Raw genomic sequence first — 115,343 nt, forward strand, 5'->3', positions numbered from 1 at the left:
ATGACCCGCTCCGCTTCATCGGGCAGCAATGCGGCCAGTGCATCGAGTGCGCCGCGGGCTGAGCCGAGGGCCCGCATTTCGATCCAGTGGCCCAGCAGCATGATGGCGACCAACAGGGCCAGCTCCCACCAGAAATCAAGATCGAAGCCGCCGATACCCAAACTGGTTACCCAAGAGGCGATGAACGCCACGGTGATGGCCATGGAGATCAACAGCATCATCCCTGGCTGCCGCGCCTTGATTTCCTGCCATCCGCCCTTGAGGAAGGGCTGTCCGCCATAGAAGAAAATGAAGGACCCCAGTAGAGGCGCAATCCAGGTTGAACCCACAAACTGCGGCGGCGTGTATCCGAGCAGGTGCCCAACCATCGGGCTGAAGAACACTACCGGGATCGAGAGGATCAGGGTCAGCCAGAACCTGTTCTTGAACATGGTGGTGCTGTGCCCGGCATGCTGACCTGCAGTATGAACAGCATGGTCGTCATGATCCATGCCTCCGTGTCCCATGGCCGAATGATCCATGGTGGCTGCCTGCGGATGCGTCATCGTGTGGTGTTCGTGATTGTGCGTTTTCTCGTGCGCTTCCATGATTCTCCCTGATGGATTGGAACGGTGAATGTCAACCAACTTCAGACGACCGTGTAGCCTGCAGTGACAACGGCCGCGCGGACCATTTCCGGTGTTGCTGTACCGGCCACTGTCAACGTTGAAATGGACCCAGCTACCAGGGTGACAGTCACCGAATCTGCGCCGGATACGGCGCGGACGGACTCCTCCACGGTCTGGACGCAATGCCCACAGGTCAACCCCTCCAGCTCATAAACCGACCCCGTTGTATCGGCTGGCTCGGCGGATATTGCCGGGGTGGAGCAGCACGCACAGGAACTCTCCTGGATGGGCGTCAGGTCGAGGTCTTCACGGTTATTCGTTCCGCACATATCGGATGAGTCCTTAGAAAGAGGATGAATTGTGCGTTGTGGGTTGAACGGCAGTGGCGACCGGAAAGATCAACGGCGGCGACAAACTACTTCACTGACAACACCCCAAACATACCCCCTAGGGGTATTGTCGTCAAGTCGTGGCAGCTGTCATTCAGGCGTCATCGGCAGGGGTTTTTATTGTTGAGGGAGAAGGGCCCGTCAAGAAATGCGGGGAAAGTCCACCCGTCTAGAGGTCGCTCAGGCCGATTCCCTGGTCATCGAGACACGTCGAATGTTTTCCTGTGGCCTGCCCGATGGATCTCAGGCAGGTGCAGGCTGGCAATTTGATGATGACATAGTGAGTCACACAAAGGGTTGCATCTTGTTGTATGTGCGGAAGTTGAGGATGGCGCCGTCAAGTTTGGGCGCCTGCTCGTGGCTGCCGCTGATCATGATCTCGTCATGGCTGGTCCGGCTCCACTCAATGGTGGAATCTCCTCCGGAGGATTGTGGGACATGGAGCAGGCAGCAGACGGGTTTCTTGGGTTCCCTCCGTGAAAAGTAAGGACCCTACTTGCGGCAGCCTCCATTTCCCTGATAGCAGTGCAGCAGCCCGCCGACAAACCCTGGCCATCTATCAAGGCTGGCGCGACCCTGGCTGCGCCGCAGCCTTTTGGTCTTAGCAAAACTGTTATGCCATCCCCAAACCGCCAATTTCGGGTCCGCGGGTATGTGGCGGCTGGTAGGCGGTTTGTTTGTCGGTAGCCCAATCGGAGAGGATTCCTTCGCGGACCAGGTAGTCAGTGAGTTGTGCGAGTCGGTACTCAGGGTCTGATTCCAGAGCTCGCTGAAAGCACTCATGGGCTTTGCTGCCGTGGCCTTCCCACCATTGGATGACACCCAGACTGGTGAGAACGGGGGCAGCATCGGTACCGTCTGTGCGCTGGTAGAGCTGGAACAGCACCTCGGAGGCTCGCTCAACTCGCTTCCAGTGGGGGCTTTGCTTGGTCTGGCCCAGGAGCAGGTCACGCATGCTGTCATCGATGCCGGGGATGTCGGCGAGGAGCCGGTCTCGAACACTGATGAACTTGAGGTTCGCGATCAGCTCGGCGGCCTCGTCGTCGGTAGGTTCGCCACCGCCATCGAGCATGTTGTTCCACAGGGTTCTGGCGCGGGTGATGGCGGCTTGCGGGTTCATGGCTTCGATCCTGAAGCAATGCCGCATGATTTCGGTGCTGAGCGCCGGGCGGGCAAGCACTGGGATGCGGAACCCGGGGGAGGCCTCGATGCTGGACCCGCGAAAGACCAACTCTGCATTGAGCTCACTGGATAGCACCCCGTCCAGGGGGTAAGTGGCGCTGCCGGCGGTGCCCATGCGCAGGTAGTTGGTGAAGGTGGTTTCCCTAATCAGCCAGCCGTCACGGACGCTCACTCCCTGTTGGCTGAGCCTGCCCGTAAGTTCCTCCATTACGGCCTCGTGTGGGCGCGATTCGTTGGGGGGCCAAGTCTCGTTGGTGAACATGCCGAAGACGACGCCGGTGGCCTGGCGGTCCGTGCCGACATGATGCACTACCTGGTCAATGAAATGTTTGGTATCGGTGCGGGGGCCCGGAAGGTTGACCCTGAGCGTAGCGCCGATGCGTTTGTCATCCAGGATGACGCAGACCAGGCTTTCGGAGGGCCAGAATCCCAGACTGTGGCCCATGAGGGCGATGAAGTCGTCTGGGGTTTTGATGCTGAGCTTTTCCATGATTCCTCCGCGTGCTGGTGCGGCCGGCAGATGCCAGTTACACACCTTCATGGTTCGCGGGGGTGAAAACTCCATGACCGCACTTTGTTGCAGATCTAGTGTCCTTGGAGGAGTTGCTCTGCTTGGTTGACGAGGATACGGTCGCGGGGGAGCAGGCTCATGCCGCGCATCTGGCAGTCGCGGATTTCAATGACGCGGCGGTGAAGGTGGGCAGTGGTGTGGCCGGCGACAGGGTCAAGGAGTGGCGTCCAGCGGTTTCGGAGGAGGTATTTTCGTTCGGTACTGCTTCGGCGCCAGACTGGAGTCAAGAGCACCATGAGCCAGCGGGATCGGATGCTGCGTTGGAGATTGTGTGTGGATTCGCGGAAGCGGGGCAGCATCAGGCCGACACTGACCAAGAGTACGGCCAAACTTTCGAGGATCGTAAAGGACCAGTTGAGTCCGCCGATGAAGGGGCTGGTATGGGCGGGCGATTCTTCGATGAGCCCCAGCGCTAGTCGGTTACCCAGTGCCAAGGCCATCAGGATACATCCGGCCGCGAAGCAGATGACTCCGGATTTGAAGGATTTACCGACCATTTTGGGCAGGAACCTCAGGCAATTTAGTGCGATGTCGGCACAGACCCAGATGATGAATGATGATCCTACCCACAGGAACAATTGCATGCCTGGCTGGTTGCCGTAGGCGATCGGCAAGTTCTGGTTGGTTACTTCCACATGGCTTGTTGAGAATCCGATAACGACGCATGCGCCGGCCACAGCGGAACCTAATCGTCCGCGCATGAGGTGGTGGCGCCGTCGTTCTTTATCGGTGAAGACTGCAAGGATCATGGCGGTGTGAAATTGCCAAAACCCGGCAATGATCGTCAGAACCAGTAGGAGCCCGACCCGGTTGTGTCCACCGAGGAGGGGATCAATTGCCATGTAGACGGCAGGGATGAATAGGGTGCAGGCAAGGGCAGCGAAGAATGTCGCGCGCAGGATTGAGACTCGTTCTTTATCCGAGGCTGTCGGGATCCTGACGATCGTGAGCAGCCACAACATCGCGGCTGGTACGTAGTCCATCACCCAAAGACCTTGTTGAACCCTGGCTGATCATCGGGCGGCTCAGGGATTCTGGGGTGGATGCGTGCTGTGAGGAGGTCTGCCAAGTATTCTGCCGTGGCTTCGGCGGCGTCGTCGAAGCTGGTGCGGCCGAGCACTTTTAGCGGGGTTTCTGGGAATCCAGGAAGCTGCGCGAGTTCCAAGGACGTGGCGGTGAGCTGGTGATTCAGAATCATGTGAGCGAATTCGTGCAGGATGATTTGCTGCCGTTGCCAAGTGGAACGTGGCGGGGCATGCACGACGACGTCGAGATGTTCGTAGGAAACGTACATTCCGCAGAGGTCCTCCCCGTTTAGTGCGGGCAGTTCAACGATGGTGATAGGCCGCCCATTTTTGACCTCGAGCCATGTCTGGATGCTGTGAAGGTCGGGGCTGTTGCCCAGTTCGAGCTGCCGGTTGGCTTCCCGGGCTTCGTGGCGGATCTTCCTGTCGCTCACGATGTGGCCCTTGCCTTGCCGCGCGCTTGCTCCATGGTCAGATTGTAAGCCGCGGTGAGGTAGCTCTTTTGGTGTTGCTGGCGGACTTTCATGTCTGGAACCCATCAGCTTGGTTCAGCGGTTGCGGTGATTCGCCGTGTAATTCATGCTAAGTCTGTCTGCTGCGCCTGACCATAGCTGGGTCTGACATTGCTGACTTTTTCTAGGCGGTCTTCCTTGCTAAGTAGTCCTTGAGGCCCTGCTCGCCGCGTCGCATCAGGGCAGCGTGGGCAAAAGTGAATGCCGGACTTGCTATCGGGCTGAGGAATGTCATCCAGCGGCTCGTGGGCCGCACGCGCCATTCAATGTTCATTTGGGTTTGACCGTTGTCGATTGTTGAGAGGACGACGCGTCCTTCGCCTTCCAGATCGCCGCCGGCATCGAAGAGGATCTCATTGGGGCTGTCGACGAGGGTTGGGTGGTAGGAGACGGACAGTGTGTAGCCGAGCGACGCCTTGAAATTCAAAGTTGCTGTAGTTGCGAGCAGTGTGTCCGCAGCTGACGTGCCCGTGTGAGGTGCCCGTTCCAGAGGCTTTGCCAATGTGCAGCCAGGCCACCAATCCGGCCAAGCCATATTTGGATCGGCAATGACGTCCCAAACTTCCTGCTGACTGTTTGGGAACGTCCAAGAAGAAGAGAGGTCGTAAAGGCGAGCTGTCATGGGGTTATTGTTGCACGGGGCCTGCCGTATGGACACCAGGGGCCTTTGTCTCCCCATGGGCGTGACAGCATCCGATGCCGGAGGATCAGAAGATAGCTAGTGCGGTTCATCCAGCCAGACATCCAGCATCCAACTTATTTGTTTCGGCTAGCTTCTTCCGTGGTCTTTGCAGCTTCGTGGGTGGGGTTCGAGGGTGCAGGAATATGGCCATCAATGCTGGATGGTACTTACAGTCTCTGTTCCACCAAGATGGTGTCTCGCCAGGTTCCCGCGTGGGGGCCGTAGTCCATGTGTGCTATGCGTTCGCGGTGGCCGATCCGCCGAAAGCCTGCCTTGTCATGGAGGGCCAAACTGGGGGAGTTCTCAGGGAAGATCGACGACTGGATGCTCCAGTAACCAAGTTCCCGCGCGCGTTCGGCTAAGGCTTGGAGCAGAATAAGTCCGATGCCACGGCCGGCAGCTCCGGGATTCACATAGACGGAATGCTCGATGACGCCTTGGTAGACCTCACGGGTCGAGGTCGGTGTTGCGGCAGCCCATCCCTGCACTGCGCCATCGGCACTGGTGGCGACGAGGTTGAGCCCTGGAATTCTACCGGCGAAGAAGTCCTCCATAGACGGAGTGGAGATAGTGAAAGTAGCGTTGCCACCTTCGATTCCGGCGGCATAGATCCGTTCAACGGCAGCCCAATCGGACGGGATCATCTCCCGAATTTCGGCGCTCACAGGCCCAGGATGCGCGCGGATGCTGCTTCGAGTGCTCCGGGTACCAGCGAGTAGTACGCCCAGGTGCCTCGTTTCTCCCGCTCCAACAAGCCAGCCTCAACCAAGATCTTGAGGTGATGGGAAACGGTGGGCTGGCCCAGGTCCAAGGGTTCGGTGAGGTCACAGACACACGATTCGCCGCCCTCGCCCGCCTTGACGATGGAGAGCAGCCGCAGCCGGTTCGGGTCCGAGAGTGCCTTGAGAATTCGGGCAGAATCCTGGGCGTCGGCGGCGTTGAGCACGGGGCGTTCGCTGGGTTCGCAACAGACTTGCTCGGTGGTGGTCTCCATCGTTAATGCAGTGTTCATGTATCCATTATGCCCATAGATTGACAATTGTCGATATAGGGGTGAATACTTTTTGTATCGACAATCGTCAATCTTACGCTTAACTGGCTAGGAGCCTTGTGAGTACCAAGACCACCACCCCTTCCTTTTCCGGCGAAGCCGCCGTCATGGGCAAGCTCTCCACTCTGGACCGCTATCTTGCGGTGTGGATCATTGCCGCCATGGCTGCCGGGCTACTGTTGGGACGTTTCGTTCCCGGCCTGAACACGGCCTTGGACTCGGTGAAGATTGGTTCAGTGTCCCTGCCGATCGCCATCGGCCTGCTGGTCATGATGTACCCGGTCTTGGCGAAGGTTCGCTACAACGAGACCGGTCGTGTTCTGGCGGACCGGAAACTGATGATCACCTCGCTGATCATCAACTGGGTTGCGGCGCCGGCGTTCATGTTCGCCCTGGCCTGGATCTTCGTTCCTGATCTTCCTGAGTACCGCACGGGCTTGATCATTGTGGGCCTTGCCCGGTGTATTGCCATGGTTATGATCTGGAATGATCTGGCCTGTGGTGACCGCGAGGCCGCGACCGTGCTGGTGTTGATCAACTCCGTCTTCCAAGTCTTCGCTTTCGGCGTACTGGGTTGGTTCTACCTTCAGGTTCTCCCGGGCTGGTTGGGACTTCCGACGACGTCGGCTGACTTCTCTTTCTGGGCCATCACCGTCTCGGTGCTGATCTTCTTAGGGATTCCGCTGCTGGCAGGTTTCCTCACCCGCACGATTGGGGAAAAGGCCAAGGGCCGTGACTGGTACGAGGGCAAGTTCCTGCCCAAGCTTGGCCCCTGGGCACTGTACGGTCTGCTCTTCACGATCGTGCTGTTGTTCGCACTCCAGGGAGAAGCCATTACCTCCAAGCCGCTGGACGTGGTCAGGATCGCGCTTCCGCTGCTGGTGTACTTCGTGGTCGTCTTCGCCGCGGGCATGGTGATCGGCAGGGTCCTGAACCTGGGTTACGCGAAGACCACCACCCTGGCCTTTACCGCCTCGGGCAACAACTTCGAGCTCGCCATCGCTGTCGCGATCGGAACCTATGGTGTCACTTCCGGACAGGCACTGGCCGGCGTCGTCGGACCCCTCATTGAGGTGCCCGTACTGGTTGCACTGGTCTACGTCGCCCTGTGGGCACGCAAACGATTCTTCACCAACTAGCCATTGCCGCCTTGCCTCAACGTCCCTCAAACTTTCCTTCAGGAGCATGATCCAATGAGCAACACTGAAACCATCAAGAAGCCCTCCGTACTCTTCGTTTGCGTGCATAACGCTGGCCGGTCACAGATGGCCGCCGCCTACCTCAGCACCCTCTCCAACGGTGCGATCGAGGTCCGATCCGCCGGTTCCCAGCCTGCCGCCTCGGTTAATCCGGCCGCTGTGGAGGCCATGGCGGAAGAGGGCATCGACATGTCCACCGAAATCCCCAAGATTCTCACCACAGACGCGGTGAAGGAATCCGACGTCGTGATCACCATGGGCTGCGGGGACACCTGCCCGATCTTCCCCGGCAAGCGCTACGAAGACTGGGAACTCGAAGACCCGGCAGGGCAGGGTGTGGACTCCGTCCGCCCGATCCGGGATGACATCAAGGCCCGCATCCAGGCCCTCATCGCCGACCTTCTCCCCGCCAACTAGAAAAGGGCCCTGTCATGACTGAACAAATCATCATTATTGGCTCCGGCCCCGCCGGCTACACGGCCGCGATCTACGCCGCCCGCGCCGGGCATGCGCCGCTGGTCATCGCCGGCGCCGTCACCGCCGGTGGGGCGCTGATGAACACCACCGAAGTGGAAAACTTCCCCGGCTTCCCGGCCGGCATCCAGGGCCCCGAACTCATGGACAACCTCCAAGAGCAAGCCGAACGCTTCGGCGCCCGCATCATCTTCGATGACGTCACCGCCACCACCTTGGCCGGTCCCGTCAAGACGGTGACCACCGCGTCGGGCGAGCGTTACGAGGCCACGACCATCATCCTGGCCACCGGCTCCGCCTACAAGGAGCTCGGCCTGCCGGAAGAGAAGAAGTTCACCGGCCACGGCCTGTCGATGTGCGCCACCTGCGACGGGTTCTTCTTCCGCGAGCACGACATCGTCGTGGTCGGCGGGGGCGACTCGGCCATGGAGGAAGCGACGTTCCTGACCCGCTTCGCCAAGTCCGTGACCTTGATCGTGCGTCGTGATGAGCTCCGGGCCTCGAAGATCATGGCGCAACGGGCCATGGAGAACCCGAAGATCCACATCAAGTACAACAGCGCCGTTACGGCCATCCAGGGTGAAGACAAGGTTTCCGGTGTCACCGTCCGCGACACCATCACCGGCACCGAAGAGGACCTGGCCGTCACGGGCGTCTTTGTCGCCATCGGCCACCTGCCCCGCACAGAGCTGGTGGCAGGGCAGGTCGATTTGGACGAGAACGGGTACATCCGGGTTCAGGCACCAACGACGCACACGAACCTTGAGGGCGTGTTTGCCTGCGGCGACGCCGTGGACTCCCGGTACCGGCAAGCCATCACCGCAGCGGGAACCGGGGCCGCCGCCGGCCTGGACGCCAAGAGCTACCTCGCTGCCTTGGATGACCGCCACAGCACCACGGCCAGCATCGCTGAACCCGCCCTCGCCTAAACACCACTTGGCAGGGCCCTCAGCAACCGCTTACGAAACTAATTGTGAATATCTCAAGGAGAACCACGAACATGACGACCCAACGAAACGACCTGCCAGTAGCCATCATCGGCGCCGGCCCGATCGGCTTGTCCGCGGCCGCGAACCTGATCGAACGCGGCATCACACCCCTGATCTTTGAAAAGGGTGCCGACGTGGGTGCGGCCATTCGCCAGTGGGGACACATCCGTCTGTTCTCCTCCTGGGAGCACAATATCGACCCCGCGTCCCGCCGCCTGCTTGAGCCCACTGGCTGGACCGAACCGCGCCTCACGGCCCTGCCCTACGGCGCCGAACTCGTGGAGCAATACCTCAACCCCCTTGCTGCCGTACCGGCGATCAGCGCTGCGCTGCGTACCTCCTCGACGGTGACGGCTGTGAGCCGATTCGGCATGGACAAAACCCACTCCCGCGACCGTAACGAGCAGCCCTTCCTGGTCCGCGTCGCAACCGCCGACGGGACCGTGGTTGATCACCATGTACGCGCCGTGATCGACACCTCCGGCACGTGGGCGCAGCCCAACCCGTTGGGCCAGGCCGGCCTGCCCGCCCCCGGTGAGACCGAAGCCATCGCGGCCGGCCTGATCACCGAACCCTTGGCTGATGTCACCGGTGCTGACCGTGCCCGCTTCACCGGCAAACACGTGCTCGTCATCGGAGCTGGGCACTCCGCCGCGAACACCCTCATCTCCCTAGGCCAGCTGGCCAAGAACGAGCCCGGTACCCGCATCACCTGGGCCGTGCGCGGGGCCGACGCGTCCCGCCTCTACGGCGGCGGGGACCTCGACGGCCTACCTGCCCGCGGCCAGCTCGGCACCCGCCTACGCGGCCTGGTAGAAGAGGGGCACATCGAGCTATACACCTCCTTCACCACCACCGCCTTCTCCACTACGGATCAGGGATTGGCCGTCACTGGCAGCACCCCGAACGGGGACCTGACACTGACCGTGGACCTTCTGATCCCGGCCACCGGGTTCCGCCCCGATCTTGACATCCTGCGCGAAATCCGTCTGGAACTAGACCCGATCGTGGAAGCACCCCGAGATTTGGGGCCGATGATCGATCCCGAGTTCCATTCCTGCGGCACCGTCCCAGCCCACGGAGCCAAGGTCCTGGCCCACCCGGACAAGGACTTCTACATTGCCGGGATGAAGTCCTACGGCCGCGCCCCGACCTTTTTGATGGCCACCGGCTACGAGCAAGTCCGCTCCATCGTCGCCGCCGTGGCCGGAGACCAAATGGCCGCCGATCAGGTCCACCTCGAACTGCCCGAAACCGGTGTCTGCTCAACCGATCTTGGTGGTAGCTGCGATCTCCCGGGAGTCACCGGCACCGAACAGGACATGGCAGCAGATTCTTGCTGCTCCACCCCGGAACCCGTCGTTCTTGGCCTGCCCACCGTTGGTGGGTGCGGTGCCCCGGCCGAAGACACCACCGCGGCGCAGGAAGCAGCATCATCATGCTGCGCCGCCCCGGAACCTGTACTTATCGGAATCCCTACAGGACTGGCCCACGGCCGCTCCGCCACCATCACCGACTAAAGGAAATGAGTCAGCCATGACCGAGCCCCGCAAGAGCGTACTGACAGGCCTCAGGGACGACACCGCCGTCTTAGAGCGCATCAGTGAAGACCTGACACAGAAATTCACGGGCATCTTCGCCGCCGAAACAGTCGAGCGCTACGTTTTTGAGTCCTACACGGCCCTGGCCAGGACATCACGGATCCGGACCTACCTGGCTTCAACCACGGCCCGATTCGCTGCCGACCGACTCAGGGCCTTGGCCCAAGCCAAGGGCGCCATCGCTCACGACGTGCCCGAAGTTCTCTTCGTGTGTGTTCATAACGCCGGGCGCTCCCAGATGGCAGCGGCGTTGCTGAACAAGCACGCCCAGGGCGCTGTGCACGTCCGCTCCGCAGGGTCCGCACCCGTCGCCGAGCTCGAACCCTCCGTCATGGCAGCAATGGAGGAGGCTGGCAGTGATCTTTCCGAGGAATTCCCCAAGCCCCTGACCGATGACGTGGTGCGGGCTGCCGACGTCGTGGTCACCATGGGGTGCGGGGATTCGTGCCCGATCTACCCGGGCAAGCAGTATCTTGATTGGAAGATCGAAGACCCGGCCATGAAGGACTTGGCCGGGGCTCGGGAAATCCGTGACGAGATCGACCTGCTGGTCCGGGAACTCCTCACCGAACTCACTACCGCCAAAAAGGAAAACTAAGAGGGCATCATGAGCGAGCAACCAGCCAGGGCAGGGTTTAGCGGTTCACCGGTCATTGTCGGGGTCATCCCCGATCAAGACCCGGCAGTGTGGGCCAGGGCTCTGGAACTGGCCGAAAGCCACTCGGTGCCACTCATCGCGGCGTTCGTGGACCCCGCCAGCTACCTGATCGAATGGACACCAGGGAACAAGGTCCTGCCAATCTCACTGGAACCCGTCATTGAACCAGACGATGAAACCGCTATTGCGGCAGCAGAACTCAAAGAATCTCTGGCTGCCGCAGCGGCCGGTTACGGGGTGGACTGGTCCCTGCGGATCATTGGTGGAGACCCCGCTCTGGCCCTCGGCCGCCTGGCCGAAGCGGTCGGTGCCGCCACCATCGTCATCGGTGCCCGCCGGCCGGGCTTCATGGCCAAAGTCGATGAACTCGTCTCCGGTTCCCTCATGCACCGCCTCCTCACCACCCAAACCGTCCCGGTCCTGGGTATCCCTTCCCCCGATGTGCAACGTCACTTCCATTCCCACGGCTGAAAGAAGAACCACTCGATGAGCAACAAACCAGGCGTCCTCTTTGTGTGCGTGAAAAATGGTGGCAAGTCTCAAATGGCCGGTGGCTTCATGCGCCACCTCGCGGGCGACACCGTCACCGTCTACACCGCAGGAACGAAACCCGGGCCATCCCTTAACGCCCAGTCCGTGGAATCCTTGGCTGAGCTCGGCATCGACATCAGCGGCGAACGAACCAAGCCCATCACGGCCGAGATGCTCGCCAATGTCGGTCTGATCATCACCCTGGGCGGCGAGGCCGTGGTGGATCCTGTCCCGGGGATTGAGATCCGCAACTGGGACACCGATGAACCCTCCGCACGTGGGATTGAAGGCATGGAACGCATGCGTCTGGTCCGCGACGACATCAGGGGTCGCGTCGAAGCCTTGGTCGAAGAAATCAGCGCAACCAACAACTAATAGCAGGGCACACTCATGCTCCATTGGATGGCGATGCCCAGCAGCTGGCCTTGACCGCCTCTGCTGGTTTTCTCCTGTTGCGCCGCTGTTCCTAAAACGGACCGTTTATGACACACCGGTGCGGATTTGATCGCTTCGTGGCAGTGTCCTGTGATCAGTTGATGTTGCACCTGCGCCCGCAAAACAATTCCTCAGTGCGCCATTTTAAGTCGATGTGAGGCGGCGAATGTCTTCGGGAACCAGGGGGGAGGCCGGAGAATTATTCGGATCAGGTACCGTGGGATGCGAGGAGGTACATTCATGACTGTGAAAGCTGCACACATGGTGTCAAAGGGCTATATCCGGGAGTGGGCAGACGCGAAGAACATTGTCGACGTGCTTGATCTCCAGGACGGTCGAGGGTATCGCTCCTCATACAACAAAGCCACAGTCGTAAGCTACGGCTACGACGCCAAAATCCTCACCCGTGACCTCGAGTTGGACTACTCGCATATTGAAAACAGTGGAACCCCGGCGATCGTCAAACTGCGTAACGGAGACCCATTGACGGCGGCTGAACAAAGCGCCGTCATCGCGTTCCTTGACATGCACCTTGATCGGGGGAGGTATGCGGATAAAACTAAGATTCGTGTTCCCGCCATGGTGTTGAAAGCCGGAGGACGAATCGAAGATGCAGAGCTTGCCCTCGGAGATATGTTGCTCCTGTCACAGTCCTTTCAGGATGTCCTCAGGCTGACCGCTCTTGGGCTTGAACATTGGCCGTGGCAGATAAGAGAAGAAATGGGCCTTGCAACCGGAGACGGCGGGGTCCTCCTTTGGCGGCAACCCGACGGTGCTGAAATCTCCACAGTCTCCTTTCCACTCTCCCCGACCCAACTGCTTGTGATCGGTCAAGACCTCGCTGAAGATGCTCCTCTAAATTCGCGGCTTGCAGGGAACAGCAGGCGGTGGATCGTCGGAGAAAAGGGAACGCTCGATTTAAGTATGGCGGCGGTTATTGCGGCTCGACGATCTCAGGGATGATCTTCCCGCTTTGGGTGCTGCCATACTGGCAACGGTCACAATCGATTAGACCATGGATACCCGTTCTTGCATCCAACCTCGGTAAGGATTCTTCTGGATTCTGTTGCATGGCATGCTGAGGGTCTGACTTGAAGCTGTCTGCAGTTGGTGGCGAACAAGAGGATACAACCGACTCGCCATAAACACGCCAGAATCAGCGACAATTGCCGACTGTTTAGTACCCTTCATTGTTGCAAGTGACCCTCTAGAGCAAACGATAATGCGGAGTATTGGCAAGTCAAAATCATCCTCTCAGCCTAAAGCGGGGGTCGTCGGTTCGAATCCGACAGGGGGCCCAGAAAGCCCGGAAACACGCGGTTTTTGGGTGTGGAAATGGCCCCTTTTAGGGGTCATTTTCAGCTTAACGCGCCACAAACCCGCCATAAACCCTCCAGATTGAAGCCCGTTTTCCCCTTTGGCGGGAGCGGTTTCTGGCCTTTGTGCGGACCTTTCGGCTTATGACGTGCCTTGCCCAGATCAGGGAATGTCGGCGGGTCCCGAGGCGTCGGTGGCGAAGAAGTCGGCGGCATCTTCTCATTTGTTGTCATTGCGCCGTGTGGGTGCTCTATAGCTGACGTTGATGAGGCACCTTATGGTGTCTGAAGCGGCATGGATACAGCTGTTTGAGGAGTTGCTTCCCTTTGGTGGTGCGGATATTCCAGGCTAGGCAACGCCGGGAATTACGACCTCAATACTCTGTATCTCGTCGGTTAGATCTCACGTAGGCAAGCCAAAGTGGATTCGGGATCTGCGACTAAACTGCCGTGATACTGGCATTCGCCAATGTTCGCCATTGGAACCCCGCGTTTCAGGTCAGCCATTTCTGCCGCGGTGCGGGCCGGCACAAGAGAGCGTTAGCCCGTCACGGTGCGGGGCGAGACTGGGGCACCGAGCAGAAGAGCCATTTCCTATACTTTGGATTATTGGTGGCTTTTTAGTGGATTAAGCCTCCTTCGGAGAGGTAGGGTGGAGATACCACCACTACGACTAGGGGAATCATGAGCATTGCAACTATTACGAATGCAGGGTTCGCTGGAACTGCGCGTCTTGGGATCCGTGAAGTCGTGAGGCAACTCAACGGCGCACTCGGGGCAACCTTGGTGGCGGCTCTTACAGGAAGCAAGGATCCTCGGGTCAGCTACAAGTGGGCCCGTGAAAACGGTCCCGAACCCCGGCCAGAGGCAGTGCAAAGACTGTTGCTGGCCCACAGGGCGTGGACTGCTGTGTCCGCGAACGAAGGCGAGCACGTTGCAAGATTGTGGTTCATCGGCTCCAACCCATGGTTGGATGAGATTTCACCCATTGAAGCGATCAGCAACCTTGAATCGAGAAAGGTCATGACGGCCGCTCAGGCAATGATCGAGGATAGCTTCGCTGGATGAAGCGCGTATGTAAAACCACCGGCCTCACCGTTCTAACGCAGCCGCTGGTTGGGTGGCGGATAGCCAAGAGCTCTTACGGGGCCCTGTCGCCCCTCCCTCACGCGCCGATGCCCCTGGGAACGGAGGATCGTGCTGCTTGGTCTCGCTTCGACACTGTGGGGTCGACTGTCTATATTGCTGACACCAGACGCACGGCTTTCCTAGAGACTTTGGCACCTATTCGGCTCAGCGCCGAGTTTCGTTCTGCAATTGCTTTTGCTGCTGAACACTTCGGGAAAACCCTGGCTGAAGCCCAACAAATGGTCGAGGATGACTGGGTTGCCAATGGCAATATGGTCCCCGGCTGGCTTCCCGCCAGTTGGCGCGATGGCCGGCTCATGTACAAGCTCCAAGTGCCAGCCACCGCCCAATGGGTTGATCTCACAGACGCAGTCTCCATCGCTGCACTCAACCGGGAGCTCGGTGTGGCCTTAGCCAGTATCGGTGAGCCTGAAATTACCTTGGGCACATTCACCGGTAACAACCGCCTGGCCACCACCATGATTGCCGAGTGGATTCGAGAGCAAGTCCTGGACGACGGCGGCTATGCCGATGGCATCAAGTTCCACTCGAAATACGGAACAAGTAAGTGCTGGGCCTATTGGCTCAGACGCCGCGACCTGGGACTCTCTGGCGACCCCATCGCTGTTGTCTCTGAACAAGAAATTCATGTTGGAGATCGCGATCTGAAAGCCGTACTCAAGCTCTACGGAGCCAACTCCCGTTAGCTTGCAAGCGATCTGTATCATCAGCTGTGACTTACCTTTTGGGGCTCTCTTCAAAGTCACAGCCGGGGGTCTGCCCAAGGGTTGGTTCATAGATTGGGCTGAAATCATGCTGGCGGATATTTGCCCATTCCTGTGGGTAGACGGTGGATGGTTTCTGCATCTGTGGGCGCACGTTGCTCGCCTACTAATAGCCGAGAATCAATGCTGACAACCAACCTGAGAATAAATTGTTAGCGGGATGTTCCTCGACTGGCAGAGCGGCGCCGCGCCCGACTTCAATCGGGCGGGCCTGCACCTTGGCCACTGCCTAAACCGATCTACCCGGTAGATGACCTGGTGCGACAGGAAAGTTTGAAAGGAACCCGATCTCAGTGAGAGCCCCAATGCAAGCCAAACACCTCAGCGGCGCCAGCATCGGGAAGCAAACCGAGTACAGCAGCGGCGGCAGAATCCTGACCAACGAGCACTTGTGGAGTCTCGGTGCCGAACTCGGGCACCTCACCCACGGCCCCGGCACCATAGAGCTCCAGATCCGACACGGCGCAACTAACTGGACCGCATCACGCTCACCTCCACCGACTGGGTACGGGGCACAAATGCCAATTCACTTGTGCCAGCGGATGTTTGTCAGTAGCACGAACTAGGATCAGACCGTGGCTAGCGGAATTCCTGCAGCCTCATAAGGAAGGTTGCAAAAATGCCCATGCGAAACCCGATTTATCTGGACCAAGCGCTTATGCAGAACGCGGCGGATTATTTCGGCGTACCCTACGACCTTGAGGCTAAAGTGACCGAATCCGGCACCCGGCCATCAACGGTAACCGGTAGCGCAAAATCCGGGCTGATAGACGGCTCAGATGACATGGTCGCTGCATTTCAGACATCGTACGAAATTCCGGCGAAGCCACTTCGCATGATGAATGATGTCATCGATCAAGTTGACCGCAGCAACGATTTAAAAACCGAGGTCGATCTTTCTTTGTCCGTAACGAAAGGCGATGTCATTGAGCTACAGGGCTCTTTGAAACTTAGTGCTGCCAGCGAGGTTGGGAGCATCCTATCGAAAATTATTCCTGTGGTCGCTGCAGCCAAGGGCAAGATCTCTGCAGCTCAGCAGGCTACTATGGCCGCCAACATGCTAGCCGGCGCAAGCATCCCAAAGCGGCAGCTATTCGAACTCGAACTCGATTCAGACTCGGAAACACGAGTATTTTTATCCATCGATCACAGTCATTTCTTTCGAACAAACAGCTTCGATGATATCGAAGCAGATGTTTCGGTCTTCGGGACAGTGGAGCGGATCGTCAACGAGAATGCGAGCATGTCGTTCGACCGATGGATACTTCCAGACGTGGACCGTTCAATGCGTCGTATGATGCAGAAGCAAGGGCTCGATAAAATGCTCGAAGGCGTGAACGAAATGATGGACATTGACCTTGACGAAGCTAAATCAGCTCAAGGCCCAGCCATTGAGATACGCGTGATGGCGATCTACTAAACCGTGATCCGCACAGATACTTTGACATGCAAGGTTGAACCAAACTCGGTAGAGCCTAAATCATTGTCTTGCAGTATGCCACCCCTCGAATGGCTCGACTTGTGGACAATGTTGGGCGCATGGGCGACTATGCTTGCGACACTGGGGCTGGCGTACTTCGCTTGGAAAGCCTGGAAGACTTCGCAACGTCAGCTTGAAGAAGCTCGCCGCGCCACCACGGTAACCATTGCCGAGCAGGAAACTGGCCGCCAAATCGAAGCGCTTTCCCCTTATATAAGGGCCTTCACTGAGTTGCTGGAAGATAGAGTCAACCCGTTTATTGGGGCCCCGAATCCAATGGCTACAGTCGGGGGTGTTCACCAGAGAAATGCCGCAGTCCTTCGTGACATCGAAACCACAGGAATGACTTGGCGTTTAAACCATTTCAAGAATCCCCTTGACATGGAAATATTCGAAGATCTCGAATCATCAGTCCTTCTCGCAAAAGGCCATCCCAGCGTTCCGAGATCAACATGGGCCCCGGCTGCCCGGAGACTGAGGGACTTGTCAGTTAGCTGGCAAAGCAGCCCGGATCGTCGGAATGAATTCGTTCAAGAGGCCGTCCAAGTCTCTGCTCAATTATGGGTGGATGCTCGCGAGTCTGGTCTTGAGCGTCCCGAATTCCCAAAGAGACCATGAGGACACTAGCGTGACTGAACTTACGCCATGCTGGGCGAAGCTGGTTCGAACTCGGACTCTGATGCGAGAGCTAATCGATCTTCAAGCCAAGCGCGAAACAGAAGAACCTTACAGCTTTGAGCTTGTGGATAACAACGAAGACTCTGCAGACCGATGGATCAGGTTGCAATGGCGAGTCAAGATAAATACGCCGTACCCGCCAGATGCGGCTTGGATATTGGGCGATATCGTCCATAATCTTCGCTCCAGTCTCGATAACGCGCTCTTCCACATCGTGACTGAAATCAACGGTCACACGCCAAGCGACAGTGAGGCGCGACAAATTCAATATCCCATTGACGACACGCCTGAACTATTCAGACGCCATATTAAGAAGCTCGGCAAGTGGCTCACTCCTGAGCAGTGCGAATTGATCGAGGCAACTCAACCCTTTGCGGCATCTGGTGAGCCCAACGATGAGTTCCGAATGATGTCGATATTGAGGGACCTGTCCAATACGGACAAGCATAGGCAGCTGATTGTCGCTGATCGCGCACTCGTGCGAGCAAACTTTGAGCACGACGCTGACCATCTTGAAGCCTTGACCATTACGCAGCACGATGCCCGAATGGTTGATGGGGCAGCGGTGTTAACCGTCAAATTTCGCAGGCCCTATGACAATCTCGACATAATGCTGCAGCCAAGGTTCGAGAACACTACTTTCATATTCCACCCCGCTCACACGCCGTTGCCGTTGGCACTCTCACTAGAACTAATCTATGACGAAGTGTTCGATGCAGTGCTAGGGCTAACCAAAGAGCATATGACGACTCATGACGACTACATCGCAGTCAAATTTATCGAGGGAGCAGAAGAACGTCGTGCTGTCCTGAGAAAAACGCTTTGAGTACCGCAGAGGGTAGCCTTCCACGCGGCGCAAAGAAGCGCGACGGTGACCCGTGCGGTGAACGCGGGTCGGCCCAAGGGTTGGTTGATAGATTGGGGTGAAATTATGCTGGCGGATATTTGGCCATTCCGGTGGGTAAATGGTGGATTGACCTTCCCTGATTGGCGCTTGGGCCGCGCTCACCAATGGGCGTGAGGGGGAGCCATGAACAGGCCTGAGAACGGACTGTTAGCAGAGCAGGATTCCGGTACTTGGGCAAGGCGTTTCTTGTGTCTAGAGCGGGGCTCACATGCTGCGGCGCCAGACTGCCATGCTTCCACGATCTCCGGCTCCTACTTTGTCAGTGCCTGCCCGTAGCGTGCACGGCATGGAAAGTATCGAAGTAGCAATGGTGGACGGCGCCCCGGTGTCGCTCACCCGGGACGGCAGGACATGGCACGTGGGCGCGGAGCCCGTGCGCTGGTACGAGCGTCAGCCATGGTGCTCGACAGCAGCCCGGGCGTCCAAGGGAGGCTCGCTGAGGATCGATGTCGAGGTGTAGCAAGTTCAAACCAGGATCAGCCACAACCTCAGGACACCGCTGGTCACCTTCGAGTTGATACTCGGGCAGGACCGGGCCACATGGACAGTCCGGTCAATGGAAGCAGTGGCGGCGGGACCGTCACGATTCACTCAACGCAGCACCCACTGGCTAGAATCAGCGCATCATCAGGCAATACATCGGGGGAACCGTGGCGAAAGAAAAACTAGAAGCGCATGTAGGTTGGCCAGTCGAGCGACTGATTGGCGAGGGCGCCAACCAGTCAATGGCTGTAGTCCGCGACATCGATATTTTCGAGGGCACCAAGAAGCTCCGCACAATCCAGTCAGCGGACAACAACGAGGACGTCTACGCGCAGATAACTAAGTCAGGATTCATAGTCGGAGAGCGGAACGGTAACACGCTCACACTTACCCGCAGGCCGATGACTGGCTTTGAAAAAGGATTCCTCGGGTGCTTCGGCGCTGTTGCCGTTGTGTTGGTCCTGATCGTGGGTGGATGCGTGGCTGTCATGAATGGCGGCAGCGACAAGACCGCCGACGAATCCGATGCTCAGTACATGTGTCAGCAGTTCGTCAAGGACAAATTAAAGTCACCCTCGTCCGCGAAGTTCAGCAACCAGGTCGCCAGTGGCGCGGGTAGCTCATGGACTTCGAGCGGAACTGTTGAGTCTCAGAATAGCTTTGGTGCAATGATCCAAACCCGATACAGCTGCACGCTGAATTACTCATCATCGGATGAATCATGGACTGGATCAGCCAAGCTATCTTAATGTCAGGCAATAGGTGCCGACAGCAAAAAGCCCCCATCCGGTGAAGGGTGGGGGCTGCTCCATATGCGTCGTCGCGGGTTGCCTCGTGGTACTCATCAGTGAGGTCGGGAGCTGTGGGAGGCGCCTTGGATTCCGTGTCGATCCCGACACAGACTTGTTTGGAAACGGACTAATTTGCAGTATGACCACAGAGAAGACAGCCCCAGGCATGAGCGCCCGTGGCTACACGCCAGCCCAGGTTGCCGAGATGTTGGAGGAGCCGGTCCGCATCATTGTGATTCATTGCCGCACCCAGGTATTGAAGGGTGCTTACAAGACGGGCGGCCGGACCAGCCTGTGGCGGATCCCGCCGGCGGCCATTGATTACTATCAAGCTCATCAGCCCCGGCAGTAGCCTGTTCAGGTTCTCATTGTGTCGCTCACCGTTTACCCACCGGAAACCATGCAATCTTGTGCAAGTGAGTTTGACTGAGTATCGCCAATTTCCCCCATACTGCCCCGCGTTCTAGGCGTTTATGCAGAGTTGTGAAAAGTGGTGGAATACGGCCATTGCTAATCCTAAGTTCTAAGGACAACAGACTCGCGAGCTCGGCGTCGATAAAGCATCAGCACTCACTATGGGATCGGGGCTGACTGGCTACACCGAGGTCTCCCAACAGGCCGGTGCGGCAGTTTCGACCGACTCGCCATAAACGCGCCAGAATCAGCGACAATTGCTGACTGTTTAGTGCCCTTCATTGTTGCAAATGACCCTCTAGAGCAAAAGGGAATGCGGGGTCTTGACAAGTCGAAATAGCCCTCTCAGCCTAAAGCGGGGGTCATCGGTTCGAATCCGAGAAGTGGCCCTCAAATTTTGGAGGGCCAAAAAGTCCGGATTTAGAGGGTTTTTGACAGTGACGAGACGGGTTTCCGTCTCGTCGTTTCGCGTCTAAATGGCGCTGGCATTCGAACGCAATGGTCGTCGGTCTGAATGGCTAACAGTGGGTGGGGTGGTGCCGTTGACCTGCGGTTTTGCTGTGGGGGAGTGGCCTCGGGTTGCGCAATTCTGTCAGGGCTCATTATTGGCTCGTTTAATTGATCCCCTACCTGTATCCGGGTTAGCCTTTGCCGAGGCGTCCTCAGACGTTAGAACGGATCCACGTACTGCCGAAATAACCGGCACGTGCATGTGCTTTCGTGTTGGCCAACGTGGATTCCATGACCGCGGCCAGGTAATTCCCGCACGGCTGCCCCGCCACGCGGGCCGAGCCTCGTCGCTTGAATGCCCTGCCGAGTTGGCGGCGGGCATTCGCTCCGGATCAGCCCACCTCGGCCACCAGCCGGTCCAGGATCTCGCCTTTGGCGGCTTCGACGCCACCCAATTCGCCCCGGCTTCCTTCTTCGAGATTTCCCTATGCGCAGACTTTCGTCTTCCTGTGCATCCCTCCAGCACAACAAAGCACCCAACCATGCACCAGAGATTTCGCGAGCACTCCTCAAAAGCGGCACGCACCCCATCTCGGGAACATTTTGGATGAGTCTCGTCGTCCTCTTGACAGCGCGGAAGTAACGCGCGTAATCTAAATCACATCATCTAGTTGCGCGCGTTACTAGATGAGTATTACTGGAATACACCTACCGATGGAAGCTGGCACAACGTCCAGCATCAACGAAGATCAACGGAGCTTTCAATGGCGAATACCACCAACCTGAGCAAGGCCACGGCCGTGCGTCAGCGGGCGGTCACCATGAAGGATGTAGCCATCCATGCTGGCGTCTCCAGGACGGCCGTCTCCTTCGTTCTGAACAACCGTCAAGACGCCAGCATCTCCGAAGATACCCGGGCCCGGATCAAAGATGCCGTGCAGGCTTTGGGGTACCGCCCCAACGCCGGCGCCCGGGCTCTGGCCTCCCAACGCAGCGACTGGTACGGAATTGTCACCGAGATTGTGACAGCCCCCTTCGCCGTTGACACCATCAAAGGCGCCCAAGACCAAGCCTGGCTGGACCGCCGCTTCCTCCTGATTGCACCTTCTGACCAAGCCGATGCTGTAGGTCCAAACAAAGGCATGGAAGATGCGGCAATCGAAAAGCTGCTGGAACAGCGCGTCGAAGGTCTGCTCTACGCTGCAACGTTCCACCGTGGTGTCCATGTTCCCCAAAGCGCACATGAAGTTCCCACGGTGCTGATCAACTGCTTTGATCTTGACGGCAAACTCCCCTCGATCGTCCCGGACGAACACGGAGGCGGCCGAGTGGCTATTGCACGCTTGCTCAAAGCGGGTCACCAGCGCATTGGTGTAATCAACTTGGATCCCATCATTCCCGCCTCAGTTGGCCGCCTGGCAGGTGCCCGCGAAGCCCTTGCCGAAGCCGGCCTAGAACTGGACCCGGAACTTGTGGTGACCGGACATGCCACTGCCGACGGCGGCTATGATGCTGCGTGCCAGATTCTTGATCGCTACCCGGAAAAAGACCGCCCAACAGCGCTGTTCTGCCTCAATGACCGTATGGCCATGGGCGCTTACGACGCGATCAAGGAACGGGGACTACGAATCCCCGAGGACATTGCCGTGATCGGCTTCGACAACCAAGAGCTCATTGCGGCCTATCTAAGGCCGAAGCTCACAACGGTTGCGTTGCCCTTCCAAAAAATGGGCGCCCTCGGCGTCCAAACGCTCGCCATCCTTACAGCAGGACAGTCGATTGTTGCTAATCAGCAACTAGTCGACTGTCCGCTGCTAGAACGCTCTTCGGTCTGACCGCGAAATCAATTTCGAAGAGCTAAACCCCACCCACCCCTTCACCTTGCTGATGAAGAATAGGAAAGAGATAACTCCATCATGGCACAACTGAGATTTTTGACGTCTACCCGCATCGCCGCGGCCGGACTGGCAGTCGGCGCAATGTTGCTGACAGGCTGCGTGGCCACCGTCGACAAACCCACTGGCGCGGACGCCGCAGCGAATGCGAGTGCATTCCTCACCATTCCTCGCGAAGACATGAGCACCTTTGACAAGAACTTCAACCCCTTTGCCCCGGCCGTGAACCCCATGGTCAATCAGGCAATCTACGAACCCATGATGGTCTTCAACCCGGCCAAGGGAGACACCACTCCGTGGCTCGCCACCGAATGGAAGCCCGCCACCGATGGCAAATCCATTACCTTCACCCTGCGTCACGGCGTGAAGTGGTCTGACGGCAAGCCGCTCGTTGCTGACGACGTTGCTTACACCTTCGAGCTTCAGAAGAAGCTCAAGGGTGGCTTCGAATACCTCGTCGGCGCCAAAGCAGAAGGCACCAACAAGGTTGTATTCACCTTCAACAAGGCATGGTCTCCCGCTCTCTATGAAGTAGGCCAGTTGCCCATCCTGCCCAAGCACATTTGGTCTGCAATCGCCGACCCAGGCAAGGATCCCAACGCCAAGCCCGTTGGCACTGGCCCGTACACCGAGGTTGACTCTTTCCAGGCTCAGTCATACGTGCTGAAGAAGAACCCCAACTACTGGCAGCCGGAGAAGCAGAAGATTGCAGGCATCAAGATGCTCGCCATGTCAGGCAACGATGCAGCCAACTTGGCAAGCGTAAGCGGAGACGTGGACTGGTCCAACCAGTACATCCCGAACATCGAAAAGACCTTTATCTCCAAGGATAAGGATCACCGCCACTACTGGTTCCCTCCCACGGGTTCCATGATCAACTGGCAGTTGAACACCACCAAGGCCCCGTTCAACGACCCCGAGGTCCGCAAGGCTTTGAGTATGGCCGTTGACCGCGACCAGGTGACCAAGATTGGTATGAGCGGTTACGCCCAGCCGGCTGACTGCACCGGCCTTTCCGGCAACTATGACAAGTGGAAGAACCCGGAAGTTAAGGACAACTGCACATGGACCAAGCTGAACGTAGACGAGGCCAACAAGGCTCTCGACGCCGCCGGCTACCCCAAAGGGTCTGACGGTAAGCGCACCTTGAAGGACGGAAAACCGTTCGAGTTCAAGATCGCCGTTGGTTCTTCCTCCTCGGACTGGCTCTCAGTAGCCAACGTGATCGCCCAGAACCTCCAGAGCGTTGGCGTCACTGCCAAGGTTGATTCCCCTGACTGGGCCTCGGTTGTTGCCAGCTACGAACAGGGCACCTTCGACACCGGTATTGTCTGGAGTGCCAACGATCCCAGTCCGTTCAAGTACTTCAACAACGCCATGGGCAGCGCCACCGTCAAGGCTGTTGGCACCAAAACCTTCGACAACTATCACCGTTTCGGGGACAAGCAGGCAGATGTGCTCTTGAAAGAATTCGTTGCCGCCGGTGATGAAGCCAAGCAAAAGGACATTGCCAACAAGCTCCAGGAAGAATACAACGCCACCGCCCCGCTGGTGCCGTTGTTCTCCGGTCCTGAATGGGGCAACTACACGGACATCCACTTCAGCGGATGGCCCACAGAAGAGAACCCTTACGCGACTCTGAGTGACCGTTCTCCCACCACGGTGCTGGTTCTCACCACCTTGGAACCCAGCAAGTAGCACTACCGCCGCACGGTGGCGGCGCCGCTCACTGCAAGTGAGCCGCGACGCCACCGTGCGCGCACCATTACCGTCTCAAACACCAAACTTCTTGAGCCGCAGCGTAATGGTCTGCCATCTTTCCCGGCCGTGAACTCCCGCGGTTCCGGCCACCCGCACTTACCGAACGGAGGGAATCCGTGCGCTTTATCCTGCGCCGTCTGGGTTTCTACCTGATCGCCTTCTGGGCCTCAATTACCCTAAACTTTTTACTTCCCCGCTTCATGCCGGGCGACCCCGTCTCACGCATGTTCGCCCGCACGCAGGGCAAGATGCAGCCAGAACAGCTCGACGCACTCCGCAAGTTGCTCGGTGTGGACGACCGCCCCATTTGGGAGCAGTACGTCGACTACTTGCACAACATCGTCACCGGCAACATGGGCATTTCTATTTCCCGCTTTCCCACCCCGGTCACAGAAGTCATCGCCGGACAGATTGGCTGGACGCTCCTTCTGGGCGGAACCGCACTGGTGATTGCCGCCGTTCTGGGTAACCTTCTCGGTATCTTGGCTGCATGGCGACGCGGCGGGACTATTGACTCCGCCTTGCCGCCCATCTTGATCTTCATCGGATCCTTCCCCTACTTCTGGCTCGCCATGGGTGCCCTGTACCTTTTCGGTGTGATTCTGGGCTGGGCCCCGCTGCGGCACGCCTTCAGCGACGGCCTGGAACCTGGCTTCTCGTGGGAATTCATTTCCGACGTCGGAGCCCACCTTGTGCTCCCAGCCTTGACGATAGTTTTGGTCTCCGTCGGTGGGTGGATGCTCGGTATGCGCAACACCATGATTGCCACCAACTCCGAGGATTACATCACCATGGCCGAGGCCAAGGGCCTGCGCCCGGGACGCATCATGTTCCGTTACGCAGCTCGCAACGCCATGCTCCCCTCCGTCACAAGCTTTGGCATGAGCCTTGGCTTCGTAGTCGGTGGCGCCATGCTCACCGAGGTGGTCTTCGCTTACCCCGGTGTTGGCTACCAACTCCTCACTGCAGTACAAGGCCTGGACTACCCGCTGATGCAAGGACTCTTCCTGACCATCACCGCCGCTGTACTGATAGCCAACTTCCTGGTGGACATCCTCTATGTCCGACTCGACCCGCGTGTACGCAGCAACTAGGGATCATTATGACCACACTTATTGAGCCCACTGTGGAGCTCCGCAAAACAAAACCAAAACAGGGCCTGGTTCACGGCTTGTTTACCAACACCAAAGCCATGGTCGGCGCCACCATCCTGCTGATCTTCATTGCTCTGGCATTGTTGGCACCGTTCCTGTTTCCAGGTGACCCTTCCCGGATCACTGACATGGCAAGTCTTGAACCCTCGCCCGAACACTGGCTTGGCACCACCGCCAAAGGCCAGGACGTCTTGGCCCTGACCGTGCACGGCTCCCGCAGCTCCCTGCTGGTGGGTCTGACGGTAGGTTTCGCCTCAACCTTCGTGGGTATCCTCGTGGGACTGGCATCGGCATACTTCGGTAAGTTCATTGACGAGTCCCTCTCGCTGATCACCAACGTATTCCTGCTCCTGCCCGGATTGCCCCTGCTGGTGATTCTCGCAGCATTCTTGCCGCCGGGACTGGGCACAGTCATTGTTGTCCTGATCATCACCGGTTGGGCCGGATCTGCACGTGTGCTCCGCTCCCAAGCACTTTCCATCCGTTCCAAGGATTTCGTGGCAGCAGCAGTGGTGTCCGGTGAACGCGCCGGGCGGATTATGTTCCGCGAAATCTTGCCCAACATGGCCTCAATTGTCATGGGCACTCTGCTGGGCTGTGTCATCTACGGCATCGGCGCACAAGCTGGCCTGGAGTTCCTGGGCCTGGGTGACACCAGCACCGTCTCATGGGGAAACAACCTCTTCTGGGCCGGCAATGAAGGCGCGCTCTTGACAGGCAGCTGGTGGGTATTTGTTCCCTCAGGTTTGTGCATCGCACTTGTGGCCTTCGCCTTGTCCCTGATCAACTACGCAGTCGACGAGGTAACTAACCCGCGCCTTCGCAAGATCAAGGCACCCAAGTCCGCTGCCGCCGTCGTACCTGCTACCGCGGCAACCACCCCCGAAAGGAGCGTCACGAAATGACCGTCTCCCAGACATCCCTCGGCTCACATGAGCCAGTTCTTGAGGTCAAAGATCTCACCGTGAAGTACATCGGCGACACCCGCTCCACCACCGCCGTGGACCGCGTCTCCTTCAGCATCGGCGCCGGCGAAATTTTTGGCCTGGCCGGTGAATCCGGTTGTGGTAAGTCGACCATTGCCAACTCGATCATGCGGCTACTCAAGGACCCGGCGAAGATTGCCGGCGGCAGCATCCGCTTCGGCGGCAAAGACGTCCTTGCCATGAGCACCGAAGAGCTCCGGCGCTTCCGCTGGCAAGACGTGGCAATGGTTTTCCAGTCCGCCATGAATTCGCTCAACCCGGTGCTGACCATTGGTGAGCAGATCACTGATATCTACTCGACCCACGCCGGCTACTCCCGCAAAGAATCCCTGCACCGTGCGGGCCAGCTGCTCGAACTCGTGAGGATCAACCCCTCTCGTCTGAAATCCTATCCGCACCAACTTTCAGGCGGCATGCGCCAGCGTGCAGTCATCGCCATGGCCGTTGCTCTCAAGCCGTCGCTGCTTATTTTGGATGAACCTACCACGGCACTTGACGTGGTGGTGCAGCAGGAAATCATGGCACAGATCAAAGAACTTCAGCGTGAACTGGGTTTCTCGGTCCTGTTCATCACACACGATATGTCCTTGATGGTGGAGCTATCCCACCGCATGGGTGTGATGTACGGGGGCCGGATCGTGGAAACGGCCAAGGCATCTGAAATCCACACCAACCCGCAACATCCCTACACTCAAGCGCTCATGGGCGCTTTCCCTCCCCTGACCGGTCCGAGAGTTCCCCTGACTGGCCTGGCCGAGGGAGTGAAATTCCGCAACATCCTAGATCTTACCGAAGTGTTCCCCGGTCATTTTGTGGCCCCCTCCGGAGACTCTCCGGAGATCACCCCAGCCGTCCTTGAAGGAGCTGCACAATGAGTCACTCAGCAATGCCTACCTCAACTCGGCCCACAGATGACACCCCGGCACTTGAAATCCGTGGCTTGGGCAAGCAGTTCCCCCTGGGTGGACTGTTCTCCAGGGAATCGGTCCGTGCTCTGCACGGCGTTGATTTGTCCTTGGGCCGTGGTGAGATTGTGGCCCTCGTAGGCGAGTCAGGTTCCGGCAAAAGCACCCTGGCGCGCTGTGTTGCCCGCTTGGAGCGACCCACCACCGGAGAGATCCTGTTGGACGGAGTTGACGTTCTCAAACGCGATCGCTTCCAGGCGTCCCGGGCATTCCGTGCCCAGGTTCAAATGGTGTTCCAGGACCCCTTTGGCTCCTTGAACCCAGCTCATCGCATTGAGCACTTCTTGCGCCGCTCCTTGACGATCCACGGCAAAACCGGTGGCTCCGAGAAGGAAACCCAGAGACGCCTCGAAGAACTCATCACCACGGTTGGCCTGCAGCCGGACATGCTCAACTCCTACCCGCACGAGCTCTCCGGCGGGCAGCGTCAACGCGTTGCTATTGCCCGGGCGCTCGCGGTGGAACCGGAAGTAATTCTGGCTGACGAGCCCACCTCCATGCTGGATGTTTCGGTGCGGATCGGTGTGCTGAACCTGATGCGTAAACTGCGCGATGACAAGGGCATCTCGATGCTCTACATCACCCACGACCTCGCCTCCGCCCGTTATTTGGCTGACCGAATTGCAGTGATGTTTGCCGGGGAAATTGTTGAACAGGGCGAGTCGCTGGATCTTTTGGCCAACCCGGCCCACCCATACACCCAACTTTTGGTCTCGGCGGTGCCGGATCCGGCCCGTGCAGGCTCCTATGATCCTGTGCGCCGTGCAGAACTGCGCCAAGCAGTGATGGCGTCTACCTCGTGTGCTTTCGAAGGCGATCCGAACCAGGCCTGCTCTTCCGAAGAGTCCGTCCGCCATCAAGTGGGTGATCCGGAGAACCGGCACTGGGTGCGCTGTCACCTGTACCGTCCGTGGGCTGGCGCCGGGGGACACGCATTGGCAGGCGAACCGGCACTGCCCGCCGACGACTCTGAAATGAAGGTTTCCGCATGACCGTAATTGCCCACCCGCTCGCTACCGTTCCGCAGGGTGAACTGATTGCACGGGCGGAGGCTGACCCGCTTCGACCGCGCTTTCACTTTGTTTCCCCCGCGGGCTGGCTCAACGATCCCAACGGCGTCAGCCAGTGGAATGGTACGTACCACCTCTTTTACCAGTACAACCCTGAGGGTGCTTTCCATCACCAGATCCAGTGGGGGCACGCCATCAGCACAGACCTGGTGACGTGGAAGGACGTCCCGGTAGCTTTGGAACCGTCCGCGGGTCCGGACGCCGAGGGCTGCTGGTCAGGTGTTCTAGTGAACGACGGCGGGACACCCACCTTGGTGTATTCAGGACGCCTCGGCGAACACGAACTGCCCTGTGTTGCTGTGGGTACCCCGGACCTATTGAACTGGACCAAAATTCCAGAGAATCCGGTTATTGCCGGACCTCCCGCCGGCGTTGAGGTCACTGCCTACCGCGATCACTGCGTGTGGCGTGAGGGCACCAAGTGGCGCCAGCTAATTGGGTCCGGTATTCGCGAAAGGGGCGGAACTGCGTTCCTTTACGAGTCTGATGACTTGCGTTCTTGGGACTACATTGGACCCTTGTTCATTGGCGATGCCTCACACGGTGACCCCGCTGACACAGATTGGACCGGGACCATGTGGGAGTGTGTGGACTTGTTCCGCGCCGGTGGCGGATCATTGGGTACTGCTGCCGAGGAGGGCTCACCGGACGTGTTGGTTTTCTCAGCATGGGACAACGGCGACACTCGCCACTCGCTCTACTGGACAGGCCGCTACGCCGGAGACAGTTTTGAGCCAGCAGCGCTGCACCGTTTGGACTACGGTGGACGCTTCTTCTACGCGCCCCAATCCTTCCAGGACGAGTCCGGGCGCCGGGTGATGTTTGGTTGGATGCAAGAAGGCCGCAGCGATGAGGCGATGGTGGAAGCTGGCTGGTCCGGCGTGATGAGCTTGCCCCGGACAGTGACTGTAGCGAAGGATGGTTCGCTGTGCTTCGCTCCGGTTCCGGAAGTCGAGCAATTGCGCCGGGATCACCGCAGTGTGGTCGCTCAGGTTTTAACTGACGCTTCGTTTCTTCTGGACGGCGAGTTCTCCGGTAACCAACTCGATCTGGAATTGGATCTTCAACTCCAGACCGGTGCCGTGTTCAAGCTCGGAATTCTCGCCTCTGCCGAGCTGAATGATTCTGGGCGCGCTCAAGAAGAAACCATTATCGAGCTCAGCTGCAGCACCGACGGATCGGCTGCAGGAACCCTGCGTCTGGACCGCACCCGTAGCAGCCTCGATTCCGAGGTTGATGTAGAGGACAAGTTCGGACCGGTTTCCATGCCGGAGGGACGAGTTCACTTGCGTGTCATTGTGGACAGGTCTGCAGCGGAAATATTCGCCAACGGCGTTGCCCTGACCGGCCGCATCTATCCCACCCTGGGCGGCAAATCCGTCACCCTCACCGCCGAAGGCACAACCGAATTGGTGCGCTTTGACGCATGGGACATGGCTGATTCACAGCAAGAATCCCGAACGCTCTTCCCCTAGACCGGGGCGTTACCTCCGGTGAGGGCGCTGTTTCGCAGAAGCCGCGCCCTCATCAGACCATCGAACTATCCACTGCCGTCACCGCTCCCTCCTGAACAACCTGACACGCAAGAAGTTCGGCGTCCTGCATGAGATCCCACCATTGCGGCGGATCCCTATTCCGGGGCTCCGCCGCAGCTATCCCTCACAACCACCGGCGGACCATGAATTCGACCTCCGCCCGCTGACCGCAACGTGAAAGTACCTACGATGAATCCTTCTGCCGCCGCTTCCGACGCTTTCGACGTAATTGTGCTCGGTGAAGCGCTAATCGACGTAGTTCATGCCAATGGTGTTGTCTCCGAACATCCTGGCGGGTCACCCGCAAATGTAGCCTTTGGTCTCGCCCGGCTGGGAATGTCCACCGGATTCCTCACTGCCATCGGCAACGACGCTCGCGGTGCCGCTATCCAGGCCCACCTCGCGGGCGCTGGCGTCACGCTTTTGCCCGGCTCTCGGTCCATGGACACCACATCAACAGCCACAGCAACACTGGCCGACGACGGATCTGCCAGTTACGCTTTTGACCTCACCTGGGACTTGGACTCGGCTGCGCTCGCATACCAGCCCAGGCTTCTTCATACTGGATCGATTGCGAGTTTTCTCGCCCCCGGAGCCGCGGATGTAAAGGCCATACTGCAAACTTGCGCTGGAACCAGCACCGTCACCTACGACCCGAACATTCGGGCGGATCTGCTCGGTAGCCACCACGAAGCCCTCTCCATTTTCGAAGAACTCGTACCCCTCACAAACGTTGTCAAACTCAGCGATGAGGACGCGGCATGGCTCTACCCTGGTAAGACACCGGAAGAAGCCGGACAGCACATACTCGCGCTCGGTGCCGATCTGGCAGCAGTTACGCTCGGATCCAAGGGTTCGCTGTTGATGACTCCGGACTCTGGCGTCATCGTCCCAGCGGTACGGTCGGTTGTTGCCGATACCATAGGGGCCGGTGATTCCTACATGGCCGCACTGATCTTCGGACTACTCACCAATAGCGCCGATGACTGGACACCTAGCGTTCTGGAATCACTCGGTCGAACGGCGACCAAGGCAGCTGCCATCACCGTCCGACGCCCGGGAGCCAACCCTCCCTCTCTAACAGAACTACACGTTGGCCTTACCGAGTTGTAACAGCCACCGGTCGTCCTGAGATCCATGTCAGGATCCTTCGGGACAGTTATTACCCGTCGATACCGGGCCGTCGAGGACTAGGAAATCAGTCGACTGGGTCAAGCGAACTGCCTGACTCGTCTACAACGAGAGAGGACCGGTTTGACGCGGAGCCAAGTGCGCCCTCCATGGTGCGCAGCGCTGGAAGCCGTTTCTTCCAGGCCCGGTAGGTTCGTGCGGCGACCTGCACGCCCTGCGCTCGCAGGACAGTGCAGATCGACTCGACCGCGTAACCAATAACGCGCATTTCATCGATAAAGCGGCAAATCAGCGGCGGCGAGGGCCGAGTTCCCTCGCGAAGAAAATCGACGCCTGCTTCAGGATCTCGTTGGACTCTTCTCTGTCTCGCACCTCGGCCCGCAGCCGCTTGATCTACTCCAGCTCGCTACTGCTCGGACCCTCCTTCACACCAGCATTAACCTGGGTCTGGATCACCCAGCGGCGTCGACAGTAACGACTCAGTGCCAATGCCGAGCTTCGGAGCCACCACTTTGCAAGCAGCATTCACAGATGGATACTCCGGCAATCGATACAGCACCATACGTACTGCACGGTCGCGGACTTCAGGGGAAAATTCTTGGGCATACTCACTATCTTTTTCAAAAAAGACAGCGGCATCAAAGCCGGTACGGTTCAGGGTGCCTTCGAGCAAAGTTGGACGATCGGAAAGGTAAGGCTAACCTTATGAGCTGTAAGGTTTGGCTCAATCGGGTCACTATCGGCACCCAACAACAGGTGGTTTTGTGTTTTTCAAGCGTCGTTCAGCAGCCGCGGTGGCCCTAGTATCGCTTCTGGCTCTCACAGGGTGTGGCCTCAACGGAGGAGCCACCACATCTGCCCTCACCCCGGATCTGAACCAGAGAATCGTCGTGGACAATTTCCGGGCGCCTGTGGCCAATTGGGCCTTGGAGTCTGACGCTGCCTACATCCTGTCATTGTCAGGCTGTTTGGAAACCCTGACCAAGTTCGACCAAGCCCAAGGCAAAGTGACATCCTCCCTGGCCACGGACTGGAAGCAGACCTCTCCGTTGACCTGGGATTTCACTATCCGTGACGGAGTGAAGTTCCAAGACGGAACAATCCTCACTGCGGACGCGGTCGCGGCGTCCCTTCAGTCAGTGTTGGCGGCTAAAGTTCCCGCCCGCGCCTTCAACCCGGACGTCGTCAGCGATGTGGCCGCGGTGGATGCACGCACCGTCCGAATCACCACCCCCTCCGATAGCCCCTTGATCCCCTATCGACTGGCGAGCGTGAATACAGGCATCCTGGCACCCGCAGCCTACAAAGACGGCACGATCGACCCCTTCGGTCACTGCACTGGCCCCTTCACACCAGTCTCGGAGAAGCCTAAGCAGTCCCTCACACTTGACCGCAACGAGAACTATTGGGGCGGGAAGGTCCAACTGGCCGGCGCAGAGGTCCGTTTCATTACGAATGGCGCCACCCGTGCCACCCAGGTCCAGACAGGTGAATCGGATATCTCCCTCTCGATCCCCGTCGCCAGCCTGTCCACACTGGAAGGCGACAACAATGTCTCCGTCCTCAAAGCCGATTCCCCCAGAACTGCCACCTTGTACATGAATAATGGCAAGGCGCCTTTTGACAAGGTCGAATTCCGCAAGGCGATCCGCTCGGCGCTCGATCTGGAATCCCTGGCAAATAGTATCTATGAGGGTGCGGCGCTGCCGGCAGTCGGCCCCTTCGCTGCGTCTGAACCGTGGGCATCACCAGAGACCGCAGCCCCGAAGCAGAATTTGAATGAGGCTAAGAAGCTGCTATCGGCGGCCGGATACACTGCCACGCAGCCGCTAAAAATCGTCGCGATCGTGGAGCGTGCCGAGTTTGGTGATGTGGCGGCCGTGATCCAGCAGGATCTGGCGAAAATTGGTGTCCCGATCACCATTGAGACCAAGGAATACGCCTCAGTTGAGCCGGATCTACTTGCAGGTAACTACGACATGGTGCTCAGCCAGCGCAACCGCCTGATCGACATCGCCGATCCGATCGGTTTTCTGACGGCCGACTACACCTGCAAGGGAAGCTACAACCTCAGCCATTTCTGCGACGCCGACTACGACAAGCTTATTGAACAAGCCGCCAAGACTACCGACGCCAAGGAACGCTACAAGCTGTATGCAAACGCTGGCAGAATCCTTCAGGACCAGGCCGTCAATGTATGGCTCGTCAATGAACAGGCCATCGACGCCGTCCGCACAGATGTCCAGAACCATGTCCAGGACCCTTTGTCCCGCTATGTCTTGACAGCCAAGACCAGCAAGTCAGGTTCATAGGACCATGACCTTCAAGTACGCCGGCTAGATGATTGCTTTTCTTGCCAAGAGAACGGTGGCACTGGTGGCCACCGTTCTTCTTGCGTCCTTCGCTGTCTTTCTGATTCCTTACGCGACCCCCGGAGATCCGGCTCGGAAGATCATCCGCTCCCGGGTCGCCGGTGATGCCATCGATGAGTCAGCCATCTCCTCGCTGACCACTGAACTTGGGCTGCATGACCCTCTATTCGTGCAGTTCCACAGATGGTTGGGCCGTTTCCTGTCCGGGGACATGGGGCTGTCCTATTCCAGCCAGACACCAGTGGTGGAGCAGGTTCTTCCCGCTCTAGGCATCACTCTGACCTTGGTTGTGGCTGCATTGGGTGTTGCGGTGCTGGTGTCCCTGATCCTGGGCATCACATCCGGACTCCATGAAGGCCGCCGCACGGACCGAGTGATCACTACTGTAACTCAGGCCTTGATCGCAATACCGGAGTACTGGCTGGCACCTATGTTGGTTCTCATATTCGCTGTCAAACTCACCCTCCTACCCTCGGCCGGGTGGGTGAGTGGCGCCTCGCTGGTGCTACCGGTCGCCGTACTTGCTGCGCGCCCGAGTAGCTACTTCACATCGGCAGTGCGCTCGGGCATGATTGAAGCTCTCGACGCCGAACACGTGACTGCCGCGCGTAGCCGGGGCCTGAGCTATCCAAGGACGATCATGCGGCATGTCATCCCCAATGGGCTACTGCCATTGGCCACCCTGCTGGCAGTTTGGTTCGCCGGTTTGCTAGGTGGCTCGGTGATCGTGGAAGTAATCTTCTCAATACCAGGCATGGGCAGGCTGCTTTACGACGCTGTCCTAAACAATGACATTCCCGTCGCTCAAGGCAGCGTTGTTCTCGTGGTGGCATTGGCCGTTGCAATTACCACCATGGCGGACCTCGTCCATAGAACACTGAACCCACTTTTGGGAGACAACCGTGCTTAAACGACCGTTGGCGACCAGGGCTGCAGTCTGGGTTCTGGTGGTGATTGTGGCAGCCGTGGCATTGGCTCCCTGGTTTGGCCTCCGCGACCCCGCCGAACCAAATCTTGGAATGAGATTCTCCTCTCCGAGTCCTGCGTTCTGGCTCGGGACGGACCATCTTGGCCGGGATACGCTCAGTCGTTTGCTCGACGGCGGCCGGTTCTCTCTGTCGATCGCCGCCGTAGCGACGGTACTAACGGGACTCGTCGGCACCGCCATCGGCGTGCTTAGTGCCCGCCGCGGCGGCTGGGTGGACGAATTCTTTACAAGAACGAATGATGTTTTGTTGGCCCTGCCGGAAATGGTGATTGCGTTGTTCATCGTCGCCGCGGCAGGTCCAGGTACACACTCGCTGTTGCTTGCACTGACGGTGACTGGTTGGACGCCGTTCGCACGGCTCGCCCGGACTCTGACCTACGAAATCTCAGGGCAAGGCTTCCTGAAAGCGGCACGCGTGGTGGGCTGCTCTCCCCAGTTCATCATCTTCAGGCACATCCTTCCGCATCTCTCCGGCCCCCTTATTGGCCAGGCCACCTTAAGATTTGGCCAGTTACTGATCAGCGTCGGGGCCTTGTCCTACCTGGGGCTAGGCGTGCAGCCGCCACAATCGGATTGGGGAGCCATGCTCGCTGCAGCACAACCACACGCAGAGCGCGCTCCGCTGGCGATACTTGTACCGGGACTGGCAATCTTCATCGTGGCACTCTGCGTGACGCTAATCGGCCAACGAATCACGGAACTGGCAGGCAACCGCGCAATAACGGCGCCAAGGACGAAAGAAGCGCATGCCTGAATCCCTGATCATTGACAACTTGCACGCCAGCGGCACCACATCAGCAAGTGCTCCCCTCCCTGTCCTGACAGGGGTCAGCCTCAGTGTGCAGCCCGGCGAATTTGTAGCCTTGATCGGCGGTTCCGGATCAGGCAAGACCATCACCGCCATGTCTGCCATGCAGCTGCTGCCACCCCAACTCGCTGTCACCTCAGGCTCCATTCGCTTGGGAAAACTTGAACTTACCCTAGCCACTGAGAATCAACTTAACCAGATGCGCGGCGGCAGGATGGGGATGCTGTTCCAGCAGCCCAAACGAATGTTCAACCCCAGAATGACCATCGGCGCCCATCTTCGCGAACCACTGAGGCTACACGGCAAACTCCGCGGCCATGCCGCCGAGGCACAAGTCATCTCCCTGCTAGCCGAGGTCGGTCTTCCGGACCCTGCATGGTGCGCGAAGGCCTACCCGCACCAGCTCTCCGGCGGAATGGCACAGCGCGCCATGACCGCTGTCGCCCTTGCCGGCCAGCCAGACATACTAATTGCCGACGAACCCACCTCTGCACTCGACAAGTCCCTGGAAGGGCAAATCCTGAGCCTAATCGACAGTCAACGGCGCGACCGCGGCCTCGGTGTCCTATACATCACCCACAACATCGCCACCGTCGCCGCCTTCGCGGACAGAATTTTCGTCATGAAAAACGGTCGCATCATCGAATCAGGTCCCACCGCCCAGGTCTTGTCGAACCCGCAAAGCGACGAAACAAAACACTTGCTGAACGCATCAAGTCTCTCAGCCTCATCCACGGGCCACACCTCCACGAACGCCCCAAAGGTACTGACTGTGGACGGCGCTTCCAAAGCATTCCGCATGGGCAGGGGCCGCAAGAAGGCCGTACTGTCGAATGTCTCATTGTCCCTGCACAGAGGCGAGATCCTCGGCATCCTAGGGCAGTCCGGATCAGGAAAGAGCACCCTGGCACGCTCCATCGTGGGACTGGAAGAGCTCGACAGCGGCCACATCACCCACACCTCGGGCGGGAACGGCTCGGAATCAGCAGCGGTTGGACCAAAAGTGCAACTGGTCTTCCAAGAGCCGCATGACTCATTCGATCCCCGCATGAAACTACGCACCAGCCTTGAAGCCCCCTTGCTGCGGCACACCAAAATCACTGCGGCTGATCGACGCGAACGAGTGGAGCGGGTCACCAACGAGGTGGGGCTGGACAGCCGTCTCTTGGACCACCGCCCCGGGCAGTGCTCCGGTGGCCAGCTCCAACGAATGGCCATTGCGCGGGCGCTGCTGTTGGAACCAGACGTTTTGATCTGCGATGAGGCCACGTCGGCCTTGGACGCACTGAGCCAACGCCGGATACTTGACCTTCTGTTGCGTCTGCATAAAGAAAGAGGTCTGTCACTGATGATCATTTCCCACGATATGGCGATCATCCAGCACATGTGCAACAGAGTTGCCGTGATCTTCGAAGGACAGCTGGTCGAACTCGCCGCAACAGACGAGTTCTTCAAAACCCCCAGACACGCGCACAGTCAGGAACTTGTAGCGGTCTCAGCTCCTCTGTGGCCTCTACCCAACATTGGGTATGGACAACTACCAGCGCCGAACGTCCTCTAGGTGCTGCCCATGTGCGCTCCACACCACGGTCCGGTTCACATTCTGACCAGAATTTTGTAGCGACGATTATTTTTAGGCTGGTTATTCACTGGCCTGAAAGAGCCGATGCATATAACCGACTCATTAGAAACTCATTAAATTGGGTGACAACTGCCGCCTCTTAAGTACTATCCATTGTTATGCACTCGCTGCACTGCCAAAGGTCAGGAATGGCTTTTGGCAAGTCGAAATGGACCATAGAGGCGACAGTGGGGGTCGTCGGTTCAAACTCCACAGCGTTTGATACTGCGGCGGTTGGCCACAGTGGCTGAAGCGGTCAAAAGTCTGGCATCACAAAAAGTTCATGTTCCGCCACTGGGCGCCTCCGCAAAGAGAATCAGCCCGAGCCGTGAGGCGAGCGGGCTGATCGTGATGGTTCATAAACGGCACAGCACGTCCGGCAAAGTAGCGGAGTCAGCGCAAGCCCATCGCGTTCCGGACCTCGTTCAGGATGTGGTGGACGGCGGTCTCCGCCATGACAGCGTCACCGCGGGCCACGGCCGCCGCAACATCCTCGTGGGCCTGCAAAGCTTCGTTCCGCGGCTTGAATGGCATCAAGCCCTGCTTGGTTCGGCTGGTGAGCACCTGCGCCACCATGCCTTCGAGCGCCGTAAACATCTCATTGCCGCAGCTTTGGAGCAGCAGGCAGTGGAACTCGATGTCCACCGCCAGGAACGCCTCGAGTTCGCCGGCTTCGCCCAGCCGCCTCAGCTCTGCAGCAAGGAAAACCAGCCTGGCCCGTTCCGCGGCGCTCGCCCGGCGGGCAGCACCGGCAGCGGCAATGGGCTCGACGGCGATGCGCAGCTCCGTGAGGCTGCTGTACTGAATATCGCGCCGGACAGAGCCCAAGCGCCAGCGCACCAGCTTGGGATCAAAGACATTCCACAGCCTGCGCTCCTGGACCACGATGCCCACTCGCCGACGCGAATATACCAGGTTCATGGACTCCAGGACTTTCATGGTGTCCCGCGAAACGGTACGCGAAACGCCGTACTCCTGCTGGAGGCCCTCAAGGGTCAGCCGGCTGCCCGGCGGAAGACTCCCTGCAGCGATTGCGGAGCCAACCGCCTCGAGGACGCGTTCATGCATAGCGGGGGAGGCCCCGCCGTCGTGCGCGTTATCCGCGTTAGGTACTGTCGCCGTCGACATCTTTCCTGCTTTCCTCAGCGCTTGCGCGCCCTTCGATCGTACCCAAAAATCTGCAAAGGTATGACTTGTGACACTAAAAGATAGTATCTATTGCCCAAAATGGTGATACCTTATTTTTCGGCGTACTTCCTTGTGAGATGCGCAACGAATTTTCTTCATTGGCCAACGGCGTCTTCTTCGGAGTTGATACATGCAGTATTCAGCCACACACCTGGTGGTGATGGGCGTTGCCGGTTCCGGCAAGTCCACCATTGCGGCAGCTCTTTCCCAGCAGCTTGGCTGGGCGTGTGCTGAAGCGGACGAGTTCCACCCGCAGTCCAACATCGACAAGATGACCCGGGGGATTCCCCTGCAGGACGAGGATCGCTGGCCTTGGCTGCAGGAAATCCAGGGCTGGATGACCGCCCATTCCGCTGCCGGGACGAGTACCGTGCTCACCTGCTCCGCGCTCAAGCAGAGCTACCGTGCGCTGCTCTCCGAAGCAAAGGGCCGGGTCCTGTTCATCCACCTCGACGGCGGCGCCGAGCTGATCGGCCAGCGCATGCAGGGCCGCGAAGGCCACTTTATGCCGCCCGCACTCCTGCCTAGCCAGCTGGCCACCCTGGAACCGCTGACCGGCAACGAACTTGCCGCTGGCAGCCTCCGCTTGGACATCTCCAATTCACCGGAGGAGATCGTCACCGCCGTGCTGGCTGGCCTCACGCTTCCCGCCCCGGCGGAGCTCAGCGCCTGCTAGGCTCGGCCACCAAGCCGGCCCAATTTTTCTCAATCCCCAAGTAGTTCTGTTCAAAGGAGAACCATGGTCATCGAAGGATGGACCCAAACGCTGGGCGCAGGACCTCTGCTGCTCATCGCGGCGGCATCGATCGTCGTCCTACTGTTCCTGATCATCAAGCTTCGAATGCATGCACTCGTCGCCTTGATCGTGATCAGCCTCGTCACCGCTTTCGCCACCGGAATCCCCGCCAACCAGGTAGTTCCTGTGCTGATCAACGGCTTCGGCACAACTTTGGGCACCGTGGCACTCCTCGTAGGCTTGGGCGCTATGCTCGGCCGCATCGTTGAGACCAGCGGCGGCGCCAAGGTGCTGGCCGACTATCTGATCGGCGTGTTCGGCGAAAAGCGTGCCCCGTTCGCCCTGGGCCTTGCCTCCCTGATCTTCGGCTTCCCCATCTTCTTCGACGCCGGCCTGGTGGTTATGTTGCCCGTCGTGTTCGCCGTGGCCCACCGTCTGGGCGGGGGAGTGCTGCGCTACGGCCTCCCCGCTGCCGGTGCCTTCTCCGTGATGCACATCTTCCTGCCGCCGCATCCGGGCCCGGTTTCCGCCGCTGCCTTCTTTGATGCCAACATCGGTCTGGTTCTGATCGCCGGCCTCATCACCGCCATCCCCACGTGGTACGTCACCGCCTACCTGTTCGGCCTGTGGGCCGGCAAGAAGTTGGTCCTTCCGGTCCCGGCAATCCTGGGCCAGGCCAGTGCCGATGCCGAGTCCAACCCGCCACGCTTCCGCACCATTATTGGCCTGCTGCTCCTGCCGCTTGTCTTGATCTTCATCAACACCGGCCTGAACACCTTGGCGTCCTCCGGTGTGCTGTCCGAAGATGTCAAAGACGAGCAGTGGTTCCAGGTTCTGCGCACCATTGGTGAAACACCTGTTGCCCTGCTGATCGCCGTTCTGGTGGCCGTGTTTGTCCTGGGCACCCGCCGCGGCCAGAACGCCGGAGCCATAGAGAAGCTGCTCGAATCATCGCTGGGCCCCGTTTGTTCGGTCATCCTGATCACCGGTGCCGGTGGCATGTTCGGTGGCGTGCTCCGCGCCTCTGGCATCGGCTCGGCATTGGCCGATGTTCTGGGTGACCTGGGCATTCCACTGATTCTGGCAGGCTTCCTGATCGCCGCCATCCTGCGCATTGCCCAGGGTTCCGCCACCGTGGCCCTGACCACCACCGCGGGCCTCATCGCCCCGGCCGTGGCCATCGCCGGTGTGAATGGCATGCAGGTTGCCGCCCTGGTTATTGCCGTGGCAGCTGGCTCCGTGGTGGTTTCCCACGTCAACGACTCTGGCTTCTGGCTGGTGGGCCGCTTCTTCGGCATGGACGTCAAGACCACTCTGAAGACCTGGACCGTCATGGAAACCCTGATCGGCGTCATGGGCTTCGCCATCGCCACGGTCATCTTCCTGCTGGCCGGTGTAGCGGGTTAGCCCTGCGCCTGCAGGCTACGGCTGACTGAAGTACGACGGCGGGGCGTCCAGAGATATTCTGGGCGCGCCGCCGTCGTTGTACTCCTGGGGCGCCAGGTTGTGGCGACGCCGTTGGTCGGTTCCAAGACACGCTGGACCGGGCTGGGAAAGCCAGGCCCCATCGGCCGTCATGACGTTGAGTCCAGCAGATCCCCCAAAATGCCGAGGGCTTTGCTCAGTTGGAGGTCGGTGACAGCCCCGTAGCCAATGATCAGGCCGTTCACGGGTGCGCGTTCGGCGTAGTAACCCGCCAGTGGCACCACGCGAATGCCCTGCTTCAGCGCCTCGTTGGCGAGTTCTCCGGCGTCGGGCTTTTCAAACCGAATGACAGCATGCAGCCCACCATCGAGAGCCGAAAGCTCCAGATCCCCGCGGGACCCCAGACGCTCCATGAGCAGGGAACGGCGGTGTGAGTACTCCCGCCTGGCTCGGGCCACGTGCCGGGAAAGTCCGCCTCCTTGGATGTAATGGGCAAGAGCTGACTGCAGCACCCCGGAGACCGGGGTGTCCAGTGCTTCCCGTACTGCCTTGAGCCGCTGCCCGGAATCACCGCGTACCACCAGGTATCCGCAGCGCAGCCACGGGCTCAGGTTCTTCGAAAAGGTTCCCAGGAGCACCACCTCGGCATTCGTGGGCAATGAAGCGACGGCGGGAAGGGGCATTCTGCTGTGCCGGAATTCGCTGTCGTAGTCATCTTCCAAGACGAGCACCCCATGCGTATCAGCCCATTTCAGCAGGCCCAGCCGTTCCTGGACGGCCATCCTGCCGCCCAACGGGTATTGGTGGCTGGGTGTTATGAGGACTGCATCTGGAATGTCCTTGATAGTTGCCAGCTGTGAACTTCGCAGACCGTTTTCGTCCACGGGGATGCTGAGCACTTGCGCACCTGCGGCAGTCATGACCCGACGTGCCGTTGGGTAGCCCGGATCCTCCATCAGGATGCGGGGATGATCCCTCTGGCCGCGCAGCATATTGACCACCAGATGCAGCGCATCGCTGGAGCCGCCGGTGATGATAATGTTCTCCGGTTCCACTTGGAGTCCTCGGGACACTGCCAGATGTTGGGCCACTGCTTCCCGCAGCGCTTGCGTCCCGAGGGCCGGTGGCAAAAGCGTGGTTTCTTGTTCCGAAAGCGCCATTTTCCACGCATGGCGCCACTCCCTGTGTATGAAGGGGGATGCCGACGGCCGGCCCGGGGTGAGATCAATCAAGTCACTGTGGGGCGGGCCGCTACTCAGCCGTTTCTCGATCAGCGGCCGTCTTTGAATGTCAGGGCGTACCGCCACCTTGGTCCCGCCTGCGCCACTACCTTCGAGGAATCCCTCGCCGGATAATTGTTCGAAGGCCCGGACCACCACTCCCCGTGAAACACCCAGTTCGGCTGCCAGTCGACGGGTCGCGGGAAGTGTGTGGTCGGGTTGCAGGAGTCCCTCGAGGATGGCAGTGCGAAGTTGCTTGGCCACCTGGGCAGCCAGCGAGAGTGGGTTCTGCCTGTCGAGTTCGATAGGTATTTCAGCTTCGCTCATTGGACCTCCAGAGTTGGTGAATCTTGGATCTAGTGTAGGACCAATGCGTTTGGGAAGATGAAACGCGTAATGATCTTGACGCTGCGTTCAGCCCGGTCTGTGCGGCCCCATGAAAGAAGGAAGTAAGTGTTCAACGGCCTTTGCGCATTTCCCCTGACCCCCATGAACGGTGAAAGCCTCGATCTGGATGCCATGGCTGGGCTGGTGGCCCGCGCTGCCGAAGCCGGTGTGGACTCTCTGGGCGTCCTTGGTTCGACAGGTAACTACGCCTACTTGTCCCGCGACGAGCGCCGCGCAGTCCTCGAGACGTGCGTTATTGCCGCCGACGGCGTTCCGGTTCTCGCAGGTGTGGGGGCAACACGCACACGCGACGTGCTGGTGCTGGCCGGGGACGCACAAGCTGCCGGCGCCTCGGCGCTGCTTTTGGCCCCTGTCTCCTACCAGCGGCTCACTGAGGCGGAAGTCTTTGGCCTGTATGCGGACGTTGCCGCTGAATCAACACTCCCCATCGTCGTTTATGACAACCCGGGTACCACCGGTTTTACCTTCTCGGATGACCTGCACGCCCGCATTGCCCGCATTCCAGGAATTGTCTCCCTCAAGATCCCGCCGCCTCCTACCGGAGGTGTCGCGGCCCGACTCGGCACGCTTCGCCCGGGACTGCCGCAGAGCACAACAGTGGGTATTAGTGGGGACTGGGTTGCAGCTGAAGGGCTGCTTGCCGGCTGCGAGCTCTGGTACTCGGTGATCGCAGGTGTACTGCCCCGGCAGGCCAAAACCATTGTGGAACACGCAGTCGCCGGACGGCGGGATCTGGCCCGTGCAGCGTCCGCGGAGCTTGAACCCCTGTGGACGCTCTTCCGGGGCTACGGCAGCTTGCGCGTCACGGCAGCCCTTGCCGAAGATCTTGGACTCGTAGCGTCCGCGCCACTACCCTTGCCGCTGCGCGGACTGAACAGTGAGGGGCGGGACAAGGTCGCCAGCGCCATCCGTCTCATGGGGCTGGAGGCCTAGCCGATGACGGTTACTTCAGGGAGGAAGCCGTGAGTTTTCCCCGCAGCAAAATCCAAACCCAACTGGCCCCGGGGAGTCCCACTCCCGGAGGTCTGGCCCGCTACGTCCTTGCGGCAACCCTGGCTCGAAGTGCGGACGGCGGTGCCGTCGTCGCCATTGTTCTGCTCGTGACCGCCAGTGGAGCTCCGGGCTGGTTGGCCGGAATTCTCGGCGCCTGCATCACGGCGCCGCACCTCTTGGGCCCGCTCATTGCCAGGCGCCTGGACACTGCCCGTGACGGACGAGACGTGATCGCCTGGGCCTGTATGGTTCACGGGGTAACGCTGGCAGCTGCTGTTCTTCTATATCCGGTGACCTGGCCGATTGTCCCTGGATTGCTGCTCGTAGCATCCGGACTAGTGGGCCCGCTGCTGACAGGTGGGATCAGCAGCCGATTGGCTGCGATCGCGGGCGGTGACAGGATCAGCCAGCGGCGCGCCCAAGGGTGGGACGTTGCAACGTACGGAATCGGCGGCACCATTGGGCCGTCCCTGGTAGCAGCTGTCTCGGTATGGGTGAATCCCACCTCGGCGGCGCTGCTTTTGGCAGGTTCCACTTTTGTCGCGGCGGCAGTTGTCAGGCTTTTGCCTTATTCGCCTCCCGTGGCTGTTCCCCAGGACGTTCCCCGCCCCGGGCGAACGCTCCTCATGATTCTGTCCAGCGGACCCTTGCGGCGCACGCTCTACATGACGATCGTCGTCGCCCTTTCCGTCGCGGCACTGCCTATCACCGCAGTGGCATCCACAGGGGAACTCCGCGTTGTGCCCGCTGCTGCTGGAATACTCACAGCGGCGTACGGACTTGGCGGGCTTCTGGGATCCGCAGGTGTGATGATCCGGCCCCTGCGAACTGACGCGGACCCATTGCTGAGCTGGCTGGGTGCGGCCGTGGGCGTTGCCTTGTGCGGGGCTGCCTTCGCTGGGGACTTCCCGGTGGCCGTCGCGGCATACTGCTTCGTCGGCGTCCTCAACTCTTACTTTTTTGCAGCGACCTTGGCGGCCCGAAGCGAGTACGCACCAGCGGTAGCGCGCGGTCAGGTCTTTATGTGGGTCGGTGCTCTGAAGATCACCGCCGGATCAGCCGGCACAGCCTTGGCAGGGGCCATTATTGCGCCCGCAATCGACCTGCCCCTGTTCCTGGCCTCCGGGCTGATCGCGGCGGCCGTATTCGTTTCGATCCTTGACCGCCAGCACGAACGAAGCCGAATCCGGGCTTCTACCTAAGCAATAGGTTCCGCAACCGCCGTAGAAATGTGCCCGACGGCGCAATCGCTCAGCAGGCTTTCGTGCCGGATCGCGGGGTGGAATGCTCCAGAATGGTGAGGGGCACGGGAGTCATCAAACACCCTCGCTAAGAATCAGGCCGGGGCCAGTGCACCAGCACAGAGCCGCTGCAACACCTCAGTCAACATGGCCAGCCCTGCCACGATGTCCTCATCGTTGGTGTACTCGTGCTCATTGTGAGAGATCCCGTCAACGCTGGGTACAAACAGCATGATGGTGGGCACCAGGTCCTTCATGTTGGTCGAGTCGTGGCCTGCCAGGGTCATGACCTCTTTGTTGGACAGGCCCAAATCCGCGGCCACCTTCGCCGCCAGTTCCACGCCTTCTTGCTGGTAGGGCGTGACGGGCCAGGAATGCGACTGGTGCTGTTCAATGGAAATATTGGCCAGTGCTTCAATATCAGCGATGCGGCCGTGCAACAGTGTGTCTGCCTCGGCCAGAACAGTTTCATCAGCACTGCGCAGGTCAAGCAGCAGACTCACGCGCGATGGCACCACGACAGGTGAATTTGGGTAGACATTGAGCTGCCCGACGGAGGTGTGGAGGACTCCCGGGAAACGGTTGGCCAGCTCGCGGGCCGCGACCACCAGCATGGAAGCGCCCAGCAGCGCGTCCTTGCGATCCTCGATCACGGTGGACCCGGTGTGGGCCTGTGCGCCGTGGACCACAAATTCGTACTTGTTGGCGGCCCAGTTCGATGACACCAAACCGATGGTGATGCCATCCCGTTCCATGCTCCGGCCCTGTTCGATGTGGATTTCGGCGCAAAAGACTGCTTTGGGTCCGGCAAAGTCGCCCCGGCACCCAAGGGCATCCAGGGCATCACGGACAGAAATACCGGCGGCGTCCGTCGTCGAGAGTGCCGTGTCCAGCGCCAACTTGCCGGTGTACACGGAGGAGCCCATCATGGATGGCTTGAAGCGAGAACCTTCCTCGTTAAACCAATTGACGACGGCGATGTTGTACTTGGGTGCCTTGCTGCCGGGTTCGCTCCACGCTGCTTTGAGTCGAATGGCTGCGTGCGCCGCGGCAAGGACTCCATAAGCGCCGTCGTAGCGTCCAGCAGTTGGCTGGGAATCCATGTGCGATCCAGCCACAACGAACGGGGCACCCGGCACTGCCTCATACAACCCCCACTGGTTGCCGGCATGATCGAACGTCACGGTGAAGCCATGGGTCTCCAACAGGCCTGTGAGCCAGTGGCGCTGCTCGCCGTCCGGAACACTAGCAGCCTGGCGGTCAACACCGCCGTTGCCGGTGGCGCCAAAGGCGCTCATGGTGTGGAAATCCGCTAAGAAGACATTGTCCTGATCGGTAAAGCTGGCCTGTGACGTCATGGGGTTCCCTGTCGGTAGTTCTCCGCGATTTCCTCGGCGGTGACGACGGGGATCGAGGCTGTGAGCGGATGCCCGTTCTTAATGAGCCGCTTCTTGGTGAACCACCAGAGCACGCCGAGCAGGCAGAACCACAACGGTGAGAGGATCAGGGCAATACGGGTGTCTTCGCCCGCATACAACGTCACGAGAATGAACGCGAAGAACGCGAGCACGAGCCAGGGCGTGATGCGGGGGAACGGCAGCTTGAAGCGTGAGGCCGCGTGACGGTCGGGGTGTTTGCGGTAGTAGCGGATGTAGCTGACAACAATAATCCCCCAGGTGAACAGGATGTTGGCTGCGCAGATAGAGGTGACGATCGTGAAGGCCGCCAGCAACGAGTCGCCCGCATAGAGGAGCGGGATCGCTGCGAAGAGGAACACCGCGGTGAAGAAAACCGCGTTCCGTGGAACCGAGCGTGCCGTCCTTTCGCCCAGCTTTTCAGGGGCCTGGCGGTCCTTGGCCAGACCGAATGCCATGCGGCTGGCCGAGTAGACACCCGAATTCGCGCTGGATGCCGCCGAGGTCAGCACCACCAGGTTGATGGCGAATGCCGCCCCTGTAAACCCGACCATGGCGAACATCGAGGTGAAGGGGCTTTCTCCTGGGTTGATCTGGTTCCACGGGGTCACTGCCATGATGATGGCAAGTGCGCCTACATAGAACACAAGGATGCGAACCACGATCGAGTTGATGGCCCGGGGCAGGTTGCGGTGCGGGTCGCGTGTTTCTGCCGCAGTGGTGCCGACGAGCTCTATGCCGATGAAGGCGAAGATGCCAAGCTGGAAGCCGAGAATGAATCCGCCGAAACCGGTGGGGAAGAATCCGCCGTGTTCCCACAGGTTGGCAAGGTTGGCCTCGGTGCCTGTCGGGCTGGTGAACCCGGTGAAGACAAGAATGAGACCGACAACAATGAGGCCAAGGATGGCAACGATCTTGATGATGGCGAACCAGAACTCGGTCTCACCAAAGGCCCGCACCGGTTGCAGGTTCAGGACCAGCAGGGCCACAGCGGTGATCATCGCGGGGATCCAGACGGCGATGCCGGGGTTGAAGTACTGCACGTACGCGGTGATCGCGACGATGTCGGCCACGCAGGCGATGACCCAGGAGAACCAGTAGTTCCAGGAGACAAAGAAGCCGGCCCACGGGCCGATGAGATCCTTTGCAATGTCGCCAAAGTTCTTGTAGTTCAGGTTGGACAGCAACAGCTCACCCAAGGCGCGCATGACAAAGAACAGCATGAAGCCAATGATCATGTAGACAAAGATCACCGACGGCCCAACCAGGCTGATGACCTTCCCTGAGCCAAAGAAGAGCCCGGTTCCAATGGCTCCGCCGATGGCAATCAGCTGGAGATGCCGGTTGCTGAGACCTCGGGCCAGCCCTGATGCGGTGTCGTCAGTGACACCTTGTTGTGCGGTTTGTTTCCCCATGGGAATCCTCAATTTCAGTACATCGAATGGTGCAGTGGTTAGGAGAGCAGCCCGTGCGGATCGTGTGTGGCTTCGCCGCCGAGCACTGTGGCGACCACCTCGATGGAGCCGATCCGTGAGGCATCGATAGTGGTGGGATCGTCGGCCAGCACTGTCAGATCGGCCAGGTAGTTGGCACGTAGCTGTCCCAGCCTGTCGCCAGTACCGGTGGCTGCCGCCGAGCCAACGGTGTAGGCACGCAAGGCTTCGGTGGCACTGATGCGTTCAGCCGGTCCGTACTCGGCGCCGCTGGCCGTCATGCGCTCAACGAACGATTGCATAACACGCAACGGCCTGCCGTCGGCAACAGGGCGGTCCGAGCTGCCAGGCAGAACGGCTCCGGCTTCCAAGAGACTCTTCACCGGGTAGGAATGCTGCGCCCGATCCTCTCCCAGCAGCACACGCATGCCGTCGCCAAAGGCGTGGATGAAATGCGGCTGTGGCACCAAGACGATGTCATTATTGGCGATTCGGGCGATCTGATCGGGACGTACATAGCCGCCGTGCTCGATCCGGTGCGGGCTGCGCGGGGCTCCGTAGCGTGCCCGGGCCTCCTCGATGGTCTCAAGAGCGAGATCTACTGCCGCGTCACCAATGGCATGCAGGGCAAGTGTCCATCCGGCGGAGGCCGCGGCAAGTGCCGCGCGGGTGAGCTCCTGCGGATCTGCCTGCAGGTAGCCGGAGTTTGAGTGGTCGCACCCAAAATAAGGTTCGGTCATGGCGGCGGTGGCGCCTAGTAGCGAGCCGTCGGTGAAGATCTTCACTGGCCCCAACCGCAGCCGGTCATCGCCCAGGCCCGTGCGGATGCCTGTCTGCAGAGTCCGGGTGCCACCGGCGTCGAAGTTGAGGGCATCGAGGGTGATCATGGGACTCATGCGGGTGCGCAGGGTGCCACGTTCCAGGACATTTTGGTAGGCCGCGAACTCGATGGGGCTGTTGCCGATCCAGCCGCCGGCGATCCCGGCGTCTGTCACGCTGGTCAGGCCTTCGGCGGCGTATACGGCGGTTGCACGTTCCAGTGCGTCCTCAATGCTCGCCAGCGGGTACGGCATGAACAGATCCTGGACGAGGCGAAGTGCGTTTTCCTCAAGCAAGCCCGTTTCGTTGCCCTGCCGGTCGCGGACGATTCCACTATCTTGCTCGGCGGAACCGCCCCCGTTCTGTCGGATCCGGGCAAGGACGGAAGAGTTCACCAACCCGCTGTGTCCGGAATTAGATTTGAGAAACAGTTTGTGGTTTGGTGCAGCGGCGTCGAGTCCGGCCAGCGTGGGCTCTGAGGCAAGATTGAGCAGCTCAAGGTTCGCGCCCATGATCCACTCGCCTTCCGGCACAATCGCAGCCTTTGAAGCAACCTTCGCGTAGACGTCCTGTGCCGTGCGCGCTGTGGAAAGGTCCAGTTCCGTCATCGATAGTCCGAACCAGACACTGTGTGCGTGGACGTCATTAAAGCCAGGGACGACGACGGCCCCGTCCAGATCCACTGTCTTTGCCGCAGTAAAGCCGTCGAGCTGCCCGTCAATGCCCATGATGCGTCCGCGATGCAGACCAATGCGCTGCGCCTGCGGGTAGTCGGCGTCGCAGGTGAGGATCCGCCCGTTGTTCAGGATCGTGTCGATCATCATGGCAGTACCACCGGCATCAAATCGTTCCAGCGCTCGCCCGGTCCGGGGTTTTGGGAATGGCTGGAGCCGCCGAGGGTACGTTGCACGCCCCAGATCGCGTTGAGTGCCGTGGTGACGGCCCCTTCAATCCAGCCTGCCGTCCAGGAGACGTCGTCGCCGGCTAGGAAGACACGCTGCGGGCCATCTTCGGGGGAGGCCTCGATGAAGTGGGAGTACAGGGAGCGCTGGTAGCGGTAGTGTCCGGGCAGGTTGATCTTGAACGCACCGGCGTAGTTGGGTTCGTTCTCCCACGACACGGCCACCGGGCTGCCAATCACGTGGCTGCGCAGGTCTAGGCCGGGGTAAATCTCTTCGAGATTGCGGATGGCGATGTCCGCGCGTTCTTCGGCGCTGAGCGGTGCCCACTGGAGGGAGTCATCATTCCAGGTGTATGAGAGGCAGATGAGGCCGGGGCGTCCGGGACCGTTGTCGAACAGGTAGGTGCCGCGGGTGACCCGGTCGGTGAGTGTCGTGCTCATGGCGTTCAAGCCGGTTTCCGGGTCGGTGTCGTTCCAGAACGGTCGGTCCACAGCAATGAAGGTCTTGGAGGACTGCAGGTAGTGGGTGCGTCGCATCGCCATCCATACCTCAGGTGTAAATAGGGATTCGTCGGTGTTGATCTTGGTGGAGAGCAAACCCTTGTGGGCGGTGACGATGGCAGCTGAATATTCCCGCGTGGTTCCGCTGGCATCCGTAATTGCGACGCCGTTGCCCGTGTTTTTGATGTGGGTGACAGCGCCCAGCGGGGTGCCATTGTGCAGCGAGGCCAAGCTGGTGCCGGCCGGCCAATGTGCGGGATTCTCCGGGGCTTGGCTCCACAGAAGGTCGGTGAAAGTCTTCGCCCCTCCGGTGATGCGACGGTGGTCTTCTTCGGCGTCGACGAAGACCACCCGAAGGATCTCAAGGATCGCGTTCGGGAAGCTGACGTCCCAGCCGCCGGAGCCGAAGCCGATCATGCCGAAAGCTTCCTTGGCTTCGAAAGGCAGGCGCCCGAATGCCTCGGACGTGGAGAGGTAGGCCCAGAAGGAGGTGTCATCGAAGCGCGGCACCAGCTCATTCCAGAGGCGCTTGATGGTTTCCTCATCGCGCGAACGGATGGCTTCCTGCATTTCATCGAAGCTCGCCCTTTCGCCCAGGCATGCTTTCCAGGCTTCCTGCACGGTTTGGTAGACCTCCGGCAGATCGGCGGCAGTATTTGCCCGCACAGTGCGTCCCAGAATATCGATAGTGGTTCCCGGCGAGGCGCTGGTCAGCGGGTTGGGGAACGGTGTCGATTCGACTCCCAGAAGGTCCGCGAAGTGCCAGAACGCCAAACTTGATTTGGGGAAACGCATTCCGCCCATGTCGGCAATCAAGCCACCCGAACCGGGCACCTCGACCCCGCGCAAGCGTCCACCGATGCCTTCGGCATCGTAGATGACTGGTTTCAGTCCCAGTGCAATAGCCTGGTAGCCGGCAAGCAGGCCCGCCGCACCGGCGCCGACGATGGCGATCTCGGTCCCCAGCTGGTCCTCGGGCACAGACCCGACGCCCGCGGGGTTGCGCAGGAATTCGTCGTAGGAGAACGGGAAGTCCGGCAGGAGCATGCTGATGGATGACGATTCGGGCACAGAGAAGCCTTTCTGGGGGCGGGAGCGAGGTTTGCGGGGGAAAACGGTGGGACTTGCGATTAATTCAATGGGTGCAGGGTGCTGGCGATCTTCAGGTAGTCGACAGCCTCACGGGCTTCGGCGAGCCTGGAACGGTCCAGATCGGCCAGCACGATCTGCTCATCGTCCTGTGCCGTGGTCAACCGTTGCCCGAAGGGATCTGCGACGGTGCTGTTTCCGGAGAAGCCCTCTCCGGAATGGTTGGAATACACGATAAAGATCTGGCTTTCATAGGCGCGGCAAGGAACAACCAAGGTCGAAATCATCCTGGTGTCCAAGGCGTGGGGGCGGCCATCGACATCCGGGCGCAGGGGGATCGCGGTGGGGACAAGCAGCAGCTCGGCGCCGCCGAGGGCTGCCTGGCGGACAAACTCGGGGAACTCGACATCAAAGCAAACGCCCATTGCCACCTTCCAGCCCAGCACTTCGAGGATCTGCGGATCCGTGGTGCCTGGGGTGAAAGCGGCAAGTTCCGCAGCGCCGAACAGGTGCTGCTTGCGGTAGCGGGCAAGTTCTTCGCCGTCCGGGGAGAAGAGCGATGCGCAGATATGGCGGTGCTCGCCGTCGGCCTCGACTGTCGATGCCACAAGGAACAGTCCGGATTCCCGGGCGATTTCGGCGAGCACTTCCCGGTGGGTATGGCCCGGGTCGTTGGCGATGTCCGCCGGCTGGTAGGAACTCAGGAACAGCTCAGGGGTGACAAGGAGCTGCGCTCCCTCGCCGGCTGCGAAGCGGGCCGCCTTGCGCACGATTTCGGCGTTGCGCTGCCAATCCCCGAAGGTGCTTGGTGATTGAAGGGCTGCTACGCGCATTATTTGTTCTCCTCTTACTGTTTGGTGCTGGAAACTGTCGGGACGGTGGCGAAATCCGGTCTGTCTCTCTCTCTCTCTCTCTCTCTCTCTCTGCCTGTTCCGACGTGTTGGACATAAGTACATAAACTCACGGACAACTTCTGACAAACTTAGTCCGCTAGTGATGGGGGGCACAATGGAGGATGCGTGCTATCTTGACTTGGGTAACTGTGCATGTTCACAGTGTTGTGGCCGGTGCGGGGAAAGGTGGATTTCATGTCCGAACAGACTTGGGCCGGGGTGCTGGAGGAACTGCTACTCGACGTGGATTCCCTCGTTGACCAGTTCATGCAAATCTTGGCCCCCGATCCCGCCTATGGAAAATCCTCGATCTCACTCTCGGAATTGCGCGCAGTCGACCGGGAAATTTTTGTGGCACTGATCCAGTTCCTGGGTGACCCGGTGGCTAACCGTGAACAACTCAGGGCGCTTGCTGCGGACCTGGGAACCCGCCGTGCCATCGATGGCATTCCGTTGGATACCCTGGTCGCGGCGATCCGGCTCGACTTCAGCATCATCTGGTCGGCGCTGAGCAATCCCAAGTATGGGCTGCCACCGGAAATTCAAGTCGTCCATGGGCAGCGCGTCTGGGAAGCGGTGGAAATCTATACGGCCCAGGTGCATATGCACTATTCCGAGGCATTGCGAGCCCAAGATCTTCTTGATCGCGAAACCGTGCTGCGGAATCTGGCGCTGTTATTCGGTGACTCGGCACCTGGACAAGCGGACTTGGCGCGCATCGCGGGAACGCTGCGCATCTCGGAGCATGCGAACTTCAGGTTAGTGGCCGTCAACCGCACGGACCTACCTACTACCTTGCAGCGCTTGGCCCCACGCGTTCACGGCCGAATATTTGGGCTGGAACTGGCTCATCAGGCTGTGGTCTTTTGGGAAACCATGGCTCCGGTCTGGCAAGACCTTGGCGCCGAGGAGTCCTTGGCTGTCTCGACGGTGCCGTGCGCTGTGGCACCGATCGCCAGGGGAATGAGCGAACTAGGTGATGCGGCGGTTGTTGCACGCGAGGTTCTCTCCGACCTTCCCGTGGGACTGGTGGGAGCGTACACCCCGATTGACCGGTGGCGAACAATTGCCCATCATCGGATGGCGTTGGTTGGCTGTGATCCCAGAACTATGATCGAGCGCCGGCTTGAGCAGGTCCCCGCGGCCGACCGTGACCGGCTGATTCAGACGGCGCGGGTCTACCTGCGTACTGGGAGTTTGTCAGTCACCGCCGAGCAGGAATATTGTCATCGAAACACGGTCATCAATCGTCTGGATTCCTTCGCAAAGCTCACAGGTGTCGATGTGCGTCAACCTTCCGGGGCAGCCCTCGGCCTGCTTGCGCTTGAGTCAACATAGTCACATGGACGACGCCGGTCGCCGAGGCACAGACTAGCGGGTAGACCCGCTGCTGCCAGGAACTGGACGGAGAAGATCGCCAGGGCCCGACCAAACCGAACGGCCGTCCTTGCCCATGTTCCGATGCATGCGCTTCCAAGTGCGCAAGTGGAGGACGGACTCAGTCACAGTGACGCCAATACTCGAGTCGACCAGGCGCGCTTCAAACGCTGCCGACTCCTCGAGCGTCCGACTCAGAGCGGTGATGACAATATTTGCATCCCCTATGGTCATCGCCACGAGCCGAAGCCCCCGATACTCGCGCGCGGCCGCAGTGAGGGCGTTGATGCCACCTCCCGGAACACGCAGGAACCATGATTGCTCAATGGGCCAGCCGCTCACCTCGTACGACATCTCACACCGAACTGTCACGGCACCCGACTGCAAAAGCGCCGTGAGCTGCCGGCGCACTGTCGCCTCGTGCCGGCCAACGACATCAGAGAGGTGCGCAATGTTTGCACGCGGCTCACGAATCAACGCATCCGCCAGCGCCTTCTTGTCGTCGTCGAACGTTGGGCCTGCTGATTCACGCCACGTCCCCGGAGCGCTCCGGATTGCACTATGTTCAGCGAGCTTGCGCTGCTGAGCGTCAAGGGCATCAAGGCGCCACGATGCGCCCTCCGCCAGTAATCTGGCAACGAACCGAGCGTGCACATCTTGTACGCCGGGAATTAGCGCGACCGCGTCGAGCACGCTGCCAACCAGTGTCTCCAGACGATCGGCGGTAATTGTCACATGCATTTGCGAAGCACGCGCACCTTCGCTCAACGCCATCACACTCTCATGTGCGCATAGCGCCTCAATGGTTGATTCGCGCTGAGTCATATCCACTGTGACTGTTGCAAACGCCATGGCGGCACGTGTGCCAAGTGATTCGTAGGCAATGAGCCACGCGAGCCCCTGAGCTTCAAGCCTTTCCCACCGTTGCGCCGTGGCGGCTGGTGAGCGGCCGACTATCTCCCCAAGTGCCGTCCAAGTGATTCGGGGTGCGATCTGCAATGCGTGAATGATTTGCCGATCGATCTCGTCGACCGAACGTGACGCATTTGTCATTTAAGCTCCTCCATGTCCGTGTGATTATCCGTCGAAGGGAGCAATAATGCAGGAAATCCACGATTGTGTCTTAGCCCACTTTCCTCGAGCCTAGTATCTTACACAACCACAACGCGTCAGCATTACTGCTTTCACGTTCCCTTAAACAGAAGGACCGAGCATGGACGCACGAACACTCTCCTCAGGGTTGGCGAAGCGCCTGACAACGCTCCGCCGGGATATTCACCGGAAGCCGGAAGTTGGTCTTCACCTGCCAGAGACACAACGTCGTGTTCTGAGCGAACTCGAGGGCCTCGGTTTGGAAATCACCACCGGGCGCTCACTCAGTTCGGTCACGGCAGTGCTACGCGGTACCTCACCTGACCGCCCAACGTCCGACGCCCCGGTTGTGCTGCTCCGGGCCGATATGGATGCACTTTCCGTGCAGGAGGAAAACGATCTCGAGTTCGCTTCCGAGATCCCAGGGGCAATGCATGCTTGCGGCCATGACTTGCATACCTCAATGCTCGTCGGGGCAGCACACATGCTTGCCGCGCAGCGCGATGAAATCCCCGGCGACGTCGTATTTATGTTCCAGCCCGGAGAAGAGCTACACGACGGTGCAGCGATCATGGTCGCCGAAGGCGTGCTCGACGCTGCAGGGCGTCGCGCTGATGCGGCATACGCGCTTCACGTATTCTCAGACCGGGGCCAAGTCGGCTCGTTTTCCACCCGAGCAGACACCATAATGTCCGCTGCTGACACGTTGAAGGTCACTGTGATCGGCCGCGGTGGGCACTCATCGGCCCCGTATCGAGCCATCGACCCCGTTACTCTCGCCGCAGAGATGGTGCTTGCGCTCCAAACTTTCGTGACGCGTCGTTTCGATGTTTTCGACCCTGTAGTCATCGGGATTGGCGCGATTTCCGGTGGAGACCTCGCTGCACCAAATGCGATTCCCGAACGCGTGCGATTCAGCGCCTCAGTGCGGTCCTGGTCAGCAGCCTCACGCGACAGGTTCCAAGCAGAAGTAGGCCCCTTGCTCGAGGGAATCGCGGCGGGTCATCGGGCGAGCGTCGTCGTTGAAGTCCTGCCAGGGTACCCGGCCACGATCACGGACTCCGTAGAAACCGAATTCGCGGCCCGGACCATTACGGAAACGTTCGGCGCGGACAGATTCACGAGTCTGAAGAATCCGTTGGCCTGTTCGGAAGACTTTTCCCGCGTCCTCGCCAAAGTGCCTGGATCATTCATCGTGCTCTCCGCCGGAGAAGAATTGGAAGGCGGCTCCGAACATGCGGACAACCACAGCGCACGAGTGCGATTCAGCGAAACTGTGCTCACCGATGGTGCAGCACTTTACGCACAGCTCGCGGCAGATCGCTTGACCGAACTCGTACGCGATACTTCCCCGGTGTCTACCTCAGCCGTATCGACGCCGGACTTCTCCACTTTCTCATCCTCGACGGGTTCGCCAGAAGCCACAGCCGCTTCCGCGCCCACCACATCACTTGAAAAGGCAGTTCGATGACCCCAAAAAACTCCGCAGTTGACAACCGTCGGGCCCTGGTCGGCGCCGGGTTTGGAAATGCACTCGAATGGTTCGACTGGTCGATCTATGCGACATTTGCGCCCTTCTTCGCCTCAAGCTTCTTCAATGCGGATGACCCCGTGTCAGCTTTCATGTTCACGCTTGTCGTCTTCGCGGTTGGTTTCGTCGGCCGTCCAATCGGCGGATTCATCTTCGGGCGACTTGGCGATCGCGTCGGACGACGTACGACAATGACGCTCACGGTCGGCCTCATCGCCGCCGGTGGGCTCCTCATCGGTTTGAGTCCAAACTATGCAACGATCGGTGTGTTCGCCTCAGTTCTCTTGCTCGTGGCTCGACTCGTACAGGGGCTGGCGTACGGTGGCGAACAGCCGTCCGTCGGTGCCTACTTGTCCGAACGCGCTCCTGCCAAGCATCGCGGGCTTTGGGCATCGCTCATCTATTCCTCTGGAACTATCGGCGTCATTGCAGGCCTTGTGCCCGCCGGTATCCTGACTGCGCTACTCAGTTCGGAAGACATGCAGGCATGGGGCTGGCGTATACCGTTCATCATCGCCGGTCTCGGTGGACTCTATGCATTGTGGATGCGACGCAATATGCCCGAAACCGAACAGTTCAACGAACGGCTCGAGGGTGTAAAGGAAAAGGTCTCCGACTCGAAGCCACGGGCCAGCGCATGGAGCGACATGTGGCGGATGCGCCGGTCGGTGCTCCAGGTTGTGGGTATGACCGTGGGCACGACAGTTGCTTACTACTACTGGATTGTAGCTTCTTCCTCATATTCCATCAGTGTTTTGCATGCAAATCCGACAGAAGTCCTTTTTGCCGGAGTCGCTGCGAACATCTTGTTCATCGTGATGTTGCCGCTGTGGGGGATGCTCTCTGATCGCATTGGTCGCCGTCCGGTCATGCTGTTTGGCTTTATCGGCCTCATTGTGACGTTGTTCCCGCTGTCCAGTCTCATTGACGGGAATCCGCTCCATCTCTTCTTTGCGATGACTGGAGCAGCTGTCTTCATGACGGCAATCGTCTCGATCTCACCCGCTGTCATGAGCGAGCTCTTCCCCACTCGTGTCCGCACGACTGGTGTTGCGGTGCCGCTCGCAGTTGCCACATCCATCTTTGGAGGTACGTCCCTGTACCTGCAGACTTGGCTTTCCACCTCGTTCGGTCCGCATGCATTCCTCATCTATCTGAGCGTGCTCCTGGTTATTTCGGCAGTCACGATCTTCACGATCCCCGAAACCAAGGGGCGCGAACTTAGTGACGACGTCGAATCATTCACCGACGCAGGGCGGGGACAGCGCGGCATCAAAGTAGGGGTGTAATCACTGGCTCGTACGGAGTGCATTCCGCATAACCGATGCACCGGAGTATGGCCGCTATCCGATCGATCAAGATCGAAGGGTAGCGGCCATACTCCGTAGCTGCTGTGTAAGATTCACCGGAATTCATCCGGGGGATCCTGCAGCCGCCCTGAGCTACGGGAATGCTGGCAGCCTCGAGTGCTTCCAGAATTTCTTATAGCTGTCCGGCGTCGAATCACTGAGTTGGAATCCACACGCGCATCGCGGCCTGCTGGCGGTTGCCCCAGCGGAAGTAGGGGATCAGCGTCAGCGGGCCCAATTCTCGGTCCTCTGATGGTGAGGATCGCTGTTGCTTTGAGTACAACCCTCCGCTGGTTGAGGGGCGGGCCATTGCTCCACTGGCGGTGATTGCGGGAGTATCCAAGCCGCCGGGTGCCCTGGTGACCTTGAGCTTGGTATCCCTAGGAAGGTAGATGTCTTGGACATCAACCTCTGCGGGCAAGTCTGCCTGCTCCAAGGCGAAGATGATCGGGCCTTGCCGCACGGCCATGGTGCCGCGTGATGCGTCCAGCCGTGGATGCGGCAGATCGATCACAGGAGCAACATAAAAGTCCAGCTCAATGGAATTATTCACCGAGTTTGGCTCGAGTACGAGGTATCCGTCGGCCTGCGCGGGGAACGCTGCAACGCCGTCGATCTTCACTGAATACTCATCCGCCCAGGCCGGGACGCGAAGGCGTAGCTCGACGCCGAGGGGGCGATCGAGTGTGAGGTCAACGCGCCCGTCCCAGGGATAGGCGGTGCTGACTGCGGCTATCGGGCTGTCCGCGTCATTCCCCAATGCCAGGTTTCCGTCACTGTAAAGGTGCAGCTGAATACCGCGATCATTGCTTGTGGCCGCGTAGCTGTCGAGCGAGGCGATGAGGCGGGCAAGGTTCGGTGGGCAGCATGCACAGCCGAACCATGAAAGTCGGCTCGCGGAGGCATTCTCATCGGAGATGTGTCCCTCCCTCAATTGCAGTCTGTTGACGTAAAAGAACTCGGTGCCAGACATGGAGGTCGAGGCGGCAATTACGTTGTAGAGCCCCCGTTCCATTTCATCGGCGAATCGAGACTCGCCCGTGCGCAGCAGCATCCGCCAATTCCACATGAAATTAGCGATCCCAGCACAGGTCTCGGAGTAGGCCCTGTCCGGTGGCAATTCATAGGGGTCGCCAAAGGACTCGCCCCGATGGCGGGATCCCAAGCCCCCGGTGATGTACATCTTCTGGGTGTGGACGCTCGTCCAGATTCTCTCAAGTGCGGCTTCCAGTTCGGCGTCACCCTCCTCAATGACCAAATCAGTGGCGCCTGCGGTTAGGTAGAGCTGCCGGACGGCATGTCCGACGGCGTCAGTGGCTTCCCTGATCGGCTGATGATCCAGAAAATAGTCAGCCCCGAAATGGTCCGGGCCCATGGTTTGGTAGCCGCGCGCGTCGATGAAGTGCTTCGCCAGCCGCATGAATCGGCGTTCCCCGGTGAGCCGCCAAAGTTCCACCAGGGCCGTTTCAATTTCGGGGTGCCCATCGAGATCGGGCCGTGCTCCGGGCCCGAGCTCGCGTTCAACCAGGTCCACATACCGAATTGCAGTCGCAAGGAGATCGCGCCTGCCTGTGGTCCGGGTGAAGGCGATGGCGGCCTGAATTAAATGTCCCAGGCAGTAAAGTTCGTGTGACCAGCGCATGGCGCTAAGTTTCTGATGCGAGGTGCCGCCCTGCACCCACGTGTTGAGGTAACCGTCATCGTCCTGCGCGTGAGCGATCAGCGAAACAACCTCATCGACGAACGCGTCGTAGTCTGATGTTCCTGTTCGGCCGATCTCCCAGGCGATCGCCTCGAGTGTCTTATAGACATCAGAATCGGCGAAGGGTGGGCCACGGAAGGCGGCGTCCGACTCTCCGATGAGCCTGCGGAAGTTATCTACGGTTCCGCTTGCTTCGATCTGTTGAATGCAATGGGGGATAGTCGCGGCCCGGTTTAGTTCCTGCCACGAACCAAGAAAGCCGGCATCGCTGAACCGCATGCTTCCCCGAGGTAGGGGCCGCACAGCGGTAGTACTCGAGGGGGTCAGGCCGGTTGGGCCGTTTTGCTCGGCGGTGAGTATCGGCATTGACGTACTCCTTCAAATCAAGTGATGGCGGTAGGAAGCGAGAAGGCGGAGCTCTTGACTTCGGTCCGCGGTTTGAACAGTATGAGAAAGGTTGGGAAAGTTCAACGGAATATTTTTTCCCAGAAAGGTTTTCATGCGAGCTATCACGATTAACCACGTGGCCGAGGCCGCTGGCGTTTCCATTGGAACGGTTTCAAAAGCACTCAATGGAACTGGCCGGGTGTCAGCCGAGACCCGGGAGCGGGTCCGTCGCGAGGCGGCCCGTTTGGGGTTTGTTCCGCGCCGGCGAGCAGACTCGGGTGCGGCTGTTGACCTGGCCTATTCGGTCGGCGTCCTCACAACCGATAGCTTCGGGCGGTTCACCATACCGATCATGCTGGGCGCCGAAGACACGCTAGGCCCTGGCCGGGTCACGGTACTGATGTGCGATGGCCGTGGCGATGCCCTGCGCGAACAGTTCTACATCGACAGCCTGATGCGACGGCGAGTGGATGGAATCATCGTCACCGGCCGCGGCAACGATGCCAGGTCACCGATTCGGGGGACCGGAGCCGTTCCTGTCGTTTATGCGTTTGCACCCTCCACCGATCCCGACGACTATTCGATTGTCCCGAACAGTCACAGAGTGGGCGCGCTCGCCGTCGAGCACCTGATAGGAGGAGGCCGACGACGGCTGGTTCAGATCACGGGGTACGAGTCCCAAGCGGCCACAGTAGAACGGCACAGCGGCGCGTCCGCCGCCCTGACTGCTCAAGGACTCCAATGGGCCGCGGCTCCTCAGTTCGGAGAATGGTCCGAGCGGTGGGGGCGTGAGGCCGCAATCCGTCTTGTCCGAGACGGCGTCGATTTCGACGGCGCATTTTGCGGCAGCGATCAGATTGCCCGAGGATTCGTCACAGGGCTTCGCGAATCTGGCGTCGATGTACCCGGGCAAGTTGGCGTCGTCGGCGTCGACAATTGGGACGTCATGGTCGAGGCAGCCCGCCCGCCATTGACAACGATCGACCTCAATCTTGCTGAAATTGGGCGCCGCGCCGCCATGGTCATCATTGAAGCGATCAACGGCGAGCCAGTCCCCAAGGGTAGCGAGAAAGTTGAACCTTCGCTCATCATGCGGGACTCCAGCGCCTCGCCGGCACCTCCCGTATCGGTCACCCGTTAGCCAGGGCCACGCTGACACCGCAGCTGGCACCGGGGCTGGCGCCGCCGCTGGCTCCGCACCCCATAACCTTCACTTTGTGACCTCGCTGACCGGGATCGTGACGGAGCCGCAAGAGTAGCTGGCCAGAGGGAGTAAGTCATCCACTTTGGGTCATCGGGGATGCGCCATTTTTGCCGCCCTGACGCGGTTCAGTGCTTGGTTCAGCTTGCGTAGCACCCTGTCAGTTCCATTGCTTGCTGCCGGTGTGGGGACATTGAAAACAACGGCCCAGCTCGTCATGGCCGCGAGTCTCACCTGAACCATTGACTCCAATTGTGAGCTAGATTACTGTTCAAAAGTATCGAAGGTCTTCCGAAACTATCGGAACTGGCTCAGATTCAGCTCACACTCCAGGAAGAGAAAATGGCACCCTTCACGTTCAAGAACCCACCAGTTAGCCGACGCGCTTTTGTCACAGGCATAGCCGCAGCCGGACTAGTTGCCCTGGTTGGCTGCAGCAAGAAATCAGAAGGCCCCGTGGACATCTCGGCCCAGAGCGTCGGTGCCATGGAGGGGTTCGAGGCAGACATGCAGTTCAAGGCCACAGAGCCGTTGGACCTCTCAATTCTTTGGACGGATTGGCCAGAACTCCCGGTGAAGGACTCGTGGGAGGTGTTCAAGGAAATCAAGGCCCGCACCAACGTCAACCTTGAATTGACCCACATGCCCTTCAGTGATGCAGTAGAGAAGCGGAGCCTGCTCATCAGCGCCGGCGATGCGCCCTCCATCATTCCGCTCATCTACACAGGTGATGAAAAGCCGTTTGTGTCTTCCGGCGCGGTCCTACCCATGAGTGACTACGTAGAACACATGCCCAACTTCAGGAAGTACGTGAAGGAATGGGACCTCGAAGCCATGATAGATAATTTGCGCCAGGCCGACGGAAAATACTACATGTTGCCGGGCCTTCAAGAGGTGTCTGTACCCGTCTTCTCGCTCATGATCCGCAAAGACGTGTTCGAGGAAGTGGGCGCGGCAATTCCCAATACCTGGGATGAAGTACGGGACAGTTTGGTCAAGATTAAGGCCAAATATCCGGATTCCTACCCACTAGCCGACGGCTTTGAAGGGCAGTCACTGCTGAATTACGCCGCTCGTTCCTTCGGCACGCAGGCCGGCTGGGGTTTTGGCACCGGCACAATCATGGACGAGGAAAGCAAGAAGCTCAAGTACGTCGCCACATCGAAAGAGTACAAGGATCTGGTTACCTTTTTCCATGGCTTGGTCAAGGACGGTCTGCTCGACCCGGAATCGTTGACGGCGGCCGATGCTGGCGGCGGAAACGCCAGTATTTCGGAGAAATTCGCTAGCAACAAGATCTTTGCCGCCTCAGGGAACACTGGCACCGTCATTGAATATTCGACGGCGCTCGATAAGACTTTGGGGAAGGGCGCCCATGAAGTCATTCTCATTGCTCCGCCCGGCGGCCCCGCAGGCAACATCATTGGCCCGCGGAACTTCTGGCACGGTTTCATGCTCAGTTCAAAGGCCAAGGACCAGCCCAACTTCCAGGCGCTGTTGCAGTTTGTTGACTGGTACTTCTACAACCCCGATGCGCGGGAGCTGCTGCGGTGGGGCGTTGAAGGCAAGCAGTACACAAAGGATGCCACGGGAGCTATCAAGCTCAAGGATGGCTTCTCCCTTGATGCCTGGAACCTCACGAGCAAGGGGGCCGTGGATATCCAGAAAGACCTGGGCTACTCCACGTTCGCCTCTGAAGGAACCGAAAGTCGGAAGCTCAAAGAGTCCTACAGCCCCAAGGATGCTGTGGCCTACATTGAATCGGTTCTGACAACGAGGACATTCCGCGCACCGGATGCGCCAGCACCGTTGGAAGAGGCGGAACTGGAGCAGTCCTCCTTGATCGCCACCCCGTTGAAGGACACAGTCGATACCAACACCTTGAAGTTCGTGCTCGGAGAGCGCGACCTCAGCGAATGGGATAAGTTCGTCACCGAACTTGAAGGACAAGGGCTTGCAAGTTACGTAGACCTACTTGACACCGCCCACGAACGCTTTGCGGACAAGACCTAACTCCTTGGACTCCGTGAAGGTCGAGCTCTCGACGGACCGTGCAGTCACCCGGCTGGCACCAACTCCGCCCATGGGGTGGAACAGCTGGGACTGCTACGGCACCACTGTGACAGAGGAGGAAGTCCTCGAAAATGCCCGGGTTATCCGGGACCAGCTACTACCCTCAGGCTGGGACACTGTCGTCGTCGATATTGCATGGTACGACCCGACGGCGAGAGCTCACGGCTACAACGAGGACGCTCCTGTTGTGCTCGATGCGTACGGCCGCCAGTTGCCGGCACGGAACCGATTCCCCTCGGCGAAGGGCAGCACAGGGTTCACATCCCTTGCTAACGCTGTTCATGCCATGGGGCTGCGCTTTGGCATCCATGTCATGCGTGGCATTCCACGTAAGGCCGTCGAGCAGAATCTCCCCGTCGAAGGGACTGAGTGGACGGCGTCGCAGATCGCCAACCAGGATGACACTTGCAGCTGGAATCCTGACAACTTCGGGCTCAACCATGGGCATCCAGGAGCCCAAGCGTATTACGACGGCCAAGTTGCTCAGTTTGCCCGCTGGGGTGTGGACTTCCTCAAGGTAGATGACATGCAGGCGCCGTACCATGATGATGAAATCACCGCATTTGCAACAGCCATCACCCGCAGCGGGAGAGAGATGATGCTGTCCCTTTCCCCGGGAACGAATCTACCCACGACGCACCTTGACCATCTTCGCGAGAATGCAAATATGTGGCGCATCTCCGATGACCTCTGGGACCGGTGGGACGACGTTCATGCACAGTTCGCCCGGCTCGCCCGGTGGGCACCGCTTCAACGCGCCGGCGGATGGGCTGATGCCGACATGCTTCCGCTTGGCCGGATTGGTCTCCGTGCTGAGCGTGGTGAACCCCGTGATTCTCGCCTGAGCGCTGCGGAACAGCAGACTTTACTGACGCTCTGGGTCATGGGGCGCTCACCGCTCATGATGGGCGGCGACCTGCCCTCGACTGACACGGCAACCATAGAGCGCCTTGCAAACCCCGCACTCTCGAGAGTCCTCGCCACAACAACCGGAAACCGTGAAATCTTACGGGAGCCCAAAAGTCAGGGGAGTGGTGAAGTTATTGTGTGGGCCGCCAGCGCCGGTACGGGTCATTTTGTCGCAGTGTTTTGGACAGGTGAGTCCGAATGCAAACTGTCAGTGGCGCTGAGTTCGGTGGTTGGCCTCACGGCCGCCCGGGACGGCTGGGCTGCCTGTGACCTTTGGGAGCAAGGCCCTGCACACAGTCTAGAGCTCGACGCCGAGGGGCGTTTCGCTGTTGCCGTTCGGCCGCACGGGGTGCGCTGGTACGAACTGGTGCCCGTTGCGTCCGAGGCAGCCTCAGATTGAGCGGTTTCCTCGACCCATCATCGAATGTTCAAGCCGACAGAGACGGAGGGTGAACCCTGCGGCATCCGCAGAGTCGCCCTCCAGCTCCGTTAGCTGACCGTCAGGATGGTCTTGCCGAGGAGCTTGCCAATTCCCGCTTCTTCATGAACGGCGCGCAGTTCCTGTAGTGGCCGGCGTCGAGATCCAACGGGCCGACGACTTTGGCGGCGCCGTGCTCGAGTAGACGGTCGGCGTGCTTCGGCCCGTCGACGGCGGTCACCGTAGCGCCGGCGTCGGCGGCGAGCTGCACAACGAAGCTGCCCACTGCTCCACCTGCACCGTTGACCAGCACGCTCTGCCCGGCCTGGATGCTTGCAAGCTCGACGGAGGCCTGCCGGGCGGCCAGCCCGGTCAGCGGCAGTGCCGCAGCGTCGGCCAGTGGCAGCGTTCGGGGTGCCATGGCGAGAAAATCGGCTGCGATGACCGCGTACTCTGCGGCACCGCCGTGCTCATTCAACGGGAACATCCCGATCACACGGTCATCGATCTGGAACCCGGTGACCCCCTCACCCAGCTTGACGATTGCGCCGGCAACATCCAGGCACGGCGTGACTGGGAATGGCGTTGGGATGGCTTCAGCAAGCAAGCCTTGACGAATATGGTCATCCACCGGGTTGAACGAGGTTGCTGCGACTTTAACCAAGACCTGGCCTAGGCCGGGTACGGGGAGTTCCACCTCCTCAGTGCGCAGAACATCGGTGCCGCCGAACTGGTGGTAGCGAATAGCTTTCACAGAACTCTCCTCATAGTGATTGTGGTCAGTGGTCCCGCGATGAAGGACGACCCGGCGCTGCTCGATCGGCAGCTGGAACACGACGCCGAGACGACGAACTACGAATACAGCGTTCTTGCCCGCCTCTCCATGGCCCCAGAGCTCACCCTTCGCCTCAGTGACCTGGCCACCCAATGCGACAGCAGTCAGCCCCGCATGTCGAAGGTTATGGTTCGCTTTGAGCAACGCGGCTGGGTGGCCCGTAGTCCTGATCCGAATAACGGGCGATACACCCTCGCGACGCAGACCGAAGTCGGTATGCAGAAAGCTGTAACGAGCGCGCCTGGTCATGTGAATCGCGTGCGCGAGCTCGTGTTCGACCCCCTGAGTGTCACGCAGCAACACAATCTCGGAATTGCGCTCTCCCGCATCGCCGAGACGGTCAGGGAACAACTCGACAACTGCAAGTAATGATGGCCCCCTGGCAGTCCGGCTGGCCGTGAGCTATGGGAGCCAGGGCTGGCACGGAATCTCGGGATCGACGCCGGGGTGTCGTTTCGCTGTTGCTGTACCAGCGCACGGGGTGTGTTGGTTAGAACTTGTGCCAGTTGAGCCTGTGGCCGCTTCCAATTGAGCGGTTCCGGAGGGTGTTGCGCAATGCAAACGCTCGCCGCTTCGTCTCCCTGCGGCTGTTGGGGGTAAGTTCCTGCGAAATTAGGCGCTGCCGGGTGACGCAAAAAAGTCCCATGCGCCTGATTTGGGTGGGGCTTGGATGGTCTTCAATGGGCCGCAAAGACCCCTCCGCGCAGATGTTATGAATCACATCGAGCCCATGGGAAATATTTCGAGAAATATTTGCTTAACCGCTTGACCAAAGTTTCTGACTGCCCTTATGGTCATGAATAAGCGGTTAACCAACTATTTTGAGGCAACTATGAAGCAGCGTGGCTTTTACAAACCAACCGAGGCTTGGGTGGGGGATGTGATCCCCTGGCAGGAAGATGGTGTGTTCCATTTGTTCTACCTGCATGAGACCCGCCAGAGCCCCAAAGAGGGGATGCCTTGGCATCGTGTGGTGACGGAAAATGTTGTTGATTTCCATGAAACCGGCGAGTCGCTCGCGTCGAACGGGCCGGCATCTGCGGACTTCAACATCTACACCGGAAGCATTGTGCGCGATGCAACCGGCGTGCACCACGCCTTCTACACGGGCCAAAATCCGGCCAAGACGGGGGCCGACGGACTGGCACTCCAGCTCGTGATGCATGCCACCAGCAATGACGGCATGCAGTCCTGGCAGAGACACGATGAACACACCTTCGGAGCCACTGCAGGCTACGAAACAGCAGACTGGCGCGACCCCTTCGTCTTCTGGGACGAGGACGAGCAACTCTGGAGGATGCTCATCACCGCACGCCACAACGATGGCCCGGCACGGCGCCGGGGCGTAATTGCCCAATGCACGTCCGAGGACCTCAAACAATGGAAGCCGGCCGCACCCTTTTGGGACCCGCGCCGCTACATTGCCCATGAATGCCCAGAGGTGTTCCAGTGGGGGGAATGGTGGTATCTGGTGTACTCCGAGTTCAGTGAAGCCTTCACCACCCGCTACCGCATGGCACGAAGCCTGGCCGGCCCGTGGATTGTGCCAGAGCACGATTCACTGGATGGGCGCGCTTACTATGCTGCCAAATCGGCCGCCCGGAACGGCCGCCGCTTCTTCTTTGGCTGGATCGCATCACGCGAAGGCGCCACCGACGACGGCGCCTGGCAATGGGCCGGCACCATGTCAGTTCTCGAAGCCGAACAGCGCGACGACGGCACGCTGGCGTTCCATCCGGCTCAAGAACTGCGGGAAACTTTCACCGATCAAGTGGAAAACAGCATCCCCGTAGCCCAGCTCACCGCCCCTGACGGCTACTCGGACATCCTTACTGAAGAGGACGCTCCGGACGCATTTAGGCTTGTGGCCCGCTTCGACATTGACGAGAATACGAGCGAATGCGGCATCCTGTTGCGGGCAAGTGCCGACGGCGATGAAGGGTACAGCCTGCGCCTGGAACCGAAGCGCGGACGGCTTGTCTTCGACCGATGGCCGCGCTGCGCCACCGGCGCCGAACAATGGCAGATCTCCGGCGACGTTCCCCACGCCGTCGAACTTGAGCGGCCCGTCATTCTTGAACCTGGCGAACACGAACTCGAAGTCATCGTGGACGGCGACCTTTGCGTAGCAACCGTTGACAACTCCACTGTCCTGAGCACCCGCATCTACGACCGGCCAACAGGCCGCGTTGGCGTGTTTGTCGGCGAGGGAGACGTCACCGTCACCGAGTTTTCCCTGTTCACCCGTGGCGCAGTCGCGGCTTCGCCCATCCCGGAGGCCGAACTCGTCGCCGCCCTGATCTAGACCCACCTCACGTTTTATCAACTGTGCCATCGATCAATCAATGGAGATTATTGCCATGACAATTACCAAGCGCAAGACCGCCTTATTGGCAGCGGCTGTCGCCGCCGCACTGGCCCTCGCCAGCTGCTCGGGAGCAGCCAGCGGGACCCAGCCAAACGACGTCGACCCTCAGGGCGAGATTGTTCCCCGCGAAATTTCCTGGCTCCTTTCCCGGCCAGCCGACGGCGGCGTTATCACGGCCATGAAGGAAATCGCGGCAGAGTACGCCACCGATCATCCGGGATTCTCACTTAACCTCATCACCACACCCGATCGCCCGTCGTACATTCAAAAGTACGAAACGCTCGCGGCCGCGAACAAGCTGCCCGAACTCTTCGACACGGACGCAACGCCGTTTGCACAGAAGCTGGCCAGCCAGGACCGCATGATCGATGTTGACACGCTGCTGACGGACCTTGACCTGAAAAAGGACTTCAGGCCCGCAGCCCTCGACTACCAGCGCTTCGATGACGGTTCCCTCTACATGGTTCCCTTTGAATTCCAGCTCGAGTTCTTCTGGTACAACTCCGCGCTGTTCAAGAGCGCAGGTGTTGAAACCCCCAAGTCCCTCGATGATTTCCCGCAGATGTGCACGGCGCTCCGTGCGAAAGGCATCACGCCCATCGCCCTGGACGGGCAGGATCAGTGGCCGCTGGAACGCTACATGGCGTACTACCCCTTCCGGATGGCCGGCCCCGAATTCGTCCAAAATCTCAAGAACGGCAAAGCAAAGTTTTCCGATCCTGCCGGCAAGGCAGCCGCGGAATGGCTCTACAACTTGGGCCAGGCGGGATGCTTCCAGGAAGGTTTCTCATCAACCGGTTACGCTGATGCGCAGGCACTTTTCACCTCGGGCAAGGCAGCCGTGTACAACATCGGCACCTGGGAACTAGGCAACCTCGCCACCCAAAAGCTTGACGCCGGTGTCCGCGATTCGGTGGACTACTTCACCCTTCCGGGCATCGACGGAGCCGTCACCGAGGCAAATGAGTACGTGACGCCGTCGGGCATCGGCATGGCCATCAACGCCAAGACCTATGACCCGCTGGTCCGCGACTTCCTGGCCTTCGCCCTCAACAAGTACCCAGAAGTTTATGCCGGCACCGGTGCGCTTTCCCCGACGACGACGGCCGAAACCACCATCCCTGCCGACGCCACAGGCCTGTACAAGCGATCCGTTGAACAGGCCAACACCGTAGGCAAATCCATCGCCATGCCGTGGGACACCCAGCTGGACCCGGCCACGAACACCCGCCTGCAGCAGGAACTGACCCTCCTGGTCCAGGGCGACATCAAGCCCGAGGAGTTCATCTCCACCATGGATGCAAGCCTGGCGGAGAACAACAATGGCTAGTACAGCGCAAACAAGCGGAGACCGAAAGGCTCTCAGGCCACCGCGAAAAAGCAAGCCCATGGCAACCATGCTGCCGGGCCGTTCCAAACTCGCCGTTGCCGTCTTCCTCATCCCACCCCTGGTCCTTTACGGGCTGGCGGTCCTGCTCCCCATAGTGCAGTCGCTCTTCTTGAGCTTCTTCCGTTGGGACGGCATTACCGATATGAAGTTCATCGGGCTGGACAACTACGCCAAGATGTTCACCCGCGACGACGTGTTTTGGACGGCCTTCGGCAACGCCCTCGGCTACCTGGTGATCTGCCTGGTGCTGCAACTCGGCGGTGCGCTCATGGTGGCCGGACTCCTGACCGGAATCCGGCGAGCCCGCGAAGTCGTCAAGACGCTCTACCTGCTCCCCGCCGTCATCTCCACCGTGGCCATCGCGTTTTTGTTCCAGCGAATCTACTCGCTGGAACCGGCGGGCCTGCTCAACCAGGTCTTGGACTGGGTTGGTCTTGGCGGGCTGCAAACAGCCTGGCTCTCCAACGTCCAGACGGTCCTTGCCGCGGTATCCATTCCCGAAGGCTGGCGCTTCACCGGCCTGTACATGCTCATCATTTATGCGGCACTGTTGGCCGTTCCCCGTGAGCTCGAGGAAGCGGCGCGCCTGGATGGCGCCTCATGGTGGCAGGTATTTTGGCGGATCCGTTTCCAGTACATCCGGCCCGTCTGGATCACGACCACCATCATGGCAACCACCTTTGCCCTTCGCGGCTTCGACATCCCGTACCTGCTCACCAACGGTGGCCCCGGACAGTCCTCGGAACTGCTGACCACCTACATGTACAAGACGGCTTTTGTGCACACCGACTATGGCTACGCCAGCGCGATTTCAGTCTTCATCGTTGTTGAGTGCCTCGTCGCCGTTGGCCTGATCTTCCTACTCCTTCGTCGAAGGGACGACTCATGAGTGCGCCAGTTCTCACCGCGCCCACCACGCCCATGCCAGTAAAACCACGCGTGCAAGCCAGGAAGCCCAAGCGGATTCGCGTGCAGCGGATGCTGCTGACGGCGACGATTGTGCTGATCGTCGTTGTGCAGGTTTATCCCATGGCGTGGCTGTTTTTGACCAGCTTCCGAACAGCGTCGGATTTTGCTTCCGGGAATCCGTTTGCGCTGCCTTCAGAATTCACGCTGGAAAACTACTCCCGCGCTTTTGCAACGGGTAACTTGTGGCTGAACATCCTTAACAGTTTCATCGTCACGCTCGGATCGAGCGTGCTGATCGTCATTGCCGGAATGATGGCGGCCTACGCCCTGCAGGTTCTTGGCTTCCGCCTGAGTGGCCTGGTGCGCGCACTGTTCCTCCTTGGCATCATTGTTCCCGTGCAGATTGCCCTCGTCCCGCTGTTCATCGACTATTCCAAGATCGGCCTGTTGGACACACACATGTCCATGATCATCCCGCTCGCTGCCTTCGCGATGCCCATGGCCGTGTACCTGTTTAGCTCCTTCTATGAGTACATCCCGCGGGAACTGTATGAGGCAGCATCCCTTGATGGTGCCGGCCCGTTCCGGATATTCAGCCAGATCACGTTCCCGCTGTCGGTGAATACCATCATCACAGTGGTGCTGGTCAACAGCATCTTTATCTGGAACGATTTCATCTTTGCCAACACGTTTGTGCTTTCCGACGGGCTGAAGACCATTCCGCTGGGTTTGCAGAACTACATTGGAGCGATGGGTAATACCGACTGGACCGCGACTTTCGCCGCCGTCTGCGTGACAGTCACGCCGCTGCTGTTGGTATTCCTTGTCCTGAACAAAGCCATGATTAGCGGTCTCGAGAGTGGAGCAACCAAGGGATGACCAGCGTAGAACCGGGCAAAGGCGCCCACACCGTAACGATGCGGGATGTCGCCAAGGCGGCTGGCGTTTCTGTTGCCACAGTGTCAGTAGTGGTGAACAACAAGCCCGGTGCCCGCATCGGCGACGAAGCCCGGCACCGCGTGCTGGAGGTTGTGGCACAGCTGGGCTACCGGCCCAACATGCTGGCCCAAACCCTCGCCAACGGCACGTCCCGCTTCATCGGCCTGGTGGCCGACGCCATTGCCACCACCCCCTTCGCCGGGCAGATCATCCACGGGGCCCAGGACGAAGCGTGGAAAAACGGCTACGTTCTCCTCGTCGCGAACACCGATGGCAACCAGGCAGCCGAGGACGAGGCCATCGCCATGATGCTGGAGCACCAGGTCCACGGAATCCTGTACTCGAGCTGGTACCACCGAGAGATCACAGTTCCTGCCACCCTCCACCAGACGGACACCGTGCTCGTGAACTGCTTTGCGGCTGGAAGCGGACTACCCTCCGTCGTCCCTGACGAGGAGGAAGGCGGGCGCACCGCCACCCGGGAGCTGCTGGACGCCGGTCACACCAAGATTGCCTTCATCAACACCACCACGCCCTCTCCGGCGCAAAGCGGACGCCTTGCCGGGTACCGCGCCGCACTGGAAGCGGCAGGACTCAGTTACGAAGAATCACTCGTGTTCCCCGCAGCCCCTGAACAAGAAGGGGGATACGCGTCCACACCCAGCATCATAAATTCCGGGGCCACGGCAGTGTTCTGCCACAACGACCGCGTGGCCATGGGCCTTTACGACGGGCTGCGCGAACAAGGGCTCCGGATTCCTGAGGACATCGCCGTCATGGGTTTCGACAATCAAGACGTCATTGCCGCCCACCTGCGTCCGCCATTGTCGACAGTGGCCCTGCCGCACTACGAGCTTGGCGCAGCCGGGATACGCATGCTCCTTGGCATCGAGCATTCCTCGGACACCGTTCCCACCCGCATTGCCTGTCCACCCATCCCTCGGCAATCGATCTAAGGAAGTCACCGTGAATCAAACAGATCCTCTGATGCGCAGGCCTGCCTTCCACTTCACCCCGCAACGCAACTGGATGAATGACCCCAACGGTCTTGTTTACGATCGCGGCCTGTGGCACCTCTACTATCAATACAATCCCGAGGGTCCGGACTGGGGCAATATGAGCTGGGGCCATGCCACCAGCACAGATCTGCAGCACTGGACCGAGCATCCCGTGGCGCTGCCGCATCGCGAGGGGGAGCAGATTTTCTCCGGTTCCATCGTGGCGTCTGCGTCCGACGTCGGGCCGCTTCTGACCGCGTACTATACGAGCGCTTACGACGACGGACACCAAGCTCAGTCCCGGGCGAACAGTACCGACGGTGGTTTCACTTGGGAGACGGACCCCAGCAACCCCATCCTGGATCGCAACACCAGCGCGTTCCGCGACCCCAAGGTGATTCGCTATGCGGATGCCGGGGGAGAGCTTCGGTGGATAATGCTGGCCGTCGAGGCGGATGACCGGCAGGTGCTCTTTTACTCATCCACCGACCTGCACACCTGGGAGTACCAGAGCGCCTTTGGTCCTCTGGGAGTGGACGGGGTGGTCTGGGAATGCCCGGATCTCGTTGCGCTGCCGGTGGATGGGGATCCAGACACCATCCGCTGGGTACTGCTGATCAGCACCAACCCGGTGGGCGAGGACGCGGACCCCGAGGGATCCTCGATGAGCTATCTCATCGGCGACTTTGACGGCACAACGTTTACCGCGGACTCCTCCGAGCTGACCCGCCTTGATCACGGGCGGGACTTCTATGCGGGCGTCACCTTCGACAACGCACCAGCCGGCGAAAAAGTCATGATGGCTTGGATGAGCAACTGGAGCTACGCCCGCGAGATTCCGTCAGCACCGTGGCGTGGTGCCATGTCGTTACCCCGCCGGTTGTCGCTGCGCACCATCGGCGGATCCCCGCGGCTCATCCAGCAACCGCCGAAATTCATCCAGGAACAACTCCTTGCGGCAGATCCCGCAGCCCGAATGAGCCTGGCCCAACCCATCCACATGACCTTGAGCGGGCATTCGCTCATGGAACTTCAGTGGGATCCGAACACCACGGGACAGCTTCGGCTGACCCTGCAGGGCGACGCCGAGTCCGAGGTGGTCATTGAGCACTCGCCCGCAACCGGCGCCTTGCGCGTCACCCGCCAAGGCGCCGCTGTGCAAGCGGTCCATGCAGCCTTCCCATCGACGAGCACCGTTGCTCTCGATGTGCTGGCGCCGGTACGGCTGCTTCTGAGCCTTGACGGCCCGCTGCTGGAACTGTTCATCAACGACGGCGAAGCTACCGCAGCTAACCTTGTTCTCCTGGGCTCCGGTCCGGTGACTGCTCGGTTTGCAGCCGAACTGCCGGGACATGTTTCGGTTCTTCTGCAAGATGTCCGTGAATCTGAAACGCCTGCACGGCCCTCTCTGCCAGGACGCTCCCCAGTCCGCCTCTGATCCACCTCTCTGTTCTGCAACTGCCAATTGACCCTGGCGGGCGCCCCCGTGCGCCCGCCAGACCTTGAAAGGAAGCAAATCATGATGCCCAAAATCTCCCGCCGGAGTCTCTTGCAAGGCGCCGGAACCGGCGCCCTGGCGCTGATGATGAGCGGAGGCTTGCCCGCCGCTGCGCAAGCCCAGGTCTCCCTCCGCGCCAAATACCATATGACCCCGCCGTCCGGCTGGCTCTGCGACCCACAACGACCCGTCACCACCAATGGCGCCTACCAGCTTTACTACCTGCACTCCGGTCAGAACAATGGCCCGGGTGGTTGGGACCACGCCACTACGACCGATGCAGTCACCTTCACCCACCAAGGCACCGTGATGCCGCTGGAGCCCGACTTTCCCGTTTGGACGGGATCCGCCGTGGTCGACACCGCCAACACCGCCGGATTCGGTGCTGGAGCGGTCATCGCCCTGGCCACGAAACCGACCGATGGCATCCGCAAATACCAGGAGCAATACCTTTACTGGTCAACCGACGGCGGGTTTACGTTCACGGCGCTTCCCGACCCTGTCATTGTCAACACCGACGGTCGCACCGCAACAACGCCGGCCGAAATTGAAAACGCCGAGTGGTGCCGTGACCCCAAGATCCATTGGGATACCGCGCGCAGTGAATGGGTGTGCGTGATAGGTCGGGCACGCTATGCAAACTTTTACACCTCAACGAACCTGCGCGACTGGAACCTCAAGCTCAACTTTGACTACCCCAACCACGCCCTCGGTGGCGTTGAATGTCCCGACTTGTTCGAAATGACGGCCGACGACGACACCCGTCATTGGGTGCTCGGAGCCAGCATGGATGCCTACAGCATTGGCCTGCCCATGACCTACGCCTACTGGATGGGCGTCTGGGACGGTGATGAGTTCATTGCCGATAACCTCACCCCGCAGTGGCTGGACTGGGGCTGGGACTGGTACGGGGCCGTCACCTGGCCATCCATCAACGAGCCGGAGACACGCCGTCTTGCAATCGGGTGGATGAACAACTGGAAGTACGCCGCCCGTGATGTACCCACGGACGCAACCGACGGCTACAACGGCCAGAACTCCATTGTGCGCGAGCTGCGCCTGGCGCATCAGGCCGACGGCCGATACAGCCTCCTCAGCAGCCCCATTGGATCATTGACGAATTAAACGACAGCAACCACAACGGTGCCTGCCCAGACGGTCAACGGAAGTTTCACCCTGCCATTCAACGGCCGCGCCTACGAGCTCGAACTCGATGTCAGCTGGGATGCCGCGAACAACGTTGGGGTTTCCGTGGGACGCTCCGCCAACGGATCCCGACACACAAACATTGGCAAGTACGGCAACGAACTCTACGTTGACCGGGCGCCGTCGGACCTCAGCGGATACTCACTGGCACCCTATTCGCGGGCCGCGGCTCCGATCGATGCGAATGCCCGCTCCATGCATCTGAGAATCTTCGTGGACACCCAAAGCGTTGAAGTGTTCGTCAATGCCGGACACACGGTGCTTTCCCAGCAGGTGCACTTCGCCGAAGGAGACACAGGAATATCGTTCTACTCCGACGGCGGAGCGGCAACGTTCTCCGGCACCACCATCAGAGAAATTGACGCCTCCACCTGACGAGGTTGTAGACGTGGTCCCCTGATGAGTGCCACCCTGTAGTGGAGCTCATCAGGGGTTACGTCTCACAGCTCGGCAATGATGAGTTTCTTCATCTCCAGCATCCGTGAAAAGGCGCCCGGGTGCGCCATGAGCTCGCCCATGTTCTCCGGCACGATCTGCCAGCTCACGCCAAAGCGGTCCTCCACCCAGCCGCATTGTTCGGCCTCGGGCACGCTGGAGAGCACCTCCCACAAACGATCGATCTCCTCCTGATCTGCGCAGGAGACTTCAAGCGAGAGTCCCGGTGAGAACGTGAAATCGTGATCGGTACCGCCGTCCATCGCGGAGAACCACTGCCCGGAAAGATTGAACTCGGCAAACATGATGCCGGCCGCTGCATCCTGATGAGGCATGACCATACCGATGCTTGAATCCGCCAGAAGCCCGGTGTAGAGATCTATTGCCTGCTGAGCCTGGGCAGTGGGTCCGGTGAAGAGGAACTGTGGAATCACGGGCGGCCGCCGCTCTCCGGCAGGGTCGCTCAGCATCAGCTGCCAGTTAACACCGAAGCGGTCTTCAACCCAGCCATAGAGCTTGCTGAACGGATATTCGCCCAACTCCATGCGCACCTGGCCTCCATCTACAAATGCCTCCCAGATACTCTTGGTGCGAGAGCGGGCCTCATCCTCCCCGCCGTCGAACATGAGCGGATCCATGGTCAGGATGAAGGAGATAGCGGGTGTTGGCCGGAACTCGTTTCCTGCGTTGATGAGGCGGATCTGGTAACCGCTGACGCTCACATCCACGACGAGGGCTTGCCCCGCAAAATCGCGTTGGAAGTCCAACAAGCCTTCTGTTGGATAAGTCATTGTTGTCGTCGCTGACGTCTGCGGAAGTACGGCAGAGTAGAACTCTCCAACCTCCACCGCGTTGCCTTGACACCAGACGTTGGGCACGATCCGTTGCACGATTCCTCCTAGAAGTGACTCATTTCAGGATGTCACGGGGCTCCGTGGCCTTCAAGAGATATGAAGCCGCCAATGCGAATAAACGGACAGCCGCTGCTTAATGAACCAGACGGTAACCCACGCCCCGGACAGTCTTGATCCAGCGCGGTTCTCGCGGATTGTCCCCCAACTTCCGGCGCAAATTGGCGACATGAACCTCAATGGTCCGTTCGTCGGCATCACTAATATAGGAGCCGACGTCGTATTCCTCACCGCGGAGGCGGCGCACCAGGTCAGACTTGGTGCGCACCTGCTTGCCGCTGTCCACGAGTGCATGAAGGAGGTCGAATTCGGTGCGAGTCAACTCCAATTCGGTACCATCCACTTCCGCTGTACGGTCCCCGCTGTTCAGCACCAGACCGTTCACCGCTTTCGGGATGCTTGCAGATGCTCCGTTGCCCGTTGAGTTCATCCCCTGGCTACTAGCTGCACCTTCCGAAGTGCCTGAGGCAGGCCCGGAGGTACTTTCGCTTGGTGCAGTGACTGCTGGTGGTGCGGCTGCCGCTGCTGCAGCGGGAAGGCCGTCGCCGGCAAACCTTGGACGGCGCATCATGGCGCTGATCCTTGCCCGCAGCTCCCGTGGCCGGAAAGGCTTGGTGAGGTAGTCGTCGGCTCCGGTTTCCAGCCCCATCAGGGTGTCCATTTCATCTGCCCGGCCCGTGAGCATAATGATGTAGGCATCGCTGAACAGGCGGATTTGCCGCGCCACTTCGAAGCCATCAATATCCGGCAGACCCAGATCCAGGGTCACAACGGCAGGATTGTTGAGCCGAACAGCTTCAACACCAGTGGCACCGGTGCTGGCAGCGTGAACCTCAAATCCTGATTGGTTGAGAATGACGCTGATCAGTTCCCGGATATCCTGGTCATCTTCAACGATGACCGCCACACGAGGATTGTCCATTTTTCCCCCACTAAATCACTAAAAACAAGAAATTGCTGCTGTAACGCGAGACCGTCGGGCCCCAAGCCCTTCCGTATCTCCAGTATGGCATTATCTAAAGTGGCGGTTTCCTGGTTTGTCCCGCTCCGATCAGCAATTTTGTGTATTAGCCGTGCGACAGACCATAGCCGCCAACACACCAGCATGACGAAGCATGTTTAGCAACGGAAGTAATCTTGACTGACACACCTGCAAATCAGCTCATCGGCCGGCTCTTTTACCAGCGATCCCAGCGGGTACGGGTGATGTTGGCCCAGCTGCCATTCTTCTTGACTGTGTCTTTGGCGGCCCTCATGATCGGCATCTTATATCCGGGGCTCCTGTCCAATTCACAGCTGGTGGTCAGCTTATGGTTGAACGGCTTCTTGATGCTGGCCTGCCTCGTGGTCCCTTGGGACAAGCTGCACCCGGCATCGTTTCTGGTCATTCCGTACATGGATTTTTTTGTGGTGGCATTATTCCGTGAGGGCATCCAGACCTTGCTATCGTCGGCGGGCATGCTGGCACTCTTCCCCATATTTTGGATCTGCGCCTCTTGCGTGGCACCCAAAACTGCCGTGGCCACCAGCACGTTGGCGAGTTTGCTGATTATTTGGAATCCGGTCTTCCAATCGGGCCAGGTGAGCGCCGACGCCCTGATCAGGCCGATCCTCTTTCCGTTCATGATGCTCGCCTTCGCGATTACCGTGGTGGTGCTCACCACCAGCATGGAAGGCCAACGCAATACCTTGCTGGACAAGGATAAGCTCCTTCGCGCAGCGCTTGCGGAGAGCCAACACCGGGAGCTGCTCCTGGAAACAGTTGTCGACACCGTCGGGGTGGGCGTGGTGGTGGTGGATGCGCACGGCCATGACCGCTTGATGAATTCCGCTCAAGTAGCCATTCATACTTTGGGCCGGCCCCTTGACATCGCCGACCCCGAGGAGAAGGAGCTCCTGCTCTTTACGCCGGACAGAGTGTCCTTGGCACCCGAAGCACGCCCAGTGAGACGTGCCATCAATGGAGAATCATTCACCAACTACCAAATCTGGATTGGCACCGGCGAGCAGGCCCGGGCCCTGTCCACGACAGCTCGCATCATGCGGCACGACGATGGAAGAAGTGAAGGAGCCGTCATCGCCTTCCACGATGTCACCGACATGGTCAACGCCTTGTCCGCGAAGGATGACTTTGTGGCCAACGTTTCCCACGAATTCCGCACACCGTTGACGGCCATCCAGTCATACATTGACTTGGCCCTTGAGGCCCCGGGACTACATCCTCCGGAGGTGGGCCAGTATCTGAAAATTGCAGACCGAAATGCCGAACGTCTCGGTGGGCTCGTGGGAGACCTTCTCGCCACCTCCTCAATCACCGTAGAACGCACGCCCACCAATATGAACCGCATCGTGGCCGACAGCATCGCCTCCGCAGCTCCGGGCGCGGCCGCCAACTCCGTGGCCGTCGATTGGCAGTGCGAGGAACCGCTGCTGGCCATGGTCGACGGCGTCCGCATCAGCCAGGTGCTGGACAACCTAATCTCCAACGCGGTGAAGTACTCTCCTGACGGTGGAACTCTCACTGTCCGTGCGTGGGCAGACGGGACCGATCTGCGCTGCCGCGTCAGTGACACCGGCCTCGGCATGAGCTGTTCCGAGCAAGCGGGAGTTTTCCAAAAGTTCTTCCGGGCGGGTACTGCCGTGGAACGCGGCATACCGGGCATCGGCCTTGGCCTGATGATCTCCAAGACCATCATTGACACGCATGGCGGGTCCCTTCTCTTGGAGAGCCAGTTGGGCGTGGGAACCACCATGAGCTTCGTGATCCCCGCGTGCGTCATCGATTCTTCTTCGACACCAAAAGAGGTCTCACCCGCGGGGGAGTGACAGCTGTATGGCATTATCGATATCAATGGTTCGTTGCACCGAAAGTGCGATGGTCACATGTCGCGTGACGCCCTGCAGGACATCGAGTTCTCGGAAGGGTCGCGGCACCTCCCGTGGCAGCGACTTTGAAGGATGGAAACGATCATGACGGACACCGGTTCGCGGGAGCAGACAGGAAATAATCTCTTCCGGTTGCGAGGTGAACGGAAACGGGTCTTCCTGACACAACTGCCGCTTTCCCTGATCATGGTGGTCGCCGTCCTAATTGCTGCCGTGATTTATCCGCAGTCCTTTCAGCAGCCGTTGTTTGTGGCCGCTCTGGTGATGCACGTCTTGTTGCTGATCGCATCCTTGACCGTCCCTTGGGAACGGTTTCCACCGGCCGCCGTCCTGGTCATCCCGTATCTGGATTTCATTGCCGTGGGGCTATTCCGCGGAGGGAATCAACAATTCCTCACGGCTGTGGGACTGTTGATCTTCTTTCCCGTTTTTTGGCTGGCATCCTCAGGAATGGCAAAACGGACGTCAGTCGCCGTCAGCGTGGTGGCTGCCTTGCTTATCGTGTGGCTACCCGTGGTGACAGCCACGGAGGGTTTCACCATTGAGCAGCTGGTGCGGCCACTTCTCTTTCCGATAGTGGTTCTGGCCTACGCCACCACGGTTGTCGCTGTCACCAACACCATGAACGTCCAACGCAAGGCGCTTGAAGCCAAGGATGTTCAGCTGCGGGCAGCGCTTGAGAGTAGTCAGCAGCGGGAAAGGCTCTTGGAAACAGTGGTTGATACTGTCGCCGTCGGTTTGGTGGTAGTGGATGCAGAGGGCCACGACATGCTCATGAACACCACTCAGCGAGCCCTGCACACATACGCCCTCCCCGAGGATGTTGCCGATCCCCAGGAACAGGAGCTGTTGGTTTTCGCTGTGGATGCGGTTAGCCCTGTGGCAGCCGAGGAACGCCCGGTTCGGCGCGCCATCAGGGGTGAGGAATTCACCAATTACCAGGTGTGGCTGGGCGCTGGGGACAAGGCCCGTGCAGTGTCCACCGCGGCACGCCCCATGAAGGATGAACAAGGGAATTTCGACGGCGCCGTCATCGCTTTCCACGATGTGACGGACATGATGGCTGCCCTCGAGGCGAAAAACGACTTCGTCGCCAATGTCTCTCATGAATTCCGGACTCCCTTGACCTCAATCCGCGGCTACTTGGATCTGGTTCTAGAGGAGTCGGCGGAGCTGCCGCAGGATATCCACGATTACCTCGACATTGCCTCACGGAATGTGGATCGCTTGAGTTCGCTTGTCGCGGACCTGCTGACCACAGATTCGGTGACACTTGAATTGACGCGGACCGACGTTGTCCGGCTCGTCGCGGACAGCCTGGCCTCGGCCGCTCCTATGGCAGAACGCAACAAGGTCATCTTGAGTTCGCAGGTACAGGCGCCTTTGGAGGCCTTCATCGACTCCCGGCGGATAGGACAGGTGCTGGATAACCTAGTATCCAATGCAGTTAAATACTCGCCCGACGGCGGAACCGTCTCGGTGAGCGTCACGGCGAACGGCGCAGATTTGTGGTGCAAGGTCCAGGACTCAGGTATGGGAATGAATAGCGAAGAACAAGCTCAGGCGTTCAGCAAATTCTTTCGTGCAAGGTCTGCCGTGCAGCGCTCAATCCCCGGAATCGGGTTGGGGCTAATGATCTCAAAGACAATCGTTGACAAGCACGGCGGCACCATTAGCCTCGTCAGTAAAAAAGGGGCCGGCACCACTGTTAGTTTTGTCCTGCCGGGCTGCCTGAGCTCTGCCGCCAGCGCCCCCAGACGTGGCCACGCGGGGGAAGCTGCACGTCAAGACGCACCGTGATCTGAGAGGTTCCAGAACTGTGCGAATACTCAAGAAAAGATCAAGATGCTCAAGGAACAGGCCTAGAACCTAACCGAAAGGTTAGGGGAAAAGTGCCTTCCTTGAGGGTTTACTTAAGCTTCACGCAAGTAGTTGGGTATGAGCCTAAATACTCGGTACTTCCACCCTTCGGGACGTTAGTGTTGATACTCAAGGCACGTCAATAAAGGCATAACCAAGAGGTCAGGAGGCGTACGAAGAGAATGGCAGCTGCTAAATTACCCCTCGTCTGCGCGGCAACTCTTCACTCCCTGGAAGAATCCCTCGATGGAGAGCGGGAGCTCTGCCGTAGTTTTGTGTGCAGGTACGTAGAAATGTGGCCGGGGCGTTTTGAACGGATTTACGACGCTGTCAGCTCGGGTCATCACGAGGAGGCCTTGGACTCAGCCTTGAGCCTGCGCAGCTCATGCCTGATGGTGGGCGCAGCCCAGCTGGGAAAGCTGACCAATGACCTTATCCACCTTTTGGGATCAGGGCGTCCCTCCGCAACAGCCAAGAAATTGGCTGCGCTGCAAGCCTGCGGGAATCAGACGGCCCGGCAACTGACCACCTCTTATGTTGATCCTGCGCAAGGCACACATATTTGAGCCATTAAGTGGCGAAGGGCCCCGTGTGAGGGGCCCTTCGTCGTTTAAGGGGGTTTAAGGCCACGAGCTGGCCGGGGCTTGGATTCTAGGGTTCATGGAGCATCCCGCACTGGTGCGCTGTCTTGAGTATTCCTTGTCTTGAGCATTCCCTGCGTCAGTCCTGCGGTAGTCCTGTTTCATTCCTGACGGTTTCTTGTCTGTTGGTTAAGTTGCCGCTGTCAAAGTAATAAATGACAGCGAAACAAGCCCACGGGGAGGAATCCGATGCAACACCAGAAGATGATTGATGCAGGGAAACTCCCCAGCGCTTTGCAGGAATTCCCCGCGGACATCCAGCATGGCACCCATCGTGCCAAGGGCGGCGTAGTGACAGTTCTGGTCCCGGCCCACAATGAGGCCGAAGCGATCATCGATACCCTCGAATCGCTGGGACGCCAGACGCGCCGTCCGGATCGCGTGATTGTCATTGCGGATAACTGCACGGATGCCACAGTGCAACTCGCTGCAGATTTCGGTGCCGAGGTGATCAGTACCGTAGGAAATACAGACAAGAAGGCCGGTGCGCTGAACTTCGCCCTGAACGGGATCCTCGCGGATGCCGACCCGGATGATTTGATCCTGGTCCAGGATGCCGATTCCCAGTTGTCGCCGGACTTTATCGAGAACGCCGTGCGCCACCTGAGCGCCAACGACAACCTCGGCGCCGTCGGCGGTGTTTTTCGCGGGGGTCCCGGTGGCGGGTTCGTTGGTCACCTGCAGCGCAATGAGTACGCACGGTACGCCAGGGATGTGAAGCGCCTCCACGGGAAATGCCTTGTTGTCACAGGCACTGCTGCACTGTTCCGGGTCCGCACTCTCCAAGGCGTCTCCACTGCCCGGATCATGGGGCTGCTGCCGGCTGGCAACGGCCACGGCGGCATCTACGACACCTCGGTCCTCACCGAAGACAACGAGCTGTCCTTCGCGCTACTCACCCTGGGCTACAGCATTGCCTCGCCCGCCGATTGCACCCTGGTCACCGAGGTCATGCCCACCTGGCGTGAGCTGTGGGCGCAGCGGCTCCGGTGGAAGAGGGGAGCGGTGGAGAACTGCGTGCAGTACGGCTGGACCAAGATCACCCGTCCCTACTGGGGCCGCCAAATTCTCTCGATGATTGGCGTTCTGGTGACCTTGGCGTATTTCTCCTCGATCGCCGTCGCCCTTGGATCGGGTCAGGGCCTGCATGTGCACGCGTTCTGGATGGCTGTGACAGGCGTCTTCGTGATTGAACGGATCGTGACAGTGCGCCTGCGTGGCTGGAAATACATGCTTCTGGCGGCCACTATGTACGAAACAATTATTGACCTCTTCCTGCAGGTGGTTCACGCCAAGGCCTACACGGATGCAATTTTCAACAAAAAGAAAGTCTGGTAATCATCATGTACAACAACCCCACAGCACCCATGGCCGCAGGCGCAGGATCGGCCGCTCTCGCCATGACCGGCGCAGGCCAACTGTTTTGGTTCGCGCTCGCAGCCTTCGCAATGCTGGCACTCGGCATGGCAATAAAGCGCATCGTCCCGGTGCGCGCACAAAAGTCATAACTGCAATCCCACGGCCTGATGCTGCCGGGAACCGCGGACGTTCCGCCACGGTTCCCGGCAGCATCAACCGGCTAGCCGATGGGTGCCGTAGCTGCTGAGTACTTGGCGACCGTGGTGTAACCGGTTTTGGAACCAGTGACCCGCACCTTGATGGTGGCACCCTTGTCTGCCTGAACTAGCTTGTACGTTTTGGCTGTGGCTCCCGGGATGGCTGTTCCCGAGCGGTACCACTGGTACTGCAGGGTTGTTCCCGTGGTCCAGGTTCCCGTATTCGCCGTCAAGGTATAACCGGTCCGCAAGGTACCACTAATGGTCGGAGTAGGCGCTGTGAGCGTCAGAGGCGGGACAACTCTCGGTGTAAAGGAGAAATCACGCACGACGACGGTTTCCGGCACCACATGCGCCGGGTCGCCACCACCGCCCCCTGTGACCCAAAGGTTGAAGTGGATTGCTTCCTTGGCGGGCACGGGGACAGTAGCCCCCTGCATGATAGTCCTCTTGAGCAGGGTGCCGGAGTATCCTTCACCCGCATATGTTTCGAAGGTCAGCTTGCCCGGCTCCCAGATCAACTTGTGGGTCAGGATGAGATCGTTGGTCACGTCAAAGGTGATGGTGCTGTTTCCTTCGCCGGCCGGTTTGCTGGCATCAAACCAATAGCCGTGACCTTGGGTAACGGGCCAGGATTCGCCGTAGCTAGCTCCGCCTCCCCAGGCAGAAGCTTCACACAGATCGATTTCGTTGAAACCTGGCGCCGCTTCGGGGTCATAGGGGAAAAGGCAACCCCAGACCACTTCCTTTTGGAGCAGGTTGATGTTCTTCTCCACTGTGGTGCTGTACGTCCCATAGCCGAAACCTTGACGCGTGGACTGAAGTTCAGCTCCTGCCGGCGCCGATCCGCTCGGGTTGGAGATCTTCAAGGTCACGTAGTCGTTGGCGTCCGGGGCGCTGACATTGGCCGGATCAAAACTCTGGTTGTATTGCGGAGCCCCGCCCCAGAAGCGCTTTTGCCAGTTGAAACCTTTCCACGCAAAACTGCCGGCGGGGCCTGGATCCTCCGCTGCCGCTGCCGTGTTCTCAGCGTGGGACGGAACTGCTCCTGCCATCATGCACAGGCTCACCGCCACGAAAATTGCCAGATGTTTTCCGCGCCGGGGGAAAAGTCTCCCCGTGGGTGGAGGTGATGTTTTCTTCGTGTGAAAAAGCGCCAATACCGTCCGTGACATTGCTGAGACCTCCACTGTTAGATATCCCCGGCGATCGGCATAACCCCGGGGTGGGTAAGCCGGCCCCTCCCGGATTACCTGCGAGCCCGGGCAGCTGCCCACGCTCTTCGCCTCATGCCCCACCCAAAGCATGCAACTTCTTGATTATGGGACACGGGGGCCACTTTTGGGGCAAAAAGCTGTCCCACATGGTCAACTTCCGAAAATGACTCAATGATGACGGAAATACACCGGGATGTGCAGTGCGTGCATCACCCGGCTTGAGCGGGGGGAAGCTTTCCGTTCTGATAGACAACTGTGCTGCGCTTGAAGATGCTGGCGAAGAGCGAGACGTCCACGTCAATCACTCCGGCATGCGCCGCAATGTCCTCCATCACCTTACGCAGTTCCGCGAGGCTTCGGGCAGCGGTCTGGACCAGGATGCGGCCAGAAACATTGGCGGCCCAACGCGTTGTGGGAAGATTCGCGAGGTACAGTCCCGCGGCCTCCAGCGAGGCAGCCTGGACGTGAACACTCAGGAGGCCCTCGACGGGATAACCGATCGACGCCGGGTCGAGGATCGCCCGCACGTACACGGCACCGTCGGCGATGAGTGTCTCAAGGCGGCGGCTTGCGGTTGGTTTGGACATGCCGAGGCCAGCGGCTAGCTCTTCGATGGTGATGCGACCGTTGGCACGGAGAAGCTCGGCCAGGGCACGGTTTGGCTCGTCCAGCAGCGGCATGCCGAGCTCCGTGTACCTCGTGGCGAGATGCGGGAGCTCGGAGGAACTGAGTGTCTGGTACTGGTCCAGGGTAAGAATGTCCGGCCGCCAGCCTGAGACCGTGCGGTAGTACTCGAAGATCGGTTCCAGCGAGAGATTTTGGATGCCGTCCAAGGCGGCAAGTTCACCGTGGAGGAAGCCGCTAACAGCTTCGCGTTCCAAGAACAGCTCAACAATGCACTCGCTCGCTCCGGCCAGCGCGCTGACCCAGTGGGTCTCCGGCCGCTCGGAAAGCCAGGTCCCGATCGCGGTGATGGCTGACGGTGCGGCGGCCACGCGGAGCATGTATAGATCCACCTCCACCACCGAGATTGCTGCCGGGCTTGGGAACGACTGCACCCGCACCACCCCGGACGCTAGGAGCCTGTTGCCGCGGCGGGCTACGGTGCGTTCCTGCTGCTCCAGCACCTCGGCAATGAGCCGCCACGGTGCTCTACCATTGCGAATGAGTGCGGCCACGATCTGGGTGTCAAGGGTGTCAAGCATGGGCATCATTATTCCATCCTCAGGCGTCGCTCTCGCCCAGCCACCCCATGAGGAGGCGCCTTGGGAAGGTGTGTGTACGACGGCGGGGAGGTGCCCGCCGTCGTACGCTGGCTACTTGCCGAGGTACTCCAGGAGCACCGCAAGGGCCGCGCCAGTGCCGTTGACCACGGCTAGCTCGGCGTTGGGTGCGAAGTGCGGAGAGTGATTGCCGGCGGGGGATGAGCCGTCGGCGAACGCCTTAGCGGGGAACGCGCCGAAGGACCAAAAGACCACCGGGACGCCGATCGCATCCCCGAGCCAGCCTGCATCCTCCGAGCCCATGCCGAGTGGTGCAGCGATGACGGACTCGGAGCCGAAGCCTGCCTGGAGTGCCGCTGTTGCGCGCGCCGTGTGCTCGGCGTCATTGAAGAGGCGCGGGAAACGGTTGATCTCCACAATCGCGGGCTCGTCAATGCCGGAGGCGGCGGCCTCGGCGGCGACAATGCGGCGAATCGAGCCTAAGACGTGGGCGCGGACGTCCTCGTCGGGTGTGCGCACATTGACGCTGAACTCGGCGGTTTCCGGGATGATGTTCTCCTTGAGGCCAGCGTGGAAGGTGCCCACCGTGACCACCGCCGGTGTGATCGGGGCAAGTTCCCTGGAGACAATGGTCTGGAGGCGCAGAACCATTGAGGCCGCGGCGACAATGGGATCCAGCGACATTTCCGGCTGCGAGCCGTGGGCTTGGCGGCCGCGGACGGTAATCCGCCAGGAATCGGCCAAGCTCGCCATGTTTCCGGCGCGTAGTGAGAACGTACCAGCCTTGGCGGGCATCACGTGTTGGGCGAGAACCACTTCGGGGCGCGGGGCACGGTCCCACAAGCCGTCGTCGACCATGGCCTTGGCGCCCCAGGCCGTCTCCTCGCCGGGCTGGAAGAGGAGCACAATTGTCCCGTGCCAGGCATCGCGATTCGCCGTCAGGTACGCAGCGGCGGCGAGGGCCGTTGTTATGTGCGTGTCGTGGCCGCAGCCATGCATGGTGGGTGCTTCACTGCCGTCGGGCAGAATGCCGGTCGCCGTGCTGGCGTAGTCCAGGCCGGTAGCCTCCGCTATTGGCAAGCCGTCCGTGTCCGCGCGGAAGCCGACAGTTGGCCCCTCGCCGTTTGTGAGGAGACCGACGACGCCGGTCCCACCCGAGCGGAAGTGCTCGATGCCCAGCTCCGTCAACCGGGCCTCAATTGATTCGGCGGTTCGGTGCTCTTCCGAGGACAGCTCCGGTGCGCGGTGATACGCCTTGTACATCTCGATGTGCTCGGCAATGAAGCTCTGGGGGACCTCGATGCCCGCGGCGAGGGCAACGGTGGTGGTGGTGTCAGTCATGGTGGCCTTTCGTGTCACTGAGGTGAGGTTTTGCTGCAGTGCCTAGTGCTTAGTCTTTAGTGTCCAATGGAGGCCGGGGCCTCGGTGGCATCAGTTGCGGTACGCTTCCGGGCGAACCACGCCACGATGATCACGGCGATGACGGAGATTGCCGTTGCATAGTTGGTGAGCGCCGGCGCGATCCGGATCACGCCGTACACCACAATGGCTGCGACTACTGCGGCGATGATGGTGGTGCGGGCGTTCTTCATCGACACGATGGCCTGGATGGTCACGGCGCCAAAGACGGCCGAGAGGATGTAGAGGCGGGCCACCGCGATCAGCCCCTCCGGCAAAAGACCCAGGAGCCAGGTGCCGAGGAAACCCACGAAGACGATGAGCGTGACGATGTGGACGGTTGCCGCGCCGATGATGGCAGCGCCCGCGATGAGCTCGGCCCTGCGCGTGCCCGGCTTCTCACCGAGATCTGTCTGGGCGATGAGTGCGGCCGGGAGCAGCTTGTTGGCGATGTTGCCGATCATAAACGCCTGGTACATGGCGGAGCGGCCGAGGATTGGATAGTAAGCAATCGGCTCAACGACGGCAATGATGCCGAATGTTGCGAAGACGATGGCGAACGCGGTCCACACCTCGTGGCCCGTAATGCCCAATCCCGTGCCGAACGCTGTGAAGAGCGCTGCCGCGAGTGAGACGAGGAATCCTAGGCCCAAGGTGACGGGGCCCCAAATGGATGTGGTGCGATCGAATGCAGCGAGCCCGGTGAGGGTTGCGGTCTTAGATGACATGAGCGGTTCTCCTAGGCTCGTATTACTTGGCAGTGGCAAGGAAGGCGGCGGCAAGGGCAACGAAGATGGCGATGCCGAGACCCCATTCGCGCAGCCAGGGCTTCTTCAAGAACTTCGCACCGGCGATGCACAGTCCCATGACGGCTGCGGAGACCAATAACGTCAGGACGTGGACCCCTGACTTGGTGGTCTCGGTAAGCGCGAGCGTGATGAAGGCGGCGAGAATCGCGGCCGTGGGGACCACTGTCATGATGGCCGGGTTGACCGTGCGCAGCGTCTTGTCACCCTTGGCCAGGATGGGGGTGAGGATGAGCGCAGTGAGCATCCACACGAGACCGCCGAGAGTCATTGCGGCAAAACCAATAGCGAAGACTTTCTGGGTGTAGGTGGGGCCGCCGAGCATCGCGCCCTGGGACTGGGCCGCGAGGCCGGCCGCGGCAACGTCGAACGCCGCGGAGCCAACGAGTCCGATGCGCGTCAAGACAGCCGGGGTGCTAAAGAGCGGCAGAAGCGAGATCGCGACGAGGGCAACGGCGAGCGAAGGGCCGATCGCGGCGATGCCGCCGCGGCGGACCGAGCCCATGACCTGCTCATCCGTGAGGTTGGCTGAGCTGGCGGCCTTCCGGATTGCGCGCAGGTAGATAACCGACTGGAGCACGATGACCGCGAACACAGCCGCGGCACAAATCCAGAGGACGGGGTGGAAAGACACGGGGCTGATATCGGTCGAGCCGGGGTCTACGGCGAAGCGGTGCATCCGCACTCCTTAGGGTCATTGGTGGTTCAGCTGTGATGCGGATCTATTGCATGTGTGATCTACGTCACTACTGATTAACCCAATGGAACGGCATGTGATGTCCACAAGTCAAGGCTTTTACTTAAGAAATGTCGATAATGACCAATTTGTGTCGCTAAGTTGTCGAGTGTATGAAACCTTTCAATGGTGATGTGCTGGGTTTTCCCTGGTTTCTCAAACCACAACCGCCGCCGCACGTGTGCGAAATTGCTGTGTGAAATCGGTGGCGATGGCCTCGCTGAGCCCTGTGCGGGCGGCAGATCTTCCATCCAGGGCGGATGCGTAAATTTCTGCTGGGCCGAAGGAACTGATCTCTTCATCTAGGCAAGCCCGCGCTGGCACCTGGCCCACGAAGAATCACTCGTGGCTGCTGTTCGTTACTCTCGGGGAGTTTTTCATGCGTTCATATCGTTCATTGACAGCCGAGCAGCGGCTAGCTGCCAGTTAGAGAGTTGGTTCAAGATCTGGGGTAGACCACCATTGGAAAACAAAGCAGCTAAGCAGGTGTAGTCCTTTGAGTTCACGCTGGCGGTTGTTCGCCAATATCTCGACGGTGAGGGGAAGCGAGCGGGAAACTCGTGGAGTTCCTGATCGGTGTCCTTGACACGGCGGGAAGAACCACGGAACTGCACCGCCAACGTTCGTGAGGCTCGATCGCCCACACTCGCCATGAAACTCAGGGTTGCGAGAATCGCGATGGTATGTAGTCGATTTCGCCAGAAGGACTACTTGGGCCCTCGTTGGCTGTAATGGCAACGAATTTGCGCCCGCAGCGTCCGGAAGCTTTTTATCCAAACAGGACAGCTTGGCCTGACTCTACTAGGCTTGAAAGTAGACGAAAGGAGCATTTCATGAAGAAAATCCTCATGGTTTTGACCAGCGTTTCGGAGATCGGCGATACAGGCGAGAAGACCGGTTACAACGTGGCTGAGGCTGCGCATCCTTGGAAAGTCTTCAAGGATTCCGGGCATTTCGTTGATTTTGCATCCATCAAGGGCGGACAACCTCCTCGTGACGAGGTGGACTCGACAGATCCCATCCAAGTTGCGTTCACGGAAGATGAGACCACGCGTGCCGGTCTCTACAACACGGCTTCTGTCGACGTCGTTGATCCTGAACAGTACGACGCCGTCTACCTCGTGGGAGGCCATGGCACCATGTGGGACTTCCCTGACAGCGAGGGCCTGCAGAACCTAGTAGCCAGCGTCTACAGCGCCGGAGGCGTGGTGGGCGCGGTCTGCCACGGACCTGCCGGCTTGCTGAACGTCAAATTGGCCAACGGCATCCACCTCGTCAACGGCCGTAAGGTGGCGGCTTTCACCAACGACGAGGAAGTTGCCGCAGGAAAGGACAAAGTCATCCCGTTCTTCCTGGCTGACAGACTTGCCGAACTGGGAGCCACGCACGTCTTCGCTGACGTCTTCGAGGAGGAGGTTGAGGTGGCTGACCGTTTGGTGACAGGCCAGAACCCCGCCTCGGCTGCTGGCGTAGCCAAGGAAATGGAGAAGCTGCTGGCGGAGGTCATTCACCAGGAAAAGGCTGAGGAGCAGGACGAGGCAGAAGCAGTCCGTGCCCAGAAGGACGCTGAGAAAGCCTCCAAGAAGGCTGAAACCCATACCGGTCACTGACCCAGCGACCCACACATGAACTGGCTGCCGCACCGAAGACGGTGCGGCAGCCAGTTCATGTTTGTCTAGAAGTCTGCAGGATCGCAGCCCTACCCCGCCACCGTCCCGCGGGGTCAGATGCCCAGCAAACCTTGGGTCGGATCCCATGGCCCTTGGATTAGTTAGCGCGATTCTTCGCTGTAACCGCTGTAACCGCTGTAACAGGAGCATCCATGAGCCCTTCAAGCCCCGAATTCCCCGTCTCGGTGGCGTGATCTTCGCCGTCGGTAGAGTTGTTGGCCGCGCCGTTGGCTGCGATATCGACAATTGCGAGCGCTTCGGTTTTGGCCTGCTCGGGCTCAGCTTCACGGGAATCCGTGGTGGCGGAGTCCGCCAGGTTGGCCTCCAGCAGTGAACTGCGATGACGGCGAGCATCAGCCAGCATGAACAAGCGTTCTGCCGCGGCAGAATCGCCCTCCTCCTTGAGGAGGGTACCGGCCGCCATCAGGGCCTCTGCAGCCACGGCATTTTCACGGTAATCCAGGAATGCCCTAGCGGCTGAGTCAGCGGCGATTTCAGTGACCTGGGCGCTGACGAGAGTGGCGTCCTCCAGCGAATAACCATGTCCCAGCTGATACACCTCGTGGTACAGGAAGGCATAGTTTTCCTCCCTGAAGTCCATGGAGCGATCCAAGCGAGCCTTCAACTCGGTCTGCTCCGCAGGGGAGAGATCGTCCACTTCAAGGCCGATGCGGTGAGCAAATTCGCGCAAGTATTCGGGGCTGGCCAGTGGCATGCCACTTAGCGCGATGCGAGTTTCGCTCGCCTCTGCTGGCAACGGCTTGGGGGCGGAAAAGAGGGCAAGGAATTTTTGGATCAAGGTGTTCACGGGGTCTCCATTAGTAAAAGCTGCCCTTAAATCTTCTCAGTCTTCGGCGGACTTTGCCTGCATGGGATCCAGTGATACTCGACGCAGTGTGAGGGCAGACTCTGTTCCGTCATTCCGCGCGCCGGGACGCCCTGACCGCCTAAGCTTGTAGCCATGACCAAAACCCCCTCGGATTTCTCACGGCGTCGCCTTGCCATTTTCGCTTTCATGTTGATGTTTGGCATCGGCATGGCATCGTGGGTGGTCCGGACCCCGGCCGTGCGCGATCTGCTGGCAGCCTCCACAGCCGAGATGGGTCTGGTGCTGGTGGGTCTCTCCGTTGGCTCCATGACAGGAGTGCTTTCCTCTGCCGCAGTGGTGCGCCGTCAAGGGGTGCGCTTCACGGCCACTGTAGGCGGATCCAGTTTCATTGCCGGGATCGCCATGCTTGGCATCTGTGCCGGAATGTCCAACTTCCCCGGGGTTTTCGCCGGACTGGCACTCGTGGGCTTCGGGATCGGGGTGAGTGAAATCGCCATCAACATTGAAGGCGCGGCACTGGAAACACTCTCCGGAAAATCGGTCATGCCAGCCCTGCACGGCTGCTTCAGCTTAGGAACCGTGATCGGCGCAGTGGTGGGCATTCTCCTGACGTCCATCAACTTCTCCGTCACCTGGCAACTGGTGCTGGTAGCCCTGTTCGGCGCCGGCGTGCTCGCTACCTTGACCCGCTTTATCTCAGCCGAAACAGGCCGCGTCCCCCGCGTGGCGCGCGGCGAGAACATCGAAAAAACACAGCAACCGCGCACGTCCTGGCTCGACGCCTGGCGCGAACCACGCATCCTCATGCTCGGGCTCATCATCCTGGCGCTGGCGCTCGCCGAAGGATCCGCCATGGACTGGCTGCCCCTACTCATGGTTGACGGCCACGGCCTCACGGCCACGCTCGGCTCAGTCGTCTTCGCCGGATTCGCGGCAGCCATGACTCTGGGCCGATTCCTCGGTGCGCCCTTGCTGAAGCGCTTCGGCAACGCCACCGTTCTGCGCGCCAGCACACTTGTCTCCGCCGTGGGCATTGCGCTCGTGATCTTCTCCGATAACCGCATCATCGCCGGCGCCGCCGTGCTGCTCTGGGGTGTGGGTGCCGCCCTGGGCTTCCCTGTGACCTTGTCTGCCGCGGCCGACAGCGACGACCCCACCTCCTCCGTTGCCGCCGTGGCCACCGCCGGATATGTCGCCTTCCTGGTGGGCCCGCCCTTGCTCGGTTTCCTGGGCGAGGAATTCGGCCTGCGCGGTGCCATGATCCTGGTCTTGGTAGTGGTCACGCTCGCGTCCCTGCTGACCAACGCCGCCAAGCCGCAGCCCCGCAAGGATGCCACGGAATTACAGTCAGCTACCCTCTGACCCTTCCCGCTCTTTTCTTAAAGTTCGACGCCGGGAGCCCACCTTCGCGAAAAAGGTGGGCTCCCGTCGTCGAACTTTAAGAAAAGGGAGGACCCCTCAGGAGGCTCGCGGCTACCTCGCGTGCCCGGTCAAATTCCTCACAGCTGGTCGCCGTAGGCCCAAAGTTTCCCGCAGTGTGCTTCCTGGATAAGCCGTTCGGAAAAGGCCACGCTGTTGCAAGATGGGAACGACCAGCTCCACAAAGTCCTTGAGCGATTCAGGATAAGCGGGGCACATGAGGTTGAAGCCGTCGCAGGCAACGGACTCGAACCAGTCCTGGATTTCATCCGCTACGGTGGCGGGCGTGCCAATCATCGTTGCATGGCCACCGCCAGCAGCCAAGAAACCCAGCAGTTCACGCAGCGTTGGGTGCTTCGTCTCAATGATGCGCTGCACCGTCAGGTAGCGCCCCTGCGGACCCGTGAACAATTCAGCAGCTGGCAAGGCAACGACAGGCTCATCAAGTTCATGGTTGGTGTAATCCTGGCCGGTGAAAATGTTGAGTTGGGCGATGGCCGCGTCAATGTCCAGAAAAGCATCCAGGACCCGTTTCTTCTCCAACGCCTCGGCGTGTGTAGCCCCGATATAGGTGACCAAGCCGGGGAGGATAGGAACGGCGGTTTCGCCGCGTCCGGCGCGGGCCAGCCGTCGGTGCATATCGGCGGCGAACTCGAGCGCAGAGTCCTTGTCCCAGGAGACGGAGTAGATGGCCTCGGCCCAACGGGCAGCAAACTCCCGGCCTGCTTCGGAAGAACCTGCCTGAAAGAGCACGGGCCTGCCTTGCGTTGAACGCGGAACGTTGAGGGGACCCGCCACGGAGAAATACTTACCCTCGTGGTGGATCGGGCGAATGTGCCCTGGATCGATAAACGTACCGTTTTCCCGGTCCCGCGGAAGCGCGTCGTCGGACCAGGAGTCCCACAGCTGAGCAATCACGTGGACAAATTCATCGGCGCGCTCATAGCGCTCGGCATGCGGTGGCAGTGCAGTCATTCCGTGATTCTGGGCCTCGGCATCAAACATGGACGTGACGATGTTGGCCCCCGCCCGGCCGCCACTGATGTGATCGAGCGACGCCAGCATCCGTGCAGCATGGAACGGCGTATAAAAACTGGAGGACACGGTGGTGACCAGCCCGATGTGGTGGGTGGCCCGGGCCATGGCACTCAACGCCGTAATCGGTTCCAGAAGCCCCGGCACACCGGCTGAATACTGCCGGTTGATGCTGTGCCCATCCGCGAAGAAGACGGCGTCAAGACAGCCGCTTTCGGCGAGTTGGGCCAGCTCCTCGAAGTAAGCGATGTCGCCAACGCGGTCGGCGCTAGAGTCCGGGTGCCGCCAGCCCATGGTGTGGTGTCCAGCGCCAAAGAGGAAGGCGTTGATGTGCAATTGTGTTGCAGTGTTCATGATCTGTCCCCGCCTGCTAGTTCATCACCAGTCCGCCGTCGACCACGAGATTTTGTCCCGTCACCGCCCGCGACCAGGGAGATGCGAAAAATAAGGTGGCATCAGCAAATTCGGCGGGGGTGGTGACCCTGCGCAGCGGCGTCCCGCCAGCGATCACGTCAAAGACGTGCTCGGGAGTAGCCGAAGAAGCGTCTGTGCTGCGCAACAGCCCGCCCGAAATCATGTTGACGCGGATGTTTTCCGGTCCCAGATCGGCGGCGAATGTCCGGGTCAGTGCCAATAGGGCAGCTTTTGCTGCGGTGTAGTCGTGGTAGGGGACTACGGGATTCTGAAACAGGTTGGTGCCAATGTTCACAATGGTCCCGAAGCCGGCTTCTTTTAGCCCCGGCAGCACAGCCTGGATGGTGTTCAGGGCCCCGCCCACCACTCCAGAGAACTGGGCGTGGAAATCCGCAAAGCCAATCTCATCGGCTTTGGACCGCCCGTCGCCATTGAAGGAAAAGTCCGGCAAGGCATTGTTGATCAGGGTGGTGATGGGCGAGCCAAAATGCGCGGCGGCCGAGCTGACCATCGCTGTTACTTCATCGAACTTGGTAACGTCAGCACGCAGCGCGATGGCCCTATCTGGGCCAAATTCTGCGGCCAGCTGGTGGGCAGCGGCTTCGCTGTTGCGGTAGTTCACCACCACCCGAGCGCCTTCCTGGGCGAAGGAGCGGGCTATCTCCACGCCGAGTCCGCGTCCGGCGCCGGTGATGAGTACTGTCTGGTCTTTGATGAGCATGCGTGCACCTTTCAGAAGAGCGAAAGGATGCACAAAATAGCGAGACGTACGCCAAAAAAGGCGCTCTCGTACTATGTTTCCGGACCGGCATCCCTTCGCTCGGATTATCGAGATCAGGTTCGACGGGTCTAGCTCTCAGCCGCAATGCGGCACCCCGTGCAGTGTCCAAGAGCAAAGCTACCATGCCAGCCCATGGGCTCTCGGCAAGCCCGCGGTGGCAGTTCGGGCGGCTTCCAGAGCTGCCAGTCTCGAGGGAACCATGAGTCCACGGCTTTGTAGACGTGGTGACGTTTACGGTTCAGCTGGCGCGTTGCGTGGGCTGTGTAGCCAGCCCGTTCAGCATGAGATCCAGTCCGAAGTTGAAGATTTTGCCAGCATCCCGTTCGGTGGTCGCCAGCAGTCCGGCGCTCGTCAAACCGGCACGGGTCTGTTCATCAGTGACTGAACCCAAAACGTAGGAAACCAGCGCTTCTGCAGCCCACTCGGCTTGATCCGCGGGCAGCTTTTCACCTTCCAACAGTGCGCCGAAAAGCTGCAGCGGGGTCGTGGACCTTGGATCCAAGGCGTGTGCCAAGGCAACCACCTCGGCGCTGTCCCGAACCGTCAGCAGCGTTTCCCGAACACGCACCGCTAGCTCGCGAAGGCTATCTGGAGCCTGAATCGCCACGGGTTTCAGGATCAGTCCGGCGAGCACGGTGAGTAGGTCCTGCTTGTTTTTCACATGCCAGTACAGAGCGCCGGGCTGCACGCCAAGATCACGAGCCAGGCGGCGCATGGACAAGTCCGCGAGGCCGTAGTCGCGCAGGATTCCCATGGCTGTCTCCACGATTGCCTCACGCGTTAACGCCATCTTGGCCCACCCCTCCCAGTTTCCCATGCCATCGAGGCACCCCTCCATCTTCCCCCATCAACAGAGCCTCTGATTGACAATGTCCAACGCTCACCCCACTATTGAACAGTGTTCAATTACTTTGCAGACCTAGCCAGTCGCCAACTCGACGGCGCCACCCTGACCCGCGAGGAAGCACTCGCCATCCTTGAATCCGCTGATGATCAGTTGCTCGATCTGGTCGCGGCCGCCGCCCGGCTACGTCGCACCCACTTCGCCAACACGGTCAAGGTCAACTACCTGGTCAACCTCAAATCCGGTCTTTGCCCCGAGGACTGCACCTACTGCTCCCAGCGCCTCGGATCGGCCGCCCAAATCCTGAAATACACCTGGCTCAAACCAGAAGAGGCCGTAGCCCAGGCCGCCAACGGTATCCGCGCCGGCGCGTCCCGGGTGTGCCTGGTCGCCAGCGGCAAGGGGCCCAGCGACCGCGACGTGGACCGCGTGGCCGGGATGGTGGGCAACCTCAAGGAGCAATACCCGGCCGTGGAGGTGTGTGCCTGCCTCGGCATTTTGAAGGAAGGCCAAGCCCAGCGCCTCGAGGCTTCCGGGGCCGATGCGTACAATCACAATCTCAACACCAGCGAAGAAAACTACGCCGACATCTGCTCCACACACACCTTCGCCGAGCGTGTGCAGACAGTGGAATATGCCAAGGAAGCCGGCCTGTCACCGTGTTCGGGCCTGATCGTGGGCATGGGGGAGAGCAACAATGATCTCATCGATGCCGTCTTCGCCCTCCGCGCCTTGGGCAGCGATTCCATCCCTGTCAACTTCCTCATGCCCTTCGACGGTACCCCGCTAGAAGGCACCTGGCTGCTCACCCCCGCCCAGTGCCTGCGCATCCTGGCCCTGGTCCGCTTCGCCTGCCCCGACACGGAACTGCGCATGGCTGGCGGTCGCGAAATGCATCTGCGCACGCTCCAACCACTGGCCCTGCACGTGGCCAACTCGCTCTTCCTGGGCGACTACCTCACTAGTGAAGGCCAGGCCGGGGACGATGACCTTGCCATGATCGCGGACAATGGCTTTGTTGTGCTGGGTTCCGAGCTATCGAGGCAGCATGACTCGGCCCGTCAAGATCCGGCCCACCAAGACCGGGACGACGTCGGACCCTCCGTGTTCAGTCGTGTCACCATCCGACGGCGTGGGGCCGGGACAGCCGTGGCCCCCAATGCTTGAAGCTGCCACGAGGGCCGCAGCGACCACTGTGAAGGTTGTGCCTGGTGCGGATCTGGGGGGACCAGCACTCATTGCTCGGGACAGGGGACTGCTATGGCACCCCTATGCCTCGCTGGAAGGGGACGCGCCGTACGCCGTCCATGCCGCCGACGGGGTCAGGCTGACTCTGGGTGCCGCCGATGGTCATGCATTCAAGGCGATCGACGCCATGAGCTCGTGGTGGTCCATGATCCACGGCTACCGCAACCCGGTACTGGACCAAGCATTGCAGCAGCAGGCGGGGAAGTTCAGCCACGTCATGTTCGGCGGGCTCACCCACCAACCCGCGGTGGAACTGGCCGAACGGCTCACCGCCATGACCCCGGACGGTCTGGATCATGTGTTCTTTGCCGACTCGGGCTCGGTGTCTGTGGAAGTGGCTCTCAAGCTCGCCATCCAATACCAATTAGGCCGCGGTCGCCCTAAGCGCACACGGTTTCTGGCGCTGCACGGCGGCTATCACGGCGACACTTTCGCGGCTATGAGCGTGTGCGATCCCGTCGACGGCATGCACGCGGCGTTCCCGTCGCTGGTGGCTAAGCACCATTTTCTGCCGCGACCACCTGCCGCCCGGCTCATGGGTGGGGAACTCGTGGCCGATCCGGCAGACGTCGCAGCGTGGATCGGTGTGTTGGAGGAAACCGTTGCGCTCCATCGCGAGGAGCTGGCCGCCATTATTCTCGAACCTGTGGTGCAGGGCGCGGGCGGCATGTTCTTCTACGCGCCACAGTGTCTTGCCGCCGCACGCCGCGTGGCCGACGATCACGGACTGCTGCTGATCGTGGATGAAATTGCGACAGGTTTTGGCCGGACCGGCAAGCTCTTTGCCTCGGAGTGGGCAGGTGTGGTGCCGGACATTATGTGCGTGGGCAAGGCACTGAGTGGCGGTTACCTGACGCTGGCGGCCATGCTGTGCTCCGCGCACGTGGCACGCACGGTCACTGATTCGCCGCTGCGTGCGCTTCTGCATGGACCCACATTCATGGGCAATCCACTGGCGTGTGCCGTGGCCTGTGCATCCATGAACCTGTTGTTGTCATCAGATTGGCAGAGCGGCGTCCAACGGATCGAGCAGAACCTCGCCGCGGCGCTGGCACCGGCCAGCAACCTCGGATCCGTGCTGGATGTGCGGGTCCTTGGCGCCATCGGCGTCGTGGAGCTTACTGAAGCCGTGAATGTCCCCGCCGTGACCCGTGCGGCGCTGAAACACGGTGTCTGGGTGCGGCCCTTCCGCAATCTCGTCTATACGATGCCGCCCTACATCACTAGCCCGGCGGATGTTTCCACCATTGGGGAGGGCATCACCGCAGCCATCGCACAGGTGCACGGCTGATGCCCAGGACACCTCACCGCGTGTCCGCGCCAGCAACTACGGGTGTCACCGAGAGCGCAACCACGGCGATGGAGGCCTGGCTGGCCTCACGCGACGAGGTTCGCCGGCAGCGCGGCATTGTGCGCACGGACTCGATCCGGCTGTGGCCGGCCAGCCCGGAGAACCCGGCCAGCCCGGAGAACCCGGCCAGCCCGGAGAACCCGGCCAGCCCGGAGAACCCGGCCAGCCCGGAGAACCCGGGAAACCCAGACAGCCCGGGAAACCCAGGATATCCAGCAGATCCGGATAACCCCGACGGCGGTACAGCGGGGGAGATCATTGACCTCGCCTCCAATGACTACCTGGGCCTGTCCGCAGATCCACGCGTCATAGCTGCGTCGATGGCTGCGCTGCAGGAGTACGGGGCCGGGGCCCGGGCTTCGCGTGTAGTCTGCGGGAGCACCCCGGCCCATGTGAAACTTGAGGAGCAGCTGAGGGCCCTAACCGGGCAACGGGCTGCGCTCGCATTCTCCAGCGGCTACACAGCAAACCTTGGCGTTGTGACCGCACTTGGCGGGCCGGGAACACTCATGGTCCATGACGCGCACGTCCACGCATCTCTCATCGATGCCGTGCGACTCTCGCGCTCGCCGGCCGTCAGCGTGCCCCACAATGACCTCACCGCAATACGGGCGGCACTGCAGCAGCGCACTCAGCCGCGAGCCATCGTGCTGGTTGAATCCGTGTATTCGGTGCTGGGTGATGTGGCCAATCTGCGTTCGCTGGCACAGATGTGTGCTGAAAGCGATGCCCTTTTGCTGGTCGATGAGGCCCACAGCCTAGGTGTGCTCGGTGGCGGGAGGGGCGCCGTTCATGCTGCGGGCTTGGCAGGTGCGCCACACGTGGCAGTCACCGCCACACTGTCCAAGTCACTCGGATCCCAGGGTGGTGCCGTCCTGGGCTCACCCACACTGCGGAAGCATCTGGTGAACTCGGCCCGGACCTTTATTTTCGATACGGCACTGGCACCGGCTGCGGCTGCCGGCGCTGCGGAAGCGGCACGGATTGTGCTGGCTGAACCTGAACTGGCAGACCGCGTCTGTGCCAACGCATCCATCCTGGCCCGAAGCTGTGGGGTGCCCGTGGCGGCCGGAGCCGTGCAATCGATTCCCATGGAATCAGCCGGTCGTGCCGCCGAGGTGACTGAGCAGCTGCGGGCGCGAGGTATTCATGTTGCTTGCTTCCGTCCGCCCAGCGTGCCCGACGGCATATCCCGGATCAGGCTCACCGCCCGGGCCACTCTCACTCCGGAGCAACTGCGGCGTGCCACCGAACAGCTCGCTGAGCTGGTGGGGCGGCATGGATTCGCCGATACCTCCGAGCATTCAACAGATACCCAGCCCACCAAGGAGTCCGGTTTTGACCCTGACAAGCATTAGCAATCCGCAGTTGGTTAAGGAAGCCATGCGGCGCACGGAGGACTTTGTGCCCACCAACGCCTTAACCTCAGTGGTGGAAATGGCGCCAGGTACGCTGCGCATTCTGGCCAGGGCGAGGTTCGCACTTCCGCCGGTGTTGGCATCCGCCACGGGGGAGAAGCACCGCTCCGTCCGGACTATGGTCGGCAAGTTTTTCACCCCCGCCAAGGTGATAGGCATAACTGAGCACGTCCGTGCACTGAGCGTCGAGCGGCTGAAGATGACAGCTGCGGCGCTTGACAGCGGCTCCGCGAGCCGCGGTGTCCCGGGCAGTCGCGTCGTTGTGGATCTGGCTGAATCGATCGCCATGCACATCCCGCCTGTCATCATGGCAGAGCTGACCGGCCTGCCGCTGCCCGAGCTGTCCCTGCTGAAACGCTGGAGCCGGGATTCTCTGGAGCTATTCTGGGGTTGGCCAGACCCAGAGAGGCAACTTCAGCTGGCGCACAGCGCCGCGGAATTCTATGGCTGGCTTCGCGGAGAAGCAGAAGCCGCGCGGGGGACGGATTCCCTCTTCGGCGTGCTGCACGCTGCTGGCCTGAGCCAGGCCGAGGTTTGTTCCTTGGGGTATTTCTTGGTGATTGCCGGCCAAGAAACCACCTCATTGCTGATCAGCACGGCACTGTATCGAGGGATCGAAAAAGCGCAGAGTCCTGGTGCCCCGGCGTGGGCTGACTTGGCGGAACCCGTTGCGGCCGCCGCACACGTCCGTAAGGTTCTGGCAACCGAATCTTCCGTGCATACGTGGCGGCGGGCCGTTGCCCAGAACACGACGCTCGGCGGCATTGACCTGCCAGCCGGTGCCGAGATTTTGCTTGAGCTCAGCGGCCATCACCCCGCTGATGCGGCCTCGAGTGCCTATTCGCTAGCCTTCGGGCATGGTCTGCACCGCTGCCTGGGTGCCAAATTGGCCGAGATGGAGGCGACGCTGGTGGTGGAGGAAACCGCGCGTGCCCTGCCGGGGCTGGAACTGACGGGCCCGGAACCTGCATGGCTTCGGTTGCTGTCCTTTCAAGCGCCGCTCACCGTGAACGTCTCCGGACGGATCATATGAATCAGCCCACCATCATTTTCGTCACCGGAACAGACACAGGCGTTGGAAAAACTGTCACGACGGCGGCCCTAGCCGCATCCTTTGCGGCGGCCGGTGCCACCGTGGCCGTCTACAAACCCACCCAAACAGGCATCTCTGGCGAGGAAGCCGGCGACATGGACGAGGTGCGCCGCCTCAGCGGCATCAGGAGCGTGACCGAGGGTATCCGGCTGGCGGCGCCCATGGCCCCGGTTGCCGCAGCGGAACTAGAGAACCGGAAACTGCCGTCTCTGACCCAGCACGCGAACAACATCAGCGAGTTACTGGGGTCCCACGGCGTTGTCCTCGTTGAGGGTGCCGGTGGGCTGCTGGTGGAAATGGACGAACGGGGTCACACACTCGCCGATCTGGCGGGAAGCGTGAAGGAACTGGCCCGGGTCCTCATTGTTGTGGTCTGCCGGAGCGGTTTGGGGACCTTGAATCACACTCAATTGACGCTTGAAGCCCTGGTTCACCGCGGACTTCCTGCGGCCGGATTGGTCATTGGCTCATGGCCGGAATCGCCCACAGACCTTGAGCGTGGAAACCTCCGCTACCTCAACACCCTCCGCGTGCCATGGCTGGGCTCCCTGCCAGCCGGTGCGTCCTGGTTGGCGCCGGACACATTCCGGGAGCGCATGCCCCACTATCTGCATCTGCCCCGGACATGGTTGGAAACGTAGGGCGGGCGCGCTAGGGTCTCAGCGAGGTACCCAGCCAACGGCGCTTCCGGCCGAAGCGCCTCTGTGTCAGCTACCTTTGCCGCGGTCCACCAGAGCAAGAGCGCCATGACCGCGTATCTCAATAGCAATTTCTCCGGCGTCGAGGTTTGCAATCTGACTTAGAGCCGAGCCAGGCGGGCGCGGGCAAAACTGTAGATTCCGTAGGCAATGAGCCCCACGCCGATCATGATCAAGATGGCCTCCCCGAACGGCAGTGCGGCGAGGGCCTTCAAGGCTCCATCCAAACCGGTGGCATCCTTGGGGTCCACCTGCACGGCGGCGACGACGAACAGCACGCCCAACGTCACGATGGCGATGCCCTTGGCAATGTATCCGGTCATCCCCAGCGCATCCACGGCCCTTCTGGCCTGACCGGACGGCAGCACAATGTCTTCATGGAACTTCTTCCGGGCGCCCTTATAGATGAAGTACCCGCCAATGCCTGCCGTGACCACACCCACCGCAATGAGCAGCGTCTGCCCACCCGGAAGGGAAAGAATGGTCCCGCTGGCTTGTTGCGAACTCTCAGAAGAATCTGAGGGGTGGCGCAAAGCCAGCGAGAGCGCCGTCGACGCCAGAGCACCATAAGCAACACCCTTGCCGAGCGAAATGACGCTGCGAACCCAACGCTTCTTGGACGAGGAACCTATTCCCAGCGCGGCCTGAGCCAAAAGCCACAGGGCCAGGGCCGTCAGACCCACCACGGTGACCCACAACAGGATCATGCCTCCGGGCAACTTCACCATCTGCGCGAAGGCCCCGGACTGGTCCGATTCCCCGCCCTGATGGTTCGCCACCCGGATGGCGAGGTAGCCCATGAGCAAATGCATCAGGCCACTGGCCGCGAAGCCGATCCTTGCCATGATGGTCAGTGCCCGGCTGTTTCCGGCTTTGCTGACAGCCTGATGAGCCTCGTTAGCGGCATTCATGTTCCATCCACCTGAGCTTGGGACTTCTTGCCGTGGACGTGTTCCCCGTGGACGCGAACCGTCCGGTGTGTATCGATAACCATAATGACTCCTAGGATGACAAGGGAGAGTGCAATGGATGCCGCCGTGTCAGTGATCCAGTGATAGCCCAGGTACAGCCGGCTGGCCACCTGCGCCAGAATCACGACGGCGGCAATGCTGAACAACAGCACCGTCAGGGACTTGTTCTGGCGCCGGCTCGCAATCAGAAAAGCAAGAATGAGCAGGAAATCTGCTGTGCCGAGGACATGGCCGGACGGGAATGAGTAGGAGCTGTCGGCTCCCATGAGCATGAGATCCGCAGGCGGCCGTGGATGCTGGACCAATGGCGCGATGACCTTGGCCAGGACCACGCCGGTGATCATCCCGCCAGCCAGCAAGATGGGCCGCCAGGCGTGTTTGGCCAGCAGCGTCCAGGCCACAAGGACCACCAGGACGATGATGGGCAATGCTGTAGGGCCGAACGCCACGGCCAACACGCTCATGATGGCCGTGAGCCCCTCGCTTCGCAGCGAGAGGAACCAGTCGGCCACCGGCTGATCGAGGCGCTGCAACCCACTCTGGGTCATAACGCTGACAACGAGCACCCCGAAAAGTACCAGCCCCACCACCATCAGCACTACCGAGCTGCGGTAGAGGCGCCGCCGCGTGGAAGCAGCAACAAACCGCTCCTCCACAATGAACTTTTGCTGCCAACTCATAGGATCGATCCCTCCTGTGGGTTTACTTGTTCGACTTGGCTTACTTGGCCGCGGCGATCATTCTGATGGTCAGCGCCAGTGGCTCCACGCTGACCTTGAGGTGGCTCACCTCGCCGAGGTGATCGCCGTCGACCTGGAATTCCTGCGGACTATCCAAGTCAATAACAGCGGATTTTCCCGAGTAGCTCTCCACCGACTTGTTCCGCTTGTTGCTCTTGCCAAAGACGCCCGCCACGACGCTCAACCAGCCGAAGCGGCCGCGCGGGGCAAGGACCAGCAGGTCCAGGATGCCGTCGGTGTACAGGGCGTCGGGGAAGATTTGGACATCGCCCATCAGCTTCCCGCAATTGCCCACCATTACGCTACGTACTTTTCGGTGGACGGGGTGGTTCCCCTCGATGGTGATGGTGGCACCTACGGGTTTGCCTGGGAGCTTGCGGATGCCGGCTTCAACGTAGGCCAACCAGCCCACCCGGTCCTTGAGATCATCGTTGGTATCACCCATGATGGCAGCGTCATAGCCCACCCCTGCGGCGACCAGGAAGAGCTGTTCCTGTTTTCCATGGTCAAGAACGGCCTTGACCACGTCGATCTTCGTTTCGGAACCGGACAAAACACTTTGGGCCGCGTTGAGCGGATCGGTGACGTCCAGCCCCAAGTTGCGGGCCAGCAAATTACCAGTGCCCAGCGGCATCAAACCCATGGCGGTGTCAGTGCCGATCAGGACGGAGGCCACCGTGCGGACGGTGCCGTCGCCGCCTGCTGCAATAACGACGTCGACCCCCGCCTCAAGCGCCTGCCTCGCCTGACCAACGCCCGGGTCTTCCTCCGTGGTTTCCAGCCACAGGGGCTCGGCCCAGCCCGCGTCAGCGCACAGCTGGAAGAAGTTCGTTTTGAACTCTTCATCCGGAGCCTTGACCGGGTTGATGACAACGGCGGCGCGCTTGTCCTGCGCAGAGTTATTCTCGGTCATTTTCGTCCCCACTTAGCTGAGTGAATCTAGAACTGAACAGAATAGTAGCCTGTGGTTTGGCGGACAGCAGCTTCTAGAGCAGTCCTAGCTCTGTGAGTTGCTCCGCAATTCCGGCCCCATCCGGCGCCGAAACCCACGGAACGTCACCGTGTTCGAACGCGGCGGTGTCCTCATGAGTGTGGCCACCAGCTAGCAGCGCCTCACTGGGGGACAGTTGGCGGATGGCAATGGCCGCCGTTTGCTGCGGATGAGTCCGGGCAAACTCGGCGTAGATGGCGGGATCGTGCTGGCCGTCGTCGCCGATCAGGAGCCACTTGACGTCGGGGAATTCCTTGGCAAGGCGCGCCAAATTGCCGAGTTTGTGTTGTGGCCCGCTGCGGAACCAGTGCTGGCGTGTGGGGCCCCAATCGGTGAGCAGCAGCACGCCGTCGGGGTACAAGTTCCGGGCTAGAAAGCGGGCCAGCGCCGGAGCCACGTTCCAGGCGCCGGTGGATAAATACAGGATGGGAGCGCCGGGGTTCTGCGCCATGACCCGATCCAGCATGACGGCCATGCCCGGAGTGGGTGTCCGCGCGCGCTCACTGAGAACCAGCGTGTTCCAGAGCGCCAAGAGCGGCCGGGGCAAGGCGGTGACCATGACAGTGTCGTCAATATCGGAGACGATGCCGAAGCGGGCGTCCGGATCGACGATCTGAATACGAGCCTGCGCGGGTGCTGCACCGTCGCTTCGCAGCGTGATGGTGTGCCATCCCGGCGTCAAGGAGCAGTCCAGGACCACATCCACCAGCCCACCGGCATCGGCCTGCACTAGGTGAGTGACGCCGTCGAGTTCTACCTCAACGGTGCTGCTGCGAACAGGCACGCTCATGAAGGCCCGCCAGCCGCGCACCGTGCCTGCGGTGCTGTCCCCGGAGGTGCGCATCAGCACCACCCGAGCAAGAACGCGCACCCAACTGGTGCTGCCGTAGCCGGGGTAAGCCATCACGGTGGGGACCGCGCCGGTTGAAGTGGCGATGCGTCCGCGAATGGTGTGGAGGGCATCGGCCACGCGCATGACGTGTCCGAGCAGCGCCCGTGCCCGGGGTCGTGTTGTGGCTGGGGTGCTAGAGGCGCTCGATTGCTGCTTGGCGGTGGTGCCGGACGGTGGCTTGCGCGAAGACGAGGACATGCTTTACTGTCCCACAAATGCGGCGCGTGACGCGAGTACAGCTAGGGAACTGCTGGCGTTCGGCGGCATCGGCTGACATGCTCCTAAGTAGCATGTGCGAGAGTCGGGCCGCAGGCCTGCCGCGATGCAGTCAAGGCTGCGAAATGAAGGAGTTCCCATGGAAATGCGGTTGGAATTGGTCCCGCTACCCACCACTGATGTTGATCGAAGCAAAGCCTTCTACCTCGACCAAGTGGGATTCACCCTCGATCACGACGTGGAGCCGGGCAACGGTATGCGGGTTGTTCAGATGACTCCGCCCGGGTCAGCATGTTCGATAGTTGTTGGGGTGGGCATCAGCGATCCAACCGCTGCACCCGTGCACGGACTTCACCTGGTGGTGGATGACCTTGAGACCGTCCAGCAGACACTGCGAGGCAAGGGGATCGGCGTCTCCGATATCAGCGATATGGGTGGCGGCGTTAGGTATGCGTACTTCAGTGATCCTGACGGCAATTCCTGGGCCTTGCAGCAGATTTCCGGCTCGCCACGTTTGCCGCAGTAGCAGGGGCGGCCTTCAGTTCGGCGGCGATGCAGAGGTTACTTGCCAGAGCTGCCCATCCGGATCGGCAACAGCGCCAACACAACCCCAACGCTATTGTCCAGATGCCGTCATTAGGGTAGCTCCGGCCTGGCCTCGCTGGTACCTCAGCTCAGGTGCAGATACATCACATGCAGGCCCACAAAACCGTCGTCGGGATGATTGAAAGCATCCGGAACTGTGCCGATGATGCGGAATCCGAGGGATTGCCACAGGTGGACCGCCGGGTGATTGCTTTCGACGACGGCGTTGAACTGGATGCCGCGGTAACCTTCGCTACGCGCCCAGCTGATGACATACTTTCCCAGGCGGCGTCCGGTGCCGTGGCCCCGGTGCGCCGGATCGACCAGGAACGATGCGGTGGCAATGTGTTGGCCGCGGCCGGGACGGTTGGGGCCCATTTTTGCCGAGCCGAGGATGCGCTGCCCGTCGACGGCGACGACCGTTTGCCCTGGTGCCTGTTCCACCCACCAGGGCCTGGCCTCCTCGAGCGTCTGGTTCTCGGGAAAGGCGTAGGTACGTCCTTCGGCCATCGTAGCGCGGTAGAACTCGAAAATGCCGGGCCAGTCTTCCTCAGTGCTCACGCGGATGTCCATGAGCTGCAGTCTAACCGGCGTGGCTTTGCGGGTGCTCTTGTCCAAGCCAATAGCTGTTATCGGTAGGCGAGAATGCGGACGGGCTCGCCGCGTTGGTGGTGGCATAGGCAAGACCTGTGAGATTTGATATGTTGTGAGTCACATCAAATTGTTTCGTTCGAGCTAGGATCCATGAAATGACCCTGCAGCAGACACCCGCCAACGCCCCAGAGGTAAATTGGGCAGGCAACCACCACTACCGGGCCACAGTGATTCATCACCCGGAATCGGAAGCCGAAGTTCAAGCCCTAGTTCGTGGCGCCAGCTCGGTTCAAGCGCTGGGTTCCAGGCACTCCTTCAATGCCATTGCTGACACCGACGGTATCCAGATCTGCTTGGACAAGATGCTCATTGCCGTCCGCATTGACCCAGAGGCCATGACAGCCACCGTGGGTGGCGGCAGCAGTTACGGCGCCTTGGCGGTGGAGTTGGCAGCACACGGATTCGGGCTGGCAAACTTGGCCTCCCTGCCTCACATTTCCGTGGCTGGCGCCATCGCCACGGCCACCCATGGTTCTGGAGATGACAACGCAAACTTGGCGGCCGACGTCGTAGCTTTACGCTTGGTGGACGGCACAGGTGAGGTCCGCTCCGTGAGCCGCGCGACGACGCCGGACTTTGCCGGATACGTGGTGGGATTGGGTGCGCTGGGCATCGTGACCGAGGTGACGCTGAGCATTGTGCCCGCCTACACCGTGGCCCAGCACATCTATCTGGGTCTCGACTGGGATGCTGTGCTGGCAAATTATGACGCCGTCACCGGGCGGGCGTACTCGGTCAGCCTGTTCACCGACTGGAGCGGTGAAAGCGTTGGCCAGGCCTGGTTCAAGCAGAAAATTGGCGACGGCCGCACCAGTGACTACCCAGCAGAATTGCTGGGCGGGACCGCGGCAACTGATGGGGTGCACCCGCTGCCGGGAGTCTCGGCCGTGAACTGCACCCAGCAGCTGGGTTTGGCCGGGCCGTGGCAGGACCGCCTCTCACATTTTCGGATGGAGTTCATGCCGAGTGCCGGTGAGGAGATCCAGACCGAATATCTCATCGATAGGGCCCATGCCGTTCCCGCGATCCAGGCCCTGCGCGCCCTCAGTGACGTCATCACCCCGCTGCTGCAGGTGGGCGAGATTCGCTCCGTGGCAGCCGATGACCTCTGGCTCAGCACCGCTCAGGGCCGTGACAGCGTAGCCTTCCACTTCACTTGGTTCCGCGATCAGGCCGCTGTAGAAGCCGTGGTGAAGGTGGTCGAGGAAGCGCTGGCTCCCTTTGGTGCCCGCCCGCACTGGGGCAAAGTGTTCGACGCCGATGCCTCCGCTCTGGCGCCGCTCTACCCGCGCTTTGACGACTTCAAGGCGCTGGTGCATCGGCTTGATCCCGAAGGAAAGTTCCGCAACGAGTTCTTGCAGCGAGCGGTGTTCGGGGAGTAGCTTTTGGCCCCGCGGATTGACCTCTGAAGAGGGTGGCTGGCTTAGCCAACCGCCTTCTTCAGCAAGGCCACGATCTTTTTCTGATCGGCGGCGGTCAACGTCGTCACAGCATATGAGGTGGCCCAGAAGTTCCCGTCGTCCAGTTGCGCATCTGGCTGGAAACCTATGGTGGCGTACCTGACCTTGAATTTGGCTGCGGACTGGAAGAACACCACAACCTTGCCCTCGGCATTCGTGTAAGCGGGCATTCCATACCAAGTTTTTGCGCCCAACGTGGTGTGTTCCTGAACCAGGCCATGCAAAATCTGCGCCAGCTCCTGATCCTTGCCGGTCATTTCCGCGATGGCAGCCACGCAAGCGGCCTCCAGGTCAGCGCCAACCTTGGCGGCCTTGGCCTCTGCTGCAGCGGCTCGCATCGCAGCCTTTTCCTCTTTGCTGAATGTGGTGTTCATGATGGGTCCTCAATTCTTGCCTAATCCTTGCAAGTCGCGGGTTTGCGCTATGCACCCAACGCTAGGTGACCGCCGTCGTACTTACTTCTTGAATCCTGCTCCGATCTCAACAACTCTTACTAACCACGCTCGTTTGCTCCAAGAACTAGCCGCCAGCGCGTTAGCCTTCAGTCGCTTCCGGCTGGGCCCATGTCAGGTTCTTGATGGAGAGCTGCTCCGCCATGTCATCGAGGAAGCGGATCACCACTTCGCGTTCAGCAGGATTGAGCCGGGCAGCCGAATAGAACCGCTTGGCTTGCTGGCGGCCCACAGTATTCATGGCGGATTCGCGCGTCACATCGGTGATGGCAATGGCCAAGGCCCGGCGATCGCTGGGATGCGGTGAGCGGGTGATGTGCCCCGCCCGTTCCAGTCGGTCCAGCAATTTGGTGGTGGACGCCGTCGAAATTTTCAGGTGAGCGGCAATGCCACCCGGGGTGGTTACGCCCCCTGTATTGGCGGCAACGATGAGGTAGTGCAGCGCCCGCATATCCGTTTGATTCAATTTCATGTACTTCAGCGACGCGTCTGAGAGCAGCTGCTCGGCTTCACGCAAGCGGCCCAGGGCAGCCATGACTGAGCCGATCTGGCGCACGTCCGCGGGGTCCATGGCGGAGCGATCCACGAGCTGGCTCGCGGGGTCGCTGGCGTCTACGTCGTAAATGCTCGGCGGCAACTGCTTATTTGCTGCCTCGGTACTTTCCATAGGGTGATTCTATCCTGCTTGAGGTATAGCCGCCTCAGCTTCTATCATGCTAGGATATTTGCTAGCTAAGCGAGATTAAATTGCGGCACGACCACGGAGAGTACGGACATGAGCACTGCGGAGAAAACTGCCAAGCGGGGCGAGCACAAAGGCGAGCACAAAGCGCCGCGCAAAATCGCCAAATGGGTGCGCATTCTGTTGCCCACCCTCCTGATTGTTGGCTGGCTGGCAGGGGCTGCTGTCGGTGGGCCTTACTTTGGGCGGGTCAGTGAAGTTTCCTCCAACGACCAGACCACATACTTGCCGTCCTCCGCTGATGCCACCCAAGTGCAGAAGATTTTGACGGAATTCCGCGCTTCGGATGAGATTCCGGCGATTGTGGTTTTCGCGGGAAACGACAAGCTCACCCCCGAGCAAATTTCCAGCATCTCTTCCGAAGTCAAGGCGCTGACAGAGATTGCCGGGGTGTCAAAGGACATCTCCCCGGCCATTCCGTCCGAGGATGGCAAGGCGCTGCAGGCATTTGTCCCCATCCAGGCAGACTCCGAAATTGGGGACGTGGTGGCCGAGATTGGTGACACGCTGCGTTCCACCGCGCCCGACGGCGTGAGTGTTCACGTCACCGGGCCTGCCGGCCTGACAGCAGACCTCGTTGCGGGCTTCGCCGGCATTGACGGCATTCTCTTGGGCGTGGCGCTGCTGGCCGTATTTATCATCCTGATCTGTGTTTACCGTTCCCTCTTGCTCCCTGTAGCGGTGTTGGCTACCAGCATGTTTGCCTTGTGTGTTGCCCTCTTGAGCGTCTGGTGGATGGCGAAGGCTGGCATTTTCATGCTGAGTGGCCAGACGCAAGGCATTTTGTTCATCCTGGTGATTGGTGCGGCAACGGACTATTCCTTGCTCTATGTGTCTCGCTACCGTGAAGAGCTCCGTATGACCAGGGACAAATGGTCTGCCAGCATTCAGGCCATCAAGAAGTCCGCTGAGCCCATCGCAGCCTCCGGCGGAACTGTCATTGTTGGCCTGCTCTGCCTGTTGCTCAGCGACTTGAAGTCAAATAGTTCGCTGGGCCCTGTGGCTGCCGTTGGTATTGTCTTCGCCATGCTCTCGGCGCTGACATTGCTGCCTGCGCTGCTGTTCGCATTCGGCCGGGCTTCCTTCTGGCCGCGCCGCCCGAAGTATGAACCGGAAGCTGTTGCTGCCGAGCATGGCATGGCAACCAAGGGCGTCTGGGTCAAGCTGGCTCGTGGCATCAAAAAGCGTCCGCGCACCATCTGGATCGTCACCTCCTTGATCCTGATTGTGGGCGCCATGGGTGCCACACAGCTCAATGCCAATGGCGTTCCCCAATCTGATTTGGTGCTGGGTGCCTCCGAAGCCCGCGACGGTCAAGTGGTTCTAGGCGAGCATTTCCCCGGTGGTACCGGTAGCCCGGTGCTGGTTGTTGTACCCGAGGCTGAACTTCAGGAAACCGCCAACGTGTTGCTGGGCACGGACGGTGTCGACGGTGTCACTGTTGTAGCAGCCGACTCGCCGAGCGGTGCTGCGACGGTGACCGCTGAGGGGATCCAGGCCATGGGCGCTCCGGGCACCCCCGCTCCGGAAGCCACGGTGGTCAACGGAGACATCATGCTCCAAGGAACGCTGGCGTCAGCGGCAGATTCTGACGCCGCGTCCGACGTCGTCCGTACTTTGCGCGATAACCTCGCCAACACTGTGCCAGATGCGCTGGTAGGTGGCGTCACGGCGACGGCCATCGATACGAACGATGCCTCCATTCACGATCGCAATTTGATCATTCCCGTGGTGCTCGTTGTGATTCTGCTGATCCTGATGTTGCTACTGCGCTCCGTGCTGGCTCCTGTCATCTTGATCCTGACCACTGTCCTGTCCTTTGGAACGGCGCTAGGTGTTGCCGCGCTGGTCTTCAACGGCGTGTTCAAGTTCCCAGGTGCCGATCCTGCGGTTCCGCTATTCGGCTTCATTTTCCTGGTGGCGTTGGGCATCGATTACAACATCTTCCTGATGACGCGTGTGCGGGAAGAATCGCTCAAACACGGGACTCGCGAAGGCATCATGCGGGGGCTGGTGATCACCGGCGGTGTCATTACCTCGGCCGGTTTGGTGCTTGCGGCCACGTTCTCAGCCCTGGCCGTCATCCCCATCCTGTTCTTGGCGCAGATTGCCTTCATCGTGGCCTTCGGCGTCTTGCTCGATACCTTCGTGGTGCGCTCGGTGCTGGTTCCGGCGCTCACCTACGATATTGGCAAGAAGATTTGGTGGCCGTCCAAGTTGGCGCGCATGACTGACGAGGAAGTGGCCAACGCTGAGGCAGCGTCAAACCTTGCCGAGGATGAAGCCGCGGCAAAGGAAGCTCATCATGAGAGGGCAATGCACACCGGTAAGTAGCTGCGCTAGCGCCAAGCCTGCCCGTGGGCAATAGCATCATCGACACGGGCAGGCTCGAGCAGGTGGCTGTTCAGTCCCGGCATGCCGGAACGAACCGCTAGCCCCGGTTTTCATCCATGAGCCGGGCAACGTGGAGCGTCAAGTAAGTGGCCTCGTCCTCGGTCATGGGGTCGCCAAGCCGCAGCTCTAGGACGCTTTGGAGTTTGAGGGCTGTGGAGTAGGCCCCCGGGTAGGAATCCCGAATGGCGGAGCCCAGCTTGCCGGCGCCTTCCTCCAGCTGTTTCCCGGAGGCGGCCCGTACAAAGAAATAGCGCAGGTGGGTGATGAAGCGGGCGGAATTGACGGTATCGCGGTCGATGGGCTGGCCGTTGGCTTGTTCCAGAACGTCGAAGAGCTGGGCAAATACACCCGTCATTTGGTAGGTGAAGGACAGGTCTCCTGCGGTGAATCCGGCATTCACCAGATGCATGGTGATAGAGACCGCTTCCCCGTCAGCCAGCGGCGAATCGAGGGTGGCGTTGACGTACGCCAGAATCCTCCGGGCCGCCCGTAGTTCAGCGGGGTAGAGGTGCGAGACCTCAGCCTGGAGCGGGTACTCAAACTCAATGCCGTTCTGCAATCGCTTGATGGCAAAGCTAAGGTGATCTGCCAGGGCAACCGTCAGGACAGCGCTGCGGCGAATGTCCATTTCCGTACGTCCGGCTTCCAACGCTTTGTCCGCAAGTGCAAGGATTTCCGGCGAGAGGGATGCCACCATGGCCCCCAAGGAATCAGGGCTACGGCCGTCTTCAGGCACGAAGGTGCGAATAACCGCCGTCGGATCAACCTTTTGGCCGGGCTTGGCCTGAAACCCCAGACCGCGACCGGTCAGGATCACCTCGCGGCGCTCACCGCTGGCTTCGCGGGCAAGGACAACGTTGTTGTTGAACACACGCAGGATCTCCATGCCGCTTTACCCTGATTCTTCGAGGCGGAACGTTTGAATGGTGGACAGGGCGGGGCCGGTGCGGCCCCGCCTATTGCTGCTAGCTTAGCGTTGCGCCGTTGCTGGAAATGACATTCTTGTACCAGTCGAAGGACTTCTTCTTGTAGCGGTTCAGAGTGCCGGTTCCGTCGTCATTCCGGTCCACATAGATGAACCCGTAGCGCTTGCTCAACTGTGCCGTGGAAGCGCTGACCACGTCGATGCAGCCCCAGGACGTGTAGCCCATGACCTCGGCGCCGTCGGCAATAGCCTCGCGGACCTGGACCAGGTGATCGTTCATGTAGTCAATGCGGTAGTCGTCTTCCACTGTCGGAACGCCGTCAACCGCGACCAGCACGTCCTTGGCGCCAATGCCGTTCTCGACGACAAATAGCGGCTTCTGCCAGCGCTCCCAGTAGTCGTTCATGACAACACGCAGACCCTGCGGATCGATCTGCCAGCCCCACTCCGACGCCTCCAATGTGGGGTTCGGTACACCGCCCATGATGTTGCCTGGACCCTTGAGCGCGGCAGGATCTGCTGTCTCGGCGACGCTCATGTAGTAGCTGAAGGACACGAAGTCCACGGTGTTCAGCAGGTCCTCGCGGTCCTGCTCCGTGATGTCCAGCGCGATGCCGTTGTCGCGGAAGTAGCGCAGCAGGTAACCGGGGTAGGCGCCCCGAACGTGGATGTCGCCAAAGGCGTAGCTGCCGTGGGCGGTGTCCATGGCCTTGACCACGTCATTCGGAGAGGGGGTCAACGGGTACACCGGCATGGCCAGGATCATGCAGCCAACTTGCGCGCCAGGGGCGATCTCCCGGGCCAGCTTCGTCACGCGCGCCGAGGCGACGAGCTCGTGGTGGATGGCTTGGTACAGGTCAGTCTCGCTCAGCTCGGCCTTCGGCGTGGGAATGCCGCCGGACAGGAACGGCTCGTGCAGGACCGAGTTGATCTCGTTAAACGTCAGCCAGTACTTGACCCGATCACCAAAACGCTCGAACAGCACGCGGCTGTAGCGTTCGTAGAAGCCGATCATTGCACGATTGGTCCAGCCACCGAACGTGCGGGCCAGATTCAGCGGTGTTTCGTAGTGGCTGATGGTCACGAGTGGTTCGATGCCGTGCTTTTGCAGTTCGTCCAGTACCCGATCGTAGAACGCCAAGCCCTCTTCATTGGGCGCCTCGTCATCACCGTTAGGGAAGATCCGGCTCCAGGCTATGGAGAAGCGGTAGGTCTTGAAACCCATCTCGGCGAACAGAGCAATGTCCTCGGCGTAGCGGTTGTAGAAGTCAATCGCCACCTGCTTGAGGTTGTCCGGCGTCGGACCTTCCGTGGGAGGTGTGGTGATGCCCTGCGGCATGACGTCTTGGATGGACAGGCCCTTGCCGCCGGAATTAAAGGCGCCTTCAACTTGATTTGCTGCCGTTGCGCCGCCCCACAGGAATCCCTCGGGGAATGCTCCTGTGGCTGGCGTGAATGTTCCGTTGCTCATGGTGCTGAATCCTTTTCTTGGTGTGGCTTTTGAGTGCTTAGAGTTCGATGTCCAAGGCCGGGACCCCATGGTCCATGTGGCCTTGGCCGAGCGGAACGACGGCGGTCAGTTTCTTGGTGTTGGTGACCACCATGATGGTCATGTCGTTGAAGCCCGCATCCTTGATCTTGGCGCGGTCAATCGTGGCCAGCAGATCGCCCGCTTCCACGCGCTGGCCGCGAGTCACGGCGGCAGCGAAGCCCTCGCCCTGCATCTGCACGGTGTCGATGCCAATGTGCACCAGAACCTCAACGCCGCTGTCGGTCTTCAGCCCGTAAGCGTGCCCTGTCTTCATGGCGACCTGAACGGTGCCCGAAACGGGGGAGTGGACAGTGTCCTGCTCGGGGATGAAGGCTAGGCCGGATCCCATGGCCCCGGAAGCGAAGACCTTATCCGGCACCTCTGAAAGTGCGACGGCGGTACCCGTCACCGGAGCGAGAACCATGACGTTGCCGGGGGCATTCTCAGCCGCAGCGTCCGTCTCCGAAGTTGCTCCAGCGGTGACTCGGGCAATAGCGGCGTCGGGAGGTCCGGCGTCGACCGTGTCAGGAGTTTCGCGAGGGCCAAAGAAGTAGGTGAGCAGGAAGGCGATGGCGATGGCCGCGGCTGTTCCAATGAGCAGAGTAATGAAGCTGCCAATGGTGGCGAAGGCGGGCAGGCCGATCAGGGACGGGAAGACGAAGGCGTTCGCGGCGCTTCCGCCCATGGCCACGATTGCGCCGCCGATGGCACCGCCAGCGATGCCGAAGTAGAACGGCTTCTTCAGTGGCAGGTTCACACCATAGATGCCGGGTTCGGTGACGCCGGCCAGGAAACCGGAGAACGCGGCGGGGAAGGCAACTTCACGACGCTTGGCGCTGTGGGAGCGGATGGCTACGGCGAGCATGGCGGCGGATTGGGCCAGCACGGCGGGCAGCAGGGGTGCCATCATGACGGAGTATCCGGTGGTTGCGATTTCATTGAGCATGACCGGAATCAAGCCCCAGTGCAGGCCGAACACGACGAAGACCTGCCAGAAGCCGCCCATGACTGCCCCAGCCAGCCACGGGGCGAAGTCGAACATGGCGGTGATGCCGGAGGAGAGGCCGTTGGCCAGGAAGATGGTTGCCGGGCCCACAGTCAGCAGCGTCAGCGGGACCATGATAGCCATGGCCAGCAGCGGGGTCATGAAGTTACGGATGGCCGAGGGCAGGACCTTGAGCAGGAAGCGCTCCAAATACCCTTGCAGCCAGACGGCGACGATGATCGGGATGACCGAGCTCGTGTAGTTCATGACGGAGAACGGGATGCCCGCGAAGTTGGCCTGGGTGCCGTTGAGCGCCACAATGGACGGGTACACCAGGGCGCCGGCGATGGCCATGGCCGTGAACTGGTTGGCCTTGAAGCGCTTAGCTGCGGTGATGGCCAGGAATAGGGGCAGGAAGTAGAACAGGGCGTCGGCGGCCGCATTCAGGATCACATAGGTGGAGTCCTCGGGTGCCAGCCAGCCTAAGTTTCCGGCCAGTGCCAGGAATGCCTTGAAAAGTCCGGCGGCTGCCAGAGGCCACAGGATGGGGGAGAAGATCGCGGAGATCATCTGAATGAAGCGGTTGAAGATGTTGCCCTTGGCAGGGGATTCCTCAACAGGGCTGTCATCCCCGCCGAAGCGGCTGATCTTGCCCAGTTCCGCGAAGACCGTGGGGACGTCGTTGCCAATGACCACTTGGTACTGGCCGCCGGCCTTCATCACGGTGATGACGCCGGGGAGCTTTTCGACGGCGGCGGTGTTGGCCTTCGCATCGTCGCGCAGTGTCAGGCGCAATCTCGTGGCGCAGTGCGTTGCCGTTGCGATGTTCTTTTCCCCGCCGACACCCTCCAAGATGTCTGCGGCCAAAGTCCGGTAATTCACGGAAGCCATGGCAGTCCTTTCTGTCCATTGCGTTTTCGGGCACAAAAAAAGACCCGAGACGTGCGCTTTCGCGAGTCTCAGGTCTTGCCTCGTGGCCGAGTAACAATCCTTACAGGCAACATTACCTGCAAGGACGAGCATACCCGTGATTAGCGTCACGGGCAACTTCAGGACTTCAAGGAGGGGCCCGGGCCGGATACCGCCCACGCCTCGGCTTGGACTTTGTTTATACGCACGCCACGCCCGATGCACTTGCGGTGCAGTCACTGTAGCGCAGCTGCGCTGCCTCGCGGTGCGTATAAACAAAGATGTGGACGACACGGCCTGGTTTATACGCAAGCCACGCCCGGTGAGCTTGCGTATAAACAAAGTCCTTGAGGTCGGAGCGGGGCGCTCGCCGCTTAGACGGCCATTTAGAGCAGGCCAAGCTCGGCGAAGGCAGCCGCGATCCCGTTCTGGCTTGGCGGCAGGGCTGTGCGGTCGGCGACGGCGAGCAGCTCGGGGGAGGAACCCTCGATGGCCACGCCAATGCCCGCAAAGGCCACCATTTCCAGGTCATTTTGACCGTCACCGAATGCAATGGATGCTGATTTGGCGATGTCAAGGTGGGCAATGACGGCAGCAACACCGTCGGCCTTGCTGATGCCGCGCTGGAAGAGTTCCCCGGCATGCGGGCCCTCGGCGGCAATGGAATTTGCGACGACGTCAATGTCACCACCGATTTCCGCGACCAACTCCGCCATGGGGACGGGGGATTCAAAAACGGAGATCTTGGCGAAGGTTGTGGTGCTCAGATCGGCACGGACGGTCAGCCCGGCGAGGATGGCGGAGGATCCGATGGCGCGGTCGGCAGGGGCGCTGGCGTAATGGGCGGCGATGTGTGCGCGCAGGCGGTCCTCGCCGGCAGGGGTCACGAAGGTGGCCTCCTGCGATTCGAGCACGTAGACGGTGTCGTGTGCATCCAACGCAGCCAGCGCCCGGCGGCGGAGATCGGCGGGGAAACTCCTGTCCACCAGGACTTCCCCGGCCACCTCAATGTAGGCACCGGCGCTGGCAACCACGCCGTCAAATCCGGCACCCATGATGCTTTCGGGCAGCATCGGCAAGGGGCGTCCAGTGCAAATCAGGACCTTGTGGCCTGCCGCGCGAGCCTGCTGGACGGCTGTCGCGTGGGCCTCCGGGACCACCCCGTAGTCCGCGTAAGTACCATCAACATCAAGGAAAATCGCATGGATGGTTTGTGCAGTGGCGAGAGTGTTGGCGTTCATGATCACGGAGTCTACCTGCGTCAGATGAATGCAAGATGACCGGATGTCATGGGCAACTCCAGTTGCGCCTGCGCGCGGTCCGCTAGATTGACGCAGATGCCAGATGCCAGATGCCAG

100 protein-coding genes, 3 pseudogenes and 1 riboswitch are annotated in these 115,343 nt (G+C 60.2%); of the genes and pseudogenes, 60 read left to right on the forward strand and 43 right to left on the reverse strand.

The genetic code is table 11. From position 1 onward, the window contains the following. The 8 genes and pseudogenes from CXQ93_RS00005 to CXQ93_RS00040 form a co-directional block, all read right to left on the reverse strand. Nucleotides 1-587, reverse strand: a pseudogene (locus CXQ93_RS00005) (heavy metal translocating P-type ATPase); the annotation flags it as partial. Between the two features lie 41 nt (nucleotides 588-628). After that, nucleotides 629-937, reverse strand: coding sequence for a heavy-metal-associated domain-containing protein (locus CXQ93_RS00010; RefSeq protein WP_104108466.1), 309 nt, complete (start codon nucleotides 935-937; stop codon nucleotides 629-631). Between the two features lie 673 nt (nucleotides 938-1,610). Continuing rightward, nucleotides 1,611-2,744, reverse strand: coding sequence for a DUF4192 domain-containing protein (locus tag CXQ93_RS00015; protein WP_104108467.1), 1,134 nt, complete (start codon nucleotides 2,742-2,744; stop codon nucleotides 1,611-1,613). 20 nt (nucleotides 2,745-2,764) lie between these two features. After that, on the reverse strand, nucleotides 2,765-3,733 hold the full coding sequence (locus CXQ93_RS00020; protein WP_146073117.1) for a hypothetical protein: 969 nt from the start codon (nucleotides 3,731-3,733) through the stop codon (nucleotides 2,765-2,767). Further along, nucleotides 3,733-4,209, reverse strand: a complete 477-nt coding sequence (locus CXQ93_RS00025) for a hypothetical protein (protein WP_104108469.1) — start codon at nucleotides 4,207-4,209, stop codon at nucleotides 3,733-3,735. The genes CXQ93_RS00020 and CXQ93_RS00025 overlap by 1 nt, the downstream gene beginning before the upstream one ends. Nucleotides 4,210-4,411: 202 nt before the next feature. Continuing rightward, nucleotides 4,412-4,909: an SRPBCC family protein gene (locus CXQ93_RS00030; protein WP_181035988.1), complete on the reverse strand. Its 498-nt coding sequence runs from the start codon at nucleotides 4,907-4,909 to the stop codon at nucleotides 4,412-4,414. A gap of 227 nt (nucleotides 4,910-5,136) precedes the next feature. Continuing rightward, a complete protein-coding gene (locus tag CXQ93_RS00035; RefSeq protein WP_374953375.1) occupies nucleotides 5,137-5,634 on the reverse strand; it encodes a GNAT family N-acetyltransferase in 498 nt (165 codons plus the stop codon). Further along, nucleotides 5,631-5,981 carry a metalloregulator ArsR/SmtB family transcription factor gene (locus tag CXQ93_RS00040; protein ID WP_104108471.1) on the reverse strand — a complete coding sequence of 117 codons (351 nt, stop codon included), beginning with the start codon at nucleotides 5,979-5,981 and terminating at the stop codon, nucleotides 5,631-5,633. Before CXQ93_RS00040 ends, CXQ93_RS00035 begins: the two co-directional genes overlap by 4 nt. 146 nt (nucleotides 5,982-6,127) lie before the next feature. Between CXQ93_RS00040 and arsB the strand changes: the two genes are divergently transcribed. The 10 genes from arsB to CXQ93_RS00090 all read left to right on the forward strand — a co-directional run bounded on the left by arsB (nucleotide 6,128) and on the right by CXQ93_RS00090 (nucleotide 15,058). Beyond that, entirely contained in the window at nucleotides 6,128-7,159 is a 1,032-nt protein-coding gene (arsB, locus tag CXQ93_RS00045) for an ACR3 family arsenite efflux transporter (RefSeq protein ID WP_104109122.1), read from the forward strand. Between the two features lie 54 nt (nucleotides 7,160-7,213). Beyond that, nucleotides 7,214-7,636 (forward strand): arsenate reductase ArsC, encoded by a 423-nt coding sequence (locus CXQ93_RS00050; protein ID WP_104108472.1) that lies wholly within the window; start codon nucleotides 7,214-7,216, stop codon nucleotides 7,634-7,636. 14 nt (nucleotides 7,637-7,650) lie between these two features. Beyond that, the gene (gene trxB, locus CXQ93_RS00055) at nucleotides 7,651-8,622 is read left to right on the forward strand and encodes a thioredoxin-disulfide reductase (RefSeq protein WP_104108473.1); all 972 of its coding nucleotides are present in this window, start codon (nucleotides 7,651-7,653) and stop codon (nucleotides 8,620-8,622) included. A gap of 71 nt (nucleotides 8,623-8,693) precedes the next feature. Beyond that, nucleotides 8,694-10,202 (forward strand): FAD-dependent oxidoreductase, encoded by a 1,509-nt coding sequence (locus CXQ93_RS00060; RefSeq protein ID WP_104108474.1) that lies wholly within the window; start codon nucleotides 8,694-8,696, stop codon nucleotides 10,200-10,202. Nucleotides 10,203-10,218: 16 nt separating this feature from the next. After that, the gene (locus tag CXQ93_RS00065; protein WP_104108475.1) at nucleotides 10,219-10,881 is read left to right on the forward strand and encodes a three-helix bundle dimerization domain-containing protein; all 663 of its coding nucleotides are present in this window, start codon (nucleotides 10,219-10,221) and stop codon (nucleotides 10,879-10,881) included. Nucleotides 10,882-10,890: 9 nt separating this feature from the next. Beyond that, on the forward strand, nucleotides 10,891-11,412 hold the full coding sequence (locus CXQ93_RS00070; RefSeq protein ID WP_104108476.1) for a universal stress protein: 522 nt from the start codon (nucleotides 10,891-10,893) through the stop codon (nucleotides 11,410-11,412). Nucleotides 11,413-11,427: 15 nt separating this feature from the next. Then, a complete protein-coding gene (locus CXQ93_RS00075; RefSeq protein ID WP_104108477.1) occupies nucleotides 11,428-11,847 on the forward strand; it encodes a low molecular weight phosphatase family protein in 420 nt (139 codons plus the stop codon). 300 nt (nucleotides 11,848-12,147) lie between these two features. Next, nucleotides 12,148-12,870 carry a hypothetical protein gene (locus CXQ93_RS00080; RefSeq protein ID WP_104108478.1) on the forward strand — a complete coding sequence of 241 codons (723 nt, stop codon included), beginning with the start codon at nucleotides 12,148-12,150 and terminating at the stop codon, nucleotides 12,868-12,870. A gap of 1,037 nt (nucleotides 12,871-13,907) precedes the next feature. Then, a complete protein-coding gene (locus CXQ93_RS00085) occupies nucleotides 13,908-14,291 on the forward strand; it encodes a hypothetical protein (protein WP_104108479.1) in 384 nt (127 codons plus the stop codon). Continuing rightward, nucleotides 14,288-15,058, forward strand: a complete 771-nt coding sequence (locus tag CXQ93_RS00090; protein WP_104108480.1) for a hypothetical protein — start codon at nucleotides 14,288-14,290, stop codon at nucleotides 15,056-15,058. Before CXQ93_RS00085 ends, CXQ93_RS00090 begins: the two co-directional genes overlap by 4 nt. Before the next feature lie 368 nt (nucleotides 15,059-15,426). Here CXQ93_RS00090 and CXQ93_RS20545 read toward each other — a convergent pair whose 3' ends face one another. Continuing rightward, nucleotides 15,427-15,597 (reverse strand): hypothetical protein, encoded by a 171-nt coding sequence (locus CXQ93_RS20545; RefSeq protein ID WP_181035989.1) that lies wholly within the window; start codon nucleotides 15,595-15,597, stop codon nucleotides 15,427-15,429. 158 nt (nucleotides 15,598-15,755) lie between these two features. Between CXQ93_RS20545 and CXQ93_RS00095 the strand changes: the two genes are divergently transcribed. From CXQ93_RS00095 to CXQ93_RS00150, 13 genes are all read left to right on the forward strand, one after another. Then, entirely contained in the window at nucleotides 15,756-16,556 is an 801-nt protein-coding gene (locus CXQ93_RS00095) for a hypothetical protein (protein WP_104108481.1), read from the forward strand. Nucleotides 16,557-17,244: 688 nt separating this feature from the next. Next, nucleotides 17,245-18,120, forward strand: a complete 876-nt coding sequence (locus CXQ93_RS00100) for a hypothetical protein (protein WP_146073118.1) — start codon at nucleotides 17,245-17,247, stop codon at nucleotides 18,118-18,120. A gap of 367 nt (nucleotides 18,121-18,487) precedes the next feature. Then, the gene (locus CXQ93_RS20550) at nucleotides 18,488-18,661 is read left to right on the forward strand and encodes a hypothetical protein (protein WP_181035990.1); all 174 of its coding nucleotides are present in this window, start codon (nucleotides 18,488-18,490) and stop codon (nucleotides 18,659-18,661) included. A gap of 190 nt (nucleotides 18,662-18,851) precedes the next feature. After that, nucleotides 18,852-19,433, forward strand: a complete 582-nt coding sequence (locus CXQ93_RS00105; protein WP_104108483.1) for a hypothetical protein — start codon at nucleotides 18,852-18,854, stop codon at nucleotides 19,431-19,433. A 181-nt stretch (nucleotides 19,434-19,614) separates the two neighbouring features. Next, nucleotides 19,615-19,827 carry a hypothetical protein gene (locus tag CXQ93_RS00110; RefSeq protein WP_104108484.1) on the forward strand — a complete coding sequence of 71 codons (213 nt, stop codon included), beginning with the start codon at nucleotides 19,615-19,617 and terminating at the stop codon, nucleotides 19,825-19,827. Between the two features lie 1,276 nt (nucleotides 19,828-21,103). Beyond that, nucleotides 21,104-22,174: a LacI family DNA-binding transcriptional regulator gene (locus CXQ93_RS00115; RefSeq protein WP_104108485.1), complete on the forward strand. Its 1,071-nt coding sequence runs from the start codon at nucleotides 21,104-21,106 to the stop codon at nucleotides 22,172-22,174. 81 nt (nucleotides 22,175-22,255) lie between these two features. Then, the gene (locus tag CXQ93_RS00120; RefSeq protein ID WP_104108486.1) at nucleotides 22,256-23,932 is read left to right on the forward strand and encodes an ABC transporter substrate-binding protein; all 1,677 of its coding nucleotides are present in this window, start codon (nucleotides 22,256-22,258) and stop codon (nucleotides 23,930-23,932) included. Between the two features lie 179 nt (nucleotides 23,933-24,111). Continuing rightward, nucleotides 24,112-25,089 (forward strand): ABC transporter permease, encoded by a 978-nt coding sequence (locus CXQ93_RS00125; protein WP_062292393.1) that lies wholly within the window; start codon nucleotides 24,112-24,114, stop codon nucleotides 25,087-25,089. Nucleotides 25,090-25,097: 8 nt separating this feature from the next. Continuing rightward, nucleotides 25,098-26,054 (forward strand): ABC transporter permease, encoded by a 957-nt coding sequence (locus CXQ93_RS00130; RefSeq protein ID WP_104108487.1) that lies wholly within the window; start codon nucleotides 25,098-25,100, stop codon nucleotides 26,052-26,054. After that, nucleotides 26,051-27,010 (forward strand): ABC transporter ATP-binding protein, encoded by a 960-nt coding sequence (locus CXQ93_RS00135; RefSeq protein WP_104108488.1) that lies wholly within the window; start codon nucleotides 26,051-26,053, stop codon nucleotides 27,008-27,010. The genes CXQ93_RS00130 and CXQ93_RS00135 overlap by 4 nt, the downstream gene beginning before the upstream one ends. After that, a complete protein-coding gene (locus tag CXQ93_RS00140) occupies nucleotides 27,007-28,092 on the forward strand; it encodes an oligopeptide/dipeptide ABC transporter ATP-binding protein (protein ID WP_104108489.1) in 1,086 nt (361 codons plus the stop codon). The genes CXQ93_RS00135 and CXQ93_RS00140 overlap by 4 nt, the downstream gene beginning before the upstream one ends. Beyond that, the gene (locus CXQ93_RS00145) at nucleotides 28,089-29,645 is read left to right on the forward strand and encodes a glycoside hydrolase family 32 protein (protein ID WP_104108490.1); all 1,557 of its coding nucleotides are present in this window, start codon (nucleotides 28,089-28,091) and stop codon (nucleotides 29,643-29,645) included. Before CXQ93_RS00140 ends, CXQ93_RS00145 begins: the two co-directional genes overlap by 4 nt. 249 nt (nucleotides 29,646-29,894) lie before the next feature. Further along, entirely contained in the window at nucleotides 29,895-30,818 is a 924-nt protein-coding gene (locus CXQ93_RS00150) for a carbohydrate kinase (protein WP_104108491.1), read from the forward strand. Between the two features lie 454 nt (nucleotides 30,819-31,272). Here CXQ93_RS00150 and CXQ93_RS00155 read toward each other — a convergent pair whose 3' ends face one another. Beyond that, nucleotides 31,273-31,509: a hypothetical protein gene (locus CXQ93_RS00155; RefSeq protein ID WP_104108492.1), complete on the reverse strand. Its 237-nt coding sequence runs from the start codon at nucleotides 31,507-31,509 to the stop codon at nucleotides 31,273-31,275. A 91-nt stretch (nucleotides 31,510-31,600) separates the two neighbouring features. Between CXQ93_RS00155 and CXQ93_RS00160 the strand changes: the two genes are divergently transcribed. The 4 genes from CXQ93_RS00160 to CXQ93_RS00175 are packed head-to-tail and all read left to right on the forward strand — an operon-like array spanning nucleotide 31,601 to nucleotide 36,565. After that, on the forward strand, nucleotides 31,601-33,148 hold the full coding sequence (locus CXQ93_RS00160) for an ABC transporter substrate-binding protein (protein WP_104108493.1): 1,548 nt from the start codon (nucleotides 31,601-31,603) through the stop codon (nucleotides 33,146-33,148). A 28-nt stretch (nucleotides 33,149-33,176) separates the two neighbouring features. Next, the gene (locus tag CXQ93_RS00165) at nucleotides 33,177-34,118 is read left to right on the forward strand and encodes an ABC transporter permease (RefSeq protein WP_104108494.1); all 942 of its coding nucleotides are present in this window, start codon (nucleotides 33,177-33,179) and stop codon (nucleotides 34,116-34,118) included. Further along, complete coding sequence (locus CXQ93_RS00170) at nucleotides 34,111-34,950, forward strand: ABC transporter permease (protein WP_258068492.1); 840 nt, start codon at nucleotides 34,111-34,113, stop codon at nucleotides 34,948-34,950. The genes CXQ93_RS00165 and CXQ93_RS00170 overlap by 8 nt, the downstream gene beginning before the upstream one ends. After that, nucleotides 34,943-36,565 carry an ABC transporter ATP-binding protein gene (locus CXQ93_RS00175; protein WP_104108495.1) on the forward strand — a complete coding sequence of 541 codons (1,623 nt, stop codon included), beginning with the start codon at nucleotides 34,943-34,945 and terminating at the stop codon, nucleotides 36,563-36,565. Before CXQ93_RS00170 ends, CXQ93_RS00175 begins: the two co-directional genes overlap by 8 nt. 453 nt (nucleotides 36,566-37,018) lie before the next feature. On the opposite strand, the gene CXQ93_RS00180 is transcribed toward CXQ93_RS00175, so the two are convergent. Continuing rightward, the gene (locus tag CXQ93_RS00180; protein ID WP_104108496.1) at nucleotides 37,019-37,753 is read right to left on the reverse strand and encodes a FadR/GntR family transcriptional regulator; all 735 of its coding nucleotides are present in this window, start codon (nucleotides 37,751-37,753) and stop codon (nucleotides 37,019-37,021) included. A gap of 190 nt (nucleotides 37,754-37,943) precedes the next feature. Here CXQ93_RS00180 and CXQ93_RS00185 point away from each other — a divergent pair, with 190 nt between their 5' ends. Both CXQ93_RS00185 and CXQ93_RS00190 read left to right on the forward strand, forming a co-directional pair. Then, the gene (locus tag CXQ93_RS00185; protein ID WP_104108497.1) at nucleotides 37,944-38,489 is read left to right on the forward strand and encodes a gluconokinase; all 546 of its coding nucleotides are present in this window, start codon (nucleotides 37,944-37,946) and stop codon (nucleotides 38,487-38,489) included. Between the two features lie 63 nt (nucleotides 38,490-38,552). Next, on the forward strand, nucleotides 38,553-39,956 hold the full coding sequence (locus CXQ93_RS00190) for a GntP family permease (protein ID WP_104108498.1): 1,404 nt from the start codon (nucleotides 38,553-38,555) through the stop codon (nucleotides 39,954-39,956). A 167-nt stretch (nucleotides 39,957-40,123) separates the two neighbouring features. On the opposite strand, the gene CXQ93_RS00195 is transcribed toward CXQ93_RS00190, so the two are convergent. Then, the gene (locus tag CXQ93_RS00195; RefSeq protein ID WP_104108499.1) at nucleotides 40,124-41,521 is read right to left on the reverse strand and encodes a PLP-dependent aminotransferase family protein; all 1,398 of its coding nucleotides are present in this window, start codon (nucleotides 41,519-41,521) and stop codon (nucleotides 40,124-40,126) included. 126 nt (nucleotides 41,522-41,647) lie between these two features. Here CXQ93_RS00195 and CXQ93_RS00200 point away from each other — a divergent pair, with 126 nt between their 5' ends. Together CXQ93_RS00200 and CXQ93_RS20975 are read left to right on the forward strand one after the other, a co-directional pair. Further along, nucleotides 41,648-42,535, forward strand: a complete 888-nt coding sequence (locus CXQ93_RS00200; protein WP_104108500.1) for a dihydrodipicolinate synthase family protein — start codon at nucleotides 41,648-41,650, stop codon at nucleotides 42,533-42,535. Nucleotides 42,536-42,564: 29 nt separating this feature from the next. Further along, a complete protein-coding gene (locus tag CXQ93_RS20975; protein WP_258068493.1) occupies nucleotides 42,565-43,797 on the forward strand; it encodes an MFS transporter in 1,233 nt (410 codons plus the stop codon). A gap of 134 nt (nucleotides 43,798-43,931) precedes the next feature. Here the strand turns inward: CXQ93_RS20975 and CXQ93_RS00210 are convergent, their stop codons facing one another. The 5 genes from CXQ93_RS00210 to CXQ93_RS00230 are packed head-to-tail and all read right to left on the reverse strand — an operon-like array spanning nucleotide 43,932 to nucleotide 50,827. Further along, on the reverse strand, nucleotides 43,932-45,194 hold the full coding sequence (locus CXQ93_RS00210) for a M20 family metallo-hydrolase (protein WP_104108501.1): 1,263 nt from the start codon (nucleotides 45,192-45,194) through the stop codon (nucleotides 43,932-43,934). Beyond that, nucleotides 45,191-46,666, reverse strand: coding sequence for an amino acid permease (locus CXQ93_RS00215; RefSeq protein WP_104108502.1), 1,476 nt, complete (start codon nucleotides 46,664-46,666; stop codon nucleotides 45,191-45,193). Before CXQ93_RS00215 ends, CXQ93_RS00210 begins: the two co-directional genes overlap by 4 nt. 38 nt (nucleotides 46,667-46,704) lie before the next feature. Continuing rightward, on the reverse strand, nucleotides 46,705-48,327 hold the full coding sequence (locus CXQ93_RS00220; protein WP_104108503.1) for an amidohydrolase: 1,623 nt from the start codon (nucleotides 48,325-48,327) through the stop codon (nucleotides 46,705-46,707). Continuing rightward, nucleotides 48,324-49,976, reverse strand: a complete 1,653-nt coding sequence (locus CXQ93_RS00225) for an NAD(P)/FAD-dependent oxidoreductase (protein ID WP_308470595.1) — start codon at nucleotides 49,974-49,976, stop codon at nucleotides 48,324-48,326. Before CXQ93_RS00225 ends, CXQ93_RS00220 begins: the two co-directional genes overlap by 4 nt. Nucleotides 49,977-50,035: 59 nt before the next feature. Beyond that, nucleotides 50,036-50,827 carry a nitrilase-related carbon-nitrogen hydrolase gene (locus CXQ93_RS00230; protein ID WP_104108504.1) on the reverse strand — a complete coding sequence of 264 codons (792 nt, stop codon included), beginning with the start codon at nucleotides 50,825-50,827 and terminating at the stop codon, nucleotides 50,036-50,038. Nucleotides 50,828-51,082: 255 nt separating this feature from the next. Here CXQ93_RS00230 and CXQ93_RS00235 point away from each other — a divergent pair, with 255 nt between their 5' ends. After that, nucleotides 51,083-52,225, forward strand: coding sequence for a helix-turn-helix domain-containing protein (locus CXQ93_RS00235; protein WP_181035991.1), 1,143 nt, complete (start codon nucleotides 51,083-51,085; stop codon nucleotides 52,223-52,225). 33 nt (nucleotides 52,226-52,258) lie between these two features. On the opposite strand, the gene CXQ93_RS00240 is transcribed toward CXQ93_RS00235, so the two are convergent. Next, the gene (locus CXQ93_RS00240; protein WP_104108506.1) at nucleotides 52,259-53,317 is read right to left on the reverse strand and encodes an Lrp/AsnC family transcriptional regulator; all 1,059 of its coding nucleotides are present in this window, start codon (nucleotides 53,315-53,317) and stop codon (nucleotides 52,259-52,261) included. Nucleotides 53,318-53,477: 160 nt separating this feature from the next. Between CXQ93_RS00240 and CXQ93_RS00245 the strand changes: the two genes are divergently transcribed. Continuing rightward, on the forward strand, nucleotides 53,478-54,827 hold the full coding sequence (locus CXQ93_RS00245) for a M20 family metallopeptidase (RefSeq protein WP_104108507.1): 1,350 nt from the start codon (nucleotides 53,478-53,480) through the stop codon (nucleotides 54,825-54,827). Next, entirely contained in the window at nucleotides 54,824-56,176 is a 1,353-nt protein-coding gene (locus CXQ93_RS00250; protein WP_104108508.1) for an MFS transporter, read from the forward strand. The genes CXQ93_RS00245 and CXQ93_RS00250 overlap by 4 nt, the downstream gene beginning before the upstream one ends. A 214-nt stretch (nucleotides 56,177-56,390) precedes the next feature. Here the strand turns inward: CXQ93_RS00250 and CXQ93_RS00255 are convergent, their stop codons facing one another. Next, nucleotides 56,391-58,304, reverse strand: coding sequence for a glycoside hydrolase family 127 protein (locus CXQ93_RS00255; protein WP_258068494.1), 1,914 nt, complete (start codon nucleotides 58,302-58,304; stop codon nucleotides 56,391-56,393). Nucleotides 58,305-58,437: 133 nt separating this feature from the next. Between CXQ93_RS00255 and CXQ93_RS00260 the strand changes: the two genes are divergently transcribed. Next, nucleotides 58,438-59,466, forward strand: a complete 1,029-nt coding sequence (locus CXQ93_RS00260; RefSeq protein WP_104109126.1) for a LacI family DNA-binding transcriptional regulator — start codon at nucleotides 58,438-58,440, stop codon at nucleotides 59,464-59,466. Between the two features lie 150 nt (nucleotides 59,467-59,616). On the opposite strand, the gene CXQ93_RS20980 is transcribed toward CXQ93_RS00260, so the two are convergent. Continuing rightward, the gene (locus CXQ93_RS20980; RefSeq protein WP_258068495.1) at nucleotides 59,617-59,745 is read right to left on the reverse strand and encodes a hypothetical protein; all 129 of its coding nucleotides are present in this window, start codon (nucleotides 59,743-59,745) and stop codon (nucleotides 59,617-59,619) included. 123 nt (nucleotides 59,746-59,868) lie between these two features. Here CXQ93_RS20980 and CXQ93_RS00265 point away from each other — a divergent pair, with 123 nt between their 5' ends. Beyond that, nucleotides 59,869-61,539: an extracellular solute-binding protein gene (locus tag CXQ93_RS00265; protein WP_104108510.1), complete on the forward strand. Its 1,671-nt coding sequence runs from the start codon at nucleotides 59,869-59,871 to the stop codon at nucleotides 61,537-61,539. A 13-nt stretch (nucleotides 61,540-61,552) separates the two neighbouring features. Continuing rightward, complete coding sequence (locus CXQ93_RS00270; protein WP_308470601.1) at nucleotides 61,553-62,908, forward strand: glycoside hydrolase family 27 protein; 1,356 nt, start codon at nucleotides 61,553-61,555, stop codon at nucleotides 62,906-62,908. A 100-nt stretch (nucleotides 62,909-63,008) separates the two neighbouring features. On the opposite strand, the gene CXQ93_RS00275 is transcribed toward CXQ93_RS00270, so the two are convergent. Beyond that, nucleotides 63,009-63,680 (reverse strand): NADP-dependent oxidoreductase, encoded by a 672-nt coding sequence (locus tag CXQ93_RS00275; protein WP_104108511.1) that lies wholly within the window; start codon nucleotides 63,678-63,680, stop codon nucleotides 63,009-63,011. Nucleotides 63,681-63,695: 15 nt separating this feature from the next. Between CXQ93_RS00275 and CXQ93_RS00280 the strand changes: the two genes are divergently transcribed. The 8 genes and pseudogenes from CXQ93_RS00280 (at nucleotide 63,696) to CXQ93_RS00315 (ending at nucleotide 73,444) form a co-directional block, all read left to right on the forward strand. Beyond that, nucleotides 63,696-64,130, forward strand: a complete 435-nt coding sequence (locus CXQ93_RS00280) for a MarR family winged helix-turn-helix transcriptional regulator (RefSeq protein ID WP_219817302.1) — start codon at nucleotides 63,696-63,698, stop codon at nucleotides 64,128-64,130. 463 nt (nucleotides 64,131-64,593) lie between these two features. After that, nucleotides 64,594-66,066, forward strand: coding sequence for a glycoside hydrolase family 32 protein (locus CXQ93_RS00285; protein ID WP_104108512.1), 1,473 nt, complete (start codon nucleotides 64,594-64,596; stop codon nucleotides 66,064-66,066). Nucleotides 66,067-66,121: 55 nt separating this feature from the next. Continuing rightward, on the forward strand, nucleotides 66,122-67,459 hold the full coding sequence (locus tag CXQ93_RS00290) for an ABC transporter substrate-binding protein (RefSeq protein WP_104108513.1): 1,338 nt from the start codon (nucleotides 66,122-66,124) through the stop codon (nucleotides 67,457-67,459). 67 nt (nucleotides 67,460-67,526) lie between these two features. Further along, complete coding sequence (locus CXQ93_RS00295) at nucleotides 67,527-68,408, forward strand: carbohydrate ABC transporter permease (protein WP_104109129.1); 882 nt, start codon at nucleotides 67,527-67,529, stop codon at nucleotides 68,406-68,408. After that, the gene (locus CXQ93_RS00300) at nucleotides 68,405-69,307 is read left to right on the forward strand and encodes a carbohydrate ABC transporter permease (RefSeq protein WP_104108514.1); all 903 of its coding nucleotides are present in this window, start codon (nucleotides 68,405-68,407) and stop codon (nucleotides 69,305-69,307) included. Before CXQ93_RS00295 ends, CXQ93_RS00300 begins: the two co-directional genes overlap by 4 nt. After that, entirely contained in the window at nucleotides 69,304-70,323 is a 1,020-nt protein-coding gene (locus CXQ93_RS00305) for a LacI family DNA-binding transcriptional regulator (protein ID WP_104108515.1), read from the forward strand. Before CXQ93_RS00300 ends, CXQ93_RS00305 begins: the two co-directional genes overlap by 4 nt. A gap of 10 nt (nucleotides 70,324-70,333) precedes the next feature. Then, nucleotides 70,334-71,803 carry a glycoside hydrolase family 32 protein gene (locus tag CXQ93_RS00310; RefSeq protein ID WP_104108516.1) on the forward strand — a complete coding sequence of 490 codons (1,470 nt, stop codon included), beginning with the start codon at nucleotides 70,334-70,336 and terminating at the stop codon, nucleotides 71,801-71,803. A gap of 81 nt (nucleotides 71,804-71,884) precedes the next feature. Continuing rightward, nucleotides 71,885-73,444 (forward strand): annotated as a pseudogene (locus CXQ93_RS00315) (glycoside hydrolase family 32 protein). A 65-nt stretch (nucleotides 73,445-73,509) separates the two neighbouring features. Here the strand turns inward: CXQ93_RS00315 and CXQ93_RS00320 are convergent. Then, complete coding sequence (locus tag CXQ93_RS00320; RefSeq protein WP_104108517.1) at nucleotides 73,510-74,394, reverse strand: VOC family protein; 885 nt, start codon at nucleotides 74,392-74,394, stop codon at nucleotides 73,510-73,512. 97 nt (nucleotides 74,395-74,491) lie between these two features. After that, complete coding sequence (locus CXQ93_RS00325; protein WP_104108518.1) at nucleotides 74,492-75,337, reverse strand: response regulator transcription factor; 846 nt, start codon at nucleotides 75,335-75,337, stop codon at nucleotides 74,492-74,494. Nucleotides 75,338-75,552: 215 nt separating this feature from the next. Between CXQ93_RS00325 and CXQ93_RS00330 the strand changes: the two genes are divergently transcribed. From CXQ93_RS00330 to CXQ93_RS20555, 5 genes are all read left to right on the forward strand, one after another. Then, entirely contained in the window at nucleotides 75,553-77,241 is a 1,689-nt protein-coding gene (locus CXQ93_RS00330) for a cell wall metabolism sensor histidine kinase WalK (RefSeq protein WP_104108519.1), read from the forward strand. A gap of 144 nt (nucleotides 77,242-77,385) precedes the next feature. Further along, nucleotides 77,386-79,101: a cell wall metabolism sensor histidine kinase WalK gene (locus CXQ93_RS00335; RefSeq protein WP_181035992.1), complete on the forward strand. Its 1,716-nt coding sequence runs from the start codon at nucleotides 77,386-77,388 to the stop codon at nucleotides 79,099-79,101. A 242-nt stretch (nucleotides 79,102-79,343) separates the two neighbouring features. Continuing rightward, nucleotides 79,344-79,727 (forward strand): Hpt domain-containing protein, encoded by a 384-nt coding sequence (locus CXQ93_RS00340; protein ID WP_146073119.1) that lies wholly within the window; start codon nucleotides 79,344-79,346, stop codon nucleotides 79,725-79,727. A 264-nt stretch (nucleotides 79,728-79,991) separates the two neighbouring features. Continuing rightward, nucleotides 79,992-81,140, forward strand: coding sequence for a glycosyltransferase family 2 protein (locus tag CXQ93_RS00345; RefSeq protein WP_258068496.1), 1,149 nt, complete (start codon nucleotides 79,992-79,994; stop codon nucleotides 81,138-81,140). Nucleotides 81,141-81,145: 5 nt separating this feature from the next. Next, a complete protein-coding gene (locus CXQ93_RS20555) occupies nucleotides 81,146-81,310 on the forward strand; it encodes a hypothetical protein (RefSeq protein ID WP_181035993.1) in 165 nt (54 codons plus the stop codon). 71 nt (nucleotides 81,311-81,381) lie between these two features. On the opposite strand, the gene CXQ93_RS00350 is transcribed toward CXQ93_RS20555, so the two are convergent. The 5 genes from CXQ93_RS00350 to CXQ93_RS00370 all read right to left on the reverse strand — a co-directional run bounded on the left by CXQ93_RS00350 (nucleotide 81,382) and on the right by CXQ93_RS00370 (nucleotide 86,681). Then, entirely contained in the window at nucleotides 81,382-82,416 is a 1,035-nt protein-coding gene (locus CXQ93_RS00350) for a hypothetical protein (RefSeq protein WP_104108522.1), read from the reverse strand. Between the two features lie 368 nt (nucleotides 82,417-82,784). Further along, entirely contained in the window at nucleotides 82,785-83,780 is a 996-nt protein-coding gene (locus tag CXQ93_RS00355) for an Lrp/AsnC family transcriptional regulator (protein ID WP_181035994.1), read from the reverse strand. A gap of 111 nt (nucleotides 83,781-83,891) precedes the next feature. Then, complete coding sequence (locus CXQ93_RS00360) at nucleotides 83,892-85,139, reverse strand: amidohydrolase (RefSeq protein WP_104109131.1); 1,248 nt, start codon at nucleotides 85,137-85,139, stop codon at nucleotides 83,892-83,894. Between the two features lie 56 nt (nucleotides 85,140-85,195). Next, a complete protein-coding gene (locus CXQ93_RS00365) occupies nucleotides 85,196-85,924 on the reverse strand; it encodes a hypothetical protein (RefSeq protein WP_104108524.1) in 729 nt (242 codons plus the stop codon). Nucleotides 85,925-85,946: 22 nt separating this feature from the next. Further along, the gene (locus tag CXQ93_RS00370; protein WP_104108525.1) at nucleotides 85,947-86,681 is read right to left on the reverse strand and encodes a DUF5058 family protein; all 735 of its coding nucleotides are present in this window, start codon (nucleotides 86,679-86,681) and stop codon (nucleotides 85,947-85,949) included. Nucleotides 86,682-87,571: 890 nt separating this feature from the next. Here CXQ93_RS00370 and CXQ93_RS00375 point away from each other — a divergent pair. Further along, the gene (locus tag CXQ93_RS00375; RefSeq protein WP_104108526.1) at nucleotides 87,572-88,348 is read left to right on the forward strand and encodes a type 1 glutamine amidotransferase domain-containing protein; all 777 of its coding nucleotides are present in this window, start codon (nucleotides 87,572-87,574) and stop codon (nucleotides 88,346-88,348) included. A gap of 157 nt (nucleotides 88,349-88,505) precedes the next feature. Here the strand turns inward: CXQ93_RS00375 and CXQ93_RS00380 are convergent, their stop codons facing one another. Further along, a complete protein-coding gene (locus tag CXQ93_RS00380) occupies nucleotides 88,506-89,216 on the reverse strand; it encodes a hypothetical protein (RefSeq protein WP_104108527.1) in 711 nt (236 codons plus the stop codon). A gap of 153 nt (nucleotides 89,217-89,369) precedes the next feature. On the opposite strand from CXQ93_RS00380, the gene CXQ93_RS00385 reads away from it, so the two are divergent. Beyond that, the gene (locus CXQ93_RS00385) at nucleotides 89,370-90,599 is read left to right on the forward strand and encodes an MFS transporter (protein WP_104108528.1); all 1,230 of its coding nucleotides are present in this window, start codon (nucleotides 89,370-89,372) and stop codon (nucleotides 90,597-90,599) included. Between the two features lie 111 nt (nucleotides 90,600-90,710). Here the strand turns inward: CXQ93_RS00385 and CXQ93_RS00390 are convergent, their stop codons facing one another. From CXQ93_RS00390 to CXQ93_RS00400, 3 genes are all read right to left on the reverse strand, one after another. Next, the gene (locus tag CXQ93_RS00390) at nucleotides 90,711-92,045 is read right to left on the reverse strand and encodes an LLM class flavin-dependent oxidoreductase (RefSeq protein WP_104108529.1); all 1,335 of its coding nucleotides are present in this window, start codon (nucleotides 92,043-92,045) and stop codon (nucleotides 90,711-90,713) included. Nucleotides 92,046-92,061: 16 nt separating this feature from the next. Beyond that, nucleotides 92,062-92,826, reverse strand: a complete 765-nt coding sequence (locus CXQ93_RS00395) for a 3-oxoacyl-ACP reductase (protein WP_104108530.1) — start codon at nucleotides 92,824-92,826, stop codon at nucleotides 92,062-92,064. A gap of 73 nt (nucleotides 92,827-92,899) precedes the next feature. Beyond that, nucleotides 92,900-92,993, reverse strand: a riboswitch (TPP riboswitch). A 131-nt stretch (nucleotides 92,994-93,124) separates the two neighbouring features. After that, a complete protein-coding gene (locus CXQ93_RS00400; protein WP_219817303.1) occupies nucleotides 93,125-93,703 on the reverse strand; it encodes a TetR/AcrR family transcriptional regulator C-terminal domain-containing protein in 579 nt (192 codons plus the stop codon). Between the two features lie 81 nt (nucleotides 93,704-93,784). On the opposite strand from CXQ93_RS00400, the pseudogene bioB reads away from it, so the two are divergent. The 5 genes and pseudogenes from bioB to bioD form a co-directional block, all read left to right on the forward strand. Beyond that, nucleotides 93,785-94,762, forward strand: a pseudogene (gene bioB, locus CXQ93_RS00405) (biotin synthase BioB); the annotation flags it as partial. 127 nt (nucleotides 94,763-94,889) lie between these two features. Then, on the forward strand, nucleotides 94,890-96,269 hold the full coding sequence (gene bioA / locus CXQ93_RS00410) for an adenosylmethionine--8-amino-7-oxononanoate transaminase (protein ID WP_104108532.1): 1,380 nt from the start codon (nucleotides 94,890-94,892) through the stop codon (nucleotides 96,267-96,269). 20 nt (nucleotides 96,270-96,289) lie between these two features. After that, nucleotides 96,290-97,687 carry an 8-amino-7-oxononanoate synthase gene (locus CXQ93_RS00420; RefSeq protein ID WP_258068497.1) on the forward strand — a complete coding sequence of 466 codons (1,398 nt, stop codon included), beginning with the start codon at nucleotides 96,290-96,292 and terminating at the stop codon, nucleotides 97,685-97,687. Continuing rightward, nucleotides 97,668-98,780: a cytochrome P450 gene (locus CXQ93_RS00425; protein WP_104108534.1), complete on the forward strand. Its 1,113-nt coding sequence runs from the start codon at nucleotides 97,668-97,670 to the stop codon at nucleotides 98,778-98,780. Before CXQ93_RS00420 ends, CXQ93_RS00425 begins: the two co-directional genes overlap by 20 nt. Then, complete coding sequence (gene bioD / locus CXQ93_RS00430) at nucleotides 98,777-99,481, forward strand: dethiobiotin synthase (protein WP_104108535.1); 705 nt, start codon at nucleotides 98,777-98,779, stop codon at nucleotides 99,479-99,481. The genes CXQ93_RS00425 and bioD overlap by 4 nt, the downstream gene beginning before the upstream one ends. 158 nt (nucleotides 99,482-99,639) lie before the next feature. Here bioD and CXQ93_RS00435 read toward each other — a convergent pair whose 3' ends face one another. From CXQ93_RS00435 to CXQ93_RS00450, 4 genes are all read right to left on the reverse strand, one after another. Further along, nucleotides 99,640-100,449 carry a DUF1206 domain-containing protein gene (locus CXQ93_RS00435; protein WP_104108536.1) on the reverse strand — a complete coding sequence of 270 codons (810 nt, stop codon included), beginning with the start codon at nucleotides 100,447-100,449 and terminating at the stop codon, nucleotides 99,640-99,642. Further along, nucleotides 100,446-101,189, reverse strand: a complete 744-nt coding sequence (locus CXQ93_RS00440) for a phosphatase PAP2 family protein (RefSeq protein ID WP_104108537.1) — start codon at nucleotides 101,187-101,189, stop codon at nucleotides 100,446-100,448. The genes CXQ93_RS00435 and CXQ93_RS00440 overlap by 4 nt, the downstream gene beginning before the upstream one ends. A 40-nt stretch (nucleotides 101,190-101,229) precedes the next feature. Beyond that, nucleotides 101,230-102,162, reverse strand: a complete 933-nt coding sequence (locus CXQ93_RS00445) for a diacylglycerol kinase family protein (protein WP_104108538.1) — start codon at nucleotides 102,160-102,162, stop codon at nucleotides 101,230-101,232. 73 nt (nucleotides 102,163-102,235) lie between these two features. Continuing rightward, nucleotides 102,236-103,330: an App1 family protein gene (locus tag CXQ93_RS00450; RefSeq protein WP_258068498.1), complete on the reverse strand. Its 1,095-nt coding sequence runs from the start codon at nucleotides 103,328-103,330 to the stop codon at nucleotides 102,236-102,238. A 157-nt stretch (nucleotides 103,331-103,487) separates the two neighbouring features. Between CXQ93_RS00450 and CXQ93_RS00460 the strand changes: the two genes are divergently transcribed. Continuing rightward, entirely contained in the window at nucleotides 103,488-103,874 is a 387-nt protein-coding gene (locus tag CXQ93_RS00460) for a VOC family protein (protein WP_104108541.1), read from the forward strand. 143 nt (nucleotides 103,875-104,017) lie between these two features. Here the strand turns inward: CXQ93_RS00460 and CXQ93_RS00465 are convergent, their stop codons facing one another. Then, entirely contained in the window at nucleotides 104,018-104,506 is a 489-nt protein-coding gene (locus CXQ93_RS00465) for a GNAT family N-acetyltransferase (protein ID WP_104108542.1), read from the reverse strand. A 176-nt stretch (nucleotides 104,507-104,682) separates the two neighbouring features. On the opposite strand from CXQ93_RS00465, the gene CXQ93_RS00470 reads away from it, so the two are divergent. After that, nucleotides 104,683-105,969 (forward strand): D-arabinono-1,4-lactone oxidase, encoded by a 1,287-nt coding sequence (locus CXQ93_RS00470; RefSeq protein ID WP_104108543.1) that lies wholly within the window; start codon nucleotides 104,683-104,685, stop codon nucleotides 105,967-105,969. 41 nt (nucleotides 105,970-106,010) lie between these two features. Here CXQ93_RS00470 and CXQ93_RS00475 read toward each other — a convergent pair whose 3' ends face one another. Together CXQ93_RS00475 and CXQ93_RS00480 are read right to left on the reverse strand one after the other, a co-directional pair. Further along, nucleotides 106,011-106,421, reverse strand: coding sequence for a hypothetical protein (locus tag CXQ93_RS00475; protein WP_104108544.1), 411 nt, complete (start codon nucleotides 106,419-106,421; stop codon nucleotides 106,011-106,013). 160 nt (nucleotides 106,422-106,581) lie between these two features. Beyond that, the gene (locus tag CXQ93_RS00480; RefSeq protein ID WP_104108545.1) at nucleotides 106,582-107,166 is read right to left on the reverse strand and encodes a MarR family winged helix-turn-helix transcriptional regulator; all 585 of its coding nucleotides are present in this window, start codon (nucleotides 107,164-107,166) and stop codon (nucleotides 106,582-106,584) included. A gap of 108 nt (nucleotides 107,167-107,274) precedes the next feature. Between CXQ93_RS00480 and CXQ93_RS00485 the strand changes: the two genes are divergently transcribed. Next, a complete protein-coding gene (locus tag CXQ93_RS00485) occupies nucleotides 107,275-109,575 on the forward strand; it encodes an efflux RND transporter permease subunit (protein ID WP_104108546.1) in 2,301 nt (766 codons plus the stop codon). Nucleotides 109,576-109,672: 97 nt separating this feature from the next. Here the strand turns inward: CXQ93_RS00485 and CXQ93_RS00490 are convergent, their stop codons facing one another. The 4 genes from CXQ93_RS00490 to CXQ93_RS00505 all read right to left on the reverse strand — a co-directional run bounded on the left by CXQ93_RS00490 (nucleotide 109,673) and on the right by CXQ93_RS00505 (nucleotide 115,226). Continuing rightward, the gene (locus CXQ93_RS00490; protein WP_104108547.1) at nucleotides 109,673-110,521 is read right to left on the reverse strand and encodes a PRD domain-containing protein; all 849 of its coding nucleotides are present in this window, start codon (nucleotides 110,519-110,521) and stop codon (nucleotides 109,673-109,675) included. A 79-nt stretch (nucleotides 110,522-110,600) separates the two neighbouring features. Then, complete coding sequence (locus CXQ93_RS00495) at nucleotides 110,601-112,031, reverse strand: glycoside hydrolase family 1 protein (protein ID WP_104108548.1); 1,431 nt, start codon at nucleotides 112,029-112,031, stop codon at nucleotides 110,601-110,603. A gap of 37 nt (nucleotides 112,032-112,068) precedes the next feature. Further along, nucleotides 112,069-113,967 (reverse strand): beta-glucoside-specific PTS transporter subunit IIABC, encoded by a 1,899-nt coding sequence (locus tag CXQ93_RS00500; RefSeq protein WP_104108549.1) that lies wholly within the window; start codon nucleotides 113,965-113,967, stop codon nucleotides 112,069-112,071. A gap of 404 nt (nucleotides 113,968-114,371) precedes the next feature. Continuing rightward, entirely contained in the window at nucleotides 114,372-115,226 is an 855-nt protein-coding gene (locus CXQ93_RS00505) for an HAD-IIB family hydrolase (RefSeq protein ID WP_146073120.1), read from the reverse strand. Nucleotides 115,227-115,343 lie beyond the last annotated feature (117 nt).

It is taken from the genome of Arthrobacter sp. N199823 (assembly GCF_002929705.1).
Classification (GTDB): Bacteria; Actinomycetota; Actinomycetes; order Actinomycetales; family Micrococcaceae; genus Specibacter.

Bases quoted from the DNA above. Each gene is read 5' to 3' on its own strand.
- CXQ93_RS00010 (WP_104108466.1), bottom strand. From the start codon at position 937: ATGTGCGGAACGAATAACCGTGAAGACCTCGACCTGACGCCCATCCAG.
- CXQ93_RS00015 (WP_104108467.1), bottom strand. From the start codon at position 2,744: ATGGAGTTTTCACCCCCGCGAACCATGAAGGTGTGTAACTGGCATCTG.
- CXQ93_RS00020 (WP_146073117.1), bottom strand. From the start codon at position 3,733: ATGGACTACGTACCAGCCGCGATGTTGTGGCTGCTCACGATCGTCAGG.
- CXQ93_RS00030 (WP_181035988.1), bottom strand. From the start codon at position 4,909: ATGACAGCTCGCCTTTACGACCTCTCTTCTTCTTGGACGTTCCCAAAC.
- CXQ93_RS00040 (WP_104108471.1), bottom strand. From the start codon at position 5,981: ATGAACACTGCATTAACGATGGAGACCACCACCGAGCAAGTCTGTTGC.
- arsB (WP_104109122.1), top strand. From the start codon at position 6,128: ATGGGCAAGCTCTCCACTCTGGACCGCTATCTTGCGGTGTGGATCATT.
- CXQ93_RS00050 (WP_104108472.1), top strand. From the start codon at position 7,214: ATGAGCAACACTGAAACCATCAAGAAGCCCTCCGTACTCTTCGTTTGC.
- trxB (WP_104108473.1), top strand. From the start codon at position 7,651: ATGACTGAACAAATCATCATTATTGGCTCCGGCCCCGCCGGCTACACG.
- CXQ93_RS00060 (WP_104108474.1), top strand. From the start codon at position 8,694: ATGACGACCCAACGAAACGACCTGCCAGTAGCCATCATCGGCGCCGGC.
- CXQ93_RS00065 (WP_104108475.1), top strand. From the start codon at position 10,219: ATGACCGAGCCCCGCAAGAGCGTACTGACAGGCCTCAGGGACGACACC.
- CXQ93_RS00070 (WP_104108476.1), top strand. From the start codon at position 10,891: ATGAGCGAGCAACCAGCCAGGGCAGGGTTTAGCGGTTCACCGGTCATT.
- CXQ93_RS00075 (WP_104108477.1), top strand. From the start codon at position 11,428: ATGAGCAACAAACCAGGCGTCCTCTTTGTGTGCGTGAAAAATGGTGGC.
- CXQ93_RS00080 (WP_104108478.1), top strand. From the start codon at position 12,148: ATGACTGTGAAAGCTGCACACATGGTGTCAAAGGGCTATATCCGGGAG.
- CXQ93_RS00085 (WP_104108479.1), top strand. From the start codon at position 13,908: ATGAGCATTGCAACTATTACGAATGCAGGGTTCGCTGGAACTGCGCGT.
- CXQ93_RS00090 (WP_104108480.1), top strand. From the start codon at position 14,288: ATGAAGCGCGTATGTAAAACCACCGGCCTCACCGTTCTAACGCAGCCG.
- CXQ93_RS00095 (WP_104108481.1), top strand. From the start codon at position 15,756: ATGCCCATGCGAAACCCGATTTATCTGGACCAAGCGCTTATGCAGAAC.
- CXQ93_RS20550 (WP_181035990.1), top strand. From the start codon at position 18,488: ATGGAAAGTATCGAAGTAGCAATGGTGGACGGCGCCCCGGTGTCGCTC.
- CXQ93_RS00110 (WP_104108484.1), top strand. From the start codon at position 19,615: ATGACCACAGAGAAGACAGCCCCAGGCATGAGCGCCCGTGGCTACACG.
- CXQ93_RS00115 (WP_104108485.1), top strand. From the start codon at position 21,104: ATGGCGAATACCACCAACCTGAGCAAGGCCACGGCCGTGCGTCAGCGG.
- CXQ93_RS00120 (WP_104108486.1), top strand. From the start codon at position 22,256: ATGGCACAACTGAGATTTTTGACGTCTACCCGCATCGCCGCGGCCGGA.
- CXQ93_RS00130 (WP_104108487.1), top strand. From the start codon at position 25,098: ATGACCACACTTATTGAGCCCACTGTGGAGCTCCGCAAAACAAAACCA.
- CXQ93_RS00135 (WP_104108488.1), top strand. From the start codon at position 26,051: ATGACCGTCTCCCAGACATCCCTCGGCTCACATGAGCCAGTTCTTGAG.
- CXQ93_RS00140 (WP_104108489.1), top strand. From the start codon at position 27,007: ATGAGTCACTCAGCAATGCCTACCTCAACTCGGCCCACAGATGACACC.
- CXQ93_RS00145 (WP_104108490.1), top strand. From the start codon at position 28,089: ATGACCGTAATTGCCCACCCGCTCGCTACCGTTCCGCAGGGTGAACTG.
- CXQ93_RS00150 (WP_104108491.1), top strand. From the start codon at position 29,895: ATGAATCCTTCTGCCGCCGCTTCCGACGCTTTCGACGTAATTGTGCTC.
- CXQ93_RS00165 (WP_104108494.1), top strand. From the start codon at position 33,177: ATGATTGCTTTTCTTGCCAAGAGAACGGTGGCACTGGTGGCCACCGTT.
- CXQ93_RS00175 (WP_104108495.1), top strand. From the start codon at position 34,943: ATGCCTGAATCCCTGATCATTGACAACTTGCACGCCAGCGGCACCACA.
- CXQ93_RS00180 (WP_104108496.1), bottom strand. From the start codon at position 37,753: ATGTCGACGGCGACAGTACCTAACGCGGATAACGCGCACGACGGCGGG.
- CXQ93_RS00185 (WP_104108497.1), top strand. From the start codon at position 37,944: ATGCAGTATTCAGCCACACACCTGGTGGTGATGGGCGTTGCCGGTTCC.
- CXQ93_RS00190 (WP_104108498.1), top strand. From the start codon at position 38,553: ATGGTCATCGAAGGATGGACCCAAACGCTGGGCGCAGGACCTCTGCTG.
- CXQ93_RS00195 (WP_104108499.1), bottom strand. From the start codon at position 41,521: ATGAGCGAAGCTGAAATACCTATCGAACTCGACAGGCAGAACCCACTC.
- CXQ93_RS00210 (WP_104108501.1), bottom strand. From the start codon at position 45,194: ATGACGTCACAGGCCAGCTTTACCGATCAGGACAATGTCTTCTTAGCG.
- CXQ93_RS00215 (WP_104108502.1), bottom strand. From the start codon at position 46,666: ATGGGGAAACAAACCGCACAACAAGGTGTCACTGACGACACCGCATCA.
- CXQ93_RS00220 (WP_104108503.1), bottom strand. From the start codon at position 48,327: ATGATGATCGACACGATCCTGAACAACGGGCGGATCCTCACCTGCGAC.
- CXQ93_RS00230 (WP_104108504.1), bottom strand. From the start codon at position 50,827: ATGCGCGTAGCAGCCCTTCAATCACCAAGCACCTTCGGGGATTGGCAG.
- CXQ93_RS00235 (WP_181035991.1), top strand. From the start codon at position 51,083: ATGTCCGAACAGACTTGGGCCGGGGTGCTGGAGGAACTGCTACTCGAC.
- CXQ93_RS00240 (WP_104108506.1), bottom strand. From the start codon at position 53,317: ATGACAAATGCGTCACGTTCGGTCGACGAGATCGATCGGCAAATCATT.
- CXQ93_RS00245 (WP_104108507.1), top strand. From the start codon at position 53,478: ATGGACGCACGAACACTCTCCTCAGGGTTGGCGAAGCGCCTGACAACG.
- CXQ93_RS00250 (WP_104108508.1), top strand. From the start codon at position 54,824: ATGACCCCAAAAAACTCCGCAGTTGACAACCGTCGGGCCCTGGTCGGC.
- CXQ93_RS00255 (WP_258068494.1), bottom strand. From the start codon at position 58,304: ATGCCGATACTCACCGCCGAGCAAAACGGCCCAACCGGCCTGACCCCC.
- CXQ93_RS00260 (WP_104109126.1), top strand. From the start codon at position 58,438: ATGCGAGCTATCACGATTAACCACGTGGCCGAGGCCGCTGGCGTTTCC.
- CXQ93_RS20980 (WP_258068495.1), bottom strand. From the start codon at position 59,745: ATGACGAGCTGGGCCGTTGTTTTCAATGTCCCCACACCGGCAGCAAGC.
- CXQ93_RS00265 (WP_104108510.1), top strand. From the start codon at position 59,869: ATGGCACCCTTCACGTTCAAGAACCCACCAGTTAGCCGACGCGCTTTT.
- CXQ93_RS00285 (WP_104108512.1), top strand. From the start codon at position 64,594: ATGAAGCAGCGTGGCTTTTACAAACCAACCGAGGCTTGGGTGGGGGAT.
- CXQ93_RS00290 (WP_104108513.1), top strand. From the start codon at position 66,122: ATGACAATTACCAAGCGCAAGACCGCCTTATTGGCAGCGGCTGTCGCC.
- CXQ93_RS00295 (WP_104109129.1), top strand. From the start codon at position 67,527: ATGCTGCCGGGCCGTTCCAAACTCGCCGTTGCCGTCTTCCTCATCCCA.
- CXQ93_RS00300 (WP_104108514.1), top strand. From the start codon at position 68,405: ATGAGTGCGCCAGTTCTCACCGCGCCCACCACGCCCATGCCAGTAAAA.
- CXQ93_RS00305 (WP_104108515.1), top strand. From the start codon at position 69,304: ATGACCAGCGTAGAACCGGGCAAAGGCGCCCACACCGTAACGATGCGG.
- CXQ93_RS00325 (WP_104108518.1), bottom strand. From the start codon at position 75,337: ATGGACAATCCTCGTGTGGCGGTCATCGTTGAAGATGACCAGGATATC.
- CXQ93_RS00335 (WP_181035992.1), top strand. From the start codon at position 77,386: ATGACGGACACCGGTTCGCGGGAGCAGACAGGAAATAATCTCTTCCGG.
- CXQ93_RS00340 (WP_146073119.1), top strand. From the start codon at position 79,344: ATGGCAGCTGCTAAATTACCCCTCGTCTGCGCGGCAACTCTTCACTCC.
- CXQ93_RS00345 (WP_258068496.1), top strand. From the start codon at position 79,992: ATGCAACACCAGAAGATGATTGATGCAGGGAAACTCCCCAGCGCTTTG.
- CXQ93_RS20555 (WP_181035993.1), top strand. From the start codon at position 81,146: ATGTACAACAACCCCACAGCACCCATGGCCGCAGGCGCAGGATCGGCC.
- CXQ93_RS00350 (WP_104108522.1), bottom strand. From the start codon at position 82,416: ATGATGGCAGGAGCAGTTCCGTCCCACGCTGAGAACACGGCAGCGGCA.
- CXQ93_RS00355 (WP_181035994.1), bottom strand. From the start codon at position 83,780: ATGCTTGACACCCTTGACACCCAGATCGTGGCCGCACTCATTCGCAAT.
- CXQ93_RS00360 (WP_104109131.1), bottom strand. From the start codon at position 85,139: ATGACTGACACCACCACCACCGTTGCCCTCGCCGCGGGCATCGAGGTC.
- CXQ93_RS00365 (WP_104108524.1), bottom strand. From the start codon at position 85,924: ATGTCATCTAAGACCGCAACCCTCACCGGGCTCGCTGCATTCGATCGC.
- CXQ93_RS00370 (WP_104108525.1), bottom strand. From the start codon at position 86,681: ATGCACCGCTTCGCCGTAGACCCCGGCTCGACCGATATCAGCCCCGTG.
- CXQ93_RS00375 (WP_104108526.1), top strand. From the start codon at position 87,572: ATGAAGAAAATCCTCATGGTTTTGACCAGCGTTTCGGAGATCGGCGAT.
- CXQ93_RS00385 (WP_104108528.1), top strand. From the start codon at position 89,370: ATGACCAAAACCCCCTCGGATTTCTCACGGCGTCGCCTTGCCATTTTC.
- CXQ93_RS00390 (WP_104108529.1), bottom strand. From the start codon at position 92,045: ATGAACACTGCAACACAATTGCACATCAACGCCTTCCTCTTTGGCGCT.
- CXQ93_RS00395 (WP_104108530.1), bottom strand. From the start codon at position 92,826: ATGCTCATCAAAGACCAGACAGTACTCATCACCGGCGCCGGACGCGGA.
- CXQ93_RS00400 (WP_219817303.1), bottom strand. From the start codon at position 93,703: ATGGGAAACTGGGAGGGGTGGGCCAAGATGGCGTTAACGCGTGAGGCA.
- bioA (WP_104108532.1), top strand. From the start codon at position 94,890: ATGCTTGAAGCTGCCACGAGGGCCGCAGCGACCACTGTGAAGGTTGTG.
- bioD (WP_104108535.1), top strand. From the start codon at position 98,777: ATGAATCAGCCCACCATCATTTTCGTCACCGGAACAGACACAGGCGTT.
- CXQ93_RS00435 (WP_104108536.1), bottom strand. From the start codon at position 100,449: ATGAATGCCGCTAACGAGGCTCATCAGGCTGTCAGCAAAGCCGGAAAC.
- CXQ93_RS00440 (WP_104108537.1), bottom strand. From the start codon at position 101,189: ATGAGTTGGCAGCAAAAGTTCATTGTGGAGGAGCGGTTTGTTGCTGCT.
- CXQ93_RS00445 (WP_104108538.1), bottom strand. From the start codon at position 102,162: ATGACCGAGAATAACTCTGCGCAGGACAAGCGCGCCGCCGTTGTCATC.
- CXQ93_RS00450 (WP_258068498.1), bottom strand. From the start codon at position 103,330: ATGTCCTCGTCTTCGCGCAAGCCACCGTCCGGCACCACCGCCAAGCAG.
- CXQ93_RS00460 (WP_104108541.1), top strand. From the start codon at position 103,488: ATGGAAATGCGGTTGGAATTGGTCCCGCTACCCACCACTGATGTTGAT.
- CXQ93_RS00465 (WP_104108542.1), bottom strand. From the start codon at position 104,506: ATGGACATCCGCGTGAGCACTGAGGAAGACTGGCCCGGCATTTTCGAG.
- CXQ93_RS00470 (WP_104108543.1), top strand. From the start codon at position 104,683: ATGACCCTGCAGCAGACACCCGCCAACGCCCCAGAGGTAAATTGGGCA.
- CXQ93_RS00475 (WP_104108544.1), bottom strand. From the start codon at position 106,421: ATGAACACCACATTCAGCAAAGAGGAAAAGGCTGCGATGCGAGCCGCT.
- CXQ93_RS00480 (WP_104108545.1), bottom strand. From the start codon at position 107,166: ATGGAAAGTACCGAGGCAGCAAATAAGCAGTTGCCGCCGAGCATTTAC.
- CXQ93_RS00485 (WP_104108546.1), top strand. From the start codon at position 107,275: ATGAGCACTGCGGAGAAAACTGCCAAGCGGGGCGAGCACAAAGGCGAG.
- CXQ93_RS00490 (WP_104108547.1), bottom strand. From the start codon at position 110,521: ATGGAGATCCTGCGTGTGTTCAACAACAACGTTGTCCTTGCCCGCGAA.
- CXQ93_RS00495 (WP_104108548.1), bottom strand. From the start codon at position 112,031: ATGAGCAACGGAACATTCACGCCAGCCACAGGAGCATTCCCCGAGGGA.
- CXQ93_RS00500 (WP_104108549.1), bottom strand. From the start codon at position 113,967: ATGGCTTCCGTGAATTACCGGACTTTGGCCGCAGACATCTTGGAGGGT.
- CXQ93_RS00505 (WP_146073120.1), bottom strand. From the start codon at position 115,226: ATGAACGCCAACACTCTCGCCACTGCACAAACCATCCATGCGATTTTC.